The sequence below is a fragment of the Candidatus Krumholzibacteriota bacterium genome (assembly GCA_016932415.1).
Lineage (GTDB): Bacteria > Krumholzibacteriota > Krumholzibacteriia > Krumholzibacteriales > Krumholzibacteriaceae > Krumholzibacterium.
This window is the reverse complement of the sequence record JAFGCX010000036.1, coordinates 1-102,078: the sequence shown is the minus strand read 5'-3', so window position 1 is coordinate 102,078 and position 102,078 is coordinate 1. Positions and strand designations below refer to the sequence as shown.

Below are 102,078 nucleotides of genomic sequence, written 5' to 3'. Positions count from 1 at the left end.
TGTGGGAATCGAACCCACCCCGGATGGTTTTAGCACCCGGCTGAAGGATTTGAAGTCCTCGGGGCCCACCAGAACCCATCCATTCCCGGCTATATCATAATACTTTATCCTGCTCCTGTCGTCTATTCGAAGCTATCCGAGCCAGGCGACAGCCTCGATCTCGACGAGACCACCCAGCGGCAGGGCTGCGACCTCGAATGCCGCTCGTGCTGGAGGATCTCCATCAAAAAAACTGCTGTACACCTCATTCATCGCCTTAAAATCACCAATCGATTGAAGAAGCACCGTAACCTTGACGATCGACTCCATCCCGCCTCCCGATGCGCTGACTATCCCCTTTATATTATTCATAGCGCGCTCCACCTGGGCCGCTATCCCCTCGCACAATGTGCCGGTCGCTGGATCGAGCCCGAGCTGTCCCGATATGAAGAGAAATTCTCCCGCCCGTACCGCCTGGCTGTATGCTCCGACCGCGGCGGGAGCCTTATCGGTCCTTATGATCTGTTTCAATCTCTCCTCCCCTGGCAAATGAATGTCCCTCTTCCGTCTTGAATTTATTCAACCGTTACGCTCTTTGCCAGATTTCGCGGTTGATCGACGTGGCACCCTCTCAGCACGGCGATATGATAGGCAAGAAGCTGCAACGGTATTACCGACAGGATCGGATAAAGGAAATCAAGAGTACTTGGCACAAAGATCACGTGATCGGCCATCTTGATCAACTCTTCATTACCCTCATCTGTTATAGCGATCAGTTTTCCCTTTCGAGCCCTGACTTCGTTGATATTGCCAAGTATCTTCTGGTAAGCGGCGTCCCTTGGAGCAATCACGACAACCGGCATATTTTCATCTATAAGGGCGATCGGCCCGTGTTTCATCTCGGCAGCGGGATACCCTTCCGCGTGCACATAGGAGATCTCCTTGAGTTTCAGCGCACCTTCAAGCGCGACCGGATAATTCGCGCCCCTTCCCAGATAGAGAAAATTGTTATGATGATGGTATTCTTCTGCTATCTGCCTGATCTTGTCATTGGACTGGAGTATCTGCGATACCTGGTCTTTCAGCGCTGTGAGGGCATCTATCATCCGCTGTCCTTCTGAAAGCGATATATTCCTCGTCCGACCCAGAGCAAGAGCAAAAAGACTAAGAACGGTTATCTGTGATGTGAAAGCTTTCGTCGAAGCGACGCCGATCTCGGGGCCTGCGTGGATATATACGCCCCCCTGCGTTTCCCGGGCTATCGTGCTTCCCACTACGTTGCATATACCCATCACTCTCGCGCCTTTGCTTTTTGCTTCTCTGAGGGCGGCGAGGGTGTCGACCGTCTCTCCAGACTGGCTGATCGCCAGGACGAGTGTACCTTCGTCCATTATAGGGTTCCTGTATCGAAACTCGCTGGCATATTCGACTTCCACCGGTATTCTCGCCGTCTCCTCGATCATGTATTCACCGAGAAGGCCGGCATGCCAGCTTGTCCCGCAGCCCAGGATCACTATCCTTCTCAGATCCCTCAACTGATCGTCAGTCATGTTCAGTCCACCGAGTTTTGCTTTTCCAGTCTCTCGTATCAGGCGGCCTCGCATCGCGTTATGGATAGTATCAGGCTGCTCGAAGATCTCCTTGAGCATAAAATGTTCAAATCCGCTCTTTTCGATCATCTCAAGATCCCAGTCGATTTCGGTAATGATATGTTCGACATATTCATTTTTCAGCGTCATCGTGGTAAATGAATCGGGGGTGGCGACTACCATCTGCTGATCCTCAAGGTAGATCACCTGCCTTGTGTGCTTTAGAATGGCGGCAACATCGCTAGCTATGAAATACTCGTCATCTCCGATACCGACGACTACCGGAGAGCCATTTCTTGCGCCAACTATTTTGGTCGGTTCAAGCACGGATATGACTATCAATCCATATGTTCCCTCGACCACCTCAAGTGCTTTCTGAACTGCGAATTCGAGATTTGATCCGTCATAGAACTCCTCGATCAGATGGGCAAGTACTTCAGTATCGGTCTCCGATCTGAATTTGTGGCCCTGAGCTTCAAGCGATTTTTTTATCGTCGTATAATTCTCAATGATCCCATTATGGACAAGCGCTATCTTCATGTTGGTATCGTAATGCGGATGAGCGTTGACCCTGTTGGGTTCGCCGTGCGTCGCCCACCTTGTGTGAGCTATACCTACCGTTCCGGTAAGATCGATACCTTTGAGTTTTTCTTCCAGCTTGATTATCTTCCCCGGCATTTTTTCAGTGACAAGTTTTCCGTTATTAACCACAGCAAGGCCGGCCGAGTCGTACCCCCTGTATTCAAGTCTCTTCAAACCTTCCAGGAGGATCTCTCCCACATTACCGCTCTTGCCTGTATATCCGATGATTCCGCACATTATATCTCCTTGTCCCTTATCTGGTCCCCTTTATCATTATAACGGGACGGATGGCTCCGGGCCCCCAGGATATCCCCCGCTTTATTAATCATCGATTCAGCCTCTTCCGGACTCCCTGCCTCTGCTATTATCCGCACTACCGGTTCCGTATTCGATCTTCTCAGGTGAATCCACCCCGCTTTCATATCAATTCTTATACCATCGAGAAAGTTGGATTCGCCGTCGAATTTATTTTCCAGCTCATCGATGACCATTTCGAGATCTCCCTCGAACGAAAATTTTTCCTTCATTATGTAGTACGGTGGAAATGCGGCGACCTTGTCCTTCAGGCTCAGATCCTCCTCGGCAAGCAGCTGGAGTATCAGAGCGATACCGGTCATCGCGTCTCTTCCATAATGCATCAATGGATATATGACGCCTCCGTTACCTTCTCCCCCTATGACTGCCCCTGACTCCTTCATCACCGCGATCACATTCGCTTCTCCCACTTTCGATCTGAGGGTGGCGGCATCATGCCTGCGAGCGATATCCTCTATCAGGCGCGTCGTGGAAAGGTTTGCCGCGACGGGTCCCTTCTCTTTCCCAAGAATAAAATCAGCGGCAAGAGAAAGTGTCAGCTCCTCACTGAGAACGATCCCGTCCTCATCGACAAGGACAAGCCTGTCAGCGTCGGGATCGCACGCGAAACCCAGATCTGCCTTTCCCCGGATGACGGCATCTGAAAGATCCCCAAGATTCGCCGGCCTCGGTTCCGGATCATGGGGGAACGGCTTATCGATCTCCGTGTTTAACGCCTCGAATTCCACTCCGAGCCTGTCGAGAAGGGAGGGGATGATCCTGCTTCCCGCACCGTTTACGCAATCGATCGCCACGCGGAACCTTTTTTCGGCTATCTTTTCCGGATCTATGCAACCAAGAGCCGCGATCCTGTCAATATGAATATTATCAGCATTATCGACTACACTGTAGCTTCCAGATCTGTCCGGCGGTCCGTAAAGAATCGATTTCGAATCGACTTCCCCTCTTATCAGATCGACCGCCGCCTGATCGATAAATTCTCCTTTACCGTCGAGGAACTTCAGAGCATTCCACTTTTCGTTGTTATGGCTGGCCGTTATTATGATCCCGCCATCCGCTCCAAGCTCTTCTACCATTATTTCTACCGTGGGAGTCGATGCTATGCCGATATCGACTACGTCTATCCCCTTGAAGCGCAGGACAGAAAATACCGCTGAGGCGATAGAAGGCCCTGAAGCTCTCGTATCCCTTCCTACGACAATGAGGTTTCCCTTGAGCCAGTTGGCGTACGCGGCGGTAAACCTTGCGGCGACTTCGGGATTCATCCCCTCTCCAAGGATACCCCTTACGCCCGAGACACTTACCATCAATGAGTCGGATCTGTACACCCGGCTACCTTTCTAAATCGCCAATGATCGACAATAATCAGGTTATAACTTAAATTAATCAGGGGTTATTGTCAATGCATCCTGATGACATGAGGGATTTATCTTGCTATTTATGGGGAAACGCCCGCTGATACCTCGGATTATCCTGATTTGGATTATTTTATCAGTGCCTGTGGGCAGGATGCTACCGGCTTTCTTCCACAACCTCATGATAGGAGCCTTCGGTGATCCATTTCTCACCGACTTTTTCCCAATCCGGGACATGGTCGGCGTTTATATACCTCTCCCATTTGTATATTCCTGATTGCTGCGCCAGTCGTATGAACTGCATGGTTAGAAGATCGCTGCTGAGTATCACGACAGATCGGACCATCCCCTTCTTTTTGTAGTATTTCTGCCCCGTTTCTATTATTCTCTGCGACTCTTCAGGCAATGGTTCAAGAGTCCTCATATCTACAAAAACACCGAATCCGGGTTTGGCCGTTTCGAGGATCTTTTTTGATTCCTCCAGCCACCGGTTCATTTCTTCACCTTTTATATTTCCTCCGAGTGTCAACCTGTACCCGTATTTCTCTCTTTCTATCCTGAACATACTCTGTCTCCCGACCGATCTGTCAAACCAGATCAAATAACAGACACCGATATCGACTTTATATAATCAGATTATCGGCCAGATTCCCCTTACCTTTAAAAAAAAGGGGTGGAAATCGAGATTTCCACCCCTGTCACTACCAATAAAACGTCCTGTTATTTGGGACGCTCTTCGAGCAGATGCTGAACCACGAGCGGATCTGCAAGCGTAGTCGTATCACCGATATCATCACTGCCGGTGGCAATGATCTTCAGGATACGCCGCATGATCTTTCCGCTTCTCGTTTTCGGAAGCGCGTCCGCGAACTGGATCACGTCCGGTTTCGCGATCGGGCCGATCTCTTCACCGACATGCGCTCTGAGTACCTTCTTGAGCTCTTCTGTCTTTTCTACACCGGCCTGAAGAGTAACGAAAGCGTACAGTCCCTGTCCCTTGATCTCGTGAGGCATAGGTACTACGGCAGCCTCGGCTACGGTGTCATGGCTTACAAGGGCGCTCTCTACTTCCATAGTCCCGATCCTGTGGCCGGAGACATTTATTACATCATCAACACGTCCCATGATCCAGAAATATCCATCCTCATCCTGTCGTGCTCCGTCGCCGGTGAAATAGACGTCCTTGAAGCGGCTGAAGTAGACATCCTTGAATCTCTGGTCATCGCCCCAGATCGTCCTGAGCATTGAAGGCCAGGGTTTCTGAATGGTGAGGTATCCGCCTTCGTTGACATCAGCAGGAGAACCGTCCTCCCTGACGACCTGCGGGAAGATACCGGGGAAAGGCCTCGTGGCTGAACCGGGTTTGATCGGGAACGCTCCCGGGAGCGGGGTAATAAGTATCCCGCCGGTCTCTGTCTGCCACCATGTGTCGACGATCGGGCATCTTCCGCCGCCAACTATGTTGTAATACCACATCCATGCTTCCGGGTTGATCGGTTCGCCGACAGTACCGAGAAGCCTGAGGCTTGACATATCATGCTTTGTCACCCAATCGTCGCCGGAACGGGCGATCGCCCTGATCGCGGTCGGAGCGGTATAGAAGATGTTGACCTTGTATTTCTCAACGATCTCCCAGAAACGGTCCGGATTCGGATAGCTCGGGACGCCTTCGAACATAAGAGTCGTGGCGCCGAGATTCAACGGACCGTAAACAATATACGAATGCCCGGTGATCCATCCGATATCGGCAGTACACCAGTAAATATCATCATCCTTGATATCGAAGACCAACTTTGTAGTCATTGATGTATAGAGCAGGTATCCACCTGTGGTGTGGACGACGCCCTTGGGTTTTCCCGTCGTGCCGCTTGTGTAAAGGATGAAGGAGACGTCTTCTGAATCCATTTCTTCCCAGGGGCATTCAGCGCTTACATCGGCCATCTCGTCATGCCACCAGGTATCGCGTCCTTCGACCATATTGACTTCGGAGTTCGTCCTGTTCAGGACTATGACGTTCTTTACCGAGGGGGATCCCTTGAGAGCCTCATCAACATTGACCTTCAGAGGAATGACCTTACCGCTTCTGAATGACCCGTCCGCGGTAACGAGGAGTTTCGATTCGGCATCGACGTTACGGTCCATGATCGAATTGGCGCTGAAACCGCCGAAGACTATGCTGTGAATGGCACCGATCCGTACGCACGCGAGCATCGCTATCGCGAGCTCGGGAACCATCGGCATGTAAAGGGTGACCCTGTCGCCTTTTTTAATGCCATATTTCTTAAGTACGTTGGCGAACTTGCATACTTCTGCGTGAAGTTCCCTGTAGGTGAATTTTTTGGAATCGCCTTCAGGTTCGCCTTCCCAGATGATCGCTGTCTTGTCAGCACGTCCATCTTCAAGGTGTTTATCGAGACAGTTATATGCGATATTGGTCTTTCCGCCGCTGAACCATTTGGCTTTTGGAGGATCCCACTCAAGGACTGAGTCCCATTCCTTGAACCAGTGGACATATTCCCTGGCCTGCTCGGCCCAGAAACCTTCGAAATCATCAGTAGCTTTCTTTGCAAGAGCTTTATATTCATCCAGGCTCTTTATATGAGCCTTCTCGACGAACTCCGCCGACGGCTTAAACTGCCTTTTCTCGTCAAGCATCGAAGTTATCGTCTTTTTCTCATCTGCCATCTGCAACCTCCCATAGGTTCTCTGTTTTAAGTGTGAGATTCTTTCATTCAGCTGTTTAAATCTCAATCCGGGCTTCGCATGATACCTTTATGGACCGATCATGTCAACAGTAAATAATAGTGGGACCGGTTCGGATGCAAGTTTCTTTTTTCATCTTCCGCGATCGGGTTGAACGACTCTTGACATCAGGCCAAAAAAATCTTACCTATAGTAATGTCCAGTCATCCTGTATCTGGTATGAACAGTCTTTCTTCCGGAGGTTGTGATGGAGTTCGTTACAAACGCGATAGGCAGAAAAGTCCCTGTCGAAGTAAATGGTGTTGCGAAAAAGGCTTATAAGGAAGCCTACGATCCTGGTTATAACGATCCCCTGGCGGGCAGGCCTGGAAATGCCAGAATGCGCGACGGGCAGAGCAAGGTAACGACACTCGATGATGTAGTAGACCTGATCGATAACGGCGACTGGATCTCTTATCCCCATTATTACAGGCTTGGCGATCATGGCCTGAAAATGATCGTTGAAAAACTCAGGGAAAAGGGGAAAAAAGGAGTCTATCTGCTGGGAAACGCTTTTTTCGATAACTGTGTCCCTTGGCTCCCCGAAGCTATCGCCGACGGGACGCTGGCGGGTATAACGGGCAGCTGCTATCGCGCGATGGGAGAGTATCTCATGCGGGGGGATTTTCTTCCCTGGATCGTCACCGGCTACGGGCACGGCAACAGGGTAAGGAGATTCCACACCGGGGAAGTCAGGGTAAAGGTAGCCTTCGGCCCCGTGCCGATCGCTGATAAATGGGGGAATGCCAATGGCCTTATGGGCGATCCAGCTTCGTGGGTAGGTCCGCTCGGCCTCTTTCTCGCCGATACCCTCTGGGCTGAAAACGTCTGCCTGCTTGCCGGAGAGATCACAGAAAATTACCTCTTCCCGCGATCCCTGTCGATGATCGACGTCGATCATGTCGTAAAGGTCGATAATCCTGGCGACAGTTCGGGAGTCGGTTCAGGCACACTCGATATCGAAAAGATCCGGGCTAACAGGTTCAACTCGCAGATCGCGTCGCAGGTGCTTAACGTGATGCAGGCGGCAGGCACGATCTTTGACGGATTCAATTTCCAGGTCGGTTCCGGGGCTGGTCTGATCGTTCTTGACGAGATATACAAGATCCTCAAAAACCGCGATATAAAAGCCGGGTTCGCGATCGGTGGCTGTACATCCCTCCATGTCGAGATGCTCCAGGCTGGAGTGATCGAAAATCTGCTCCACGGACAGTGCTTCGAACCCTCTGAAAAGGTCATAAAGTCGATGTTGTACGATCACAACCATTATGAGATATCTACGGGGGAATATGACGACATGGCTAACAAGGAGAACGCCGTCAATATGCTTGATGTTTCAGTGCTGTCGACTCTTGAGATGGACACCTCGTTCAATGTCAACAGTATATGCGCTGGAGGCCGAATCATAGGCGGGATCGGCGGCGCGCAGGGTGTGGCGGCCGGATCGGAATTGACGATAATGTTTCTCCCCCTTGCCACCGGGAAGAAGGAGTCTGGAAAAGGATTCGCGCGTATCGTCGATGAAGTATATACGGTATCGATCCCCGGCGAAGTCATCGACGTAGCAGTCACGGAAGAATATATCGCAATAAATCCCCGCAGCGGGTCTAAATATTTAGACAGATTAAAAAAAGAAGCATCTTCCAGGGACCTCAAGCTGGTGAGTATAGAGGAACTTCACGATCTCTCGCTGAAAGCCGCGGCGGAGATCGGGCCGACGCCCCCTAAGCCTGAAGCGACCGATACTCCTGTCGAGGTGGTCGAGTGGAGAGACGGTACTATTCTCGACACGATCTTCAAGACAGTCTAGCAGAGTTACCACCCGATTAAAAAGGGCCAGGCATTGCTGCCTGGCCCTTTCTTTATCAACGCCGCTGTCAAAAGTGTCTATTCGCCCGATCCAGGCATCGCGGCCCAGTGTTCGTATAACTTCCATCTTCTGTTGATGATCTCCTGATTCTCTTTCAGAAGAGCCGCGGCGACGTCGGGATGGGCGTTCTTCAACGCCCTGTATCTGTTCTCATTATAGATGTAATCCTCAACCGGGATCGAAGGCGCTTTTGAATCGAGTTGCATCGGGTTCTTGCCTTCAGCTACAAGAGCCGGGTTATATCTGAACAACGGCCAGGCTCCTGATTCGACGGCAGCCTTCTGCTGGCTGAATCCTCTTCTCATATTGATTCCATGACCGATGCAATGCGCGTAGGCGATTATAAGGGAAGGTCCGTCGTAAGCTTCGGCTTCCAGGAAAGCCTTGATAGTCTGGCTTTCGTTGTATCCCATCGCGATCCTGGCGACATAGACATACCCGTACGTCATGATCATCATACCAAGGTCTTTTTTCGGAGTTATCTTCCCACCCGCCGCGAATTTCGCTATCGCGCCGATCGGTGTGGCTTTGGACATCTGGCCGCCTGTATTTGAATAAGTCTCGGTGTCGAGTACGAGAATATTCGTGTCTCTCTTCTGCGCCATTACATGATCGAGTCCTCCATAACCGATATCATAAGCCCAACCGTCTCCACCAAGGACCCAGACGCTTTTCTTTACCAGGACATCGGCAAGACCGTCTAGATCTTTTGCTTCAGAGGAATCGATACCTTTCAATTTATCTCTCAGGGCCACTACCCTGTCTCTCTGCTCCTTAAGACCGGTCTCTGTCGACATGTCGGCATTTTTGATGCTGTCGACGAGCTTGTCCCCTATCTGGGAAGAGAGGCGCTCGAGCAACTCGGTGGCATATTCCTTCTGTTTGTCAAGGGCAAGCCGCATCCCGAAACCGAACTCCGCGTTATCCTCGAACAGCGAATTACTCCAGGTCACTCCCCTGCCCTCGCTGTTTTTAGTGTAAGGGGTCGCGGGAAGATTGCCCCCATAGATCGAACTGCACCCTGTCGCGTTTCCGACAAGCATCCTGTCACCGAAGAGTTGTGTCATCAGCTTGACATATGGAGTTTCTCCGCAACCAGCACAGGCTCCCGAAAACTCAAAGAGAGGTTCGAGAAACTGTACCGTCCTTGTAGCGTTTATCTTGAGTTTTGTCCGGTCGATGTATGGCAGAGACAGGAAGAAATCCCAGTTCACCATCTCCTGGCTTCTGATCGGAGGCTGCATCGCGAGATTGATCGCCTTTTTCCCTTCCTCTTCCTTGTTTTTCGCGGGACAGGTCTCCACGCAGAGGCCGCATCCCGTACAATCTTCGGGAGCTATCTGAAGAGTGAACTTCATCCCTTTGAATTCCTTCGCTATCGCGTCTACCGATTTGAAAGCGGAAGGAGCTTTTTCAAGAAGCTCGGGCTGATATACCTTCGTTCTGATAACCGCATGCGGACAGGCGAGCACGCATTTTCCACACTGAATGCATGTCGCGGGATCCCAGACCGGTATCTCCAGGGCGACGTTTCGTTTCTCGTATTTCGTAGTTCCTGTCGGGAATGAACCGTCGCAGGCAAACGCGCTGACCGGGATATCGTTTCCATCCATGGCGATCATCTTTCCGATCACATCCTTGACATAATCGGGAGAATTCTCAGGGACGGGCGGGATCATATGCAGTTTGCTGGTCGCTTCCTCCGGGATCTTGATCTCGTGGATATTCTCCAGAGCCTTGTCGACCGAGGCATAGTTCATGTTGACGACTTTTTCTCCCTTGCCGCTGTATGTCTTCTTGATGAAACGTTTGATCGACTCGACGGCTTCTTTCTCTGGCAGTATGTTGCTGAGAACGAAAAACCCTGTCTGCATGATCGTATTGATCCTCGATCCAAGTCCTATCTCTTTGGCGATCTCGAAACCGTTGATCACGAAAAACCTGAGTTTCTTGTCTATCATCTCCTGCTGTACTTCGATTGTCAGTTTGTCCCACGTCTCTTCGGCGGGATACGGGCTGTTAAGAAGGAATGTGGCTCCCTCCTTGGCGCACCTCAGAATATCAATCCTCTCCATGAAAGGGAACTGATGGCAGGCGACAAAATCAGCGCTTGCTATCAGGTATGGTGAATGGATCTGCTTCGGACCGAATCTCAGATGGGAGACCGTGACCGATCCAGCCTTCTTGGAATCATAGACGAAGTAGCCCTGGGCATAATTATCCGTGCCTTCACCGATGATCTTGATCGAGTTCTTGTTCGCCCCCACAGTTCCATCAGCGCCCAGGCCGAAGAAGACCGCCCTTGTCTGGCCGGGATGCTGAATGACGAAATGCTTGTCATATTCGATGCTCATGTTGGTCACATCATCATTTATGCCGACAGTAAAATGGTTCTTCGGTTTTTCAAGACCCATATTATCGAATACTCCAATGACCATCCCGGGAGTGAATTCTTTCGAAGAAAGACCATATCTCCCGCCGATCACCGAAGGAAATTCTTTGAAATGTCCGGCTGAGAGTTCACCATCTTCATGAAGGGCGGTGACTATATCCTCATAGAGGGGTTCGCCGATACTGCCCGGTTCCTTTGTCCTGTCAAGAGCGCATATCGTCTTCACGCTCGCGGGAAGAGCATTGATGAAATGGCTCACCGAGAATGGCCTGTACAGTCGCACCATAAGAAGCCCTATCTTTTCTCCTTTAGCGAGAAGATAATCCACCGTCTCAAGGGCGGTATCTGCCCCCGATCCCATCATGACTATTACCTTTTCAGCATCGGGAGCTCCGTGGTACTGAAACAGCTCGTACCTGCGCCCGGCGATCTTTTCGAATTTTTTCATGCACTTTTCGACGATCCCTGGACAGGCGGTATAATAGTTATTGATCGTTTCACGAGCCTGGAAGAAGGTGTCGGGGTTCTGAGCCGTTCCGCGTATTATTGGATTATCGGGAGAAAGAGCTCTTTTGCGATGCGCTCTCACCAGGTCATCGTCGATCATCGCTTTCATATCATCTTCAGTGAGAAGTTCCACTTTCTGGACTTCGTGCGAGGTGCGGAATCCATCGAAAAAATGCAAAAAGGGAACGCGCGATTCAAGGGTAGCGGCCTGGGATATCAGAGCGAGATCCATCGCCTCCTGTACCGAATTTGAAGATACCAGCGCAAACCCTGTCTGCCTCGCAGCCATCACGTCGCTATGATCCCCGAAGATCGAAAGAGCGTGTGTAGCCAGCGTACGCGCCGAGACATGAAAGACCGTCGAAGTCAACTCGCCGGCTATCTTGTACATGTTGGGGATCATGAGAAGAAGTCCCTGCGATGCGGTAAAAGTCGTCGTCAACGCCCCTCTCTGAAGTGCTCCATGGACCGCTCCGGAAGCACCTCCCTCACTCTGCATCTCAGTTACTTGCGGAACTGTCCCCCAGATATTCTTCTGCCCTTCCGACGACCACTGGTCGGAAAATTCTCCCATCGGGGAAGATGGAGTGATCGGGTAAATGGCGATGACCTCGCTGACCTTGTGCGCCGTATATGTAGTCGCTTCATTTCCGTCGATTGTGACAGTTTTCCTGCTCATACTGAAATCCTCCAGACCATCGAAACACGAACAAAACACCAGACTATTTGATTAGTAAGTAGTTCTTACATCTATTCTCCCTGCGTCCCTTGTTTTTCATGGAAACGCATACAGTAGGATAATCTTTTTTTGTGATTTGTCGAGTAAAAAACTCCTTTTCGGGGAAATTATCACCGTTCCTGAAGAATTATCGTTACAACGATCTTTTCCGTTCCCCTGGTAACGACAAACTCGACGGCGTCTCCCGGTTGAAGGTTTTTCAGCTTATCGGAGTATTCTTTCACCCCTTTCACTTCAACACCGGCGACGCTTGTGATTATATCACCTTCTCTAAGCCCCGCTATCTCTGCCGCGGAACCGGCTGTCACGGCGGCGATCCTGACTCCCTTTCCGGAGAATGCGAAATCAGGCATACTGCCTGTACTGGCTGTTCTCCTCCCGGCTTTCCTTTCACCTTCATGATCGGATCCCCCGGAGTCACCGGTAAAATGCAATCTTTCATCTGTGCCGGCGAGAAAGACCACCGCCTCTCTCGCAAGAGACGCGACACTGACCATCCCCCGGGGATCTATCCTGTCCGGCGTATCTTCCGGCGTGTGATAATCGGAATGGACTCCTGAAAAAAGCTGCACCGCGGGGACTCCAGCCTCTATGAACGATCCCTGATCGCTTGAATCAAGTCTTTCCCTTACGATTTCGACACCAGCTCCGGTCACGTACCCGGCTCCGAGGAATATATGCATCCATTCCCTGGCGCTCGAGCTGTCCAGTATCCTGACTTTTTTCCCGAACAGCCTTCCGACTGTATCGAGGTTTATCACTCCGATGATTTTTTCAGGAGGGTAACTCCTGTAGTTTTTCACAAAATATCCTGACCCGCGCAGTTTATCCTCTTCAGCTGTAAAAGCGGCAAAGACAAGGGTACGTGGAGGTCTCGCGTAGAGATTGAAATATCTCGCCAGTTCAAGCATTACAGCGACTCCGCTGGCGTTGTCGTCAGCCCCGTAATGTATCTTTCCGGCGTTACCTTTCCTGCAGTCAGGCCATCCTTTTCCGAGGTGGTCGTAATGAGCGCAGATCAATACCGCTTCCCCTGATTTTTCTTCATCGACTCCGGGAATGACCCCTATGATGTTCCTGAGTTCTCCTTTCTCCGACCCTGGCCCCGTCGAGCCTTCCCATAGCTGATAGAACGAATGATCATCCGCTCCAGGTTCGAGTCCGGCGCTGCTGAAACTGTCAGCTATATACCTGGCGGCAGCCTCTATACCCCTGGTACCGAGCCCTCTTCCCTCCATCCTGGCGTCAGCGAGACAGTTCAGATCATCCATCATCCTCTGCTCCGAAAAGGACGGAGGCAGTTCAGTGAGAGGAGCACGTTTCGCGGGTTCGATCCTCACGGGGTGTTCCTGCCGACTGTTTTCATCTGTAAATTGAAAAAGTGGAGAATCGACGACGCCCCAGCGGCCCTTGACCTGATTTTCCGGTTCTGAACCACTGAAAGCCAGATAGCTGTATTTGCCATAATGGGGCAGCTTTCTCGACAGCCCGTCGACAGCTTTCTCATCTCCGATAGAAAGCCATACCGCGACCGATCCGGGATCAAGGGGATGCCTCACTGCAACTGCAAAACTGTTGCCCTCTCTCTCTATCTCCTCCGGGCCGAAAGAGACCTTGTTTTCGGTGATCTCGCTGCCGTAGAGTCTCATCCCTTCGTCTATTATCGACATGTATCTGTTTTCTTCTCCAAAGATCCAGACGGCTCTGTCAGAGGGCAAGGGGCCTGTCTCACCACTGTCGACTATCTTTATATCCCTTGCCTGATCCCGCGCCCATTTCTCGGCCAGTATTCTGTACTTCCCACCCGTCTCACCTTCGCTGCCGGAAGGAAGGATTATAAGAACGGCCCGGGCGCCGAATATCGTAGAAAGCGAGGGAGGAGATTCGTTTGGATGAAGCCTGCGCATGATGTTGAAATATGGATCTACATGGACTGACAGCGGTCTTTGATCAAATTCTATCCTGTATTCTTCTCTCCTCTCATTCATCCTGACCTTTATGATCTCCACGGTATCAGCAAACTCTATCGCGACCGGAATATCGAGTTCAAAAGGATCTTCGGCCTGAACCTGTTCGATCTCGAAACGGATCTTGTTCCTTCCTTCCTCAATCACCGCTTCGCACAGCGAAAGATCCAGTTGCGGCGCGCCCTTTCTTTCTACCCATTGCGAAAAGAATCCTTCCAGACCGATCCCGGCCACTTCTTCGAACGACTTTCGAATATCGGTAAAGGAAGCTCTCCTGAATCTGTTTTCCGCGTAGAATCGTTTTAATCCTTCCACAAATAGCCTGTCCCCTACCTTGTCCCTAAGCATATTCCATATCATCATCGATTTGCCATATCCCACCGCCTCGGTCGCGGCATCACTGCGTGAATGGAATTCGGTGAGTGGAAAATCGTTTTCTCCGTTTACGTGCGCGGTGAACCGCTCAAGCGCCGATTGCCTGTACTGCGCCCCTTCTCCCCTCTGTTCCTTTATCAGGTGATCAGCCAGATACGTGGTAAGCCCCTCGCACCAGTTACCACTTCTGAAATCGACATAGACGCTGTTCCCCCACCAGTTGTGAAGAAGTTCATGCGGATAGGATGAATGCAGGATGAAAGGGAACCTTATGACTTTCTCGCCTAGAAGAGTGAAGGAAGGCATCCCGTATCCCGTCTCCCAGAAATTTTCCACAAGGGCGAATTTTGCGAACGGATATGGTCCGACCAGGGCCTCGTACATCTCAAGATATCGAGAGGTAGTCTCGATATACCTGAAGGCAAGAGCTTCATCCGGTCTTCTCAGAAAAGCGTTGAATTCTACCGGTCCGCCCGATGAGCTGTACTCGGTGAATTCCGCGGCGACAAGAAATATTTCCTCCATCGGCTCGTTGGAATCCCATTCGACGATTCTGCGCCCATGCGGCTGAATCGGGATACTCCTTTTACCCTGGCTGACCGCGTCCCATCCTTCGGGAAGATCCACAGTCATGTGGAACCGGACCATCTTATCACCGAAAGATGGCACCCAGCAGGTAGAACCTCCCAGATATACTCCTTCCCCGGAGATTATTCCCGGAGACTGGCCGAAAGACCTCGCGTACTCTTCTGCCGAATCTTCTACCGGGTAGAATATCTTCCCATGATATTCAAGTTTAAATGAATATCGCCGCGTACCTGTCCCGACATGGTCGAGATTATACCTATTCAGGATGATCGGTGGATTTTCGTTATCATATTCCCTGTCCATACCCGGGTCTGTCGGACGTTGCCTCCCGCCCGCGGCCGTGATCTCCACATGTGGATCGTGTGATATTATCTCCATATCTTCGGCGAGTAAGAAACTGACCGGGCGTTCGGCTGCCTGAGCGGGGATAGTTATCATGTCTTCGACTCTGATGTAGTTTTCGGATGGTTCGAGAATGACCGCTATCCGGTGCGTTATGACTTGGCCTGCTTCCTCTCCGGAATCGGCCCCGGCAGATATACGCTCTCCCGAACGGCAACCGGGAATGACAAGCAGCAAAACAAGATAAATCCCCGCTGCGAATTTTTTAGACACGCCTTATCCTTCCTTCATTCTCTGCTTCTGAAAATAAAAGGGACTGTCCGGAATCGTTTCCGGACAGTCCCCTCGACTCTTATCTATCGAAAACCGGCCTCGCAGGCAGTTAAGGCATTTCGATAAATCCATTATCCTGAAGGCTCTGAAACGATTCTCTCGCGTGTTTTATCGTCTTTTCCGCCTTTGCCTTCAATTCTTCATAAGTGAAATCGAGTCTGGCGATACCCTGTTCTATCGCCATCCTGCCGACGGCGGCAGCTTCACGCGGGTAGACTTCCCAGTTATCCATCGTGGGAAGAAGGAAATCTTCATGCATTCCTATATCTTCCGCTGTTTTTGCCAGTTCCCTGGCGGCGGCGACACACATCTCATCAGTGATCGTCTTCGCCATCACATCGAGAGTGCCCCTGAAGATGCCGGGGAATCCAAGCGAATTGTTGACCTGGTTCGGAAAATCGCTTCTGCCCGTGGCCACGATCCTGGCGCCCGCTTCCTTGGCATCCCACGGATATATCTCGGGAATGGGATTGGCGCAAACGAATACTATAGAGTCGTCCGCCATCGATTTGATCCATTCAGGTTTTACCGTATCCGGACCGACTTTTGACAGGGCGATCAGTACATCGGCGTTCTTTATCGCTTCCGGAGCATCCCCGGTCAGGTTATCGCCGTTGGTTATCTGGGCCATTTCCCATTTTTCCTTGTAAATCGTACTCAACTCTTTTTCCCTGCCCTTGTGGATGATCCCCTTGCTGTCGACCATCGTGATATTTTCCGCTGTCACTCCCGCCAGGATGATCATTTTCGCGATACAGATGTTGGCCGCTCCCGCGCCCAGCATCGCAACCTTGACTTCCGACATCTCCTTGCCCACGATCTTTACCGCGTTGATCAGGCCCGCCACAGTCACCGCGGCGGTTCCCTGCTGATCGTCGTGCCACACCGGTATGCGGCATTCCTTCCTGAGCGTATCAAGGATGCGGAAACATTTGGGCTGCGCGATATCCTCAAGGTTGAAACCACCGAAAGATGGCTGAAGAAGTTTTGCTGTTTCGATAAAGACGTCAGGATCCTTGGTATCGAGACAGATCTGGACACAATCGACGCCGCCGAGATATTTGAAAAGTATCGCTTTTCCTTCCATCACCGGTATCGCCGCTTCCGGCCCTATATCCCCGAGGCCGAGTACTCTTGTCCCATCTGATATTACCGCGATCATATTACCCTTGTTCGTGTGCTGGAAGACTGTCTCCGGATTATCCCTGATGTCGAGACAGGGCTTGGCGACCCCTGGAGTATACCAGATCGCGAAATCATCGATGTTGCGTATGCAGCATTTGGGCATGACGCCAAGTTTGCCCTTGTAGAAAGGGTGCAGTCTCATCGCGTCGGCAGCAGGTTGCTGCGCCTTGGCCAGAAGTTCTTCCTTGGTCATCTTTGAAGCCATCGATCTACCTCCTGTATCCGGTTGGCCGGGAGATGCTCTTGAAGTCCCGAACACCTGCTCCAGGCTGTTGATTATTTTTTTTCCTTCTTCCCCGTCCATTCAGCACCGGCTGTTCAGGACAGAAGTTCCTTACCAGCCTTCGACCCCTCATCAAAGGCCTTCATATTCAGTTCTTCGGTACCTTTCGGTACTCGGGCAAGAATAGCTTTCTTTATCGATTCCTCAGAGACGATACCCGAGATGGCGGTGAGGATCCCGAGAGCGACTATATTAGTCACTACGGCTTTGCCGACCGTGTTGATGGCAATCTCTGTTATGGGGGCTGAAAAGACCCTGAAATCGCCGTCGGGCAATTCCTTGACCGACGTTGAGTCTATGATCAGGATGCCTCCGGTCTTGAGATCTGTAGAATATTTCAGGCATGACTCCTGGGTCAGGGAAAGCAGAAGATCGAGTTCGATAGCTTTCGGATATTCGATCTCCCCGTCGCTTATGACGACCTCAGCTTTACTCGCTCCACCCCTCGCTTCTGGACCGTAACTCTGGGTCTGGACAGCGTTGCGTCCCTCGTATATCGCGGCGGCTTCGGCAAGGATCTTTCCGGCAAGAATCAAACCCTGTCCTCCAGAACCGCTTAAACGGATCTCATATCTTTCCATTATTCTTCCGTCCTGACATTTTTGATTAACTTTCCGTACTCGCTGGTGAATTCAGCTTTCTCAATATCGCAAAGTATCCCCGTGCTGACCTTCCCTTCCCGCTCCTCTTCTGTCAATTTTTCATACTTGGCCAGCGGGACAGTATTATCCCTCATCCATTCCATCATCTTTACGGGATTGGCCATCCTGTTCCTTCTCCCGTAAGCGGTAGGACATGGAGTCATTATCTCTACAAGAGAAAAACCTTTTTTCTGAAGAGCCTTGGTAATATATTTTTCGCATTGCTGCACATGATAGACATCGGTTCTCGCGACAAAGGAAGCTCCCGCCGCTATCGCGAGGCCGCTCGTATTAAACGACGCTTCGAGATTCCCATGCTGTGCGGTAGAAGCCTTCGAACCCCTCGGAGTCATCGGGGAACACTGCCCGCCGGTCATCCCGTAGATGTAGTTATTATAGAGAAGGACCGTAAGATCGATATTTCGCCTCGCCGCGTGTATGAAATGGTTTCCCCCTATCGCCGTGGCATCTCCATCGCCGGTGATGACGATCACTTTCAGATCGGGGTTTGCCAGTTTGACTCCCGTGGCGAACGGCAACGCCCTGCCATGAGTCGTATGCAGGGTGTTCAGGTCGATATACCCCGGTGTCCTGCTGGAACATCCAATACCCGAGACCATGACAGACTCATCCCTCGATATGTTAAGTTTATCTATCGATCTGATCAGCGCCTTGAGGATGATCCCGTCCCCGCAACCGGCGCACCAGATGTGAGGAAAATTGTTTTCCCTGATATATTCGATATAATTAAACAATCAGACCACCCCCTTTATCAATTCCACTATCTCTCCTGGAGTGATCGGCTGTCCATCGACCCTGTTGAGTTTATGGACTGCGGTCTTGCATTGACAGGCAAGTTTTACTTCCCTGGCCATCTGGCCCATGTTCATCTCCGGAACTATGATCCCTTTGACTCTGCCGGCTACTTCGAGCAGATCGTCTTCAGGGAAAGGCCATATGACGGTAGGTTGAAAGAGTCCGACCTTGATCCCGGCGTTGCGGCAGATGGAGATCGCGCTCCGGGCCGAACGTGATACTGAACCGTAAGCAAAGATCGCTATCTCGGCATCTTCGAGCATGAGCGTCTTGTTTTTGATTATATCTTTTCTGTTCAGCATGATCTTGTCGGTCAGGCGCCTTATCAGAGCATCGATGACCACCGAATCATTCGTTGGAAAACCGGTCTCGTCGTGACATAATCCTGTTACGTTATATTTATACCCGGTACCAAAAGGAGCAAGGACCGGAATGAGGTTTTCCGTCTTCCTGTAGGGAAGATATTCGTCCGGTGGAATATCGGGTTTTACCCTGTCGATGATCTCGTATTGCGAACTCTCCGGAATAACGACCTTCTCTGTCGTATGCCCCACTATCTCGTCAAGGAGAAGGATGACCGGAGTCATATATTTCTCGGAGAGATTGAAAGCTCTTATCGTCTGTTCATAAGATTCCTGAGCGGATCCTGCCACAAGCGCAATGACACCTCTGTCGCCGTGGCTGCCCCATCTGGCCTGCTGAACATCCATCTGTGCCGGCAGGGTAGGCATCCCCGTACTCGGTCCGCCTCTCATCACGTTGATGACAACGCAGGGGACTTCAGCCATGCTGGCATATCCGATATTCTCCTGCTTCAGGCTGAATCCCGGACCGGATGTCGCGGTCATCGATTTCAACCCTGCCAGGGAAGCTCCGACTATCGCTCCCATCGCGGCGATCTCATCTTCCATTTGAATGAATTTGCCGCCAAGCCTGGGAAGAGCAACGGAAAGATGCTCCGCGATCTCGGAAGAGGGTGTGATAGGATATCCGGCGAAAAACCGGCAACCGGCCGCCAGGGCTCCTTCAGCACATGCCTGGTTTCCCTGCATCATGCGTATCCGGCTGGAAGGATCATTATTCAAAATGATCTACTCCTTTTTAAGGACTCTCTGCAGTCCCTGTTAAAAGATATCTTACTGTAACTAAAACAAAAGGACCCCTTTTCAGGAGTCCCTATTCAACTGTTATCGCAAAATCCGGGCAGCGCAATTCACAAAGCATGCATTTTATGCAATCGTCGGGTCTTTCGACCTTTGCCTTTCCACCTTCCATCACCAGGACATCTTTAGGGCAGAAGGCAACACAGATTCCACAACCCTTGCACCACTCAGGCTTTACTGTTATGACCGCCGGCTCTTTTGGAGCCGACTGCTCTTCGGTCATCTATTTGCCTTTCGGGTTCGCATAAACTATTATTAATAATAGTTTTATACTCAATACACAAAGCGCATTGTAAAATTCGGGTTCAATATATAGCAACAAAATTTTAATATCAAGCCCTTTTTAACTTTAATTGTCTTTTTCAGAGTTTTCTTAGAGGATAGCCCCATCGGTTATAAAGGCAGATTCACCGCGGATGATGCCAGCGAAGAAAACGCGCTTTAAACCTACTGGAGCTGGTGGACGGAATCGAACCGACGACCTACGCATTACGAATGCGTTGCTCTACCAGCTGAGCTACACCAGCCCCTGTGAATACTCAATATATTGAGTTCCTGTACCTTTTCAAGATTTTTCTTTAATCTGTTGAAAATAATCGCCATTGGGGCTGTCAGAATGGCGGCCCGTGCTGCCCGCGACTGGCGGACTCAGAATTCAGATGACCCTCATCACTTCATCCACCGTAGTCAATCCCTGAAGCACTTTACTCGCCCCATCCATTTTCATCGTCTTCATTCCCGACCTGACAGCCGCTTCCTCGATTACCGAGTCCGGAGCTTTTTCCAGGATGAGCCCGCGGATATCGCTGCTAACCGTGAGCAGTTCATAGATACCTATCCTTTTCCTGAAGCCGGTGCCGCCGCAAGCCTGACAACCCTCTCCCCTGAAAAAGACCGGGGAGGAAGAAGTCTCGACATCAAGAAGTTCATATTCCCGGGGTTCCGGTTTATATTCCTTACGGCAATCGGGGCAGATCAGCCTGACAAGACGCTGGGCAAGGACTCCCCTGACAGTTGAAGCTATAAGGAACGGTTCGATCCCCATATCTGTCAACCTGCTTATCGCCCCTGACGCGCTGTTCGTGTGAAGAGTACTGAAAACAAGATGCCCCGTAAGGGCTGCTCTCACGGAAAGTTCAGATGTCTCGCCATCCCTGATCTCACCGACAAGAATGACATCGGGATCCTGGCGGACAATCGCTCGAAGGGCTGAAGCGAATGTGACCCCTCCCTTCACGTCTACCTGACCCTGATTCACTCCCCTCATCTCGTATTCCACGGGATCCTCGATCGTGGTTATGTTGAGATGTTCGGCCCTGATCTCGTTCAATGTGGCGTACAGGGTAGTCGTCTTTCCGCTTCCCGTTGGTCCTGTGACGAGAATGATGCCGTTATTTCCCTGCGTTATCTGGCGGTATCTGCCAAGAAGGTCGGGATCGAGCCCAAGTTCGCCAAGGTCTACCCGTACGCTGCTGAGATCGAGGATCCTCATGACAAGCTTTTCGCCATAGACGACCGGATATGTCGATACCCTGAAATCGAATTTCTTCCCATCGATCACCCGGTGTATTTTCCCGTCCTGGGGAACTCTTCTCTTTCCGATATCCATGTCAGCCATGTATTTTATTCTTGCTATGACAGCGGCCTGATATTCCGCTCCGAACGAGGAAATATCATGAAGCACTCCGTCGACACGGTATCTCACCTTCAATTTTCCCTCTTCAGGTTCCAGATGGATATCGCTCGATCCTCTTTCTATTGCGTCGCTGAAAATCGAGTCGACAAGTTTTATCACCGGCCTGTCGTCAGTCTGGATTCCTTCAGATGCCTCTTCATCAAAGGTATGATTCACGGCGTCATGGGCCGATCTCTCGGTAAGATCATCCATCAATTCATCGAGTTTATTATGTTCCCCCCAGAATGAATCGATCTTGTCCCTGATATCCTTTTCGCTTGCAAGAACCGGTTCGACTATCTTGTTCGTTATATCCCTTATCTTGTCGATGGCAAATATATCGAAAGGATCGACCATAGCTATGGTGATCACGTCTTCAATTTCAAAGAGCGGTATCATGCTGTGGCCCCGTGCCGTATCCTCGTCTATCAGGGCTGCCGTGGCAGGATCGATCTCATAATCCTCAAGTTCCAGAGTCGGGATATTAAGTCCGTCCCCGATAAATTTATTAACCAGTTTATAATCGGCAAAACCGAGTCTCACGAGGGCCTCTCCCATATTTTCACCGGTATCTTCTGTTTCGGTCCTGGCCTGGTCGAGTTGACTTTGAGTGATGACCCCCTGCTCGACAAGATCGGAACCTAATTTTTGAAGAAAAGAAGTAATTACTTTTGACCTCATTATTGTTCTTCCTTGATCAAGGCCTGGTCTGATCTCCCGCCTGACTCGTGGACCATCAGTTTCGGCGTTATAAATACTGTCAGTTCTGTCTTGGTCGTCTCCGACCTTCTGCTGCTGAAAAGATATTTCAAGAGGGGAATAGATCCCAGGACGGGGACTTTAAAAACCGATTCGATCCTGTTTTCTCCGATCAGACCCCCTATTATCAATGTGGTATTGTTTCTGACGAGGACCCTGCTTGTAGTCTGTTTGGTACTGATTATCGGTATCTCGTCACCATTGCTGACCGATCTCCATTCTTTTACCGAACTGACTTCCACCAGGATATCTATGATAATAGTATCATCGGGCCTGACGAATGGCGTGACGTAGAGCTTTATTCCGACATCCTCGAAATTAACGGTAGTAGTCGTGATCCCTCCGCTCGCCTGCCCGAACGACTGCTGGTACGCCACTTTTTCACCTACGAGTATTCTTGCTTCCCTGCCATCGAGAGCCACTATGCGCGGAGAAGATAAAATGTTGGTGCTGCTTTGCTGGGAGATCATCTGGATCAGGTTTTCTACATCCCCGTTGTAGATATTCAGCAGGAGACCCGAGTCGCCGCGGGGGAGATCGACAGTTCCATCGACAAAGACGCCATCACCCATTTCTGAAGAAAGCATCTCCCAGTTGACTCCCGATTCATTTGATTTTCCAAGGACAACTTCGACTATCTTCGATTCGATCAGGACTTGCGGAGTATCCCTGTCGATACCGACCATTTCCGGAGGGACGGTAACGACCCTTATAATATCCCCTTCACGCATATATGAATAGCCGCAGGATCTGACAATCGAAGAAAGTGCCTCCTCCAGGTCGACGTCGATCATTCTTGCCGTGATGCTTCCCGTGATCTTCTCCCCTGTTATTATATTCAGTCCAGAGATCCTCGCCAGCTGTCTCAAGGCTTCCTTTATATCGGTCTGGGAAAACTCTATTGAGACCCTGGAATCCCACCTGGAGTCGAAATCTTCGCTGATATTCACTTTTTCCGTAGCACCAAGACCTGATGCCGCGAATAGAGTGCCTGTGACAAGAAGCGTTTTCATGAGATCTTTAAGTTTCATCATTGACATCCCCGGTTATTTACATTCGTATCGTTAAAAGCCCATTTTTACCTTCAAGGACTACGATCCCTGTCTCTATTCTGCTGACCGTCAAACCATCAATAACATCCCCGACTTTAACCTCTCGTGTTCCGAAGATCGCGATCGCTCTCCCGTTTCCGATCAGAGTCCCGGTAAGAACCAGATCGGGTTCCCCCCGGTCTTTCTTTTCATTAGGCCTGGATGAATCGATTGTATTAATAAAAAGACTAAAGCGGGGCCTGAATATATTTCCAGCCCATCTCTCCGGATTCTTAAGGTTTCTGAAGGAGATCAAGCTGTCGAGATCGGCTATTATATCCTGCATCTGCTGAAGTATATCCTCGCCAAGTTGTTCTTTCTGATCTATCGCAGCTGCTTCCTTCTTCATGATCTCTTTTATATTGTATTCCTGGGCCTCAAGCGTGTCGCGTTGGACGACCATGGCGCAAAGCGTCAGGCAGATAATGATTATGATATTTTTTAAAAGTCGCATAATCATCTACCCGCTTTCATTCGGAGATTGAGCCATGCCGCTGCTCCTGATAAACGCGCTGATCTTAAATTCTATGTGGAGGAGTGGATCTATAGTCATATCCGAATCGATCCTGAAAGCATCGATCCTCAACAACCTTTCAGCACTCTCTATCTCCCTTATTAGATCTTCCAGTTTCGAATAACTGCATCTGACACTCAGTTCTATTGGAACTGTGCTGAATCCAGGTTTTAAAATCGTTCCGGTTGACGAAGCGTTCAGTATTTCGACACCTGTTTTTTCCGCTATATCGGTAAACTCCTCTATCAGGATTCCTATTTCGGGGTTTTCAGGTACCTGCCTGGTAAGGAGTTCGTGTTTTTCGATAAGCGCCCCCCACAGGCTTTCCATCCGGGTCGCCACGGATACTTCCTTCTCCATTTCAGGCAATTCGTCATTCCTCAGAATCAATATCCGGTTTTCCATTCTCGTTTTAGTGGCAATGATTTTATTCGCCCTGATCGCTATGGGAGAGAGAAAAGTCACGGCTACCAGCAAAAGACAGACAGCCCCACCGGAAACGATCATGTATATTATTCTTGTTCTGCTTTCCTTCATACCGGCAATCACCTGACCACGTGACATACTATCTCGAATCTATAATATCTTTTGTCCTCGTGTGACGCGCTTTCTACCTTCATCAGTTCAATATTTTCAAAATTTCTGCTTGATTCCATAAACTGCAGAAAGTGAGCTATTTTTTTCCTGTCGATCGCCTTGCCATCAAGCATCAGTACCAGGCTCTTTTGTCCGGTACTGTCTTTATCCTTTGTCCGCCGTTCGGATACTTCCATGACGTCCACCCATAGATCCCTGTGGCAGTTTCGACTTATTTCTCCGATCAGGCCGGACCAGAGTATCCTTTCCGTGTCGTACTCTTTCAGAACTCTCGCGATCTTATCTATCTCCGCTTTTCTATCGGGAATCTTTTCCATTCCATTTATAATCACCGACATCTCGTCCTTTCGACGGGAAAGATCGGACAGATCGGTATCGAATTTTGAGATGATCCTCTTGTTATCAATGATCATTTTCTCGTAAGCGGCAGATATGCCCAATGAACCGGCAATCGATGAAAGCACTGCTATGACAACGATCTTTCTGATCGGCCACTTCAGAAGAAAGATCAAATCCCGCGGCATAAGGTTGATTTCGCCCATCATCGACTCCTTATAGCCAGCCCTAGAGCAACCGTCAGTTGAGCGAAAGAGTCCGTACCGCTCTCATCAGAAAGCAATCCAGTTCCAAACGGATCGAGTACTTCAGTTTCTATACCCATTTTGATCTGCAGGACCCTGTCGATATTTGGAAGAAGCGACGTTCCCCCGGTCAGGTAGATAATGTCCGGATTATTCTGCATCTCATTTTGAGCCTTGAATATCTCATAAGATCTTTTCAGGTCTGCCACAAGTCTGTCTACTGACCTTTCTATCGCTGAATAAACAGTATACTCTAGAGATAGTGGAGGGACTTCCTCCCCATTTATGATCGGCTCTGAAAAACCGGTCTCCATCATGTAAACGCGCGACTCATGTTCACTGCAGCCGATCAGGCTGGAGATCGATTCGAGAATATCATTTGTTCCGTTCTCGATTCTCCTGGACATGATAAGGACCTTATCCCTGAGTATCAACAATGTGCTCCATCTGTGTTCGATATCGAGGATCGCGACTGTCTTTTTCTCAATACCTGAAAAACCATTCATAAGCCTGCACAGCGAGCTCGATCTCGATTCGATCCCTTCGGGACATAGATCTGCTTCTTGAATAATGCTGGCCAGCTTTTCGACTCTGTCTCTTCTGGCGATCGCGAGATGAACGTCTTTCCGGCTGCTGTCGGGGATTTCCGAGATATTGTAATCATAGACGGTTTCCTCCATCGAGTAGTCTATATGCTTGGGGACCTCCCACTCGATGATCTCCCTGATTTTCTTTCCCGCTTCGGCCGGCACGCTCACAAATCTTTCAATAACATCCTCGGGCATAAGTACGGCAAAAGCCTTTTTCGCCTTGATACCGTTATTCCGTATAAGTCCTTTCAGTCTTTCGGCGTATCTCACGGGGCCTCCATCCTCATCATCCTCCGTTATCCGGTCTATAGCTGTTTTCAGGACCATAATGCCACCTCGGCCTGACTCGACTTCGACAAGCTTTATAAACCTTGGACTCATATCGATACCAAGAACCCGCTTATGTCCCGCTATCGAGATCATCGGCAAATAATCCTTTCTTGCCAGAAACTTCTTTCCCTGTCCGACGGTTCAATAGTTCCTGCACTGGAATCCGAATTCGAAGATCGTCGAGTCAGGTTCGATACTGCGATCCTTACGGATTTTCACATTCAATCCGACCTGGCCCGTCGTCGAATATCCCGTGTTTCCGTTATCAACGAAGAAGCTCCCTCCCATGTAATCGACATCCCTGTCAGCAAATGACGGAACCAGCACACCGGCTCCACCGGCCGCTGATCTGAAGAGAAACACCGACTCTCCATTTGATTCGAAGTAATACCTTATCGAATCAGCCTGGTTACTGTTCCTGTAAATCCTTAGTACAAGGCCATCAGGACTTACCCAGGGGCGCATCGATAGCGGATCGCCAAGAGCTGATCTTATCTCACCCGAGATCCCGGCGTAAGACTCGCGTGATATCCTGTTTATTCCGGCCTTTCCCTGCGAGACTGACATAGTCGTCATCAGATCGATAAGAAGAGGAGCACCAGCCATAACGATGATACCGATGATCGTTATGGTGATGATCAGTTCTATCAGAGTCATCCCGCTCACGTGGGAGCAGGGCAAAGCCAGGCATTCTCTCATCCGGCAATATGCGTGACCAGGGAACATATGATTCTCTCATCCTTCCTTATTCGAACTTCGATCTTGACCAGCGTTGGAGCGCCTCCTGAGTCCTTAAGAACAGTCACATCTCTCATCCATTCGTACCCTGAATCGGCAGTCCAGGATACCGGCGCAATACCGACTCCCGATCTCACCGAATCTTCCATCCTGTTTTCCGCTATCTGCGCGGCGCGAGTCATCATGTCATCGTGTGATGAAGCAGACAGCAGCCCTGCGTACATCGATGAGAACGAATACGCGATCATCCCAAGGATCACGATGGTGATGATAAGTTCTATCAGAGTGAACCCACTCTGATCTGATATTCTCATCGGCAGACTCCTCCCGTCTCCGGGTTCATCGGATGATCCTTTCTATAGTGACTTCTCTGTCTTCACTGTCATCCTTTGGCCCTAAGGCGTCAGCGCGGCCGCGTTATGCTCGCTGTTGCTGCATGAAACGGTATATGTACTGTCCGATGTCTTCGTATAGGTGATCGTTCCCCCGGTCGGACAGGTCGGAATCTCGTTGTTCATGAACATCGTCGTTGCCAGACCTGCCGGAAGCGTTCCGACATTTTTCGCGTAATAGATACTTACAGCTGACCGGATCGTAGCCTGGGCGGCCTGGCATGAATTGATCTCGGCGCTGTCTGTCATATTCATATACGCGGGGATCGTCACGGCGGCGATCAATCCAAGTATGACAATGACGATTACCAGTTCTATCAGGGTCCATCCCCCGTCTTTTTTTCTTTTCACCATCTTGTTTCCTCCATCAAACGATTCTTCTGCCTGTTAATTCAACGGTCAGGTTTTCACAGACCACCTCCCTTCGCCACTTTCATCATCTGCATCATCGGAGTGATCAGGGACAGGTACATAAAAGCGATGATCAATCCCATCGCGGCTATCAGCACTGGTTCAATCACAGTAGTCAGTCTTGCTATCGAATAACCTATCTCCTTTTCATAATATTCACTCAATTTTCCAAGCATCTCATCCATGTTACCGCTCTCCTCACCGATCGACACCATGTGCACGACAAGGGGAGGAAAACTTCCCGCTTTGCTGAATGACTCCGCTATCGTTCCGCCATCGCTTATCATATCCTTCGCTTTAAGCGCGGCCCGTTTGACCACGGAGTTTCCCATCGCCCTGGCAATTATTCCAAGGCTCTGCGATATCGCTATGCCGCTGCTGTTGAGCGACTGATAGGTGTGGGAAAAAGACGCCAGGCTGGATTTGAGGAAAAGTGGACCAAAGACAGGAATTCTCAATTTCATATCGTCAAAGAAATATCTGCCTTTCTCCGTTCCGTTATACCATCTCAATATCAGTACCACGACCAGTATGACCGCCGCGATCAGGATCAGGTTTTCCCTCATGAACCGGCTTATGAGGATAGTGGTCCTGGTGGTGAAAGGAAGCGCGATATCTGCCGCGTCAAAGATCTTTATGAAAGTCGGAAAGACGACTATCATAAGGAAATTGATTCCCAGAAGCGAGGCTATAAGAAGTATCACGGGGTACGATACGGCAGCCTTGACCTTTTCGGCCCTGTCATTCTCAGCTTCCTCGAGGTCGGCAAGCCTGTTGAAAGTCTCTGCCAGCATTCCCGACACCTCACCGGCTTCGACCATCGAAATATATGAATCTGAGAATACGTCTCTTCTTCCGGAGAGAGCTTCGGACACGGCCGAACCACCTTCGATACTTTTTTTGAGTTCCTGCACGAGGATTGAGAGTCCCTTGTCACCGTTCTGTTTTCTGATAAGCGTGAGAGCGTTGTTTATCGGGATCCCAGCGTCGAGAAGCGATGCCATCTGTCTGGTAAATACTATCCTGCTTTTTCTGCTTATCCGGTAGGAGGAATACCCGAGTTTCTCCAGGATCGCGTGTAGATTCCCCGAACGTTTTTCTTTAAGAGAGGAGACATGATACCCCATGCCTGACAGTTTATTGAGAAGATGTACCCTGTCGGCGAATTCCATCTCCCCCTTGACCATGATTCCACTATTATTAAAAGCCTTATACTGATAAAAAGGCATCGTCAATCAGCAACCTTACTCTCGACGAGGGTCAGAGATTCGATCTTTTCGACGAGTTCGTCGATATTGAACGGTTTTGCCATATATCCATCCGCCCCGCTTGTCATGCCTATCTTTTTGTCGTCTTCAAGCGATCTTGTCGTCAGCATGATGACGGGTATTTTTTTGAACCGTTTGTCAAACTTAAGAAGGCGGCATATCTTGAACCCATTCATCGATGGAAGCATGACGTCAAGGATGACAAGGTCAGGAACGATTTCCTTGGCCGTTTTTAATCCCTCAAGTCCATCATCCCTTACTACTGCTTCATATCCCCTTTTCCCCAGCTCCACTTTTAACAACTCCGAGACAAGTCTCGAATCCTCGATTACCAGGATCTTTTTCATTATTCCTCCCTCATCTATCGCGACTGTCGAGGCTGGACACTCTCCATCAATTTACGGATATCCGCCAGGACAGACCGATACCGCGACTCTTGGTTATATTCTCGGAGATTATCTGGAATAGTTTAGGGAAAAAGGTACTATAGTCCCTGTTTTTTAAGGAAGCTATTTAAGCGTCTCGCCATTCGCGGCATGATAATCCCTGTAAAAACCGACCGAGGCGAAGATTTCCTCCTCGATTTGCGGTTTTCCGGTGATGATGAATCTGGCCATATTCAGTCCGACCCCAGGCCCAAGCATGAATCCCTGTCCACACATTCCGGCGCAGAGGTACATCCCTGTCACCTCTCTGACGCTGTCGAGAATTATTATCCCGTCCGGTGTCATCGGGTATAATCCTCGCCAGACCCTCCTCACCAGCATATTCTTCAATCTTGGGATCAGGTCAATCAACCTTCGGGCGATCACTGGCATGAATTCCGATGTGGCGGAAAGATTCGTTCCCTCGATCGGATCGATCGGCGTGTAACAGAATATTACCTGGCCTCGGTCATTCTGGCCAAAATAGAAATTTGCCGTTCTCTTTTCAGTTCCCGGACGGATGTCGACTACGAGAGGATCAAAAAAACGTTCCATTGGAGCGGATATTCCCGCCTCATGGCTCTCAGGCACCACCGGGATCTCAAGCCCCGCCATCATCCCGATCTCTTTCGCGTAAGCTCCGGCGGCGTTTACAACCACATCAGAGTAATATTTTCCTTTCGAAGTCTCGACGCCCTCGATCCTTCCGCTCCGGATAAGAAGCGATATCACCGGTTCGCCAAACAAGAATTCGGTTCCCCTGTCCCTGCTTTCCTTCCAGAAAGCGGCAGCGGCCTTCAGGGGAGATACCTGTCCGTCTCCTGGAGAGTAGGTGCCGCCAAGAAGACCATCATTATTGATCCCCGGTACTAGAGAGGAGATCCCTGACGGATCAACCCAGTCGATATCAAGACCGAAATCCTTTTGAACGGGAAGAAGCTGCTTCAGAGCTTCTTCATCCTTTTTTCTGTAGACAGGGAAACAGTATCCTCCCTCGATCCAACCGATATCAGTTCCATGCCTCTCTTCCCATGTTGAGAATATCTCGAGACTTTTCAGACAGAGTTTGATCTTGGCCGGATCGGAATGCGTAGCCCTGACTCCACCGATCGCCGCCTTGTTCTGCCCCTGACCGGGAGACCTTCCCCCGTCAAGGACGAGTACTTTCCACCCTTCCAGGGAGAGAAAATACGAGAGTGGACAACCGACACTTCCAGCTCCGATTATGATCGCGTCATACTTCTTCAATCCCTGTTCCCGCCTCTTTTATTGATCCCGGCGAAGGCCGAAAGGGGGACTTCGGATACAAATGGTCTATCCGTAGGCAAAGTCACCCTGGAAATATCGACGCCCTCGTTTTTATAAAGATTAAGTATCAGATCGGTACATGTCCTGCCGGCGCAAGCTCCCATACCTGTCCTTATGGTCGCTTTGAGAATATTCATATCGATGACTCCGGCCCTTATCTCTGCCCTTATCTCTCCGGCCGTAATCCTCTCGCATCTGCATATGATCGTATCATCAGGGACAGATTCTTCGAGGGGAAGGCCTTTTACCCCTGTTTCGGCCTCGAGATCGATGAAACCGGCGACGCGCAGAATATCATCGTCGGGGACTTCAAGCGTTACCAGCCAGCGTTTTTTATCTCCAGGGGATCTTTTTACCTTTAAAACCTTTCCTTCACCGACACGATTACCTTCAAGATCCACTGTATTGACGACGCGGCCTTCTTTCAGATCGTCGAGGAGCATCTCGTAAGGGATCACAACGCGTGAGCCTTCCCCATCCGATGCTGTTCCCCTCCTGACCAGGGTTATCGCGAGGGCCGGACAGGCCGTAACACACTTCATGCAACCCGTACACTGACCGCTGAATACCGGGAGTCCCATGATCGAATCGCCTGGTATGAGGATGGAGGAATGGGGACACGAATCGACGCACGGGTTGCATGGTATCTCTTCTATGCACCTTAAAACAGGAAAAATATCACTGCCAGGGTCTTCAGGTTCAAACGGTACTGTCGACCCGGGCCTGCTGCGCAGGACTTCCTGAGTCTTCTCCCAGGCATCAGGTATATCAATCTCATATCCGAGAGACCGGGCGATCTTTCTCCCTGTGATCTTTCCACTGAATATCGCGGCGGATGCTTCAGCTATTTCTTCTGAATCTCCACAGCTGTATGATTCGATCCCGAATGCTTCCAGTTTCCTGCGTAATTCGTCGACCGGTGAGAGACCGACCGCGATAAGAAGAGTATCTACATCGAACTTTTTCTCAGTTCCCCTGACGGGCCTGAACTCGCCGTCTATCGCTGTTATCGTTATGCTCTCAAGAAAATCCGAACCCTCGGCTTTCAGTATCGAATGCGAAGTATATACGGGGACCCCCAGGCGTCTCAGCTTATCCAGGTGCACTTTGTAACCGCCGCATCTGGACAGTGCTTCGACCAGCCCGACGACCTTTATGCCGGCTTGGACAGCGTGATACCCCGTTATCAACCCCACATTGCCACCGCCGACTATGAACAGCCTTTCGGCCGGTTTTACCAGGTCCCTGTTCAGCAATGTCTGAAAAGCACCCGCTCCGTACACCCCGGGCATATCGCATCCTGGGAAGGCGAGCGTCTTTTCCCTTGCGCCGCATGCTACCAGCACGATCCTGGGCAACACAAAGAAATATTCATCTCCACGGTATAATCCGATTTTCCTGTCACTGAATACTCCCACAGCGGTCGTTCCGGTCAAGACAGACACCGAATCGAGGGAATCAAGCTGCCTGGTCATCAGATCGGCGATATCGATCCCTCTTGTGCCGGCATAACAATCATCCCGCGAACCGAAAAAAGGGTGAGTCTGTAAGGTGAGTTTTCCGCCGGGTTCATTCTTGTCATCGATAAGGAGGACTTTCGCTCCGAGATTTCCGAGTTCGATCGCCGCATTGATTCCCGCCGGGCCGGCCCCGATCACGAGGACATCCGTCTCGATCTCATCGCAATCGGTAAATTCCCCGGGGAAGTCGTCAGCCGGAAGAACCGGGGATCCTTCGCAGCTTTCGACCCGCATCCCTTCCTCGAGCACAGTCATACATCCCTTGACGATCCTTCCATTGACGATGACCATGCACTGGCTGCACTGACCATTGACGCAGAATATCCCTTGTGGAGCCCCGTCCCTTGTGTGATGCCCGAATATCCTGATACCATTGGCATATAAGGCGGAAGTTACGACTTCACCTTCAAGTGCCCGCAGACTCTTGCCGTTAAATGTGAATGAAATCTCTTTTCTGTCCTTAATCGGCAGTATCGGATGTATTTTAAGCCTGTTGTCAATATTCATAGATAAAGCGATTCTCCGCACCCCGTTTTATTGAGAGATCGTAAGCAGCACCTGGTTCTTCTCGACGGACTTCCCGGGAGCCACCTTCAACGACCTGATTGTTCCACTTACGTTCGAAGTAAGGCTGTTCTGCATCTTCATCGCTTCGAGAATGACCAGGACATCCCCCTCGCTTACATTGTCACCTTCCTTGACTTCAAAACTTACGACCATTCCCGGCATGGGAGCTGTGAAGGCGAGTTCAGACCCGATTGTCTCCGATGAAGGAGCATCCGCGCTTTTTTCCGTTTTCTTTCGAGCCTTTTCCCGTTTCGTCTCCTTCTTTACGATCGGGGCAGTATCTCCGATCGAACGAGCTCGCGGCTTTCCACCGACTTCCTCGACTTCGATATTATAATGCTGCCCTCCGACAAACACGTTGAATGCTCTCAGGCCCGCCCCTTTTGCCGGCGCGCCGGCAGAGGATGATATCTTGACATTCCCCGACTTGACATTCGCGAGCATCTCATCTTCCCGTTCGACATCGTCGAGTGTCACCGGCCTCAACTCGGCGGGAGGTTCTTCGAGACCATACTTCCAGCGAAGAAATCTCATGCCGGTCGTCGGATAGAGCGCGTAAATGAGAAGGTCCCTGTTGTCCCTTGCGAGTCCCTTGACAGCTTCGCGAGCCTTATCCAGTTCCGGTTCGAGCATATCGGCAGCTCTGCATGTGATCGGAGTCTCCCCTCTGGGATATCCTTTTAACGCCATTTTTCGGACTTTCGGATCCATCTCGACCGGAGGTTTTCCATAGAGTCCATACGCATAATCCTTGACCTGTCCACTTATCATCTTGTAGCGCCCGAAAAGCACGTTCTGGACTGACTGAATACCGACGATCTGGCTCGTCGGAGTGACGAGCGGAGGATAACCGAGTTCCTTTCGCGTCAGCGGAAGTTCATCATAGACTTCCTGGAGCCTGTCTAGCGCATCAGCTTCCTTCAGCTGGCTTACCAGATTGGTGAGCATGCCTCCCGGTATCTGATGCTCGAGTACGCCTGTATCTATAATAGCCATCCTCGTCGTATTGAGGAAACGCCTGTATTTCGGCGCGACTTTTTCGACATAATTGCCAAGTTCAAACAGTTTCTCCAGGTCGAGACCGGGATCTCTGTCAGTATCGGCGAGAGCGGCGACCATCGGTTCGACCGCCGGTTCGGATGTCCTCAGCCCGAATGGAGCAAGCGCGCAATCGAGGACATCGACACCCGCTTCGACCGCTTTCATATACGTCATCGACGCCATGCCACTGGTGTAGTGGCAATGCAGATGAACAGGAATGGAAATCTTTTTCTTCAGGGTCTTCACCAGGTCATACGCGTCGTAGGGATTAAGAAGTCCGGCCATATCCTTTATGCAGAGAGAATCGGCGCCCATATTCTCAAGAGCTTTCGCCTTGTTGACGTAGTAGTCGAGCGTAAAGACCTCTCCACCAAGCCGCTTTTCGGTCAGTGAGTAGGAAATAGTCCCCTGTATATGTTTGCCTGTCTCCTTTATCACTCTGAATGACGCCTCGAAATTGCGTTCGTCATTCAACGCGTCAAATACCCTGAAAATATCTATCCCCGCTTCCGCCGCCTCATGTATAAAAAGCTCCAGGACATCATCAGCGTAGTTGCGGTAACCGACAAGGTTCTGACCTCTCAGCAACATCTGAAGCGGTGTTTTTTTGATCCTTTTCTTCAATTCAGTCAACCGAATCCATGGATCTTCATTCAGGAACCTCGTGGCAACGTCAAAGGTGGCTCCACCCCATACTTCCATTGAATGGAATCCGACCTGATCCATCTTGTCCGCTATCGGAAGCATATCTTCCGTTCGAAAACGAGTGGCCAGAATAGACTGATGACCATCCCTGAACGTCGTGTCCGTGATTCCCAGCGGAACTCTTCTTTTTAATTTTTTCTCACCGGCAGACATCTTTTACCCCATCCCCATCTTTGTGCAGATTGTTTTTATATCAGGGAAAATCTACGTAATCTGACCGTGCCGGGGTTTCCCCTGACAGCAAGAGTACGTTTTGTCATCGTCTCACGGCGCGAACCCATCTTCCACGGACTGAGTTGGGGGCCGAATCTTCTTTTCTTTTCGACAGATTCAGTATCAATGTAAGACTGAATAGCCGCCGTAATCGCGATTACCAGGTCCTGATCCATCAGATCCACCTTCCTGCTTGCTCCGTACAGGTGAAAGATATGACAGGGTTTTCCTGACTGTCAACAAGAATTCCCTAAACCACCCATACTTCCTGCCGAAAGAAATTGATATAAAAGGACTTTAGTCACGACACACGAGGGTCTTGTCCGGCCGGGCGGCCGAACGTTCAGAAAAGAAGGGGACTTCAGATGGGATTACCTGAAATAAATCGAGAGACAGGACGGCCGAGGATCCTGCAGGTAGCAACGATCGATCTGGCGATAAAAAAACTTATGCTTCCACTGATGAAGGAGTTGCTGAAAAACGGTTGCCATGTCGACGCCGCGGCGGCTGATCTGGGCGATGGGACACCGGCGTACCTTGAATCGCTTGGATTCAATTTCCACGACATCGGGATCGAAAGAAGCATGTCACCGGGAAATATCCTCAAGGCGGTTAAAAATATCTACCGCCTACTGAAAAACGAGAAATATGATATCGTCCATCTTCATACCCCGGTAGCGGCGTTCACCGGCCGGTTGGCAGCGCGGCTTGCAGGTGTGCCTGAAATAATATATACGGCGCATGGATTTTACTTTCATGAGAATATGAGACTTTATAAAAGACTCGTCTTCGAACTCGCCGAATTCTCGGCGGGAAGACTGGCAACGGATTATCTTTTCTGTCAGAGCATCGAGGACACCGACAAGGCCCTTAATACCAGTTTTCTTTCACCATCCAGGATCCTTCATATAGGAAATGGCGTCGACACCGATCTTTTCGCGCCAGATGCCGACATCCGGTCGGAAATCAGAAAGGAACTCGGCATCAGCATCGATTCCGTTGTGGTAAGTTTTATCGGGAGGATCGTAAAGGAAAAAGGTATCCTCGACCTGATCGATTCATTCATCCCTCTTGCCACTGCTCACAAGGATCTCACACTGGTAATAACAGGCGACTCTACTACAGCCGCTGACAGGGACTCAACCACTTTTGAAGCAGTCAGGAAGGCGATCAGATCAAATGATCTTGACAGAAGGGTAATCCTGACCGGATTCCGCGATGATCCTGAAAGAATCCTCGCTGCCAGTGATATTTTCGTTCTGCCTTCATACCGGGAGGGTCTGCCCCGATCAATCTGCGAAGCGATGTCCTCGGGGCTTCCCGTCATCGCGACGGCCATCAGGGGCTGCAGGGAGCAGGTCGATGACGGAATAAACGGGTTTCTGTTCCCCCCCGGAAATATCCATCTTCTTCGTGGCGCGATCGAAGATCTTGCGTTGCACAGGGGAAAAAGATTGATCATGGGGGAAAAAGCGAGAGAGAAAGCGTTGACCATTTTCAGGGAAGAAGATGTCATAGAGAGACAGATGAAAATATATCGGCATATTCTTCAGGAACGCCTGCGGCGTCCGATTCCAGTCATCCCTGTTATTGAAAAAGAAAAAACCGGTGAGAGTATCCCGGTCTGATCCGGTGGTGGGAAGGGGCGGAATCGAACCGCCGACACACGGATTTTCAATCCGTTGCTCTACCGACTGAGCTACCTTCCCACGGAGAGAAATCTTATTCATTTTATTCAGATTGTCAACAGTTTCTTATTTATTGACGGGCTGCCTGATTCTTTTTTTCCCGGAATGCTTCACATCGAGCATCTTTTTGCCGCCGATATATTCCTTAAGGACAGGATTCGTTATCTTGCCAAGCTGTTTCGCTATTTCCTGGATCCTCGATATCTGCTTCTCTATACTGTGCAGTTTGTTGACGATGTTAGGATCAAGATTGTCCCTCTGCATCAACATCAGCTGCGTATTTCCAAGAATCGAACAAAGGGGATTATTGATCTCATGATTGACGCTTATGGCTGTTTCGGTTATCGCGGCGAGTCTTTCCGCTTCTATCAGTTTCGACTGCATCACCTTGATCTCTCTGAGGTCGAAAGCAAGTATCAGCATGCCGATAAGCTCGTTTTTACCGTCCCTGACCGGAGAGATCTTGATCCGCACGGGGATCTCCCGACCCTGGGCTCCGATCAGTTTCGTTACATATCCATTTGATAAAAAATTCTCGTCCTTTCTGAGTGCCCTGATTATCTTCCTGATTTTTTCAAATGGAAAGATCCTCGTTATGCGCCGGCCGACCATATCGATGTCCGTAAATCCCGTCATGGCCCGCGCGGCTTGATTGAACAGCAATATCCTCATCTTCGTATCTAACGATACGAGAGCAACAGGGGAACTGTCGAGTACGCTGGCTAAATATTCACTCGGCTGCATCTGGCTCGTTCTCCTCTGTTTGACCCTGCCTGAATTACGGGCAGGACCACCATACCGTCAGGCCAACCTGACCTCTTCCTTGTTTTTACCGAGATGATAGGCGATCCTCTCCATGAGATCATCGAGTTCGAACGGTTTGTACATGTATTCGTCGGCGTTCGACCAGGTGGCGAGAAAATCTTCTCTTTCAGGACTGTCGACTTTTCGCGCGGTAAGGACGAGGATCCTGAACGGCTTGATCTTGCCCGCGTCCATTTCCTGTTTTAGTATGCGCGAGACCTCATAACCATTTTTCCCGGGCAGCATAATATCGAGCAGCATAAGATCATATTCGTTCCTGTGAGCTTTGCGCAAGGCATGAAGCCCGTCATATGCCACATCGACATTAAAACCTCTCAGTTCCAGACTGTATTTGACAGTCTCGACTATATCTTCATCATCCTCTACGATCAGGATCCTGTATTGATCCATCCCCTTTCTCCTTTCTAATCGATTTCGGCGACTTCATGAACCTTTACTTTTACGGCGTTATTGATCAGATCATCCGACTTCAACCCGTCAACCGGAAAGACCGACCACCCGATCCTCACTCTACCCGCTACTCCGTCATCGATGATCCGCAATCCTCCTTTACTTCCCGGTATGAAGAAAAGCGGATCGTCCTGGGAGTTTCCGTTGAGTGTCATAGCCAGTGCCGTATTCCGATCGACAGGCCACAGGAAGAGACCCCTGTCGTTGATATTCCCCTGTACCGGATAGATATCCGGTTGTATTGTCATCAGATCGGTAAGATCGAACCAGCATTCATCTGTTTCCTTGTACATATAGTAGACCACCGGATGATATCCCCTTGAGATACTTTCATCGATCTGTGAACGTGCCGCGTTTATCGATCTTACAGCTTCACCGGTCTTCCGGTCGGCTGGGATCGTCATGCTGATCGTGCTGCCGTCGCTTTCAAGATCCTCAAAACGCAGGCTTCCTCCATGTCTGGAAATGATCCTCCTGGCTATATACAATCCCAGGCCGCGCACGGGGCTTCTTTTCCCGTACCCGTCTATATTTTCACGGTTCAACTCGAGTATTACCTCTTCAGGTATTCCAGGACCTGTATCGATCATCCTTATCTCGGCATAACCCGGTCGATCGATAAGCCCGCAATCGAAACGTTCGTTATCCTTTTCTACCGACCTGACCCTGATGCTGACAGATCCGCCCGAGGGAACGTATTTAAGTGAATTCGAAAGGAGATTCTGAATGACCTGTTCGATCATCATCGGGTCGAAGACCAAAGTTTTCACCTTCTCCTCTACATCTATCGAGAAACTGATACCCTTCTTTTCCATTGAGGATAAGAATATCCTGCTTGCTTCTTCGAGAAAACTCTTCGTATCGGTCAGGACTGCTTCGACCGGGTGATCATTCAACCTGATCGATGATGAATCTACAAGCCCGTTTACCAGCAGATTAAGCCGGTCGATAGTACGGATCGCTGTCTGGATGAACCGGTCTTCAGTTTTGATTTCCTTCTCTTCCCTGTCACGGCCGGGATATCTGCCTGACTGGCTGTCAGCGATTATCTTCAAGGAGTTTCTCAGAGCCGCCATCGGCGTTCTCAATTCATGAGCAGTGACTGCCAGTATTTCCTCTCTTTCGAGTTCTTCTCTCTTATGCCCTGATATATCCCGGACCAGCAGAAGCCCTCCGACATCCTTTGACAGTTCGCGCAAATGGATCATATCGACTGATAGGCATCTGTCGCTTGATTCCGTGGCGCACAGTTCCCTGCTCTTGATATCGGCGCCTATAAGTTCGAACTCATTCCAGATACCGCTGAAATGAAATAGAGTCTTGTCATCCAGCGATCTGATCGATTCAGCCGGTTCGTCGCCAAGATCGAACAATGACGCGAATTCGCTGTTTGAACTGAGAATAAATCCATTGTGGGATATCAACGCGCAAGGGATAGTCAGTTCGCGGACAAGTTTGTCGAGGATGCCAAGCTGTCCTCCAAGTCTGTAGACGACAGGCCTTCGGGAATCCTCCCTGTCAGCCATATCCCTGAAGTACTCGATATCTTCCCTTACGAAAGCGTCATCTCTTATGCTGCCTAAGAAAAGAGTACCGGCGACATGTAGGTCTGACATCACGGGAACAAGGAAATAACTCTTTATCTTCGATTCTCCCACCAGATAAGCGATATTATTGTCATTACTTTTAAGATATATCTTTTCGAGGCATTCTCCGTTGTCCGTCAAACCGTTGGAGAACATCTGATGACTCTTGATCAGTTTTGCCTTGATTTCAGGGATCCTTGCGGACAATTCTCTGCTGGCAAGAAGGATATGCAGGTATGGATCTTTCCCACCGCTGTAATAAGCGCAGAATTCAGCACCTGTTCTGTCCATCATCTCTAACAGTATCTTCTTCATGACATCGCCGTCATCGACGCCCTGAAGTAGCTTTATTTTCATCTCTTCGCCTGGATGACTCGTATTATCTGAAAAGACCATGACCTTACCTGCAGATAAAACCCACTGTCAGCGTACCTATTCACTTGTGAATAAGGCAACTAACATGCCATAGAGGTATAAATAGGTCGAAGTGGAACAACAGGCCTGGCGAAATAATCCTTTTTACCGTCTATCTTATTATTTGATAATATGATAATTGTTACAAAATGGCTTCCTCGACAAGATCCGAGGAAATTTACACTGTCACGCGGCGATCGCCTGCCAGTCAGGTTGACAGAATTCTAACCATTAAGAGATTATTTCCGGCATTCAGAGAATTTTTTTCAGGGTCAGGTCCGATTGCTGCCGTATCCGGCGGGATATTTTTTTCTCCAAATATCAGCGTCTTCAATGATCTTATCGATTTCCGGATATCTTTTTTTCCACCCGAGTATTTCTTCCGCTTTTTCCGATGAGGCGACAAGGATCGCCGGATCGCCCGGTCTTCTCCCTCCCATCTTGAAAGGCACATCTTTTCCCGTGACCCTTGAAGCAGCGTTTATCACTTCGAGGACAGAAAACCCTCTTCCGTTACCCAGATTAAGGACTCCGGAATATCCTTCTACCAGCTTACCGAGCCCGAGAATATGAGCTGAAGCGAGATCCTTCACGTGAATGTAATCCCTGACGCATGTCCCGTCCGGAGTGGGGTAGTCATTACCAAAAACTGTCAGTTCGCCACGCCGACCGTACGCTGCATCGAGGACAAGAGGTATCAGATGCGTTTCCGGATCGTGGTCTTCTCCATGCAGCTCTGAAGCTCCTGCAGCATTGAAATATCTGAGTGACAGGGAATCGAGTCCCCACCCGAGGCGACAGTCATCAAGCAGCTTTTCAATCGCAAGTTTTGTGTTTCCATAAGTATTTACCGGGAGAAGACGGGATTCTTCCGTTATCCTGGAGACTTCAGGTTCACCGTAGACCGCGGCGGTCGACGAAAAAAGAAAGTGTCTTGTACCAGCATCCTTCATTGCCGATAGAAGGGATACCGCTCCGCACATATTATTATTCCAGTATTTCAGCGGATCGACCACTGATTCTCCGACCTGGGAAAAGGCCGCGAAATGACAGACAGCTTCGACCCCCTCCTTGAGGACCGAATGGACTGCTTCCGTATCAAGCAGATCGATCCTGTGAAACATGATTCGTTTATCGACAGCTTCGGCATGGCCGGTCGAAAGGTTATCGATGACTATGACCTCATGCCCCTCCTCGATCAGATATTCAGACACGATACTTCCGATATATCCAGCTCCTCCGGTTACCAGGATCTTCATCTAATCCTCCCGTCTGAATTTCGACAGGTACTCGCCGAGGTACCTGCCAGTCAAAGAACCCTTTGATTTTACGACAAGATCGACAGTTCCAGTGGCTACGATATTTCCTCCTTCTTCTCCCCCTCCGGGACCCATGTCGATAATATGGTCGGACCATAATATAAGATCCATGTTATGTTCTATTACTATGACAGAATGCCCCGCGTCGACAAGTTCGTCAAGGATTCGAAGTAACCTGGCTATATCACTGACATGGAGCCCTGTCGTCGGTTCATCCATTATGTACAGATTGTTCAATCCTTTTGATTCGGTCAGTTCCCTGGCGATCTTTATCCTCTGCGCCTCTCCCCCGGAAAGAGTGTTTGAAGGCTGGCCCAGTTTAAGGTACCCCAATCCGGTTTTTGAGAGGACCCAGAGCTTCTCTCCGAGATGGGGAAGCTCATCAAAGAACATGATAGCTTCATCGACCGTCATATCAAGGACATCACTGATATTCTTACCTTTGTACTCCACTTCGAGGGTATCCCTGTTATACCTGCGTCCCTCACACACCTCACACGGGACAAAAACGTCTGCCATGAAATGCATCTCTACTCTTCTATATCCCATACCCTGGCATTTTGAACATCGTCCACCCGTCTTGTTGAAACTGAATCTTCCCGGCTGATAACCTCGTAAAATCGATTTTCTCTGCGTCGCGAACAGTTCCCTGATATGGGAGAACCCTTTGATATAAGTCACCGGATTAGATCTTGGAGAGGACCCTATCGGTGACTGGTCTACAAGAAGTACTCTGTCTATCTTTCCGGAAAGTTCGAGTCTCTGGCGAGAATTGGAATGAGGCCTGCCCGATCTGGCGGAGAGAAGCCTGTACAGCACATCGACTATAAGCGTGCTTTTTCCGGAGCCTGAAACACCTGTAACAGCGACAAGGTTGCCAAGGGGAATATTGACTTGCAGATCCTTAAGATTGTGCATAGATATTCCGCTCAGCCCGATCTCTCCCCTGCTTTTTCTCCTGTCACCCGCTTTTTTCACCGGCCGTTCGACGTCATCGATGTTGAACAGATACTCCAGGGTCTTCGATTCTCCATGAGGAGTTTTCGCTGCTTCTGATATCGGACCGTTGAAAAGGACCCTGCCTCCTTCCCTACCAGGTCCGGGACCCAGGTCCACAAGATGGTCCGAGGCCATTATGATATCCGGATCATGTTCAACAACCAGGACGGTGTTTCCAAGATCTCTCAATTTTACCATCACATTGATCAATTTCTCATTATCGGCAGCATGCATCCCGACTGACGGTTCATCGAGGACATATAGCGTGTCGACCAGGTTGGCTCCCAGTGAATTTGCAAGATTTATCCTCTGCGCTTCGCCACCCGACAGTGTCTTCGTCAACCTGTCCAGAGAAAGGTATCCAAGCCCCACGTCTATCATAAACCCGAGCCTTGAATTCAGTTCGTAGACAATATCTTTCGACACTTCCTTTTCCAGCGGCGTAAATTCATGCCCGTTCAACACTGACAGGATCTTCGAAGGGATCAATGCCGCCAGATCACTTATTTTCCGCCCGCTGAACCGGACAAAACCCGCTTCTTTTCTGAGCCTGCTACCATGGCATGAACGGCACCTGCTTAATCCCATATATCTTCTGGTAAAGAACCTGTGACCTTTTTTGTAATTTTTCTCCTTCATTCTTTCCAGAAAAGGGATGACTCCTGAAAAAGCTTTCCCTCCATCGATGATCATGGATCTCGATTCATCTGAAAGGTCCCTCCAGGGAATATCTGTAGGAATATCGTTATCGAGACAAAATCCCATCATCTTGTTATGAAAGTGATCGAATCTCTCCCGGCTCCATGGGTCGACAGCTCTTTCCCTGAGTGATTTTTTATCGTCGGGGATTATAAGTTCTTCAGAAAAATCCATCTTATCCCCGAACCCTTTGCATTCTGGACATGCTCCATAAGGGCTGTTGAATGAAAACAGGATCGGGGTCAACTGTTCGAAATTCTTTCCGCATTCAGAGCAGGATGGAGCGGAACTGAATCTTCTGGTCCCATCCCCTTCCGCTTCGGCCACCTCTATTACACCATCATTCTCGCGGTATGCCGTCTCTATAGCCTCCGATATCCTTGTCCTGTTAGTCTCTGAAGCAACAAGCCTGTCGAGAAGAAGATCGGCCTTCCTTCCGTCGCAATGCAGCGGATCGATCTCTTCTATCCTGAAAAGTTCGCCACCAAGATACAACCTTGTAAATCCTCTTGAAGAAAGATAGGCGATCCTCGATTTCCACTTTGATGCGTCGATCATTTCACCGGGAACAAGGAGAAATATCCTTTTTCCATGAAAAGCACTCACGATCTCTCCGGCAGCTTCAGATGGCGACCATCTCCTGACCTCTAAACCGCATTCCGGGCAGACGGTCCTGCCGATCCTCGCGAAAAGAAGCCTGAGGTAATCATATATCTCTGTCGCGGTACCGACAGTCGACCTCGAACTGGTTACTGTGTTTCTCTGGCGGATAGCGATTGTGGGGCTAATTCCGGAGATCGAGTCCAGATCAGGCCTGTCGAGTTTCTCGATGAACTGGCGCGCATAGGTTGACAGAGATTCGATATATCGCCTCTGTCCCTCCGCATATATCGTATCGAATGCAAGAGAGGATTTCCCGGAACCTGAAACGCCCGTTATCGCGATGATCTTCCTGTGCGGAAGTTCAAGATCGATATTGTTCAGATTATGCTGCCGGGCTCCAGTTATAATGATCTTCTTCATGATCGGCTTTTACCCTCTGATAAATACAAACTTGGATTGTAACATCAATTGCCAATTTTTTCAATATCGTATATATTCGCTCACATGAACAATGAATCCCGTACTGCCAGAGAGATCGAAGCGCTTCGTTCCACCCTCCGCAAACTGAGAGGCGACGGAGGATGTCCGTGGGACAGGGAACAATCTCTCGATGATATCATCTCGTATCTTATCGATGAAGCTTATGAATTGCTTCACGCTGAAAAATCAGGTGATCCTGATCTTCTCGAAGAAGAATTCGGAGATGTGATATTTCTGATGATATTCATCCATGAACTGATCCTTGAGAAAAGAGAGATACCACTCGATGAAGTTATCTCCAGGGTCCATAAAAAGATCATTTCCAGGCATCCACACGTATTCGGATCAAGCAGCGCCTCCGATTGTGGAGAAAGTATCGCTGAGTGGGAAAGAATAAAAAGAAACGAGAAAAATAATAAAGGAGATTTTCCCCTTCTATCTGATATACCACCGGATCTTCCTCCGGTAAGAAAAGCTTTCTCAATACAGAAGAAGGCCGCTGGTATCGGATTCGACTGGCCGGATCACGGCGGTGTCATAGAAAAGCTTCATGAGGAGATCGAAGAACTTCAACTGGCGATAGAATCCGGTGATAAGAAGATGATAAAGGATGAGATCGGGGATATTTTCTTCACCACTGTCAATCTCGCGCGAAAACTCAACATCGATTCGGAAAGCGCTATTGCCGGATCTTCAGAGAAATTCATCAGAAGATTCACTGCTATGGAAAAGAGAGCGAAGGAAAATGGGCTTTCATTCGAATCAATGACACTGGAAGAACTGGAAGCGATCTGGCAAAAGTCAAAATAGAACTGCCGCGGACCTTATCAGCTCCGCGGCAGTTCCCCTTGATCGGCAGTTTCCCGCCCGTGTCCAGGCCAGGATCCTAATTCAACCTGTGGAACTCGATCCTTCTGTTTTCAGCCCTTCCCGCGGCGGTCTTGTTCGACGAGACAGGATCAGCTTCGCCGTAACCCTTCGCCAGCACCCTGTCTGCCATTATGCCTGAATTAATAAGATAATGCTTAACCGATTCCGCCCGTTTCTCCGAGAGCCGTAGATTTGTCTCCCAGCTTCCGACGCTGTCCGTATATCCCCGGACCTCGACCTTGACCTCCGGATATGCCATCAGAGATTTGACGACCTGGTCAAGAACCGCGTACGAATCGGGGGTCAGTGAAGCAGAACCGCTTTCAAAATTTACTCCTCGTAGAATGAATTTTGCCTCAATAGGACGTTCATCCGGACATCCATCCTCATCCATATAGCCATTAAATGTTTCCGTCTCCATCGGACACTGATCGTTTACGTCGAGTATCCCGTCGAGATCGTTATCAAGATCGGGACATCCATCCTCGTCCTGGAATCCATCAAGGTCCTCAGGTTTTAACGGACACTTGTCCTGATCATCGGCTACACCATCATTATCTGAATCCTGTATGATATCGGGACATCCATCGCTGTCCTCAAAACCATCGAAATCTTCCGGTTCGCTTGGACACCTGTCTTCTATGTCAGGGATCCCGTCACCGTCGTTATCGAGATCGGGACATCCATCCTCATCTTCGAATCCATCGAAATCCTCAGCCAGATCGGGACATTGATCGACCTGGTCCTGGATACCATCGGCATCGTTATCAAGGTCGGGACATCCGTCATCATCCTCGAAACCGTCGAAATCCTCAGGCTGATCGGCACATTTGTCGACTTTATCCTCTATTCCGTCCTTGTCGCTATCCTGCGCAAGAACGAACCCGCCGACTGAGAAACCGAGATAGGCCATCCAGTCAGGTGGATCGGATATCGGCCAGTTGTCCTCTGAATTGAGATTGATATCTATTCCCGCCAGGATACCGGCACCCTTGGGAGTGACGTATGATATTCCCGGAGTGATCGTATAGATATTCTTGTTAGTGTATATTGCGCCATACCCATCTTCATAGTCCGCCTTGAGGAATTCATCCCACGAGAATTCAACGAATAATCTCGTGTCTTTCAGAATGAACTCGACACCGGTCCCGAACTGGAAGAGATCGTTGAAATTATCGGAAGCTCCCTCGGGGACGGCTGGATATGCCGGAGGGTAGAATCCACTGATATTGGGATTATCGGTATTTAATATTCCATACCCGTTCGCTTCATTCCTGTTGAACTGATAGCCGAGGTTGATGTGCAGTTTGGTTGGGACAAAGCTCTCAATATCGGTCAGATCCAGAGTAAAAAGGCCTTTTATCCCGAAATCTATCTCATCGGTCGTAAAATTCCTTTCCTTGTTTCCTGTCGGGAAATTCACCGCGGCGAGCAGACCCATCCTGAATCTATCGGTCGGCATCGGCATGCAAAGTTTCCCAAGAAGCTTTGTGTCTCCAAGCCCTCCTCGGTAGAGCGTCTCGAACGATGAATTTGAAAATTCATCCGGGACGACCATGATCCAGTTTCGCACATCAAGTGACGCGGCCAGTTCGACATAGTCGCTAAGCCCCAGAGTCAGAACTGCTTTTGACACGAAGAAATTATAATTGACTTCGGGATCTGTTCCAGTGGCGCTGTAATAATAGCTCCCCGGAGTCGGCATCAGGGTCACTCCATACCTTCTGTAGTATGACGAACCGAAGCTGAAGACGAGCTTACCCTTTCCAACCGTACCGGCTTCATGCACCTTAAGAAGCCCGGCTGTTCCATCCCACGATGCCTGAGCATTTACCACTCCGGCAAAAAATGTTACAATTGCCAGAATCAGAAACAAACGCAAAACTGTCCTCATTATCGACCTCCTGAACGATTTACGAACGGACCTTTCGAGAATATCAGGCTACTCATCCTGTTGATTATCGGCCGCTTCTCCAGCAGCATCTTCATGTTCTTTATTTGATGCCGTATCTTCTTTTGTTTCTTTGGTCTTACCTTCCTCCATATCTAATTCGGATCCTTCGTCCGGACGGTTACTTTCATCTACATAATTCATCCTCAGATCGAGAAGAATATTTTCTATCATCTTCTTTTCACTGTCTTTAAGATTACCTTCCGTTTTCTTCTGGATCATGCCTATCATGTCTATTGTTATTTTTGCCTGTTGCAAATCCCTTTCCACTTTTCCACTTATCGGATTCATAAGCTTGCCAAGCTGTTGCAGGGCGAGTGCCTGGAACATCGCCAGAAGTTGATGAAACAGGAATTCGTCAACCGAATTTCCATCATTATCGGTCATATTTTCAGTATCACTCAATTCGATCCCCCCTTTCGTCATCTGACTATAGATTTTAAAAATTTAAAGTGTCAATAAAAATCATTCTAAAAAAAGGCCGGATCACCTGGTGGTCCGGCCTTTCGATTGATCAACTATAATGATTGTCTAGTCCACGCCGCGCTCGGACGCGAACCATATCATTTTCGCTTCTTCCTCTGTCGATGCATTAATATACCCATGCGGCTGGCTCGCGATATAGTATATGCTGTCGCCTTCTTTTAATTCGTATCTTTCATTATCTATCATGAATATGACGTTTCCTTTAAGTACAAGCGACGATTCATCGCAATTATGCTCATGGAGACTGAACTCCGTCTTTTCCGACGGCGCAAGGGTGATCAGCTGGGCATTGATCTTCCCGCTTGGGATGGAATTGGTCAGCATCTCAACAACACCCTCGGCCCTGCCAAGAGTCATTTTCTGCCTGTCCTCAAGAGAAACAAAGGATACGTCTTCGAGTTCCTCATCTTCGATAAAATAGGCCGGATCCTTCCCCAGGGCATTGGCGATCCGCAAAAGGGCCCCGATAGTCGGAGATGTCTTTCCTCTTTCGATTTCTGAAATATGTGTAGCCGAGATATTGGCTTTTGCCTCGACATTCTTCAAAGTCATATGCATCTGTTCCCTGATCTTCTTGATCCTGCGTCCTATTTCTTCCTTCGTGATCATCTATTCAACTCCTTTGAACGTCACCGGATATATTTACAGGCTGTAAGGGGGCATCGTCACCCATATAGCTCGACACTTCGCGTCACCGATATTTCTCATCGCGTGAGGTTTATTCGCCTTATAGTGAATACTGTCTCCCTCTTTAAGAATAAACCTCTCATCACCGATAATGATCTCCATCACGCCTTTCGTCACCAGAGCGAATTCTTCGCCATCATGAGTACTTGTCTCCTCTGGCCTGGCTATCCCGGGGTCCAGTTCGACTTCAAGGAAAGAGATCACCGGATTGGGAAGGTCCTGTGTCAGGGAGTGATAGGTCGCGCCCCAGTCGATAAACTGCATTTTTTTTCTTTTACTTTTATTGACGACTGATACCTTTCGAAGGTTTTTTTTCTCCACAAAATAGGCCACATCAGTCCCCATCGCCTTCGCGATCTTGGAAAGGGCACCCACAGTAGGAGATGTCATGCCGCGTTCGATCTCTGATACGTGAGTTGCGGAGACCTCGGCTTTTAATTCTATATCCTTAAGCGTCAGACCTTTTGCCAGTCTGAAATTCTTTATACGCGAACCTATTTCATTCTTGCGTTCCATCCAGACCATCCCTGTTTTTTTAATCAACCATATGCAAACAAGTAAGTTACTATGGCAATTCTTTGATGTGCATCGAAATTCGACTTAATATAATGAATTAAAACTGAAAATACAAACTTTATGAAAAATATATATTAAAATATCGTTCCATTTCAGCACTTATCTCTTAAAGTTCTTCTTATTAGGGGAAAATTACTCTAATTGAACAGAATTAATAAGAAATAGAACAATTCGATATATCTGACGACTTGTTGATCGCTTAGGGTCAGTAACATCTAGACCCAGGAAGACCAATAAGTTATATTCGAAGGCGTATCGGTGAAAAACACACCCGGAGAGTCCCAGGATGACAGAGGAATTAAAAGATCGAGATGCCCCCAAGATCCTTGTGATCAGGTTCAGCTCGCTTGGCGACCTGATCCTTCTTGACCCTATGCTTAAAGAGATCAAAAGAGGGTATCCACGCGCGAGGATAGATCTCGTCACGAAGAGGGAATATTCCATCCTTTTTGCCCCGTCACCGGCGATAACCGATATCCATCTCCTTGAAGGACCTGGACTGGGAAACCTCTATTCCCTTTTCAGACGGTTAAGGAATGAAAAATACGATATCATCGTAGATGCCCATAACGTGATACGAAGCATCATTCTCTCGTTTTTCCTGCTGGCAGGGAAAAAGGTAAGAATAAAAAAACACCACGCGAAAAAGGTCCTCCTCATCAAAGGCAAACAGAATCTTTACTCATCGTCAATTCATATAAAGGATCAATATCTCGACCTTGCAAAGGAACTCGGGATCGATCTTTCGGGGAAGGAACACTTTCTTTCTCTTCCGGACGAGGCGATCAGGATATCTGATGATTTGATTGAAGCTTCAACAGTATCAGGGACGATTCCCGTTGCGATAGCTCCAGGCGCAAGATGGGATACGAAAAGGTGGCCCGTCGAGTATTTTTCCGAACTCGCCTCAAGACTCGATGGGAAAGGGTATGGAATCATACTTATCGGAGACGGGTCGGAATCGCCACTGTGCGGCAGGATCGCGCGATCCATAGGCAAAGTCCTTGATTCCTCCGGACGGCTCAGTGTCCTTGAGACAGCGGCACTGCTGAAGCGATGCGCTCTTCTGGTAACAAATGATTCCGCGCCTCTCCATCTGGCGGAAAGCGTGGGTACTCCCGTGGTGGCACTTTTCGGCCCTACGGTAAAGGAATTCGGATTCTACCCCCGAATGGAAAAAAGCAGGGCACTCGAGACAGATCTTGATTGCAGGCCCTGTTCGAGAAATGGTTCTGTGATATGTAAATTCGGGACGATCGAATGCCTGCGAAAGATCCAGGTGGAAGAAGTCTTTGTCGCGGCGATCGACGTGATCGAAGGATCCCGGGTCGGCGGAAAAGAAAAGGAAATAGGCTCGTGAAGACGATCCTGGCCATCTATAATGCCTTTCTCCCCCTTGCCCTGGCGCTGTCCAGGCCTGTCGCTCTGTTCAACAATAAAACCGCCAGAACGATAGAGGCAAGAAAGGGTATCAAAAAACGCTGGCTTGAAAAATCGGCCAAAGTTGACAGGAAAAGGCCCTTGATCTGGATCCACGTCTCATCTGTCGGAGAGTTCCTTCAAATAAGGCCGATCCTCGATATTCTTGAATCAGGGCCCGAACCGGCCTGCCAGGTCGCCCTGACTTTTTATTCTCCATCGGGATATGAGTATTATAACAAATCTGACCGGGCGGCAAAGAACAGGTCTATAATATTCACCGATTACCTCCCGTTCGATACTTTGGGTAACGCCATGTTCTGTCTCGACCTGCTCCGTCCCGATCTTGTCATCTATGTCAAATATGATCTATGGCCAAATCTGGTCGCTGAATCATCACGAAGGAAAATACCACAACTCCTCCTTTCGGTGGATTTTGCCTCACGCGAAAAAAACCTGTCTGGAATCAGGGGCATGCTTTACCGCGGGCTTTTTTCGATGATGAAGGCGATCACCTCGGTATCATCCACCGACGCGGTACTTTTGAAGGCACGCCTGGGGTCTGACGTAAAGATCGTAACTACAGGCGACATAAGATTCGATCAGGTAGTATCGAGGATAGAAAACTCAAAAGTATCCCTTCCGGAATTTCTGACTGTGCCGAGAAGCAGATACATCATAGCGGGAAGCACCTGGCCGAAGGATGAGGAACTCGTCATTTCTGCTTTCAGTAGACTTTTAGATGAATTTGACGATATCAGGCTTATCATAGCTCCCCACGAGACTGATGAGACAAGGTTGAAAGAAGTAGAAGAGACGCTGGAAAGGCAAGCTGTCAGTCATCAGCGATTATCGGGATCGATTCCGGATGCTGAACCTCTGGCCAGAGCGATAATCGTCGATGGACTGGGATTCCTCGCTGAACTCTATGGCGCCGGAGTCATAGCCTACGTGGGGGGAAGTTGGACGACAGGCGTCCACAATATTCTGGAACCGGCTGTCTGGGGATTACCTGTCTTCTTTGGGCCGAGGATCGGAAATGCCTGGGAAGCGGGCCGTCTGATAGAACTCGGAGCAGCTTTCATCGTAACCGATACTGACGATCTTTCCAGCCGGATCGCCAGCATGCTCCGGGAACCTGATCGTATGGAAGAAGCCGGGAAGAGGGCGGAGACTTATATCAGGAATAATACCGGGGCTTCCTCCAGATGCTCGGAGCTGATCAGAGGATTCATCCAGGACAGATAAAGACGGGTAAAATGACCCTGATCGAGCCCATACTTCCGCGACTCCTCGCGGGTGACTATTCCATAGCTATTTTCCCGTTGTTGACGAGGACTTTTATCAGACCTTGTTTCTTTTTACTCTGAGGATAATAGATCACCATATCGGAATATCCATTCTCGTCAAGATCCAGGCAAAGCAGTTCGCCGAATGCCGGTACGTCCAGTTTCAAAACCGGTTTTCCCGAGAAGATCCTATCCTTGTCCCCTGAAACACCGAGGAATATCGACAACTCATCTTCTCCCGTACCGAATACAAAATCTATTTTCCTGTCACCGTTGAAATCCCCCCTGAGGCTTACCGCCTGGACATCGGTTTCTCCCGAAAAATCTATCTTGAATTTTACTTCTTTTGAAAAATCGGGCCGGTCCGAATACCGGCCGTCTTCATGAAGAAGAAAGATATTGAAATTTATAGGTACGGATTTTGTCAGGAGAAACCTGACTATTGAGGCTATACTGATTTTAATCGAAGGAAGGATCATATCAAGCTGTCCATCTCCGTTGACATCGCGGACAATAGTCCTTTCGGACGCGGTCCCTTCCGATATGATCACCTGGTCCGGCTTTTCCGAAAACCCATTCGCGCCGCCGTAAAATATGTTTATGGCGCAACGAAAATTGGATAATCCCCTTGAGGACTGCTTTGTAACGATGGCGTCGGCATAACCGTCATTGTTCAGATCCTGGATCACTGTTTCCGCGAACGCGGTATCCTCGATCTTTTCTTTCTGGGTCCTTACATCGAACATGACATCGGCAAATGGATCTCGCGAAAAAGATCCGGCCCCGTCCTGAAGATAGGTGATTATCCGGTCTCCTTTAATCGCTATGAGATCTTTAGTCCCATCCGAGTTATAATCGATTATCCTCGTTACCGGAAAACTAAAACTCGCTATCAGGCCGGGAATCAGTTGTTCGTCATCGACGATCCTTCCAGCTGTCATATAGGTCGTCAGTTCCACCGACAATTCGTTTTTTCGTTCGTACCTGTGCAATGAATCGGGAGTGAATATCGATAATCCGCCAAACTGAAAGATTCCTATCTCCTCTATCCCGTCGTCATTCCAGTCCCTGATAAAATCAATAAGGGGAATGTTTCTTTTTGAAGGGAACAGAGTCAATCCTTCCGAATCGAACAGTTTTTGAGGATCGGTGCTGAATATCCTCTCCTCCATCGCGTAAAAAAATACACCTTCCCTTGTAAGAAAACAGATCTCCTTACTGAGATCTCCCTGGACATCTCCGATATCCATTATCACCGCGAGTGTATCGATCTCCCAGGACTGATCCGCTGCCGTGGAAAAATCACCACCCTCGCGCTGCCAGAATATCGATATCCATCGTGTCTCTTCCGGCTGCAATCCTTTTCTATGAACGATAAGGATATCCTTCAATCCATCATGGTCCAGATCGATCGCTTCCAGGTCAAGCAGCTTGTCTGCGACACTCAACGTCGAGATGCTGAACGCTTCGCTCTCCTGAGCGCTGGCTGGACAGTCTGACCACGACAGGATAAAGATGAACAACAGAACCGGAATAAAAACCACATTGGGATCTTTCATGACGGTTGATCTTATGATTGACATGTCTTTCAGTTACTCCCCTTATACGTGTTTAAAAAGTGATCTCTTTTTTATTTATTACGTACTGTCCCGATGCCGCGAACAGCACGAGATACGCCATGGCGCATGTTATGTTCTGCCAGATAAAAGTATTCCACCGATATGGGACCGGCAATCCTTTCGACATAACCTTCATCTGTTCGAAAGGAGCCGTGAGAGAGTTGCTCAGAAGAAAAGGCCCTGCCTGTTGATAGATCGAGATAATACTCATAAAGAAAGCAAGCATTACCGTCACGGCGATCGCGCTGCCTGGTCTTAGAAAGAGAGAAGCGACGAATGCTGTCACAACAACAAGAGAGATAAGGGACAGGATCGTCAGTAATGAGGCCATGACGTAACGCGCGGCCAGAGAGGAGACTGAATGCACAAGATAATCTTTTTCCATGAGGCTTGAGAAACCGTATTTAAAGTACGCCAGCAGCGTTATGGTGGCAAGCGCTATCAGAAACAGTAGGGATGAAGCCGCCGATACGGTGACAAGTTTTCCGGCATACCACGAACTTCGACTTGCCGGCCTGACCCAGGCCGCTTTGACGGTTCCCATGGCGAACTCGCCTGAGATCTGAAACGACGTTATTATGATCGTCAACAGGGCGATAATATTGATCATCCACCCTATCGACGACGAGGCAAGATAAAACCCGCTGGTTATCCCTATCCAGTCCCTCTGCGTGGCAAAATCCACGGAAAAGAATATTATTGCTGAAAGAATGATTATGCCTGCCGGCAGCAACAGCGTCGATCTGCGCCTGGACAATTTGTATTTTTCCGCCGAAATTATATTTCCTGTCTCACTCATCATTACCTGTCATCCCTGTCAAACGGAAGAATATCTCTTCAAGCGACTCCCTTTTCTCCAATATCTGCCTGACTTCCATACCGCCACCGATCAGGACCCTGTTAATCTCGGGCGGGGAGATACCACCCGTGTCTATCCTTACCCTGCCTGCCCCGAGGTGCTCGACTCCTTTTATCCCTGGCGATCGCAGAAGGATCTCTTTAGCCTCCGCCGCATTATTGACGGTGACTTCAAGATAAGGCTCAGCCCTGGATAGTTCCCCGACCGATCCTGCGGCTATTATTTCTCCCTTGTTGATGATCGTGATCTTTTCGCAGATCTGATCGACCTCTTCCATCCTGTGTGAAGAAAGAAAGACCGCGCACTTATTATCATAGGCAAGCCTTGGTATCAACTTTCTTATATCGGCTATTCCTGACGGGTCAAGGCCATTGGTCGGTTCGTCAAGCAGGAGCAGCCCGGGATCATCCATAAGAGCAGCGGCTATACCGAGTCTTCTTTTCATACCCCACGAATAACCGCCTACCTTTCTTTTTGCAGCATTATCAAGTCCGACCATGCAGAGCAGATCCCTGATCTTCCTGTCGTCTCGTTTTCCCGACCATCTGGCGAAGACTTCGAGATTCTCTTCCCCGGTCAGATATGGATAATATGCCGGCGAATCAAGGAGTACTCCAAGATGCTTCATCGCTCGGCTCGCGCCATCATGAAGATCGATACCGCACAACCTTATAGATCCTGAAGTCGGAGAGAGAAGTCCGCTGATCAGTTTGAAAGTCGTGGTCTTTCCCGCGCCATTGGGCCCTAGAAAACCGTAAACGCCCGCTCCATCAAGGGTCAGATCGATTCCCCCAAGCGCCTGAACATCTCCGAAATTCTTGCGAAGCTGTCTTATCGAAAGTATTGGCACATCATTATTGTTCATATTCAGAACGACCTGTTGAATCTGATGATATATCTTGGATCGAGCTTGTCAGCATCCAGATCCTGGGCGATATAAAATCCTATGTATGGAAGGAATGATTCGCCTGAGAAACCTATACCAGCGGTCTTTTTCCATTTTGCGAACGGTATGTCGAGGAACTGGAAAGGGGCTTCGGCATTGACTGAGTTTGCAAGCAGACCTATATCCGAGAACAGAAGAAGATCCCACCTGGAATAGATCATTTTAAAGACTGGAACCTCCGGAAGGGGTCTCCTGGCTTCGACAGAGAAGAGAGACATCCTGTCTCCTCTGTCAGTCTCAAATGGACGATCTGACAGCCCGCGTACGCCGCCATATCCGTTCAACGACCTGTAAAGCTGTCGAGGCAGTTTCGTAAAGGATGAAAAGAACCTCCCTCTCAAATCGAGTCTCGTGTCGAACGGCAGGTAATTATATCGTCTGACATCTATTTCGAATGCCGAGTATGAAAAATCGCCCGGACCGTCCGCGATCCCCTTTTCAAACCAAATTCTCGCCAGCCAGGAATTCTCCCTCCAGACTTCTTCTCCCCTGTTGTCGAATTCGACTGTCCCCGAAACGGCAAGTCTCTTCCCTTCGTCAATTTCAGGATTTACCCTGTACTTGTTTGTCGGATAGAGGACGGACTGCTGCGGATTTGCCGCGAGAGAACTTTCATTCTGATATGAGACAAGGGCTTTCACGGTCAGATCCTCTGAATATTTGAATCTCAATCCCACCTCTCCCCCATCACTTCCCCGGTAATCAAAGAAATCGTCGCCCGTCATCAGCATGATAAAACTGTTCTCCCTGTCGGAAAGCATCCAGTTGTCATTTGACCAGGGCCTGCTGAAAGCATGCAGAACAATATCGAATCTTCTCCCGGCAACCGGTATCCAATACTCCCCGTCGAAAGCGATAAGATTCGTCGATCGTTTGAAAGGGGAAATGCTGACCCACGCTTTCCCTTTGACATATGGATCCCTGTGCAGGTCATTTTCCCTTTTGATCCCGATTCCGAATGAAAGATATCCCACTCTACCGGATGATTCACCGGCAAAGGCGAGCTTCGTCCGCACTGCTTTCGGATCGGTATATTTTATGAATCTTACTATCCCTTCTTCTTCGAAAAGCAGGTCATCGAGCTTTGATTCCGATCTGTACGAACTTATCTCTCCCGTTATTACAGCTTCATGCGAACTGTATTCATCGCTGTTTACTAGCCTTACTTTTCCCTCGATAATCGCTTTTCCCGTGAGGATCAATCTGCCGTTGATGATCCACGCGTCCCCCCGCAGGATCCCTCCATCCTGTATATCGAGAGATCCGGCGATCACTACAACAGGACCGTCGACGGTCTGACCCTCGACTATCATGCAGCCTCCGTAATAGACTGTCCTTGGACTGAAATCGAGAATATCTGTCAATTCATCCGGGGTAAGTTTATCCGGTTTATTTTCAGCAAATGCCAGACCGGCTCCGGAGACCAGCAGGCTCACTGTCAGTAACAGCACATTTATTCTCATTAAATCCTCTGTTCTATAACTGCCAGATCGGTATTAAACTGAATACGCCGATCGGAATCGATTAGTTCCGACAATACAGTGATTTTCATTCATTGTCAGTGATAATTCACGAAAAACAGCAGAGCAGCGCAAAAATAAACCGGAGCCCTATAAACCGGCCGATCACCCGGCCGCTGAGCCGGCCGGGTGAATGGAGAATCGTTGATCTTATTCAGACGCCCCGGTATCTATCTGAGAAGCACCATCTTTCTCGTCTTTACAAACTGTTGAGCGTCCATGCGGTAGAAATAGACTCCTGACGAAAGATTGTGCCCGTTCCTGTCCTTTCCATCCCAGGTGAGGATCTGTCTGCCTTTATCGAAGATCCTGTCGGCAATGGTCCTTACAAGCTGACCGTTCGCATTGTACACTGATATTCTCACCTTTGTCCTGATCGGGATATCGAATTGTATCGTCGTTCCGGGATTGAAAGGGTTCGGAATGTTCTGGGCAAGAGCATACCGGTCGATATCAGGGATATCCTGCGAACCGGTCACTACGGTAGTGCTGAAATCCTCATCTGAATCATCGTGACCGGCAAGTCCGGCAGCATCCCTCGCTATGACCCTCAACCTTGATTCAGAAGAAGCACTGTCGGGCACAGTCCATTCGAACGATCCATCGTTACTCTCTCCTTCAGCCACGATCTCATCATATGTCTCGCCGCTGTCGTATGACCGCAGGATATCTATCGACGTGACTCCCGTGTTATCTGAAGCCGACCAGGTTATCTCGAACATCTCTCCACCCTCAAGCTCAACTTCCCCCACAGGCGAGGTCAGAGTGACATCAGGCCTTTCCATGTCCGGCCATTCATCGACCAGCCATTCGAGGCTCCGGTGCATTATAGAGTCTCGCATCGCGCTCGTATTTACCGCTTCCAGGCCAAAGGCCAGATAAACGATCCTGTGGCTCCCGTCAAATCTGATCGCTCCTTCCACTCCCGGCGAATATTCAAAGACCGCCGTGGCGCCGGACCTTGGATTGATCTCACTCGGATAATCCTGGTTTCCGGTCCCATCGCCCCCTCCGATATCAAAAGAAAGCCCCCCACCCACCGGGTCGCCCGGAAGTCCCGTCAGCGACCTGTATCCGGAATCATCCCAGATATAATCAGAATGAAGATAGGTGTTATAGAACTGTATCTCGTTCACGTACCCTTCATAATTCAGCTGCCATCCGATATCCTGGCCGGTTATCAGGAGCCTTCCTCCCATGCTGAGATAAGTCGAGAGCGTCGTCCTGTTCTCCGCTTCGATATCACCGCCTGTTCCCGTCATCCAGACCACCGCGGAATACCCTGCGAGATCGATATATCCTGGAAATCCCTCTTCGTTTTCAGACCAGATATCATACACATATCCGTTATTTGAAAGGGAGTTCTCCAGATAATCATCATATGTCGCTCCGTCATCGTCATCGACTAAAAGGATCGGGCAATCTCCTATCCTCAATTCGAAAGTATCGCTGCGGGTATACGCCCCTCCATCGGCGGTTATATCAAGGACAAACTCGATGACACTTCCGGGAGCGGCGAACTGACTGACAGAAAATTCAAAAGGAGGAGAGCCGAAAGACAGATCTCCCGGATCCATATCCGGATATGAACTGCTCCCCTGGATGACCTCTATCATATCATCATCTGTCGAAAGAGTCGCCGTGATCCCCGTCCTGACCGGGGAGATGATATCTGAAAGAAGGTTTACGGAGATATCGATCGATTCGCCCGGATCGCATCGCCCGTCTCCGTCTCCCGAGGAATCATCGATCGCTGAACTGTCATATGATATCTGATCACCGGGGTTGTAGTATAGAAGCTGCGTAGCATATCCGACCCGGCATGATCCGTATTTTATCCAGAAAAATCCATCAAGGCCCCAATCCGGTCCCCAGCTGTTCTTGATCAACCAGGCTCCCTCACCACTGCACATCGCGTCATCCCAGCCTATTATTACTACGGCGTGGTTGATCGGCCCCTCATCGGCATGCTCGTAGCACCCTCCTCCATAACTCTTGAAATCGTTATAGACGGTAAATGTAGTGGCGACAGGGGAGATCATGACCGCCTGTTTGATCGCGTCGACATCATCAGGTATATCGATCCATTCCCCGCAGGTAGCTATCTTTGAGCAGAGATAGTCGACGCATGTGACCGTATCGCTTGCCTGGTAAGGCATGCACGTCTCATCAACTGCTCCGTTCTCCCTTATATAACTCCACGCCCATGAATACCATCCACCGTCGCACCCGGTACCTCCAGTCACGCATGAGAGGACCTGCTGCTCGGAAAGATCATATTCATAAGCTTCATTCTGCAGCAAAATCGCTTCAAGCACTCCGATAGCGGCGAAATCCCAGCAACTTCCGCATGATGCCTGATTTTTTACTGACGATACCATACCGGCATCGCGCCAGTCCCAGGAGGGAGGAGCCATCGTTCCTCTCAATCTGCCTGGCAGAGAAGACGATAATCGATCGAAACGCTTCTCTACGTCGGGAGGAACCGTCGTCCCGCATAATGAAAGAAATTCTTCTTCGGTAAGATCGGTAAGAGGAGTCCTTTTTGCGATCCAGTCATACCCCATGGCATCGATCTTTTCCTGCAGGGCTCTTATCTTCAGATCATCCTCACCCGCCGTGATCGAATCACTGGGATAGATCAAAGAAAAAGATACGACCACCGCCGCAAGAAACATCAGATTAAAAATCCGTCTCATCCTTACCTCCTTGAGGCGCAAGAACACGCTTTAATTATACAGGTTAATTTGATGTTAATCAACAAGATAACTTTATAATACCCTTCCCCCGTCGATCTGCCCTCTTTCACCTGAGGGGAGTTCCCGCAGCCTGGAAATTGACAATTCGGGTCAGATCAGCCTTTTTTATTCCTTGCGCGAGTTTCCCCACACTCACCTTTCCTTGTCAATCCTATCAGGATCTTCCCGATAGATGTATTGTCGATTATACCGCCGAACAGCTCCGATCCAGGTCCTGTCGCGAAAAGCGCGACCATCGTTCCTGTATGATCGTCCGTAGAAAAAGAAGCTTCGGTTATCTTCTTTTCATCGATCGAACCGTCATTCAGCGCTAAACCGCCCGTCTCATGATCGGCGGTAACAACAACCAAGGTCCTTCCATTATCTGCCGCGAAATCGACACCCGCTCCGACAGCGTCATCAAAATCGATCGTTTCCGATATTATCCCGCCGAGGTTATTGTCATGTCCTTCCCAGTCTATCTGCGAACCTTCGACCATCAGAATAAAACCGTCCGGGTCCCGCGAAAGGATCCTGATCGCTTTTTCCGTCATCTGCGTCAGTGATATTTCCCTTTGCGAAACGGTTCCCGAATGTCCCATTGTCAATAAAGCCGCGGCGCCCCGGGTATCACCAAGCTTTCTGAACTCTTCCGGCGTAAGCGCGATATCAAGCCTCTCTCGAAGTCTCGCGATAAGATCCTTCTCGTCTCTCCTCATGCTGCCCTCTACTGATTCCGGCATGAACCAGGCTGCTCCTCCTCCAAAAAGAATATCGATATCAGAATCGGCTATCTGTTCTGCGATCGAACAATTATCCCCCCTGTCCTTTACGTGAGATACGAAGACCGCCGGAGTGGCATGAGTCACCGATGAAGTGACTACAAGACCCGTTGATTTCTTCATTCCCGAAGCATATTCGAAGAGAGTCTTATACTTCCTGCCGTCCGGCGAGACAGAGACCATCCCGTTGAGAGTTTTTTCACCGGTCGACAGGGCTGTTCCGCTTGCTGCCGAATCGGTGACGAAACCACTATCGGGATGTGTCGTCACCAGGGCGCAATGACGCAGCCTTTCCATATGAAGAGTGCCCCGGATTGTCTTCGCCGCTGTAATATGGGAGACCCCCATGCCGTCGCCGATAAAGATGATAATATTCAGGGGAAGAGATTCATCTTCTGCCGGATCTGCCGGGACGGGCCGCGAGCAACTCACCACACAGAACGTTACGATAAAAACGAGGAGCAGAAGATTCGTCCATTGCCTTTTTTTCATTTTCGTTTCTCCCTTTCCTGTATCAGGATCTTGACCGGCCGAAATCATTTACGTTGAAGGTCCATCCCCCCGTTTCCGTGGTCAGGCATCTACAGTCAGGAACGGCCTTTGACATGAAAAATATCGGTTTTTTTATTTAAGATCCGGATCGTAATGAACAAGACTGTTCCGAATAAAAAAATCGCTCTCCAGAAAGGTGCTGGAGCTACTTTGCCTTCAATCATGAATCTCGAACTAGATTCAAGGATTGTAAAGACCGTTATTATTCCGTAGAATCCCAGATACTCTTTTTTAATGACTTTGGAAAGGCAGAATGAGAGCTCGGGTCTTTTCCAGTTTTTAAATCGTGGGACGAAAGCCGGAGTCCTGGCAGCCCACTCTTCATATTCGCTGCCGAACTTCTTTCTAAGAAACTCCTCCTCGGCAAACATGATCCTTTCATAATATAACCAAAAAAAGAGAGCCGTGATTACAACTACCCACCAGATATGTATAAAAAGGGCGGCCCCTGACCATATTAAAAAATTTCCGAGATAAAGAGGATGCCTGACCAGTGAATATGCTCCCGTCCTGTTAAGTACCTCCGCGACCTGTGAAGCCCTGTTCCTTCCGGATGTCCCCGATGGTGTATGCCCTACCGCGTAAACACGTACGGCGAGTCCGAGAAGAGAAATGGCAAATACCGCGAGTTCCCACGTCAGCGAGATGAAAAACCGATTCCTGCTGAAATCCTTCGAAGTCATGCAGAATATGATAAGAATAATAAGCAGAAGCGGAAGGTAACTCCTCCATCTGAAGAGCCACTGACCGGAACTGATGAACTCCTCTTTCAGCGCCAAGACTTCTCCTTTCATATGACAATCCGCTTCAATATCGTCGCTTCTTCCGGCCTTTGCCAGTCTCCTTTTATCGTTCCACGATCATTTTTCTCCGAAATTCCACGCGCGGCATCTGCCCTTCCTTACAACAACGGAAGGAACTTTTGAACAATCGACGATCGTCGATGGAAGATCGGATCTTCTTCCTCTCATTGAAATATATATATCAAGTCCTCTGAATTCCTTCCTTATATCGGCGATCCTTCTGAGAGGAGGCCTCCCGCTTCTGTTTACGCTGGTCGATACTATCGTCTCGCCAAGAATTCTTATCAGTTGCCGCAACGGACCGAGAGAGGGAACCCTGACCGCGACTTTGCCTTTTGGAGATAAAAGAGGAATGACTTTGCTGCCTGCCGGCAAGACGGCGGTTAGAGGCGCCGGCCATATTTCGTCAAGCCTGCCCCTGTAATCATCAGGCCACTCGGAAACGACCTCGTCCACCATCGATATATCGGAAGCGAGAAGAATGAACCCTGTTTCACCCTTTCTCCCTTTTAAATCTATTATTTTTTCTATAGCAGCGATATCTGACGCAAGACAATGCAAGCCGTAAAGTGTGTCCGTGGGCAGGACGGCGATCCCGCCGGATCGCATGACACGTACCGCTTCGCCAATCAAGCCGGGACTGAAACTGCCGGTCACTTTCTCTTCCATGAATCACGCAGTCTATTCAATCCGTCTTTATACTTCTCATCTCCGACCGCAAGGATCTCTGCGGCAAGGATAGCGGCGTTTTTTGCCCCCGCCCTGCCGATAGCGACTGTAGCGACCGGTATTCCGGGAGGCATCTGGACAATCGAGAGCAACGCGTCGATCCCGTCGGGAAGACCGCTGGGAATAGGTACACCTATTACCGGCCGGAGAGTGGCTGAAGCGACGAATCCGGGCAGCGCTGCCGACATTCCAGCTCCCGCTATGAACACTCTGGCTCCCCTCTTTTCTGCCTCAGATATAAATTCCCTGGTAGCTTCAGGCATCCTGTGAGCGGATGAGACCTTCAGTTCCGCTGAAATGCCGAGTTTGTCCAGCTGTGCCATCGTCAGCTCCATAATCTCCCTGTCAGATTCGCTACCCATAATGACGGCGACTTCGATCTCTTTACCCAAACCTTGCTCCTTTCACATTATCTCTGCCGTGATTTGTTCCCGGACGGATAATCTCTCGACCATATCAGTCCTGATCTACGGCAACTATTTCCTCAACCCTTTCTTTCCAATATCAGATCTTGAATAACACCCGTCGAACTGTATTATATTCACACCGTTATAAGTTTTGTTTAATGCTTCTTCGAGCGTTCTCGCAACCGCGGTCACTCCCAGGACTCTTCCCCCGGCAGTGACCAGCTTGCCGTCTTCAATAGCAGTCCCGGCGTGAAAGACAAGGCACCCCGCGTCATCAGCCCCCTCGATACCGGTGATCTCATATCCTTTTTCATATGGTCCCGGGTATCCGCCCGAAGCGACAACGACGCAGGCGCATGAATCGCTGCTGTTCTCGAAATCAACGCTGTCGAGGTTCTGTTCGACCGCTTCATAAAGGACTTCGAACAGATCGCCATTGAAAAGGGGGATTATGACCTGCGTCTCGGGGTCCCCGAACCGGCAGTTGTATTCAAGTACCTTTGGCCCCTCTTCCGTAAGGATTATACCGAAATACACAAGCCCCGCTCCGGTGATGTTCTCCTGCTGGATACCGTTGAATGTCCTTTCTATGATCTCGATCCTGATCTTTTCGGACAGTTCATGATCAAGAAACGGCACGGGGGCATAAGCTCCCATCCCCCCCGTGTTTGGACCTTCATCGTTGTCGAAGACCCTCTTGTGATCCTGGGATGGGACAAAAAGACGGTAATCCCTGCCGTCGAAAACTGCAAGTATGGATATCTCGGGCCCCTCAAGATATTCCTCTATGATTATCCTGTTTCCCGCCTTGCCGAAAGCCGATTCTTTCATCATGCTGCTTATCGCCCCTCTCGCTTTCTCAAGGCTTTCGCAGATCAGGACTCCCTTGCCTGCGGCAAGTCCGTCGGCCTTGATCACGAATGGAGGCGAACCGATCTCGACAGCATCCTGCGCCGCGTTGTGATCGTCAAAGGCCATGAAACTACCGGTCGGTATCTTGTACTTCCTCATAAACTCCTTCGCCCACACCTTGCTTCCCTCGAGTAACGCGCCCCTGCTGTCAAATCCGAATATCCTGAGTCCCTTTTCGTTAAAAAGATCGACGATCCCTGATACGAGAGGCGCCTCCGGTCCCACGATAGTAAGATCGATCTCATTTTTAATGGCAAAATCAGCCAGTGCTTTCTTGTTATCAGCATCGATCGGCACACATTCGGCAAGTTCGGCGATACCGGCGTTCCCGGGAGCCGCGTAGATCCTGTCGACCTTTTCCGATTGATCGATCTTCCATACGATAGTGTGTTCTCTTCCTCCGCTACCAACGACAAGAACCTTCATATTGCCAATCTCTCCTTATCTGTGACTGTCATGCCGGCCTGAACCCACGAATCGTACCGGGTCGAATAATACAATACAATACCTATCATAGAATCAGGCCTGCTGCATCAATATTTTTCATCCCTCCGCCCTTCCCTGGAAGCTATGGAGAAAATTATCTCTGAAGACTGAAACCATGATATCTTTTAGTGTAACAATTGTGTCTCTATCACCGTATACATTGTTGAATGGTGCAAATAATACCAGGGAGAGATTAAAATGAAAGTGAACAGATTTATTTCCATGGCGCTTGTTTTTCCCGTCATGCTGGCGGGTCTGGCCGGGTGTTCGAATAATTCACACTCAGAGACGGAGAAGAAAGATGAAAAGGTCGTCGTCCCGGTCGAGGTGGACTCGGTGACCAGGGGCGAGATCGCGGCATACTTCACCGGCACTGCCACCATAGAGGCCGAGGAGGAGACGGAAGTCGTCGCGAAGGTCAGCGGAACTGTTGAAAAACTGATGGTCGAGGAAGGACAGTACGTAAAAGCCGGCGATATCCTGGCTAAACTCGACGACGAGATACTCTCCGTACAGCTTGTGCAGGCAAAAGCCAACCTGGAAAAAATTGAAAGTAACTATAGAAGAAACATGGATCTTCATCGACAGCAACTGGTCAGTACCGAGATCTTCCAGCAATCCAAATTCGAATACGATCAACAGCAGGCGATCTATGAGATGGCTCAGCTGAACCTTGAATATACATCGATAAGAACACCGATCAGCGGAGTAGTGTCAGAAAGAAGGATCAAGGTCGGGAATATGATATTGCCTAACCAGGCTACATTCAAGGTCTCGGGTCTGGACCCGCTTATCGCGATACTGCATATCCCGGAAAGACAGCTTGGGAAGCTCAGAGTCGGGCTCCAGACAGAACTGAACGTCGACGCCATCGGTAACAGGCCCGTAAAGGGAAATATAAAAAGAATAAGTCCTATCGTCGATCCGGCTACCGGTACGGTAAAGATCACCGTTGAGACCAAAGACCCCGAAAAAAAACTCAGACCCGGTATGTTTGCGAGAATAAAGATCATCTATGACATTCATTCAAACGCTCTGAAGATCTGCAAGGATGCGATTATTTCCGAAGACCGCGAATCGGCTGTATATGTCGTACGGGACAGCGTCGCCTACAGGCAGAATATCTCTATAGGATACATAAATACTACTCATGTTGAAGTGATCGGAGGGCTTCTCGAAAACGATATTATTGTCACAACGGGTAAAAGCAGTCTCAAAGACAGTTCAAGGGTCGAAATAGTCAAAAACTGATGGAATAAATATGAAAATCATAGATATCTCTATTAAAAGACGTGTGACGATCGCGATGTTCACAATAGCGGTCATCCTTTTCGGTTTTGTCTCCTTTTTCAGATTAAAGATAAACCTTCTGCCCGAACTGACATACCCTACTTTGACGATCAGAACGAATTACACCGGCGCGGCTCCAGCCGAGATAGAAAATCTTATCTCCAAGCCTATCGAAGAGGTCCTTGGTGTAGTCAAGAACGTCACGCGCGTCAGCTCGATCTCGCGATCAGGGCAATCCGACGTGATCCTGGAATTCGAATGGGGCACCAGGATGGATTACGCTGGACTCGATGTCCGGGAAAAACTCGACGCTCTTGAATTGCCTCTCGAGGTCCAGCGTCCATCAATACTCAGGTTCGATCCATCTCTCGATCCGATCATGAGATTCGGCTTCTGCAGGAAAAAAGACTACGCGGATTCACTGAACGCCGGTCTATCGGAAGTTGCTTCCGACGGTATCCGGAACGAGGAAGAACTTAAATTCCTCCGGCGTTTCGCGGAAGAGGAGATCAAAAAGGAGCTTGAAGCCACCCTTGGCGTAGCTGCCGTAAAAGTCAGCGGCGGACTTGAAGACGAGATCCAGATCCTAGTCGATCAGGGTCGTCTCGCTCAGCTCGACCTGCCCATTGACGCGCTGGCAAGGCAGATAGGAGCTGAAAACGTGAACCTCTCCGGAGGAAGACTGGAAGAGGGTACAAGGCAATACCTCGTACGGACCGTCAATCAGTTCAAATCGATCGACGAGATAAGCGATATCATTATTTCAACAAAAGATAACAAACCGATCTACCTGAGAGATGTAGCTACTGTAAGGCACAGTTACAAGGAAAGAGAAGCTATTACGCGTCTTAACAGCATCGAGGCTGTGGAGATCGCCCTTTATAAGGAAGGCGACGCGAACACTGTGACGGTCGCCAGGGAGATCGACAGGAAGCTTGCCAGAGTCAACCGGATCCTTCCCAATGAATATCAACTTACCAGGGTCTATGACCAGTCCACGTTCATTACAGACGCCGTAAACGAAGTCATACAAGCAGCGGTCATCGGGGGACTCCTCGCGGTACTGGTCCTCTATTTCTTCCTTCAGAGTTTCTGGTCTACCGTGATAATCTCCCTGTCGATTCCGGTCTCGGTAATCGCGACATTCAACATGATGTACGGAGCTGATCTCTCACTTAATATAATGTCCCTCGGCGGCATAGCTCTTGGAATAGGTATGCTCGTCGACAACTCGATCGTGGTACTTGAGAACATCGCCAGGCAGAAGGAAAAAGGTAAAGGTGTTGTCGAGGCGGCGCGTGATGGAGCAAACGGGGTCGCCAATGCTGTCATTGCCTCGACTCTGACTACTGTCGCGGTATTCTTGCCTCTCGTTTTCGTCAAGGGGATAGCCGGCCAACTGTTCAGAGACCAGGCGCTGACTGTGACATTTGCGCTTCTCGCATCTCTTGTCGTCGCGCTGACACTTATTCCGATGCTCGCGTCCACACAGAGCAGAAAGACCGCATTGGTCGATCATACTCCTCTCAAAGAACCACGCACGCGGATTGGAAGGTTTTTCCGAAAGACCAGGATCATTATGATCACCACAATCCCGGTCTTTTTAGTAAAAATGATTCGCACGATAATCGGAAAAATATCACATCTTGTCTATCTGATGATCAGCCCGCTGGTGAAACTGTTCCTGAAAGTCTACAATTATGTCGACGAATCGTATTTGAGGCTTCTCAAATGGTCACTCGCGCACAGGGGAAGAGTCATATTCACCTCTCTCCTGCTATTCGCTCTTTCGCTGATGCTCGTACCGCAACTTGGAATAGAGCTGATTCCTCAACTCTCGCAAGGAGAATTCGGCGTTGAATTCAGGCTTCCTCCCGGCACTCCCCTTGAAACGACCGCGGCCCTGATAAATAATGTCCAAAAATCGGTAAATGAGCTGGAATCTGTCAGCACGACTTTCTCCGTTGCCGGATCTGGCAACAGAATGGACGCAAATCCCGAACAGGGCGGCGAACACTGGGGTGAGATGAATATTGTTCTCGATCCCGGATCAGGAAGATATGATGAAGATAAAATGATGGAGACTATCAGGGGAAGCATGGTAAAGATCCCCGATCTCCAGTACAAGTTCTTCAGACCTACTTTATTCACTTTCAAGACTCCAGTTGAAATAGAAGTGTCGGGCTTCGATCTGAAGTATCTCAAGAAGATCAGCGACGAGATCGCGGAAAAACTTGAGGCTTCCGATCGTTTCGCCGATGTCAAGTCGACGATGAGAACGGGGCACCCCGAGATCCAGATCAAATTCGACCGCGACAGGGCGGCATCCCTTGGATTCCCCGTTTACCAGCTTGCTGACAGGGTCGTCAGCAAGATCCGCGGAGAAGTGGCGACAAAATATTCATGGCGTGACAGGAAGATCGACGTGCTCGTTCGGTCGAAAGAGCATGACAGGGACTCGATAGACAAGATCAGGCATCTCATTATCAATCCTGAAAGTCCGAAACCGGTCACTCTCGAATCAGTCGCCGAAATAATAATCGACACGGGCGCGAGCGAGATCCGCAGAATAGACCAGGAACGGGTCGCCCTGATAACTGCAAACCTTAATTACGGGGATCTTGGAAACGCTGCGATCGAGATAAATTCGATTCTGGATAGAATACCGATGCCGGCGAGATTCAGTTCAAGGATATCGGGCCAGAACGAGGAGATGAACACTTCCTTCCGCTCCCTGCAGTTCGCTCTTTTGCTGGCGATTTTCCTCGTATATCTTGTTATGGCTTCTCAATTCGAATCTTTTCTTCATCCCTTCATCATTCTCTTTACTATCCCGCTGGCTCTGATTGGAGCTATTCTGGGATTATGGATCACGAATTCGACTATAAGCGTAGTCGTCCTGATCGGGTTGATCCTTTTGGCGGGCATCGTCGTCAACAACGCGATAGTACTGATAGACCTTATCAACCAGCTCCGCTCCGGCGGCATGAAAAAGATGGAAGCGATCGTCGAAGGTGGAAAGACAAGGCTTCGGCCGATCCTTATGACTATGCTTACGACTACACTGGGACTTCTCCCCCTCGCGATCGGCATTGGCAAGGGAGCCGAAGTCAGGGCGCCGATGGCGATCACAGTTATAGGCGGATTGACTGTGTCGACCATGCTCACCCTGATAGTGATCCCGGTAGTATACTCTATCGTCGACAGAAAGGAATGAGCCCTTTTCGCGCCGGTATCTTTTACTTTGGCCTTGAATCACCTGTCGGGATGTTAAGATGAACCTTACGGAATTATCGCTGAAACGACCCGTGACCATGATGATGATATTTGTGTGTTTCGTCGTCATAGGCATAATCTCTTCCCAATTATTGCCAAAGGAGTTTTTTCCTGATCTCGACGCTCCTTTTATTTTTGTCGATATCCCCTATCCCGGATCGACACCGGAAGAGACCGAGAGGCAGATCACCAGGCCTGCCGAAGAAGTACTCGCCACAATCAGCGGAATAAAGAGGATGGAATCCAACTCGTGGGAAAGCGGCTCTTGGGTAAGGTTGAATTTTGACTGGGGAGTCGACACGGACATAAAGGCCCTTGAGGCGAAGGAAAAACTTGATGGGATCAGACACCTCTTTCCGCAGGATCTTGAACGATTCTATATAAGGAAATTCTCTACCTCGGACATGGAGATCCTGACATTGAGATTGTCCAGCGACCGCGATCTTTCAAACGCCTATGATATGCTCGACCGTAATATCAAGCGAAGGATAGAGCGGATCGAGGGCGTATCAAAGGTAGATCTGTATGGAGTCGAAAAGAAAGAGATCAGGATACAACTTATCGCGGACCGTCTGATCGAACACCATATCGATATAAATCAACTGACTACGACGCTGAGGAAAAGCAATTTCCTTTTGACTGCGGGCAAGATCACTGATACAAACCGGCGTTTCGTTGTAAGGCCTATCGGCGAATTCCAGAGCGTTGATGAGATCGGAGAAATAATAGTCGGAAGTAATAATATACGCCTGAGCGATATCGCCGAGATCAAATACGACAATCCCGTCTTGATATATGGCCGCCACCTTAACCGTAAGTACGCGATAGGACTGGATGTCTTCAAGGAATCGGGCGCGAATCTTGTCGATGTGGCTGAGAACGTTATCAGGGAGATAGACCTGATCAGCGAGATCCCGGAGATGGAAGGAATATCGATATACTATATGGACAATGCCGCCGAGGGTGTCGTCAGTTCGCTGAATGAAGTCCTTAAGTCAGGCTTTATAGGCGGGTTGCTCGCTGTAGCCGTCCTTTTCTTCTTTCTGCGACGATTCGCGACGACGATCATCGTGGCTCTTGCCGTTCCTCTATCCCTTCTCATCACTCTGGCCTTCATGTTTTTCAGCGGTATAACTCTGAACATCCTTACGATGATGGGACTCATGCTGGCGATCGGAATGCTTGTAGATAACGCCGTCGTGGTAACTGAAAGTATCCACAGGCACCAGTTGATCGATCCTTTGGGAAAAAACGCGATTCAGACCGGGGTCAATGAGGTGTCACTAGCCATAACAGCCGGAACCTTGACGACCGGGATCGTCTTTCTACCGAACATCGTCAATCCTGACAATGACGTCTCTATTTATCTCAAGCATATTGGATTGACTATATGCATAGCGTTGCTCGTCTCTCTCGTTCTCGCGCAGACGATAGTACCTCTTCTAGCTTCGAAGGTCAGGCCTCCGGCAAAATTGACTGGAAAAACCGTGATCGACAAGCTGATCGAAAAATACCTCATAGTGCTGGGATGGACGATCAGGCATAAACGCGCAACGGTGAGTATGATACTTCTGATACTTTTAAGTATCGCCATCCCGATGAAATTCGTTAAAACTGAAATGTTCGACGAACCTGAAAACAGGCGTTTCCGACTTCATTATCATATAAACGGCAGCTTCACCCTTGAAAAGGTGGAATCCGCAGTCGATATCTATGAGGATTTTCTTTTTGCCAACAAGGACAAATTCGAAATAGAGTCGATCTATTCCTACTACCAGGGGGATTACGCGACCTCGACTATCATCCTGAAAAAAGGAAAGGGCGCAAAAAAATCGATAGAAGAGATACAGGAGGAGATCCGCGAGGGACTTCCAAAACTGGCAATTGCCAACCCCTCTTTTGAATGGCAGAACGCGACAGGAAAAGCCGAATCGATAAGGATCCAGCTTGTCGGAAAATCGAGTGAATACCTGGTCAGGCTCTCCCAGGAAGTCGCGTGGACTCTTTCGATGATAGAAGGATTCACCGATGTGCGATCCGAAGCGGAGATCGGCGATAAAGAAGTGCATGTCACGATCAACCGCGATCGCGCCAGGCAATACGGCTTTTCGACAAACGAGATAGCAAGCCTCGTCTCGGTCGCTATGAGAGGGATGAACCTGAGACATTTCCGGAATGACTACGGAGAGGTCCAGATGCTGCTTGAGCTTCAGGACACCGATAAACAGACGCTCGACAACCTCAAAAACGTGCCACTTATCAACAGGAATGGTAATTCGATCTCTCTTGCTACTCTCGCCGACTTCAGCGTCAGGAATGGACCGAGAAACATTCGCAGGGAGAATCGAACTACTTCAATCGGTGTCACGGCGAATCTGAAAGATATGACTGTAGGCGAAGCCAGGGAAAAAATCGAAAAGGTGCTTTCCAACTTCGAATTTCCTTCTGGATACAAATGGAATTATGGCCAGACCTTCGATTATGAGGCTGAAGCGATGAATACGATGCTGATAAATCTGCTGCTCGCCCTGGCACTGATATATTTTCTCATGGCAGCCCTTTTTGAATCACTTATATTCCCGGCGGCGATATGGTCCCAGATTCTTTTTTCCATCGTCGGCGTCTACTGGTTCTATCTTTTTACCGGCACGCAGATGTCCCTCATGGGAATGATCGGTATCCTGATCCTTATAGGCGTGGTGGTAAACAACGGGATCGTCCTTATAGACCACGTCAATCAACTCAGGGGCATGGGTATAGAAAGAAACGACGCCATACTACAGGCCGGTCGTGATCGCCTTCGCCCGATATTAATGACAGCTGGCACGACTGTACTGAGCCTGGTTCCACTCTGTGTGGTCTCGACTCAGATAGGCGGAGATGGCCCTCCGTACTTTCCGATGGCAAGGGCGATCGTCGGCGGCCTGACATTTTCCACAGCCGTCACTCTCATAATACTACCTACTATCTATATTCTCCTTGATGACATGCGTGACTGGAGCCGACGGATCCTCAGGGAATCGAAATGAGACAAAGTCCAGTCTTATCCTGATATGACGGGAAGAAATGACGCTGAATTCTCTATAATGAGGATATCCGAAGTATCGATACCTTCAAGCAGATATTTTTCGTAACCGCCATTCCACGGACAGAACCCGAATTTTAAGATCTCCCCCTCATCTATCATCGACTTTAAATAGATTGATATTCTTCCGGTCAGATCATAAGTCGACATAGCCGTCTGGGAATTCAACCGGTACTTTCTGCTTACAATGTCGGGAACGCGGTCCCTGCCACCGGAAAATGCCTCCTTGTACGAATCCGATCCTATACCCTCAGGACATGCGGCGGCAGCCAGAAGCAATCCTCCACTTTCCACGGCCAGAGAAGCGTACCTGATAGCCTTGTGGCTCTGTAGCAGGTTGATATCGCGGGGCCTGCCTCCGGCCGACGCGATCACGGCAAGATACTGCTTGTCTAATTTGATGGAAAATCTTTCCATGTACCATGAGGTCGCTTCGACGTGGGACTTTACCATATCCCCGGCGTTGAGGTAGAGGATCCTGCCACTATGATCAAATACTGTATTTATGATGAATACCGGCACGCCAAGAAGTCTCGCGCCGTCAACCATATCCCTGTGCACGGGATTATTATCCAGTTCACCGGGCCTGCAATCGACCACGAGACCTTCGCCAGGATCTTCAAGAAGGGAAAGCCGGTGATTGGAAATTATTGTTTCCTCTCCGGCTATCCCCGGCAGGATCAGTTTCCTGGCGCCTCCGAAACCGGCGAAATAATGAAAAGATATCGTACCTATCCCTATGACCAGTGAGGAATCTGCTACTTGTCTGTTAAAAAAACATTTCGTCCCGGCAGGCGTAGTACCGACATCGACGAGAGAATCACTGTCGCTCGCGTCATGTTCATTGACACTGTAGCGATCTGCTACCTCTGCCCCCAGCACATTCTCAAGTTCCTCCCTGCTGTGCCCCCTGTGCATTCCCATGGCGAGGAATATTTCGACTCTTTCAGGGCCGGCTTGCAGGTTTTCAAGATATCTTAAAAGATCGATCAGAACCAGGCCCGACGCCCCACCCCTCGTCATATCCGATATCAGAATACTGATCTTCCCCGATGCGGGAAGGATATCGCTCAGGGCCGGAGAACCTGCTGGAGAAGCCAGGACCTTTTCAAGAGCGCTCCTCCGGTCGGGCAATCCCGGAGGAAAGACGGAGCCTTCCACTCTGATACCGCTATGAAGCTTCAGATCAAATACTGAATCGTCATAAGAAAGGGGATATATCAACCTGCCCTCCAGAAATGTCCCTGATCAGACGATCTCAACAAGCTCGATCTCAAAAACAAGGTCTTTTCCGGCAAGAGGGTGGTTAGCATCGAGCGTAACCGATTTATCGGTGAACCGGGTCACAGTGACGATCAATCTTTCACCATCCTGCTGGCTCATCTCCAACTGTAACCCTTTCTTTAACTCTATCTCCGAAGGAATCTGCCCCCTGTCGATCTCAAGCATCAGGTCAGGCCTGCTCGGGCCGTAGGCCTGGTCAGCCGCGATCGATACCTCTTTTGAATCTCCAGGACTCATCTCAACGACTCCCGCGTCAAACCCCGGGATGACCTGGTTTTCTCCAACGGTAAATTCAAGAGGCTGCCTGCCTTCCGAAGAATCGAAAACAGTTCCATCAGTCAGTCTGCCGGTGTAATGAACTCTTATTGTATCACCCTGTCGTACAACAGACATTCTTCCTCCATTACTCATTCGGATCATCTGGAAATATATGAGTCCCGGCTTTTCCGGAACAGGCATCAAGCAACCTGCCGGCATGAGATATAATAGCTTCCTTACCTCCGGAGCCGATAAAATCAATCGCCGACCTTATTTTAGGTCCCATACTTCCGGCTGGAAACTCATACGCTTCATAAAGTTCTTTTATGTCGGAAAGACTGATATTCGACAGCGGCGCCTGATCGCTTTGCCCCCACTTTACATACACTTCTTCCACATTGGTCAAAAGCACAAGTCTTTCCGCTCCGATCTCACTGGCGAGGGTCGACGCTGCCCGGTCCTTGTCTATCACTGCTTCTACGCCTTCCAGGTTACCATCTTTCATGATGACCGGGATGCCTCCGCCTCCGACCGCTATGACGATCGTTCCAAGTTCGAGAAGCCTGACTATCACACTCGCCTCGACTATTTCCAGTGGAGTCGGGCTGGGAACCACTCTTCTGAAACCCCGGCCTCCCTCATCTTCTTTCATGATCCAGTTTTTATCCGTGATCTTTATCTGCGCGTCTTCCCTGGAATAATACGGACCAATCGGTTTAGTCGGTTTTTCAAAAGCGTCATCTTCTTCTGAAACGATCACCTGCGAGACTAAAGCGACGACCTGTTTTTCGACTCCTCTGCTCCTGAGTTGGTTTTTCAGTATCTGTTGGATCATATATCCTATTCCACCCTGAGAATCAGCCCCGCAGATATCAAGAGGCATCGGAGGGATCCTGTCTTTGACCGATTCATTCCTCTCGAGGATATTTCCGACAATTGGCCCGTTTCCATGCGTGATAATTACTTTTCTTCCCGATGCCACAAGATCGGCGACCTGTCCCATAGTCTTCCGGGTCACTTCCCTTTGTTCCTCGATAGTTCCTTTTCCCTCAGCCGGAATTATCGCGTTTCCGCCGAAAGCTATAACATCAATCCCCGTACTCAACATAACCTCCAAAAAAACAGTACCCCCTGATGGAACCTGAGTTCCACCAGGGGTTTTTAACAGTAATGATTATTCTTACAGGACTCCTCTTATCAGTTCAAGAGCCCTCTTGAGGTTTGCCCTGGAGTTGGCATAAGAGAACCTTAGATATCCTTCTCCATATTTCCCAAAACTGGTTCCGCTCAGGCCGGCTACTCCGGCTTTCTCCAGAAGATATACTTCCAGTTCCTTCGATTTCTTCCCGGTGCCCGTTATATTGGGGAATACATAAAATGCCCCTTTAGGTTTCAGGCATTTGAATCCTGGCAGCTGATTCAGACCGTCGACGAACATATCTCTTCTGGCCTTGAACTCAGCCATCATCTTCAACGATTCATCCTGCGGGCCGGTCAGAGCTTCCATACCTGCGACCTGCGTGAAACTCGATGTGCATGAATTGCTGTTGGTCTGGAGCTTGGAGATCTGGTCTGCGAGTTCTACGGGCATCGACGCGTAACCTAGCCTCCATCCCGTCATCGCGTAAGTCTTCGAATGTCCTTCAAGAAGGATAGTCCTGTTTTTGACTTCGGGATAGTCGTAGATGCTGACATGCCTTCCATCGTATACCATCTTGCTGTAGACTTCATCGCTCAGGATCCACGCGTCATGTTTTTCCGCCAGTTCAGCGATCCCTTTCATGTCTTCCGGCTTCAATACGCCACCTGTCGGGTTCTGGGGAGTATTGATTATTATCAATTTCGTTCTGTCGTTGACCAGACCTTTCATCTCTTCCAGATCGAATGAAAAATCCTTCTCTTCCCTTAAAGGAACAGGAACAGGTTTGGCTCCCACAAAATTAATGACCGACTCGTAGATGGGAAATCCTGGATTGGGGTAGACTACCTCATCACCCTTATTAACGAGAGCAAGGATGGAAAAGAACAATATCGGTTTCGCTCCCGGTGTGACTACGATATTTTCGGGAAGAATCTCGATTCCTCTGTCTTTCGTGAGAAATTCAGCGAATGTCTTACGGACATCGGGCATCCCGGCAGATGGTCCATAATGCGTGAAACCGTTATTCAAAGCGCCGATAGCTGCGTCGATAATATTTCGCGGCGTGTCAAAATCCGGTTCCCCGATCTCAAGATGAATGATCTCTCTCCCCTCGGATTCCATTTTTTTCGCTCTGGCAAGGACCTCGAAAGCCGTTTCGGTCCCAAGCCTTTTCATCCTGTCTGCTAGCATCGGGCCTCCTACATCTAAATCCTGAAAGAACAGTGCGATCGTATAAAAACATATTATGCGTTGATAGTTGATTTGTCAACTGTTCTGATGTGGAGAAACGTGAACCTGGCCAGGGACGTATCATGAGAGCGCGATCGGATGGCATAGCAGCCGGATGGACTATCCAGAGACTTCGTACCGGATCGGATCAGGCAGTACTTCTGAGATAACGGTCGATCTCGCGGCGGACCTCTTCCCTGACCTGTCCTCCCCCCCGCTGGCCGAGCTTTATCAGAGTCATCTTGTCGACATACCTTATATGTATGAATTTGCGCAACGTCGTCAGTGGGATCTTGGCCGGGTTCATTATAAGGTTCATCGGAACTGCCTTGTTCGTGAATCCCGTATACAGATCGCGCCTGTTTGCCACCAGGGCAAGGACTCTCAGCGATCTGCTTCTTTGAGCGACAAGGGAGACTATCCCCGGTTTGCTCGTCGCTTTTGGATTATTAAGAAGCTGGATCAAAAAACTGTCGTTGTCGAGGTAGGACATGACAAGGGATTTGTAGCTCAGTGATTTACCCAGATTCATCTCCATCCAGTCGACATCGACGGGGAGATCGTTCTCGTCGGCAAAATGACCCGAGAACAAACGTGAAAGATCCACCGAAAGGACTCTATCTCTTATGCTGAAACCTTCGATATCCGTTATACCAATTATTTTCTTTCCGAGCGGGAGGACGATTTCGAGCTTTCCATCAGCTGCTGATTCGATATATATCTGGAGACAACTGAGTATGTCAGGCGTTCTTGTAGTCCTCTGCAACGCGGGATGCATCAACAACCCCCTGATGACCGCGGCACCGTTTTTAAGCTGAGGATACGTGTGCGTCTTTTCCTTCTGGATCTCAAACATCCTTGCCAGCAGCGACCCGGCCTTGCTTTTCCTCAGCTCTTCGAGTACTTCTGGCCAGCTTTCCGCGAGTTTTCTCTGAAGGAACAGAGTCGATGACCCAGTCTCACCGACAGTCTCCCTCAATATCTGTTTTTTCCACCTGATCTCTTCGCTTCTTGCTCCGAGCGAAATAGAAAGCCTGCTTTTTAGATCAGGATCGATGGAAGCTATCATCGACCGGATCCTGAGATCCTCCGCTTCGAGTTCGTTTATCGCCCGTTCGAGTACCGCCTCATCCCATTTATCGTCCGGATCTGATATTGCCCTATGGACTCCCTCACTCCAGGACAGCCACGGACTTTCCACAGACGAGGAATTCACGCCCGGCAAAGGGTGGGAGATCGACAACATCGAGATCTTCTGTTTAAACCATTTTTCGTTTTCGAGAAGTTCAATGCCTGAATCCTCTTTTTTCCTTATCCTCTGCATCACACGGCATGTGCTTGGAAAATCGACAAGCTCCTCGATGAAACGCTCCTTTGCGGGAATAGCCATAAAGAGGGTATAAAGGAGCCTTAACCCTCCTTCATCTCCCAGGAGTGCCATGGCAGCTATCCTTAATATCTCCAGGAATGGTTTTTCTGAAAGAGAAATAAAACTGATCAGGTCTCTCAATCGCTCGTATACATTCTCTATCCCGGCGAAATTCTTAAGGGAATCCTTCTTCGTTCCCAGGCTGGAAATATGGCCCAGTTCTTCAAGATGCGGATAAAACTGCAGTTCGGGAGGAAATGCTATTGCTTTCGGGCCCGTGCTTTTCTCATCATACGTCAGTGTGCGTTGTGTACTCATAAGCCGGTATCCTGCAGGATTGATTCCAATTTCGTCCTGCATCGTCATAAATCGTATTTCATCTGGATTTCTGACTCCCATCTGCCGGAATCCTCTCCGGCCAGTTTGATATTAAGCTTGATCGGACCCAATCCCACGATACCATGAAATCCGAATCTTGATCCATTGCCAGCGAGATATTTCCAGGAATAGCTGCCCGGAAGCGAAGGTTCATAATTGTAAAAGACCGATCTTCCCCTGACCGACCTGTGCAGAGAACAGAATAATGTCGTGCGAAACAGCGATCGGCCCACTCCAAAACTGACCGAAGGAGAGAATAGGAACCCAAGATTATCATCCTCGCGCAGACAGACCGCCTGGATCCTTGGTTTTATCACGCCAGCTGGACTCGATGAAAAAAGAAGACCGATTTTGTCTTTCGCCGTGATTTGATCCTCCCTTTCTGGCGGAAGGGGAAGGAACTTCGACTTCCTTCCAGTACTCCTGGAATATGATAATTTACATCTGACACCGGCGAACCGGGAAGCGTACTCGACTCTCATCCGGCAGATCGATTCGCTCGAAATCCCGTCATCATCATTCCTCTTCTCGAACGAACCCCTGAGGATCTGTGATCTTTTCACCGATAATGATCCTGTTATGGAATATCCAGTCCTTTCAGAGTATTTTTCTCCGGGACCTCCTGGAATATCTCCGAACCTGTTTCCCAGGCCGGACGGCAGCCTGAAGATAAGGATTCCCGCCCTGCAGCTACCACGATCTCTTCGCCATCCCCATACAAGGCCTCGCTTTGCCCCTGCAGCCTGTAATAATTCCAATGCCGCTACATAGCCGGCCCTCTCGATCGAATTATCGATTCCGATGGTCAATGCTCCTCTATCCTGAGAGAAGGTCAGCCCCGATCTATACCGACCAGAGAGTCTTTCCAGGCGCCCTCCCGTGACGACCTGACGCTCAGACCTGAATCCGGATTCATCCCACTTTCCATACCTGCCAGCGAAGAGGAAGATCCTTGAACCTCCATCCCGGGCCCCCAACGCCGCACCTCTTATGCCTGGACTGTAGAAAGAGACATGCTTCGATATCAATTTCTCCCTTCTCAGGGGATATCCACTGGAAAAGGGATATGAAAACCTGTATCCGGCCAATAGAGCGCCGAGACCAAGATCAGGCATAAAATCCCCCCCATAGACCCTCGTCGTCCCCGCAAAAGGCCTGCTCTCGAAAAATACTACCGGGCGGACGATCTTTCCTTTCTTTTCCACCCTCCCCGTGATCCTCGAACGCATCATCGCCAGGGATGCCCTCATGTCGATCGTCTCAGGGGATGATTTCGTTTCTTTTTTTTCAGTTATCATTATCATCGGGCGGAATCTTTTCGACGCTTCTTTCAGTTCGAATTCCTCGGGAGAGGCTTCATGATCCTCCCCTTCAAATGCCGGTCGATCAGGATTGACATATAAGCAAGGGGCGCGATGACAACCCGAGACAATCAGAATCAACGGTATTATCCATCTCATCAGCGCCACATCCTTGCCACCCCTGCGTAAAAGGTCTCTCCGAGGACCGGATGGCTGCTGCAGGAAAAGGACAATATCATTTTTCCATGACTGTAGAGGATTCCACCGGAGACTTCTCCGGTCGCGAGCCTGTAACCGGAAAGAATGTCGAGTTTATCCTCCACCCTCATGATAAGCCCGGCCCTGTGATCCCGATCAGCAGTCTTCGCGTAATCGAGGTCGAAAAAGAGCAGCAGGGGTCGCAAGATCATCATCACGCTGACGGGAGGATGATGGAATTCACCGGCACAGTCACTTCTGAAAGGCACTCTCAATACGATGTGGCCGATTTCACTTATTACAAAAGAGAGGGATACTTTAAGATCTCTTCTGACTATTGATCCCGAATCTGAAAATCTCTTCAATAAAAGACCCGCGTCGATCCCGAGTCCGGCATAAAAATCCGAAGAATCCAAAGATATCCTGGCGTTAAACAGCTGCTCATGATAGAGAGCATGCCTGAGACTCCCCATCCCTGAATCGATATGGATCGCTCCTGTCGAGTAGAAAAAATCGAATCTTGACGACGAGAGGCCTGCTATCGAGTATGGCTGGCAAGCTGATACCAGCAATCCCATCGAGCCGGACGGAGAGAGATGGGGCAGATCCATCCTGTATGGTCTTATCAGGGTCACTCCCCCGGCCGCTGCGTTCCAAGAGTGAAGGTGATCATGACAATACAGATCTGAACTGAAAAATGATCCCGACAGCAGGATCATGGCGGTCAGCGACCGGACCGCGAAAGTATTACACAGGCCTTTTCCCTTCTGCACACACTACCTCCCGACCCTGTATACTCCACTACGCATATATATATACCGGGACTGAGACTCCGACCCTCCAGGGACCGGCCGTCCCATCTGCAGGAAAATCTTTTAGCACCGCCCCTCTCTGAAAAGATCCTCCTTACGAGAATTCCTCTCAGATCGTAAACCATTACATTTATTCCGTTTTCACACTTCCGGCAAAGACCACTTATTACTGTATGGCTGTTTTTCATCAGATCGAAAGGATTTGGATCGATATCGATTTTGCCGGTCAGGATATCGCTCTCAACATAAGATGAATTGGCACAGGCCGGTGATCCTCCTGAAGGCATCGCCGATCTGTGCCATATGCCCCCATCAGCCATACTGCAGATATCGGGCGTGATCCTTTCGATCGATCGCCCTCGCTCATCCCCCAAAAGAGCGCGATACGATATTTTTTCGATCAATCCTCCCTCCCCGTCTCTCAGTTCGATCATTTCGGCGGCTTCCCCCTGATCATTATCGTTAAGGACCGGGAGGGGGCCATCCGCGACTAATTCCGGATCTATCCACTGGTATTGGTCTATGAACGATTCCCGGTCGGAAGGTATAATAATATAACTTCTCCCCCCGATCGAAGATACTCCCGTCGAAACGACCCTTCCCGCCGCGTCGCGGAGAGTCCAGCCTGAAATATCGATCGTCGAGTACGTCCTGTTGTACAATTCAATCCATTCCGCCCTTCCCGCGTAAGGCCTGTACATGATCTCGTTGATAACGACATCGGAAGGTGACTCGATCATCGAGACAAGAGAGGTATCGTTATGATGATTCTCGTCGATCTCACTCGTCAGGATGACGCGAGCGGGGTCAGAGGGGATTGGCCGCGCGAAAAGAGCCGGCTCGAAAAGTCGACCATCTCCCGGAAATATGTCGATATCGGCTCTTTTGATCTCTGATATCAATGAGGGCCCGTCGAATACCTGAACTGATATCGGACCGACAAACCTGTTCAGCCCGGAATTATTCACCTCAATTTCAATTTTATTTATCTTATTTTTACACAATATTATACATGATTTTTTTAACGTTATTTCCAGGTCATGATCGAAAAAGTTCTTTCTTCCGGGAGTAGGAATAGCCTGTACAAAATCATCAAGGTTGTTATCAGTGTCGCATCCATCCGGCTTTCTCGCCAGAGAGATCCCTTCTCTCACGTCGCAGGCCGGTAATGTTTCATAGATATCGATCGATTCATGCTCGCCGTAACCCAGGCGGTCGATAACGATGCCAGGGATACACAATCTGATTCCATCGGGACCGTTTTCAATACTGCCCCGGAGAAGCATAACGTCCGGAACCGATCTTGACCCTCCCGCGATCAGGACTATTCCCTCCGGCTCGACATAGAGCATCTCCGAAGCTTCCCACAACAGAGTCGCATCACCGGTTCTGCCGTCGATCGCTTCAAGAAAATACCCTGACAGATCGACCGGAGTGCTGCTGTTATTGAAAAGCTCAATAAATTCCCATCCCTCGTCGGATCCCGGATGGTCATAGTAAAGTTCATTGATTACAACCTGGTTATTGAGACCTGCGAATAAAATTTCCAAGGGAAGATACAGGATTGACATTATCAACAGCGGTATTATTCTCATCCTCTTCGTCGTCCTCCTCACACCGCCGATAAGAATATATCAGATTGAATATCGATTCAAGAAAAAAACAGAAATGCCGGTGTCCATCGTCCCGAAAACTTTCAAATGTCCGTCAGACCAGCCCCCAGAACTTCCTAAGGCTCCATTCGACAGCTAAGAGCGTCACGATAATCAGAAAGAAGTGGTATAAGCTCCGCAGGGATGTCGTGTTTTCCCGCGATACAGCTTCTTTTTTCGTGTCGATCAGCAAGCCAAGCTGATCGATCTCCCCCCGGTCAACAGATCTTCCTCCTGATCCAGCGGCTATCTGGCTAAGAAAAAGATAGTCCCCCGATCTCCTGAGAAACTCGACCGATCGTTGCCTGACGGCAATACTGGCGGCTGCTGACAGTTTTTCTCCTGATTGACCCTGGCCTGAAGCGACTATCCTGTATTTTCCCGGAGAAAGCGGGTCAAGCAGTGCTCTATATATCTTTTCAGAACGATCAGCCTGGATAAAATTGAACGTCCTTACCATTGATTCTCTTTCAGAGTCGACATTATATATCTCACCTTTTATACCTTCCGGCAACGTCCCTTTCCTGGCCAGAACTGTCATTTCAACTCTTTCCCCCGAAAGATAGACGCCTCTTTCAGAATCCAGAGAGATCACTGGCAGGTCGATCCCCTCGACCAGGTAATCGGTCACTCCGATAAAAAAGGAATCATACGCCCTTGAACCTTCCTCCCCTGAAAGTTTCCATCTCCATATTGGAAATCCCAGGATTACCGCCGCGACACCATCACCGAAACGGTGCATTGCGATCATCGGAATATTTTCGCTGCCATCATCGAGCAGAAGAGGCACTTCGGCACCTGCCTTGGCCTCAAAACCGGAAAAAGCAGCCAGAAGGGGAGGAAGTCTCTCAGCAAGACCCGATGTCGCCATCGATATTGCAATCGGTAGATTATGCGGTAATGGCGCCGCGGTAACGTAATAATCATTAAATTTGATCATTACCTGCTCGCGCTGAATCACGGGGAGCAGTTCATCGAGCCATTTCTGCCCCCTTTTTCCCGCGATCGGAGAATCTTCTGATCCTGTAAACAGTACGGCGCCTCCGTTCTCAACGTACTTCCAGAGAATTTCTGTGTTCGGTCCTGAATCGAACAGTATCCTGTCATCACCTACTATGATCATCTCGTACTTTCCCGGATCCTCCAGAGCCTGGGAAAGACTCCATTCTTCATCACTGTTCAATAATCGATATTCCATCCCACCACTGGCCGTAACGATATCTATAGAATATCTTTGCGACCGATCGAAAAGCCTTTTAAGAAAAGTCATGTTCCAGTCGGGGAATTGATCTATAAGGAGGATCCCGATCCTGTCCTTAAAGACAGTGACTCGTACCGTTTCGATATTATTTTCCGTGATGACCTCTCCTTCGACCTGATCGATCTTCACTGAAAGTTCTTCCTCTCCTTCCCTTTCAGGCGTGAACCGGAGAGTTGTTTTGAATCTACCGTCTCTGTCAGGCGAATTTATCTCCACACTATCGATTGTCCTGTCTCCGGCAAGAAGTCCGATACTCAGGGTCTTATCCCTGATTCCATCGACCCTGACAGTAACTTCAGCCTCTACGGCAGTGCCGATATAGAGGTTTCTGTCGATATCGATCCTTTCTATACCGGCATCGGCTCCTTCTATTGTATCACCATAACCTACTGTATAGACTTTTACCGGTATCCTCCCGCTTGGCGACCTCACACCCCTTGTACTCCTGCCGTCACTCAGGATGATCACCGCTGAAAGATTCTCCGATACATACCGGTCAGTGACCCTGCCGAGCGCGTACAGAATATCGGTGCCTTCCATTACCGCTGGGGGAATACTGTCGATATCAGCTACCGCTCCGTAGATATCGGTCGAGAAAGGGATAATATCGATCTTCGCCTTACCAAGACTTTCTTTTATGCGGGAAATATCCCTGATCGCTGAATCCATCCTCCTGCTTCCGCCATCGTCCACTATTCCCATACTGGATGAAATATCGATCAGCAGGGGAATAACCGGGTCCCTCTCCTCATTTACTTTAATGACAAGCGCCGGATCTGCGAGAAAAAATACCATGAGAATAAAAACGGCAATCCTGAGCAGGATGAGTGCAGTCCGTTTCGCCCTTCCTGTCGGGGGCAAGGTCTCCCGGTACAGCCATATCGTCAGGACGCTCAGCACTAGGATCAGAGCGAGTTCAGCGACTCCAAGATCAATGATCAATCGATACCTCGAACCGAACATTCTTTCCTCCCTGGACCGATCGGTCGATTCTACTTCAGAAAATCGATCAGTACAAGGATCGATAGATAACAGAATAGTGTCATATCAGGCTGGCTGGCCACGTAAGGAAATCGAAACGCGGGCCCGGGTCCCGGGGTTTCTCAATTTTGTCAAATGGCGGGTTTTCACTCCCTACCTGCCCGGAATCAATCCAATTCATCGGTCCGTGAGAGTCAGGCAGAGGATCACAATAAAAAGGGCCTGTCAGTTATCAGTAGACATGATCCCGGAGTTTCCATAACTCAGAACTGCTTCTTCGACTGAATCGTAGCTTTCCAGAATCGTCTGGAATTCCAGAAGTTCAAACACTTCATAGACATCACCAGTCATCGCCGCCAGTTTCAGATCACCACCGTTTTCACGGATCTCCTTGATCTCGCTGATGAAGATACCCCATCCAGCTGAACTGATATAGTTGACTTCCTTCAGGTCGATTACTATATCATATCGCCCTTTGCGCAAAAGACGTTTCAGGCTTTCTTCCAATTCGGCTGAAGTAGTCGTGTCTACGTAACCCCTGGCAGAAATGATCGAGATGTCAGGATTGATCTCGGATCTCGAAAATGAGATACTGATGTCGTTCATATTATTTTCGCTCCCTGCATTTTGATTATCAAGTCAATTCCTTGTTTTCCTGAATATTGAATGACACCAGGGCCTCTTCCCTGTTTCCATATGGTGTCAGTAAAGCATTGAATTCAAGCAGATCAAATACTTCCCGGACATCAGGTCGCATCCCTGCCAGCCTGATATCTCCACTGTCTCTCCTTACGCCTTTGATCTCGCCGACGAATATTCCCCACCCTGCCGAACTTATATAGTCTACATCAGATAGATCGACGACGATCTTCACATTACCATTGGAAATGAGATTGTTGAATCTGTCTTCCAGCAACTGCGAAGTCCCTGAATCGACCAATCCGCTGAGTTTAAGTACGACTACATCTTCCACACGTAGTTCATCGAGTTGAAGTTTGTCCATGGTAGCATCTTCCTTTTATTACTGCCCGATTACAACTATGCAAGGTTCAGTCCAACAAAGCTCTCAAAAGAATAAATATCCCATGCTTGTCGTTTTCAGTAAGTCTAAGATTCTTACGGGCTTTCCTGTAATCCGTATTTATTTCAAGTGCTTTGCTGAAAGAATCGTATGCCTTATCCATAAGCAATTTGCACTTTGCCGCGTACAGGATTCCGAGGGAATTATAAGCATCGGCAAACGTCGGGTTTTTATCTATCAGTTCCTCTATTTTTCCCTGATAATGGTCTATATCTTCTTCGCATACATCCTCTCCACTCTGAAGAAGGACAAGGTACAGATCGAGCATCACTGATTCGGCATATGACCCGGATGTTCCTTCGGACAGCTTTTCCAGAAGATCGAGTGCTTCTTCAAACTCCTCTTCTTTGAATAGCTTACGAATATCATCGATCCTGCTCGTATTGAGATAGGAATTAAGCTGAATCGCCCTGTTTATATTGAAATCGAACTTCTCCTTGACATCGCGGGCCAGTTCAAAATCTTCCTTGATGATCCCATTGAGCAGGTAAGCTTTTACCATATTCAAATATGGTTCGCCGTAGTAGATATTCAAGCCTATCGCTCTCTTGAAACATTCGATCGCGAGCCTGCATTTATTTTCTTTTAAATATATCAATCCCAAAAGGTTATGAAGATCAGGATAGTCAGGGCTCAGATCAATACCCTTTTTGACCGCTTCAAATGCCTTTTTGCTGTCACCGATACCGTACCAGGAAGATGCCAGAACGATGTACGGCCCTGAATCTTTCGCTCCATTCTTGAGAGCCATCTTGGCTTCGGCTATAGCTTCATTATTCAGATTTCTCATCAACAGGGCTCTCGCCATTCTCATATGAGCGGCGGGATCATGAGAATTCTTGATCTTGTCCCTCGCGGTAAAGATAAATTGAAACCTTCTCTTGTTATGATTATGAAGATTCTTTGTAAGTTCTTTCAGTGCTTCGTCATCCGGTTGCTCATCGAAGTTGTGTTCTATAGTGTCAAATACAGATCCATCACGGAAAAAAGAACTTAATATCTGATTCTGCTGGTAAAGATAGCTGGTCTGAAGAAAGTATTTACTTCCCCCAAAACTGAGTTCTTCTCTCAACTCAAGACTCTGCACCACAAACCCCCGACTTTTCATCCAATCCAGTCCACATCTTTAAACTTAATCTACCGGGCTTATCAAAGTCAATTCCCGTTTTCATACATGGTAAGTATCTCTTCTGTCAGTTTATAATAATCAAACGCGCCTCTCGACAGAGGAGCATGTTCATATATCGTCTTGTTATTTCCAGGAGCCTCGCGTAGAGCTGTATTGACCCTGATGACCGTATTGAAGAGATGTCCTTTGAATTCTTCCCTTATCTGATCCAGGACCTCTCCCGATATCTTTGTCCTCGAATCAAAAAAAGTCGGAAGTATATGATAGCCTATTGAAGTACTTCCAGTCATCCATTTGATCTCGTCGATCACTTTCATAGTCTGTTGCGCTCCTATCTTCGACAGATAGTCCATCGCGACCGGAACAATTATCTCGTCGCAATACCTCACCACATTGATGTTTATCAGGTTCATAGACGGAGGGCAGTCGCAAAACACGTAATCGCAACCTTTCAGATTTTTCAACGCGTCACGCATCCTGTCCTCGCGGCCCTGCTGCAACCCCAGCTTCAATTCGACCTCGAAAAGTTTTCGCCCTCCCGAATCGATAAGAAAGAATTTTTCCCTTACTTGAAGGATCTCGACATCTCCAGTCGTCAGCAGGGTATCAAGCCCCCGATCGCTTTCGACACCAAAGGTTACCGTTGAATTCCTCTGTGGATCGCAATCGACAAGGAGCACTCTTCGCCCGGTCAGGGATAATCCGTGCGCTACGCTGACAGCTGTAGTCGTCTTTCCTGTGCCGCCTTTCATTGTCATGATCGCGAACTTTTTCATCATTTATCAGCCTTTTTGCTCTTTTTTCTGTTATGTTTCTTTAGTCTTTCTCCATAAACCGACCATCCAAGATCCCTTATCTTTTTGTCATCCGTCTCTTTTTCCCCCTCCACCCGTCCCAGGTCCAGGACCGGTTCTATCTCCGGAAGATCATCTTCAATTTTCGGAAGGATCGGTTCAAGTTGTGTTCGTCCGACTCTTGGAACGGCCTGTTCCACCGCGTCCTGTCTGCTGTAGCCTTCAGATGATCCTTCGGTCTCATTCTCGGAACCGGCATCCTTGATTGATTCCCGCTGGAGCGGATCTCCCTTATCTGACTCCCCTGCACCATTGGTTAGCAAATTTTTCTGATGTTCCAGTACAGATGGAGCGCTTAATGATTCAAGAGCCTGTTCGGAAGTCATGTAATAGGGGATCAGAGGTTCGAATCCGAGATCCTGGAATATCTTGAAAATCGTACTGCTCATCCCGGAGAGGACGAGTTTACCGGATCCTGATCCAAGTTTCTGCATATATTTTATGATCGTACCCCATCCGGCGCTGCTCATATATATCAGACCTGACATATCGATGACCATGTAAAGGGGATCGTCAAGCAACGATTCCTCGAGATAACGCTCAAACAGCTCGGTCGTGGCCGCGTCGACCGCTCCATTGATCGTCAGGATCACGGATCTGGCTTCATCAGCCACCAGGCGCGAAACATTCAACGTAAGATCGGCCAGGAGGACTGACCTGTCTTTTCCGGTTCCATTTTCAGCTGGCTGTTCATGCGCATTGCCGGCTGAAGAGGCCGCTGACTCGATGGAACTGCTTTTCTCATCCTCGCTAAAATCATCTATCGCCTCGGAGAAGATGCTGAACGATCTTATGATCACGTCAAACCCCAGAAGGTGGAAAATACTGTCGACTTCAGGGTCCATACCGAAGATCTTGATATCTCCGCCCCTGCTTCTCATCTCATCTATCCTCGACGCGAACACACCCCATCCGGCACTGCTCACGTATTCCACCTTCGACATATCGATTACGAACTTCGCTGGACCTTTTTTGAGAAGTTCCTCAAGCACATCTCTGAGCCTCATGCAACTGACCGTATCTATGACTCCTGCAAGGTTTAGAACAGTTATTTCGCCATTCTGCCCTACAGTACCGGCCTCTATAGCGAGTGGTGTCCATGGTGAGCTTTCAAGTTCCGATGACCCGCCGCCGGAGGATACGGTTACTCTCTCCTCAAGGGTCATTTCTTCTTTACGCCTGTTCGTGATCTCCTCAAGATCCTTCTGCCTTTTTTCGAAAGGAAGGGAGATAAAACCGACAGCTTCTCCGACAGTCTGGAAATGCATTATTATATCCTGAAATCCGAGAAGTTCGTATATATCGAAGACCTCGGGTGACATGCTTGTCAGCACTACATCACCCTTTCCTTCTCTCAGTGTTTTCACTCTTCCAGTAAATATCCCCCATCCCCCACTGCTGATATATGAGACTTTCTCAAGGTTGACGATTATCTTGGTTACGCCCTCCTCATAGATGCTCTCCAGGATATTCTCAAGATCAGTGGCAGAAGAAGAATCCAGATGCCCCGTCACTCTGATTACAGCAATATCATCTCCCGCCGCTTCGGCGCTTATACTGACAACCGCGTCCTCTTCGCTTTCCGGTATATTATCGGTCAGTATCCTTTCAACATCGACCCGGTCCTTATTACCGCTTTCACTGACTGAAAGATCCTTGCCGGATCTGTCTTTCGGCGTCCCTGCCATCATGCTGACGGTTGTTTCTTCATCGCCTAGCGGGGATACTTCTTCGAAAGTGGCCGGTTCTGCGTCCCCGCCGGGTTCCACAGGTTCGAATGTCTCGACGACAGCAGCTTCATCATAAGATTTCCTGGCCTGCCCGGCTCTTGCTGCCGGAGAAGCAAGTCTTTCCTGGTACTCTTCTTCTGATATCACTCTGTTTCGCCTCAGGTATTCGAGCCGTTTTTCATAAGTATTGAGCCGCATTCTTTTCAACTCGTCATAAACAAGCGACGAGTTCAACCAGATTTTTTGGGGCTTTCCGATGTTGAATTCATCGGCTATCCTTTTCGCTCCAAAATTCGGATTATTTCTGACTATATCCAGCATCTCCTTGCGCTGTTCGATGCTGACGCGATTTATCTCATGTTCTTTTCGCAAAGTCTTGTTCTGCAGGCCGCGCTCTCCCAGTTCAGCAAGGCGTTTCCTGTATCTGTAATAAGTCGAAGGTGAGACTTTCATTCTCGAACACGCTTCGGCTACCGTCAAACCCTCGATATCTACCAGATCAAGAAGTTGTTTCCGGATACCCATCAGCACGTCATCTGCCATCATCTTTTCCTTGACCGCGACGACGGTAATATCATCGTTCTGTGGATATTCTCCGGTAAATACTCTGATATCCTCGTTAAGGCGCTCTATGAAATCATCCGGTGACGACCTGCCATTCGATTTTATGAGCCTGATCAGCCTGTCCTCTCCATACTGTTCCCTGTTCTCGTTCATCGCTTCGGTGACTCCGTCGGTGTAGATGACAAGCATATCGTCTTTCTTGAGCTTGATCTTCTCGACATCGATCGACCGCCTGAAAAGAGTATCATCAGGAAGACTGATCCCCACCGGAAACCCGCGTGGATTCAGAAAGAAAGTCTCATCGGTCTCGGCCCTGAAGAGGATCATCGGGTTATGCCCGGCACTGGCATAACTTATTATCCTGTTCTTGGAATCAAGGATCACGTAAAAAATCGTGACAAACATACCCTTTTTCATATCTTCAGTCACGAAAGCATTCATCCTCGACATAACTTCGGCAGCCGAGTAATTTCCACGTGCTTCCATTCTCAGGGCTGTCCTGATCATCGTCATGACAAGAGATCCCGGGACACCTTTTCCGGAGACATCGGCAACGACTACTCCGAGTGAATCTTCACCCACTTTTACGAAATCATAATAATCGCCCCCTACCTCCTTAGCCGCCCTGTAGAGGCTAGCGATATCGTAACCCTTGATCTCGGGAACCTTGCCTGGAAGGAGAGAATGCTGGATCTCCTGGGCGACCTGCATTTCCTTCTGCATACGTTCCTGTTCGACGACACTTTCCTGCGCCTCTCTGAATTTTGCCGTTATCTCGTTAAACGCCTCTGCTATCGCTCCTATTTCATCCGGTCCGTCGATGTGGATGCCTTCATTCATCGCGCCCTCACCGATCGCTCTGACCCCGTCGGTAAGCGCCTGTATCGGTTTTACGAGAACTGATATCAACAGGTATATCAGCGCGAGGCCGATGGCGAATATCCCGAAAAGCACCATGGTGGTACGTGGTCTTGGATCATATATCTCGCTGTTGATGATTGCTCTGGACACTCCCATGATAACGAACCCAAGCTTGACTATTTTGTCATTCTCCGTCTCATGAATAGTCACCGGATAATAAAACTCTTCCACGTCTTCAGATCCTGCACTCTCGCTCCTCATCCATCGGCCTTCCACGGGCAATCCTTCCATATCAGGCGTCAGATCGAATTTCTCCTGAAATTCCTCGAGGCTGCTCGACGCGACTACTATGCCGTCATTATTAACGATTCTGACGTACTGTACCGATGGAATACTGATTATTCTGTCCTGGATAAAATCGTTGATCTCCCTGTATTCCGGATGAAAAAGATCATCTATGACCATCGCGTTTTCACTCTTCGACTCCAGTGTCTTGGCGAAACTGCCCATATTCACCCATGCCTGCGCTCTTTGATCCTCGATCTCGCGGCTCTGGTTGATAAAGAGTATCGTCCAAAGGAAGATAACAAGGCCGAGCAGGCCGAAAGTCGCTCTCATAGCGAATTTGAACCTCAGTGTCGAAGTCCATTTTGGCTTGACTGAATGGAAGAGGCGTTGACTTGCGGGAGAAACCGCGTGAGCAGACCTTTTCGTCATAAAAAGGCTGTTTCCGTTTTCCGAGGATTTATAGTCGAGTCCGTCCATGAGACGGTTCATCAGGTATACGCCCAGACCGCCCTTTTTACCTATCTCAACGTATCTTTCAAGATCGGGATCCTTTATCTTCGACCACTCAAACGCCTTGCCCCGATCAAAGACGGTTATTTCAAGGCTGCCTGGTTCAGCTTCGACTTCTATCTTAATATTACCCGCGCGGTCTTTATAGGCGTGTTTTATTATGTTGGTACATGCCTCATCCATCGCGAGTTTTGTATTGTTCGTCTCTCGCTTCGAGAAACCGGCGCGGGCGCAGATATCGGCGATGAAATCCCTTACCTCACCGAGATTGTTCTCTTCGGCGGGAATATCAAGACGGAATATCTCCTTACCAGTAAGCCGGTCTTCCTTCAATTAATCTTCCTCCGACGATCCCAGCTTCTTCAACCGCTGCTGAGCTTCTTCGATATTCTTTTGTACGCTCTCATTATCCGGATCTATTTCAAGTATCTTCTGCCAGGCTTCAATGGAGGCTGAAAAATCTCCCAGGGTAAAATGCTTCATTCCCTCTATATAATACTGTCGGATCATTTCTTTCTGTTCACTTGTCAGCGGGGTCATCTTCCTGTTTATCCTCATAAGAAGATTCTTTGCTTCCTGATGATCCGGCTGCTGTCCTATCACTCTTCTCAACAGATCGGCAGCTTCTTCATATCTTCCCTCGCTGAAAGCTTTCAGCGCGTTTTCAAAATGATCGATCGTCTCCAACCTGAGGCTCTTGGCCTTGTAATCGATATCTATCTGTTCCATCAACCTGTTGACCCTTTCGGCCCCTGCCAGGGCCTCTTCATTCTCCGGGTCTATCATTCTTACTATATTCCATTCATTGAGCGCGTCGGAAAGCCCGCCTTCTTTTTCGTATGAGAGGGCCTTGTCAATATGTTGTCTTACCTGGTCGGCAAGCTTTTCCTCCGTTCGCTCAAGATATTCTCCGGCCTGAATATTCGCGGGATCAAGTTCCAGAAGAGTCAGCCACTCAGCCCTGGCCAGAATATATTCATTATTACTGTAATATTTCAATCCAAGCCCGAAATGCTGGTTTATAAGAAGTGATTTTTCGGCGTTCCTGGTCCTTTCCGACTGGATGTCGAGTATCTCCTGTTTCAGAGCATCAAGCATCGACTCCGCATCCTTATTTCCAGGATCATATTCCAGGGCAATTTTGAGTTCATCGAGAGCCATCTCCCGCTTCCCATCGCTTATATGTGCGCGTGCCGTATCTATGTGAGCTGATACTCTTGCGGCAAATACTTCACTGATATAAGCTTCCTCCTCCGCTCTTTTCCTCTCCTTCTCAAGCCTGTATTTTTCTTCAACTGATTTCCCGAGCCTGGCGACCACCGAGAACGGATGGGAAGATCCCGCTTCTTCGCGGGAGAAATACCCGTAGTCACCTTCATACCGTCCCCATCCGAATCCGACTCCAGCGGTTATCGATTCGGAATCAAACCCTGCCCTGAAAAAGACTATTTTTTTATACCCGTACTCAGCTCCGAATCTTATGTCTTTATCCGCGCGCTCGGGTATATCGACCTGTGCCGAGAGGGTCAGCGATGAACCACTTTTGAAAAGGTAGGAATAGCCGGCTCCAAAAGCGAGAGTCCTGTCGACTTTCTCGGTGACAGCGACAAGTTTTGTCTCCGCTCCGATAATATCCTGAAGGTTGCATCCTATGATCAGCCCGCGCAAAAAATCATGCCTGTACAGGATGCCCAGATCCATCCCCGTCCCGGTATCTGAAAAATCGCCGATACGCTGGTTAAGGATTTTTACGGATGATCCAACGGTGATCTTTCCCGCGTACTCCCATGGAAGATCGAACGCGTAAGACAATATTGCCTGGCTCTCCCTGTACGATATCTCGTCATATTCGACACTGTAACTGTCGAACTGCCTGATCCCTCCGGTCCCGGCCGTCATAAATCCAACGCCGAACGATCCGACCGTCATTGTCGGATATACCAGCCCGATGAAATCATATGTCGCGTCGCTGAACCCGGAAAACAGTTGTATATGGTTGACCAGAACTGCTGGATATGGATTCAGTTTCAACGCGGCGGGATTATAGAAAAGCACTGATGGATCGTCTCCGATCGCCGCGAAAGCCCCTCCCATCGCGATCGCCCGCGACCCGGCTCCAAGAGTAAATATCGAACGGGTCCCTCCTTCTCCATCCTGGCCCATGAGACCTGACGGATAGATCAGGAAAAATGACAGAAGCAATATTTTAAATCTCTTTTTCATCTACTAATCCTATTTTGCCACGGCGATCTTGAATATCGCTGATTCAGATCCAGCCTGGATCTTGCAGATATACACACCGTTGCGCACCAGCTCTCCCCGTCCGTTCCGTCCATCCCATTCTTCTTCCCACAGCGTGCCGCCCTCTGAACCGGTGCCTCCCGGGTCACCAGCCGATATATCCTTCTTCCAGACAAGGATACCCATAAGGTCGAATATCTTGATGCTTACATTGGAATCGTTTACAAGGTAATATGTTATCCTGGTCGTCTCGGATCCGGCACGGAAAGGATTCGGGTAGTTGTGGACATACTCCGAGAAATCAGCATCCATGACAGTCAAAGGTCCGCATTCGAAATGTCCCCCTATATCTTCGCTGCCAGAGCCTCCACCCCAGACGACATGAATTGGAATAGGATCGATCTCTCCTATCGAGAATATGACGTCATCACTCCTGGCTATATCGATCCTGAGCTGACCGACCGGGGCATTCCGAGCGATATCTAGACTCACGAGGAGAGTATCTTCATTTCCCGGTTCTATTGTAAAATCGTGCCCTATGATGACAGGGACAGGATTCGTTGAATCAGGGATCCGTGTATAAGGAGTCTCTCCCGCGATCACTGAGATCGAAGTAACTGCGTCGGATACGGGATCGCGTAAATCTCCCTTTCTGTCTTTTACACTTACATACAACGTATCAAGCCCGATCGTGTAGGCGGAGTTGTTTCTGCAGAGGATATTCAGGACAGGGACATCCCTGGCTCCCTGGGGTACTACAAAAGGCGGTATTGTGTCAACGCCCGAGATATTTAGCATCGAAACGGTTCCAGCTTCTGTTGTCACCGGTATCGATACTTCCGGGATAAACGGAACGACTGTCTCTCCACTGTTCTCATCACTTCCAGGGTGGTCGAATCTAATAATAATATTTCTTGGCGAAGTCGCGCTCATAGGAGCCCTGAGGTGCCACTCTACCGGTTGTCCCGGATAAAAACTCTTTTTAAATGTTTCGCTGCCTCCGTCCAGGCGATAATCCGAGCCTGAAGGAAGAACGATCTCCAGTCTTGCTCCCAGGGTGTCCAGATCGGCAGTCCCCCTGTTGGTGACATTCGCCTCGACAGTAAAAGGAAGATTGACTGACATATTCCCTTCAAGCGCCTCGGGCGGTCCGGATATAAAGGCTTCCAGCCCGATATCGGTACGTTCAACGATCGTCATATTCAATTGCCCAGCGCATCCTTCAAACTCCTCTTGCGAATTCAGATCTATTCCGCCGGAACTCAACCCGAATTCAAATCCGCTTCCCCAGGTCTCCGAAGTAGAAATAATCCATTGTATATTCTTTTCGCTGCCATCGCAGTCACCAAGGTCTATTCTATTATTGCCATCGATCTCGCAACCGGCTGGAACGGACAGTTCCACCCAGGCATCGCCGGTGTTCAGCGACGGAGTCATCCTCGACGATATGGTAAAGTCCTGGAGAGTCGAGACAGTCGCGTCTATCGCCCCCAAGGGAGAAATGATCTGCATCGCGCATCCGGAAATATTCGCAGCATCCTCGGTGACAAGGTCAAGTTCTGCTTCTCCCCTGTCTATACCGGCATAAAGCTGTAGATTGATATCACGCGGAACCCTGCTGATCAGGCAGGATAAAACTGCCACATCCTGCGAGGCCTCGGAAGGGGCCTGAAGCGTCCAGTGGATCTCCTCTTCCGCGTGAAAAGACCTTGTAATCGAATCAGTCTCGGCGTAGACGAGAACATACCCTGGTGGAAGAGTCAGCGTGATCTGACCCGAAGCGTCTATAGCAGCCTCGCCAAGGTTGGATACGCTAGATGTCACCATGAATACCTGGTCTGTCGACAGGGTATCATCCTCAGCTCCGACTGGGCTGGAAATATACGTATCGATGTACAACTCGGCGGCTACCTGGACCTGGATATTCTCTATCGATTCGATCGCCTGTATCGGAGGAATCTCTTTGCCTGTATTAACAGATACGGCCCTTGTTATCGCGGCAGTGATTATCTCGACTCCGGCAGCGGGAGATGTGACACTGAATATGAATTCCCCCTGCGAGGCCGTCGCCAGTTCTGAAGCCTCCTGAATAATACCGGTGACCGCCGGCCCGTTGCTCTGCAGAGAGACCTCGACTTCTCTCAGGTCATCTCCTCCCGTATTTTCCACGACTACCGTTATCTGGAAAGATTGATCTATATTCACTATCGAGGTATTGGGAAACATGCTGTTATTCGGCGCGTCGCTTGTAATCGATATTATTCTCAGCCCGGAAGGTTCCTTGACATGGAACATCTCCGTCGCAATCCTGGTGACAGCCGGGATCTCAAGGTCATTTTCATCCGTATATTCGACAATCGAACTTATCTCGACGCTTCCCGTATCTATACCGGTAGATGAGATTATATATACCAGCGAATCAGTCTCTCCTCCATCCATGACCATATCGACAGCTCCCGAGGCAAATTGCCCCGGTGGGATAACAAGGTAATCGTCAAGAAGGTCAGAGTCCAACCTGAACTGAAGGTCGGTGGCTGAAGGATTCTTCAATTTGACGGGGCCCTCACCGATATTGGCCAGTATGACTTTTACAGACCAGTCCACAGTCTGCCCGGCATTTACATCATCCTGTGAAGGAGAGAGTGAAATGATCGAGATATCTCCTGGAAGCTGGATATTGACTGTCTCCTGGTCATCTTCGGCTGCCGAATAGATCACCAGGTCATCCTGCCGTGAATTGGCGTCTACCGCTGACTGGAAAGCCGCGGAAAATATCTCGGTATCTGAAAGTGGGGCTGCCGTCACGTGGAAGGTGTCGATTGTCGAATCGAATCCATCGAGTGAGCCAATCGTTACTGGAGAATCGTCGGCTACTGAACTTCCGTCGCTGGTTAAAACCAGGTTTATTTCTTCAGCTTTCGCTTCTCCGGTATTCGTTATCTCAACAGATATGGAATACTGTTGTCCATGATTGACCCATGGAGCACGCTGCGACTGGTTGACCAGCGAGACTATATGAAGTTCGGGTTGCGACTGTATCCGCACGCTTGAACCGCCCGAAGACATCTCTTCGGTATTATAATAGAGGTATGCGTCCCTGTTGTTTTCGACAGTCCCAAGATTGACCTCGATGATAAGGTCATGACCGGTGGGAATGGCGGGCGTGGGAGTAATCCCGAAGACGAGGTGACCCGATCCTCCGCCGGGGAGAACCGATCCGCCCTCGCTGAATTCGACAGGTCCTGCCGGAACATCGAGAGCATAGTCGCTGTAGATATAAGTACTGTCAGGATCAAGTGTAAAGGCCGCTTCACCCTGGTTCTGTACGTGTACAGTCAGAAACCATTCTGTCGTTTGTCCTGAAGTCACTGTCTCCCGACTTGCGACGCTTTCCACGATCACCGGCAGGGCGGGATCCTGAATCAGAATATAAGTCCCTCCACCGGTATAAGTATCATCAGATATTGTCTCGCTGCTGTTGATATCGGTCGCCGTGACAAGACCATTTATCAGCGCGGTCCCCGTCGTGTTTCCAGTCACCTCTATATCGAAGACGAGCGTATCAACCTGATTGCCGGCGAGAATGAGATTTCCAGCCGATTGAAGAGCTGCCGGAGGCACTATCGTATATTCTCCTGTCCGATCTCCCTTTCCCGCTATTTCGAAAGTTATCTCCGTATTCGCCGGATCGATCTCCACTGAAGCTTCACCGGTATTGTGGAGTATCATCCTGACTTCCCATAAAGGTTGAAGAGCCCTTGTGACGCTCTGTGGCGACTCGATGCTGATTATGCTCAGTTGAGGCGCCTCCTCAATAGTCAGCATGTCAGGCGCGGAATTAAGAACAGTCGAATAATAGTTACCGTTTTCCTCTCCTTCAATATGCAGCCCGACGATATAACTCTGCCTGGCAAGCGACGTATCGACAGTGGCAGCGTTGAATCTCAAAACAGTCGAAGCGGCGCCGGTCAACTGATCTGAAGAAATACTCGACAGCCATGTCCTCAGGGTATCTCCATCTGTGTCACCGATCCACGCGTAGGTCGAACTTCTGTCAAGGATCAACGTTGAATGGTCAGGATCTTCGCTGTTTACCGTCATTTCGAGAGTCATCCCTGTCCCGCTGCTAACAGTCACGGGAAAGAGGCTGGAAACCGCGTATATCGGTACCGGCCTGTTCTGAAAAGTGACCGAATCCCCCGTCGACTCGGTGTAATCATATATCCTCTGGCCGCTGTTATCCTCTGTCCCGACGATGCTTCCGGCAAGAAGCCTTCTTCCTGCGGATATGTCTCCGGTATTCGCGACTGTATATCGAAGCATGCCCGTAGCGCCGCCGACAAGCTTTAATCTTCCTCCAGTCAATTGGTCGGGATATTCAAAAATGAATCCTGTCGAACCTGGAATTATTACTCCGGTAGAATCAAAATCGGCGAGATCCAACGTAACACTTGCCCCGCCTGAATTATGGATCGAACAATCAATGGACCACGGGTTTTCCTGTTCGACGGTGACTGGATCCTGCGTCGGTGTTATACTTTCGATATCTAGCTGGCCGGGGGTCTGGATCTCAACTGTTTCGCTGATCGCCGGCCCATTCAAGATCGGGCCAAGGAGAGTCAGGCTGTTGATCTCCATCCCGGAGAGAGCGGCATCGATCTGGCAGACTCCCTGGATAGAACCGGTCTGATCGATCAGGTATCTCAATGTATCCGCGGCGCCACCTTCCAGAACAGTCCCACCGCCGTTGAGCTGGGATGGATAGACGACATTAAAATCTCCCGATGTTGAAAAGAGCAGAAATGTCTTTGCCGGATCAAGGTCCAGATCAAAATCTGATTGACCACTGTTTTTAACGACCAGATCGAGCGTCCAGTCCCTTGTCTGAAGAATAGTCGCTTCCGAGACCGATGGTATGATCCCGCTGATGAATGGAACAGCCGGCGTCTGGACAAGGAATATCCCTTTACCGCCATACTCGGTGGTCGCTACGAGTTCTTCCAGACTGTTAAGATCCGTACCGTAAAGAGTAGCTTCAACGACTACCGTCCCTACAGTCATCTGATTAGAAGGATTATCTGTAATCATGACCTGGAAACTGTCCGTCACTCCTCCAGCAAGGACTTCCATCCCGGGGAAAAAATCGACGGGATTCAGTATATATTCATCAATAACGGGGTCCTTACCGGCAAAGAGCCTCAGGGACATCGAATCGAGTCTCACTGATGCCTCACCGTTATTTATGATCTTCACCCTGGCGACCCTGGGACCAGTCTGGTCAGCAGTGATCCGGTCAGTCGGAAGAATCACGATGCTGTTAATCGACAGTTGTGACGGTTCCTGAACGGAGACCTGGTCGGTGACAATAATATTATCGGAGAACGGGATCCCGTTCTCTGTCCCTTCCACATGGATCAAGGGAGTGTATGAACCGGTGATCATAGCTTCAGAGACGATAATCGATTTGAAATAAAGAGTATTATCCCCGGTATCGATATTGAATCCCCTGTCCCTGTCAAGAAGAGCGTAATAGGTCGTCACTCCATCGTTAAAAGCTATATATGAATTATAGGGATCAGCTATCACCGATGACCCACCGGTATTTCTCAATCCCGCTTCAAATGACACATAACTGTTTTTGCTGACTGTTATAGGAATGATCGAAGATGCTATGTAACCGACTTGAGCCGGTTCAGTCACGTCGACCGAATCAGAAAGCGTGAATACCGTATCAAATGGTGCTCCGTTCTCCGTTCCGATCAGAGAAAGGGTGACTGGATATCTTCCCGGGGCCATCGCCAGCGGTATGGTCCCAGGAATAAATTCGAGGTTTGTAACAGATACTCCCGGCAAAGCCGATTCATCGGTGAGCTGCGAAGAAAATACGATCAAACCGTCGGTAAAGGAGAATATTGTATTATCCGCATCGAGTATCACCGGAGCTTCTCCGGAATTTCCAAGATCCAGTGAATACTGCTGCGTCTGTCCTCTCGATACCTTCGAAGGCATCAGTGATCCGCCTTGATACGCTATAGTGGCAGCGGATTGTATCAACCAGACAAACCTGCCGTCCCCGGCTGAATAATCATAGAAATCGTTCCCGCCGGATGAAGCATGTACCCTGGCATCTATCGTGTCGGCTCCCAGAGGACTGTTTGGAAGCACTCTTACATCTAGAGGAATATTTTTTTCCAGACCGGCCAGAATGGTATCATTCAGAGAGCTGGTCGGACTGATCACTGAATAATATCCGTTGCTGAAATCCAGCTGGATATCCTCAATGATGACAAGATCTCCCCCGTTATTACGCACATAGATATTGACACTAGCCGTATCTCCCCTGCTCAAGACTGTCTTCTGAGCTGTTATCTGCGATATTTCGATACTCGATACTATGACTGAATTCGTGCCGGCATTGAAATCAGCGGAATATTGAGCTCCATATATATCAGTACCATCAATACTGATCCGTGGAGTAAACCTTCCTCCGGCAAATCCGGATGGCAGCATGGAAGTGTCGAAAAACAAGGTGTCGGTTGAGCTTCCTTCCATAAATACCGGCGATCCCAGCTCAGCGTAAAAAGTATTCCCCGACCCATCGGGTATCGATACTGAACTGCCCGCGTCGATATAAAGTCCCGTGACGCTGGTGTTATTTACAAGTATCCTGAAGGAGATATCTTCCCCCGGGACTATATTGACTGGAGAGATATACCCGCCAAAAGTGATCACGGGAGGAGGTGCGAAAACTACCGTCGCGCTTCCCGTAGCGTTCCCTTCGACACTTTCAAATCCGATCAATGAATTTCCGGGCAGGACTGATGATTCCACAAATGCCGATATTATCCCGTTTACCGTCGTTTCACGCTGCACTCCCGGCTCTGCCGGATCGATATCGTCACTTGCCACAGCGCCAAGAGAGGGAGCTACAGTGATCCTAGTCCTCTGACTTACAATATTTCCATACAGATCACGAATCTGGGAGGTAGTTATCGAGGACCTGCTTCTCCCGTTGGCCGTTATTGTGTCAGGTATCACTGACGCGATACCTATTATGCCTGCCGGCAGTTCAGGCAGTATCTCGATCACTTCACTGCTGCTAAGCGCCCCTCCCCCGTCCGTCTCGGCAGTAAGCTGGAGGTTCCCGGCCAGAGTCTCAGTGACCCCTGTTATTACTGAACCGTTCGATAGAGTAACAGGATTGTCATCCCAGACAGCCGTGGCATTACTTCCCAGCTGGACGACTGTCGTAAAATCGCCATAAGCGATATTGTCGTTGAGATCGTAAGCTACGATCTCCACATTGAAATGTTCCCCCGCCAAATATGAATCTTCAACGGTCGATAAGACATATCTCGAGATATTCCCGGCAATCGTTACGATGGAGAATTCTACTTTCTCTCTTGAGGCAGGCTCACCATCAAGTATCGTCGCCGAAACGATATTCTCACCGGCATTCTGATCGGTGATGACCCGGCATCGGGCTGTTCCGTCAGGGTTGGTTATGACAAGCCCGTCATGAGCCGATCCGGTATCATCATCAAGCGACGGAACACCACCGAGATCGCTGATGAGCGAAAAATGGACGATCTCCTCATTTACAGGGTTTCCCCAGGTATCTCCGACCCTGATCGAGACTTCCGTGGTATCTCCCGATATCACCCCGGTAGTGTCGCCTGAGATCTCTGTTATGATATACGCGTCGCCGTGTGTCACCGTGAAAGAAGAACCAAACGGCGCGAGCGTGGTACCTGACAGGGATTCCAATGCTATCCTGTTGCTACCCATAGCCGTGTCTATTGCCGCAAAGACTACTTCTCCAGCGCTGAGCGTCAGAGTATCAGGGATAAAGTCTATTGAAGGCGACTCAGCGACAGGGATGATCCTTGTCGAATTATCCGAAATTATGAGGTTGTCATATTGATCATACGCAGCCGCTTCGCAGGCAAACGGAATACCTGCCGTAAATGAAGTCCCGATTACATCAAGGATGACATACGAGATCGCGCTTGCCGGAACAGTCGTGATCTCGAATACCTGCGTCTCCAGGCCCTCTGGGGTTCCATCAAGCACAGCCGCCCTGACAGTGTTGACTCCCGCTATCGTCCCGGTCCTGTATCGGACCGAGGTCGTCCCATCACTTCTCGTAAATCTCTGTGTCGCGGCGAGAGAACCACTTCCGCCGAGAATGCTGAATGAGACGCTTTCGCCGACTACGTTATTACCGTAACGGTCAAACACTTCTGCGCGCAACGTCACTGAATCTCCCGCGGCTACTCCTGTACTGTCACCTCCAAGTTCCACGATCTGATAAGCAGGCGCGTGCCCGATTGTAATCGGGTCGGTGACACCGGCCACAGATGTGCTGTCATCGGTGACTTCGATCCTTATCTGCTCGGCGACCTGGTAACTGATATTGTTTTCGTAATACAGTCCATTTATGATCGAACCTGAGATGACAGAGAGTGATCCACCCGCATCGGCGGTAGTATCTATGGGTTGGACTGCGCGCAGATCGATATCGTAGGAAGCTGAAGTAACAAGGTTTCCGTAAATATCTTTCGCCTGTAACTGGATGGCAAAATCATTACCGGCAACCGCGTTTGATGGAGCTGAGAAGAGATAGTGGTCGACATTGTGATTGGCGATGATGGCTATATCAAAATCTGTCGCGGTCAGGACAGGGGCCGAAGCTGTGATATCAGTCTGCCAGGTTCCCTTGTGAGAGCCTCTTCCGAAAATTGTGACTGAACCGTTGACAAGATCAGCTTCGGTGATCTCCGATCCAAAATCCGAAAGACTGAAGATCAGAGATCCTCCGGCTTCAGGAGAAAAGACAACATGGCTGCTGTTCGAAGGGTCAAGATTGTTATTACTGTCGACAGCTCTTATAATAAATGAAAAACTCTCCCCCGCTTCGACGGTAGGATCGCTGATGTCGGTTACTATCAGCTTTGTCGCGCCGCTCGCCACAGTCGTGTAAATTACGTCATCGATATTCTCGGCTGATATTACAGCATTGTTTGCGTCAAGCAGGTCCGACCTGCCCGCCGCCGCTGGCGCGTTGTAGACGACTGTTATCGTCCCCGTGCTGTCTGTTTTTCCGGATCGTATGACTGGACCAAGCTCGTCCGTTGCATTCGGGTTTGAAAGATCGGCGCTGAGCCCACCGTCGGGAGTATCTTTTATATATATAGTGATGTTCTCATCTGTCACAAGGTTATCATATTGATCCTTGAGAGTGGCAGTGACAATCGTGCTGCTGTTTACAGTCACACCGCTGCTCAGAGGGGTAAGTACGACGGAGGAAAGTTGATCATGATCCGTTGTGGCTGAAAAATAAGCTGTCGTGACTGATCCGGATGAGATCGAGGCGGCAGCTTCATCTGAATCATACCCGCTCGCAGTTCCCAGGATCCACCTGTCACATGTTGCTGTTCCCAGGCTCCCGGTCACTGAGGTAGATTGCAGTCCGCCGGTAGAAATATCTGTGTCTATCTCTCCCAGGCCTGATATGACGATGAAAGTGACCGTCTCCCCCTGGACCCTGTTACCCCATTGATCTTCGACTCCAACCACAAGAGGCGCCGGTACGGGGTTATTGACTACAGATCTCTGATTGTCCCCGCTAATGACGAATATTTCGTCAGCCGCGCCATGTATCACATTCAACTGTTCATCGGATTCGGATATTACAGATCCGTATTCGGTGGTAAATCTGATTGTCTCGGCGCGATTATCTGTCATCACTAGGGTCACGACACCGTTATCAGCAACCGAATACTGATATGAAAGTGTATCCCTGTCTTCACTGATAATACTTCCCGCACCACTTCCTATACCCCACGTGATCATGTCAGCAGGTTCCGGGCTGTCTGTGTAGACCCTTATTATCCCGGAAAAATCATTTACCGTATTATTGAAGAGATCGAATATCTCTATTGTCACATTATCTCCAACGCCAGCGACGGCATTACCGTCATGATCGATAGTAAAATAATCCGGTTCCCCTGACTTGAAGATAATCTCTATTTCATCTACAACGTAACTGCCGTCTATCTTCGCCTTCAGCGTCTTCGTCTCGGCCACTATCGACCTTACGCTCCCCGTCGCCACCCCGTC

Annotated in this window: 70 protein-coding genes and 2 tRNA genes; 8 read left to right on the top strand and 64 right to left on the bottom strand. The window is 49.3% G+C overall.

What is annotated here, in order from left to right:
- Positions 1-132: 132 nt before the first annotated feature.
- The 5 genes from JW814_12440 to acs form a co-directional block, all read right to left on the bottom strand.
- A complete protein-coding gene (locus tag JW814_12440; protein ID MBN2072254.1) occupies positions 133-510 on the bottom strand; it encodes a RidA family protein in 378 nt (125 codons plus the stop codon).
- 44 nt (positions 511-554) lie between these two features.
- Positions 555-2,387, bottom strand: coding sequence for a glutamine--fructose-6-phosphate transaminase (isomerizing) (gene glmS, locus JW814_12435; GenBank protein ID MBN2072253.1), 1,833 nt, complete (start codon positions 2,385-2,387; stop codon positions 555-557).
- Positions 2,387-3,793 (bottom strand): phosphoglucosamine mutase, encoded by a 1,407-nt coding sequence (gene glmM / locus JW814_12430; GenBank protein MBN2072252.1) that lies wholly within the window; start codon positions 3,791-3,793, stop codon positions 2,387-2,389. Before glmM ends, glmS begins: the two co-directional genes overlap by 1 nt.
- A 184-nt stretch (positions 3,794-3,977) precedes the next feature.
- Positions 3,978-4,385, bottom strand: a complete 408-nt coding sequence (locus JW814_12425) for a hypothetical protein (GenBank protein MBN2072251.1) — start codon at positions 4,383-4,385, stop codon at positions 3,978-3,980.
- 155 nt (positions 4,386-4,540) lie between these two features.
- Complete coding sequence (gene acs, locus JW814_12420; GenBank protein ID MBN2072250.1) at positions 4,541-6,505, bottom strand: acetate--CoA ligase; 1,965 nt, start codon at positions 6,503-6,505, stop codon at positions 4,541-4,543.
- 265 nt (positions 6,506-6,770) lie between these two features.
- On the opposite strand from acs, the gene JW814_12415 reads away from it, so the two are divergent.
- A complete protein-coding gene (locus JW814_12415) occupies positions 6,771-8,372 on the top strand; it encodes a hypothetical protein (GenBank protein ID MBN2072249.1) in 1,602 nt (533 codons plus the stop codon).
- Positions 8,373-8,449: 77 nt separating this feature from the next.
- On the opposite strand, the gene nifJ is transcribed toward JW814_12415, so the two are convergent.
- The 23 genes from nifJ to JW814_12300 all read right to left on the bottom strand — a co-directional run bounded on the left by nifJ (position 8,450) and on the right by JW814_12300 (position 34,664).
- Complete coding sequence (gene nifJ / locus JW814_12410) at positions 8,450-12,010, bottom strand: pyruvate:ferredoxin (flavodoxin) oxidoreductase (GenBank protein MBN2072248.1); 3,561 nt, start codon at positions 12,008-12,010, stop codon at positions 8,450-8,452.
- A gap of 170 nt (positions 12,011-12,180) precedes the next feature.
- The gene (locus JW814_12405; protein MBN2072247.1) at positions 12,181-15,615 is read right to left on the bottom strand and encodes a M20/M25/M40 family metallo-hydrolase; all 3,435 of its coding nucleotides are present in this window, start codon (positions 15,613-15,615) and stop codon (positions 12,181-12,183) included.
- Between the two features lie 109 nt (positions 15,616-15,724).
- Positions 15,725-17,065: an NADP-dependent malic enzyme gene (locus JW814_12400; protein MBN2072246.1), complete on the bottom strand. Its 1,341-nt coding sequence runs from the start codon at positions 17,063-17,065 to the stop codon at positions 15,725-15,727.
- 113 nt (positions 17,066-17,178) lie between these two features.
- Positions 17,179-17,727: a 2-oxoacid:acceptor oxidoreductase family protein gene (locus tag JW814_12395; GenBank protein MBN2072245.1), complete on the bottom strand. Its 549-nt coding sequence runs from the start codon at positions 17,725-17,727 to the stop codon at positions 17,179-17,181.
- Positions 17,724-18,539 (bottom strand): 2-oxoacid:ferredoxin oxidoreductase subunit beta, encoded by an 816-nt coding sequence (locus tag JW814_12390; GenBank protein MBN2072244.1) that lies wholly within the window; start codon positions 18,537-18,539, stop codon positions 17,724-17,726. The genes JW814_12395 and JW814_12390 overlap by 4 nt, the downstream gene beginning before the upstream one ends.
- A complete protein-coding gene (locus JW814_12385; GenBank protein MBN2072243.1) occupies positions 18,540-19,652 on the bottom strand; it encodes a 2-oxoacid:acceptor oxidoreductase subunit alpha in 1,113 nt (370 codons plus the stop codon).
- A gap of 124 nt (positions 19,653-19,776) precedes the next feature.
- Positions 19,777-19,986 carry a 4Fe-4S binding protein gene (locus JW814_12380; protein MBN2072242.1) on the bottom strand — a complete coding sequence of 70 codons (210 nt, stop codon included), beginning with the start codon at positions 19,984-19,986 and terminating at the stop codon, positions 19,777-19,779.
- Positions 19,987-20,214: 228 nt separating this feature from the next.
- Positions 20,215-20,290, bottom strand: a tRNA-Thr gene (locus JW814_12375).
- Between the two features lie 128 nt (positions 20,291-20,418).
- Entirely contained in the window at positions 20,419-22,119 is a 1,701-nt protein-coding gene (gene tadA, locus JW814_12370) for a Flp pilus assembly complex ATPase component TadA (GenBank protein MBN2072241.1), read from the bottom strand.
- Positions 22,119-23,228 carry a type II and III secretion system protein gene (locus tag JW814_12365; protein MBN2072240.1) on the bottom strand — a complete coding sequence of 370 codons (1,110 nt, stop codon included), beginning with the start codon at positions 23,226-23,228 and terminating at the stop codon, positions 22,119-22,121. Before JW814_12365 ends, tadA begins: the two co-directional genes overlap by 1 nt.
- Before the next feature lie 19 nt (positions 23,229-23,247).
- On the bottom strand, positions 23,248-23,742 hold the full coding sequence (locus tag JW814_12360) for a hypothetical protein (protein MBN2072239.1): 495 nt from the start codon (positions 23,740-23,742) through the stop codon (positions 23,248-23,250).
- A gap of 6 nt (positions 23,743-23,748) precedes the next feature.
- On the bottom strand, positions 23,749-24,339 hold the full coding sequence (gene pilO, locus JW814_12355; GenBank protein MBN2072238.1) for a type 4a pilus biogenesis protein PilO: 591 nt from the start codon (positions 24,337-24,339) through the stop codon (positions 23,749-23,751).
- 8 nt (positions 24,340-24,347) lie between these two features.
- Positions 24,348-24,941, bottom strand: a complete 594-nt coding sequence (locus tag JW814_12350; GenBank protein MBN2072237.1) for a PilN domain-containing protein — start codon at positions 24,939-24,941, stop codon at positions 24,348-24,350.
- A complete protein-coding gene (pilM, locus tag JW814_12345; GenBank protein MBN2072236.1) occupies positions 24,941-25,993 on the bottom strand; it encodes a pilus assembly protein PilM in 1,053 nt (350 codons plus the stop codon). The genes JW814_12350 and pilM overlap by 1 nt, the downstream gene beginning before the upstream one ends.
- A gap of 48 nt (positions 25,994-26,041) precedes the next feature.
- On the bottom strand, positions 26,042-26,599 hold the full coding sequence (locus JW814_12340) for a prepilin-type N-terminal cleavage/methylation domain-containing protein (GenBank protein MBN2072235.1): 558 nt from the start codon (positions 26,597-26,599) through the stop codon (positions 26,042-26,044).
- Positions 26,596-26,952: a type II secretion system protein gene (locus JW814_12335; GenBank protein ID MBN2072234.1), complete on the bottom strand. Its 357-nt coding sequence runs from the start codon at positions 26,950-26,952 to the stop codon at positions 26,596-26,598. Before JW814_12335 ends, JW814_12340 begins: the two co-directional genes overlap by 4 nt.
- An 81-nt stretch (positions 26,953-27,033) precedes the next feature.
- Positions 27,034-27,384 (bottom strand): prepilin-type N-terminal cleavage/methylation domain-containing protein, encoded by a 351-nt coding sequence (locus tag JW814_12330; GenBank protein MBN2072233.1) that lies wholly within the window; start codon positions 27,382-27,384, stop codon positions 27,034-27,036.
- Between the two features lie 53 nt (positions 27,385-27,437).
- The gene (locus JW814_12325) at positions 27,438-28,670 is read right to left on the bottom strand and encodes a type II secretion system F family protein (GenBank protein MBN2072232.1); all 1,233 of its coding nucleotides are present in this window, start codon (positions 28,668-28,670) and stop codon (positions 27,438-27,440) included.
- Positions 28,671-28,672: 2 nt separating this feature from the next.
- On the bottom strand, positions 28,673-29,056 hold the full coding sequence (locus JW814_12320) for a response regulator transcription factor (GenBank protein ID MBN2072231.1): 384 nt from the start codon (positions 29,054-29,056) through the stop codon (positions 28,673-28,675).
- A 162-nt stretch (positions 29,057-29,218) separates the two neighbouring features.
- Positions 29,219-30,382: an FAD-binding oxidoreductase gene (locus JW814_12315; protein MBN2072230.1), complete on the bottom strand. Its 1,164-nt coding sequence runs from the start codon at positions 30,380-30,382 to the stop codon at positions 29,219-29,221.
- A complete protein-coding gene (locus tag JW814_12310; GenBank protein MBN2072229.1) occupies positions 30,379-32,469 on the bottom strand; it encodes an FAD-dependent oxidoreductase in 2,091 nt (696 codons plus the stop codon). Before JW814_12310 ends, JW814_12315 begins: the two co-directional genes overlap by 4 nt.
- Positions 32,470-32,496: 27 nt before the next feature.
- On the bottom strand, positions 32,497-34,428 hold the full coding sequence (locus JW814_12305) for a pyruvate carboxylase subunit B (protein MBN2072228.1): 1,932 nt from the start codon (positions 34,426-34,428) through the stop codon (positions 32,497-32,499).
- 35 nt (positions 34,429-34,463) lie between these two features.
- Complete coding sequence (locus JW814_12300; GenBank protein ID MBN2072227.1) at positions 34,464-34,664, bottom strand: hypothetical protein; 201 nt, start codon at positions 34,662-34,664, stop codon at positions 34,464-34,466.
- Between the two features lie 189 nt (positions 34,665-34,853).
- Here JW814_12300 and JW814_12295 point away from each other — a divergent pair, with 189 nt between their 5' ends.
- Entirely contained in the window at positions 34,854-36,116 is a 1,263-nt protein-coding gene (locus JW814_12295; protein ID MBN2072226.1) for a glycosyltransferase family 4 protein, read from the top strand.
- A 5-nt stretch (positions 36,117-36,121) separates the two neighbouring features.
- On the opposite strand, the gene JW814_12290 is transcribed toward JW814_12295, so the two are convergent.
- The 6 genes from JW814_12290 to uvrA all read right to left on the bottom strand — a co-directional run bounded on the left by JW814_12290 (position 36,122) and on the right by uvrA (position 43,491).
- Positions 36,122-36,197: transfer RNA gene (locus JW814_12290), tRNA-Phe, on the bottom strand.
- Between the two features lie 45 nt (positions 36,198-36,242).
- Positions 36,243-36,920 (bottom strand): PAS domain S-box protein, encoded by a 678-nt coding sequence (locus tag JW814_12285; protein MBN2072225.1) that lies wholly within the window; start codon positions 36,918-36,920, stop codon positions 36,243-36,245.
- Positions 36,921-36,977: 57 nt separating this feature from the next.
- Complete coding sequence (locus tag JW814_12280) at positions 36,978-37,391, bottom strand: response regulator (protein ID MBN2072224.1); 414 nt, start codon at positions 37,389-37,391, stop codon at positions 36,978-36,980.
- Between the two features lie 14 nt (positions 37,392-37,405).
- Positions 37,406-39,394, bottom strand: a complete 1,989-nt coding sequence (locus JW814_12275) for a GAF domain-containing sensor histidine kinase (GenBank protein MBN2072223.1) — start codon at positions 39,392-39,394, stop codon at positions 37,406-37,408.
- Positions 39,395-39,723: 329 nt separating this feature from the next.
- A complete protein-coding gene (gene galE / locus JW814_12270) occupies positions 39,724-40,710 on the bottom strand; it encodes a UDP-glucose 4-epimerase GalE (protein MBN2072222.1) in 987 nt (328 codons plus the stop codon).
- Positions 40,711-43,491 carry an excinuclease ABC subunit UvrA gene (gene uvrA, locus JW814_12265; GenBank protein ID MBN2072221.1) on the bottom strand — a complete coding sequence of 927 codons (2,781 nt, stop codon included), beginning with the start codon at positions 43,489-43,491 and terminating at the stop codon, positions 40,711-40,713.
- A 48-nt stretch (positions 43,492-43,539) separates the two neighbouring features.
- On the opposite strand from uvrA, the gene mazG reads away from it, so the two are divergent.
- On the top strand, positions 43,540-44,361 hold the full coding sequence (gene mazG, locus JW814_12260; protein ID MBN2072220.1) for a nucleoside triphosphate pyrophosphohydrolase: 822 nt from the start codon (positions 43,540-43,542) through the stop codon (positions 44,359-44,361).
- Between the two features lie 76 nt (positions 44,362-44,437).
- Here the strand turns inward: mazG and JW814_12255 are convergent, their stop codons facing one another.
- From JW814_12255 to JW814_12240, 4 genes are all read right to left on the bottom strand, one after another.
- A complete protein-coding gene (locus JW814_12255; GenBank protein MBN2072219.1) occupies positions 44,438-46,315 on the bottom strand; it encodes an OmpA family protein in 1,878 nt (625 codons plus the stop codon).
- A gap of 48 nt (positions 46,316-46,363) precedes the next feature.
- Positions 46,364-46,777 carry a DUF1844 domain-containing protein gene (locus tag JW814_12250; GenBank protein ID MBN2072218.1) on the bottom strand — a complete coding sequence of 138 codons (414 nt, stop codon included), beginning with the start codon at positions 46,775-46,777 and terminating at the stop codon, positions 46,364-46,366.
- A gap of 126 nt (positions 46,778-46,903) precedes the next feature.
- Positions 46,904-47,467 (bottom strand): helix-turn-helix transcriptional regulator, encoded by a 564-nt coding sequence (locus JW814_12245; protein MBN2072217.1) that lies wholly within the window; start codon positions 47,465-47,467, stop codon positions 46,904-46,906.
- A 33-nt stretch (positions 47,468-47,500) separates the two neighbouring features.
- The gene (locus tag JW814_12240; protein MBN2072216.1) at positions 47,501-48,061 is read right to left on the bottom strand and encodes a helix-turn-helix transcriptional regulator; all 561 of its coding nucleotides are present in this window, start codon (positions 48,059-48,061) and stop codon (positions 47,501-47,503) included.
- Between the two features lie 346 nt (positions 48,062-48,407).
- Here JW814_12240 and JW814_12235 point away from each other — a divergent pair, with 346 nt between their 5' ends.
- Both JW814_12235 and JW814_12230 read left to right on the top strand, forming a co-directional pair.
- Positions 48,408-49,481 (top strand): glycosyltransferase family 9 protein, encoded by a 1,074-nt coding sequence (locus JW814_12235; GenBank protein ID MBN2072215.1) that lies wholly within the window; start codon positions 48,408-48,410, stop codon positions 49,479-49,481.
- Positions 49,478-50,788: a hypothetical protein gene (locus JW814_12230; protein ID MBN2072214.1), complete on the top strand. Its 1,311-nt coding sequence runs from the start codon at positions 49,478-49,480 to the stop codon at positions 50,786-50,788. The genes JW814_12235 and JW814_12230 overlap by 4 nt, the downstream gene beginning before the upstream one ends.
- Before the next feature lie 55 nt (positions 50,789-50,843).
- Here JW814_12230 and JW814_12225 read toward each other — a convergent pair whose 3' ends face one another.
- The 10 genes from JW814_12225 to purD all read right to left on the bottom strand — a co-directional run bounded on the left by JW814_12225 (position 50,844) and on the right by purD (position 63,122).
- Positions 50,844-52,412 carry a VCBS repeat-containing protein gene (locus JW814_12225; GenBank protein ID MBN2072213.1) on the bottom strand — a complete coding sequence of 523 codons (1,569 nt, stop codon included), beginning with the start codon at positions 52,410-52,412 and terminating at the stop codon, positions 50,844-50,846.
- A gap of 28 nt (positions 52,413-52,440) precedes the next feature.
- A complete protein-coding gene (locus JW814_12220) occupies positions 52,441-53,247 on the bottom strand; it encodes an ABC transporter permease (protein MBN2072212.1) in 807 nt (268 codons plus the stop codon).
- The gene (locus JW814_12215; protein ID MBN2072211.1) at positions 53,240-54,172 is read right to left on the bottom strand and encodes an ABC transporter ATP-binding protein; all 933 of its coding nucleotides are present in this window, start codon (positions 54,170-54,172) and stop codon (positions 53,240-53,242) included. The genes JW814_12220 and JW814_12215 overlap by 8 nt, the downstream gene beginning before the upstream one ends.
- A gap of 2 nt (positions 54,173-54,174) precedes the next feature.
- Positions 54,175-55,716 (bottom strand): BamA/TamA family outer membrane protein, encoded by a 1,542-nt coding sequence (locus tag JW814_12210; GenBank protein ID MBN2072210.1) that lies wholly within the window; start codon positions 55,714-55,716, stop codon positions 54,175-54,177.
- Positions 55,717-55,943: 227 nt separating this feature from the next.
- Entirely contained in the window at positions 55,944-58,472 is a 2,529-nt protein-coding gene (locus tag JW814_12205) for a T9SS type A sorting domain-containing protein (protein MBN2072209.1), read from the bottom strand.
- A gap of 155 nt (positions 58,473-58,627) precedes the next feature.
- Positions 58,628-59,785, bottom strand: a complete 1,158-nt coding sequence (locus JW814_12200) for an alkaline phosphatase (GenBank protein MBN2072208.1) — start codon at positions 59,783-59,785, stop codon at positions 58,628-58,630.
- Between the two features lie 95 nt (positions 59,786-59,880).
- A complete protein-coding gene (locus JW814_12195) occupies positions 59,881-60,624 on the bottom strand; it encodes a DUF1295 domain-containing protein (GenBank protein MBN2072207.1) in 744 nt (247 codons plus the stop codon).
- Between the two features lie 81 nt (positions 60,625-60,705).
- On the bottom strand, positions 60,706-61,317 hold the full coding sequence (locus JW814_12190) for a threonylcarbamoyl-AMP synthase (GenBank protein ID MBN2072206.1): 612 nt from the start codon (positions 61,315-61,317) through the stop codon (positions 60,706-60,708).
- The gene (gene purE / locus JW814_12185; protein MBN2072205.1) at positions 61,302-61,739 is read right to left on the bottom strand and encodes a 5-(carboxyamino)imidazole ribonucleotide mutase; all 438 of its coding nucleotides are present in this window, start codon (positions 61,737-61,739) and stop codon (positions 61,302-61,304) included. The genes JW814_12190 and purE overlap by 16 nt, the downstream gene beginning before the upstream one ends.
- A gap of 114 nt (positions 61,740-61,853) precedes the next feature.
- A complete protein-coding gene (gene purD, locus JW814_12180; protein MBN2072204.1) occupies positions 61,854-63,122 on the bottom strand; it encodes a phosphoribosylamine--glycine ligase in 1,269 nt (422 codons plus the stop codon).
- A gap of 258 nt (positions 63,123-63,380) precedes the next feature.
- Here purD and JW814_12175 point away from each other — a divergent pair, with 258 nt between their 5' ends.
- From JW814_12175 to JW814_12165, 3 genes are read left to right on the top strand one after another with little or no spacing between them, the layout of a single operon-like run.
- Positions 63,381-64,433: an efflux RND transporter periplasmic adaptor subunit gene (locus JW814_12175; protein ID MBN2072203.1), complete on the top strand. Its 1,053-nt coding sequence runs from the start codon at positions 63,381-63,383 to the stop codon at positions 64,431-64,433.
- Between the two features lie 10 nt (positions 64,434-64,443).
- Entirely contained in the window at positions 64,444-67,689 is a 3,246-nt protein-coding gene (locus tag JW814_12170; protein MBN2072202.1) for an efflux RND transporter permease subunit, read from the top strand.
- A gap of 58 nt (positions 67,690-67,747) precedes the next feature.
- Positions 67,748-70,777 (top strand): efflux RND transporter permease subunit, encoded by a 3,030-nt coding sequence (locus JW814_12165; GenBank protein MBN2072201.1) that lies wholly within the window; start codon positions 67,748-67,750, stop codon positions 70,775-70,777.
- Positions 70,778-70,791: 14 nt separating this feature from the next.
- Here JW814_12165 and larA read toward each other — a convergent pair whose 3' ends face one another.
- From larA to JW814_12085, 16 genes are all read right to left on the bottom strand, one after another.
- The gene (gene larA / locus JW814_12160) at positions 70,792-72,057 is read right to left on the bottom strand and encodes a nickel-dependent lactate racemase (protein MBN2072200.1); all 1,266 of its coding nucleotides are present in this window, start codon (positions 72,055-72,057) and stop codon (positions 70,792-70,794) included.
- 24 nt (positions 72,058-72,081) lie between these two features.
- Entirely contained in the window at positions 72,082-72,510 is a 429-nt protein-coding gene (locus JW814_12155; protein ID MBN2072199.1) for a peptidylprolyl isomerase, read from the bottom strand.
- A gap of 10 nt (positions 72,511-72,520) precedes the next feature.
- Positions 72,521-73,483, bottom strand: a complete 963-nt coding sequence (gene arcC, locus JW814_12150) for a carbamate kinase (GenBank protein MBN2072198.1) — start codon at positions 73,481-73,483, stop codon at positions 72,521-72,523.
- A 72-nt stretch (positions 73,484-73,555) separates the two neighbouring features.
- Positions 73,556-74,707, bottom strand: a complete 1,152-nt coding sequence (locus tag JW814_12145; protein MBN2072197.1) for a pyridoxal phosphate-dependent aminotransferase — start codon at positions 74,705-74,707, stop codon at positions 73,556-73,558.
- A 187-nt stretch (positions 74,708-74,894) separates the two neighbouring features.
- Positions 74,895-76,433, bottom strand: coding sequence for a hypothetical protein (locus tag JW814_12140; GenBank protein MBN2072196.1), 1,539 nt, complete (start codon positions 76,431-76,433; stop codon positions 74,895-74,897).
- A gap of 44 nt (positions 76,434-76,477) precedes the next feature.
- Positions 76,478-77,953, bottom strand: a complete 1,476-nt coding sequence (locus JW814_12135) for a hypothetical protein (GenBank protein ID MBN2072195.1) — start codon at positions 77,951-77,953, stop codon at positions 76,478-76,480.
- Positions 77,953-78,765: a hypothetical protein gene (locus tag JW814_12130; GenBank protein ID MBN2072194.1), complete on the bottom strand. Its 813-nt coding sequence runs from the start codon at positions 78,763-78,765 to the stop codon at positions 77,953-77,955. The genes JW814_12135 and JW814_12130 overlap by 1 nt, the downstream gene beginning before the upstream one ends.
- Positions 78,717-80,399 (bottom strand): lamin tail domain-containing protein, encoded by a 1,683-nt coding sequence (locus JW814_12125; GenBank protein ID MBN2072193.1) that lies wholly within the window; start codon positions 80,397-80,399, stop codon positions 78,717-78,719. Before JW814_12125 ends, JW814_12130 begins: the two co-directional genes overlap by 49 nt.
- A gap of 112 nt (positions 80,400-80,511) precedes the next feature.
- Complete coding sequence (locus tag JW814_12120; GenBank protein ID MBN2072192.1) at positions 80,512-82,680, bottom strand: VWA domain-containing protein; 2,169 nt, start codon at positions 82,678-82,680, stop codon at positions 80,512-80,514.
- 243 nt (positions 82,681-82,923) lie between these two features.
- Positions 82,924-83,304 carry an STAS domain-containing protein gene (locus JW814_12115; GenBank protein ID MBN2072191.1) on the bottom strand — a complete coding sequence of 127 codons (381 nt, stop codon included), beginning with the start codon at positions 83,302-83,304 and terminating at the stop codon, positions 82,924-82,926.
- 28 nt (positions 83,305-83,332) lie between these two features.
- A complete protein-coding gene (locus JW814_12110; GenBank protein MBN2072190.1) occupies positions 83,333-83,701 on the bottom strand; it encodes an STAS domain-containing protein in 369 nt (122 codons plus the stop codon).
- 46 nt (positions 83,702-83,747) lie between these two features.
- Positions 83,748-84,866, bottom strand: a complete 1,119-nt coding sequence (locus tag JW814_12105; protein MBN2072189.1) for a hypothetical protein — start codon at positions 84,864-84,866, stop codon at positions 83,748-83,750.
- A 68-nt stretch (positions 84,867-84,934) separates the two neighbouring features.
- On the bottom strand, positions 84,935-85,687 hold the full coding sequence (locus JW814_12100) for a ParA family protein (protein ID MBN2072188.1): 753 nt from the start codon (positions 85,685-85,687) through the stop codon (positions 84,935-84,937).
- On the bottom strand, positions 85,684-90,048 hold the full coding sequence (locus tag JW814_12095; GenBank protein MBN2072187.1) for an anti-sigma factor antagonist: 4,365 nt from the start codon (positions 90,046-90,048) through the stop codon (positions 85,684-85,686). Before JW814_12095 ends, JW814_12100 begins: the two co-directional genes overlap by 4 nt.
- Positions 90,049-91,938, bottom strand: coding sequence for a PorV/PorQ family protein (locus tag JW814_12090; protein MBN2072186.1), 1,890 nt, complete (start codon positions 91,936-91,938; stop codon positions 90,049-90,051).
- 9 nt (positions 91,939-91,947) lie between these two features.
- Positions 91,948-102,045 carry a hypothetical protein gene (locus JW814_12085; protein MBN2072185.1) on the bottom strand — a complete coding sequence of 3,366 codons (10,098 nt, stop codon included), beginning with the start codon at positions 102,043-102,045 and terminating at the stop codon, positions 91,948-91,950.
- Positions 102,046-102,078: the final 33 nt, after the last annotated feature.

What these genes read in the sequence shown, in the direction of transcription:
- glmS (MBN2072253.1), bottom strand. Translation starts at nt 2,387, where the DNA reads ATGTGCGGAATCATCGGATATACAGGCAAGAGCGGTAATGTGGGAGAG.
- JW814_12425 (MBN2072251.1), bottom strand. Translation starts at nt 4,385, where the DNA reads ATGTTCAGGATAGAAAGAGAGAAATACGGGTACAGGTTGACACTCGGA.
- acs (MBN2072250.1), bottom strand. Translation starts at nt 6,505, where the DNA reads ATGGCAGATGAGAAAAAGACGATAACTTCGATGCTTGACGAGAAAAGG.
- JW814_12415 (MBN2072249.1), top strand. Translation starts at nt 6,771, where the DNA reads ATGGAGTTCGTTACAAACGCGATAGGCAGAAAAGTCCCTGTCGAAGTA.
- nifJ (MBN2072248.1), bottom strand. Translation starts at nt 12,010, where the DNA reads ATGAGCAGGAAAACTGTCACAATCGACGGAAATGAAGCGACTACATAT.
- JW814_12400 (MBN2072246.1), bottom strand. Translation starts at nt 17,065, where the DNA reads ATGGCTTCAAAGATGACCAAGGAAGAACTTCTGGCCAAGGCGCAGCAA.
- JW814_12385 (MBN2072243.1), bottom strand. Translation starts at nt 19,652, where the DNA reads ATGCAGGGAAACCAGGCATGTGCTGAAGGAGCCCTGGCGGCCGGTTGC.
- JW814_12380 (MBN2072242.1), bottom strand. Translation starts at nt 19,986, where the DNA reads ATGACCGAAGAGCAGTCGGCTCCAAAAGAGCCGGCGGTCATAACAGTA.
- tadA (MBN2072241.1), bottom strand. Translation starts at nt 22,119, where the DNA reads ATGAGGTCAAAAGTAATTACTTCTTTTCTTCAAAAATTAGGTTCCGAT.
- JW814_12365 (MBN2072240.1), bottom strand. Translation starts at nt 23,228, where the DNA reads ATGAAACTTAAAGATCTCATGAAAACGCTTCTTGTCACAGGCACTCTA.
- JW814_12360 (MBN2072239.1), bottom strand. Translation starts at nt 23,742, where the DNA reads ATGCGACTTTTAAAAAATATCATAATCATTATCTGCCTGACGCTTTGC.
- pilO (MBN2072238.1), bottom strand. Translation starts at nt 24,339, where the DNA reads ATGAAGGAAAGCAGAACAAGAATAATATACATGATCGTTTCCGGTGGG.
- JW814_12350 (MBN2072237.1), bottom strand. Translation starts at nt 24,941, where the DNA reads ATGGGCGAAATCAACCTTATGCCGCGGGATTTGATCTTTCTTCTGAAG.
- pilM (MBN2072236.1), bottom strand. Translation starts at nt 25,993, where the DNA reads ATGATCTCGATAGCGGGACATAAGCGGGTTCTTGGTATCGATATGAGT.
- JW814_12340 (MBN2072235.1), bottom strand. Translation starts at nt 26,599, where the DNA reads ATGAGAGAATGCCTGGCTTTGCCCTGCTCCCACGTGAGCGGGATGACT.
- JW814_12335 (MBN2072234.1), bottom strand. Translation starts at nt 26,952, where the DNA reads ATGAGAATATCAGATCAGAGTGGGTTCACTCTGATAGAACTTATCATC.
- JW814_12330 (MBN2072233.1), bottom strand. Translation starts at nt 27,384, where the DNA reads ATGGTGAAAAGAAAAAAAGACGGGGGATGGACCCTGATAGAACTGGTA.
- JW814_12325 (MBN2072232.1), bottom strand. Translation starts at nt 28,670, where the DNA reads ATGCCTTTTTATCAGTATAAGGCTTTTAATAATAGTGGAATCATGGTC.
- JW814_12320 (MBN2072231.1), bottom strand. Translation starts at nt 29,056, where the DNA reads ATGAAAAAGATCCTGGTAATCGAGGATTCGAGACTTGTCTCGGAGTTG.
- JW814_12310 (MBN2072229.1), bottom strand. Translation starts at nt 32,469, where the DNA reads ATGAATATTGACAACAGGCTTAAAATACATCCGATACTGCCGATTAAG.
- JW814_12305 (MBN2072228.1), bottom strand. Translation starts at nt 34,428, where the DNA reads ATGTCTGCCGGTGAGAAAAAATTAAAAAGAAGAGTTCCGCTGGGAATC.
- JW814_12300 (MBN2072227.1), bottom strand. Translation starts at nt 34,664, where the DNA reads ATGGATCAGGACCTGGTAATCGCGATTACGGCGGCTATTCAGTCTTAC.
- JW814_12295 (MBN2072226.1), top strand. Translation starts at nt 34,854, where the DNA reads ATGGGATTACCTGAAATAAATCGAGAGACAGGACGGCCGAGGATCCTG.
- JW814_12285 (MBN2072225.1), bottom strand. Translation starts at nt 36,920, where the DNA reads ATGCAGCCGAGTGAATATTTAGCCAGCGTACTCGACAGTTCCCCTGTT.
- JW814_12280 (MBN2072224.1), bottom strand. Translation starts at nt 37,391, where the DNA reads ATGGATCAATACAGGATCCTGATCGTAGAGGATGATGAAGATATAGTC.
- JW814_12275 (MBN2072223.1), bottom strand. Translation starts at nt 39,394, where the DNA reads ATGAAAATAAAGCTACTTCAGGGCGTCGATGACGGCGATGTCATGAAG.
- galE (MBN2072222.1), bottom strand. Translation starts at nt 40,710, where the DNA reads ATGAAGATCCTGGTAACCGGAGGAGCTGGATATATCGGAAGTATCGTG.
- uvrA (MBN2072221.1), bottom strand. Translation starts at nt 43,491, where the DNA reads ATGAAGAAGATCATTATAACTGGAGCCCGGCAGCATAATCTGAACAAT.
- JW814_12255 (MBN2072219.1), bottom strand. Translation starts at nt 46,315, where the DNA reads ATGAGGACAGTTTTGCGTTTGTTTCTGATTCTGGCAATTGTAACATTT.
- JW814_12245 (MBN2072217.1), bottom strand. Translation starts at nt 47,467, where the DNA reads ATGATCACGAAGGAAGAAATAGGACGCAGGATCAAGAAGATCAGGGAA.
- JW814_12240 (MBN2072216.1), bottom strand. Translation starts at nt 48,061, where the DNA reads ATGGAACGCAAGAATGAAATAGGTTCGCGTATAAAGAATTTCAGACTG.
- JW814_12235 (MBN2072215.1), top strand. Translation starts at nt 48,408, where the DNA reads ATGACAGAGGAATTAAAAGATCGAGATGCCCCCAAGATCCTTGTGATC.
- JW814_12225 (MBN2072213.1), bottom strand. Translation starts at nt 52,412, where the DNA reads ATGTCAATCATAAGATCAACCGTCATGAAAGATCCCAATGTGGTTTTT.
- JW814_12220 (MBN2072212.1), bottom strand. Translation starts at nt 53,247, where the DNA reads ATGAGTGAGACAGGAAATATAATTTCGGCGGAAAAATACAAATTGTCC.
- JW814_12215 (MBN2072211.1), bottom strand. Translation starts at nt 54,172, where the DNA reads ATGAACAATAATGATGTGCCAATACTTTCGATAAGACAGCTTCGCAAG.
- JW814_12210 (MBN2072210.1), bottom strand. Translation starts at nt 55,716, where the DNA reads ATGAGAATAAATGTGCTGTTACTGACAGTGAGCCTGCTGGTCTCCGGA.
- JW814_12205 (MBN2072209.1), bottom strand. Translation starts at nt 58,472, where the DNA reads ATGAGACGGATTTTTAATCTGATGTTTCTTGCGGCGGTGGTCGTATCT.
- JW814_12200 (MBN2072208.1), bottom strand. Translation starts at nt 59,785, where the DNA reads ATGAAAAAAAGGCAATGGACGAATCTTCTGCTCCTCGTTTTTATCGTA.
- JW814_12190 (MBN2072206.1), bottom strand. Translation starts at nt 61,317, where the DNA reads ATGGAAGAGAAAGTGACCGGCAGTTTCAGTCCCGGCTTGATTGGCGAA.
- purE (MBN2072205.1), bottom strand. Translation starts at nt 61,739, where the DNA reads ATGGGTAGCGAATCTGACAGGGAGATTATGGAGCTGACGATGGCACAG.
- purD (MBN2072204.1), bottom strand. Translation starts at nt 63,122, where the DNA reads ATGAAGGTTCTTGTCGTTGGTAGCGGAGGAAGAGAACACACTATCGTA.
- JW814_12175 (MBN2072203.1), top strand. Translation starts at nt 63,381, where the DNA reads ATGAAAGTGAACAGATTTATTTCCATGGCGCTTGTTTTTCCCGTCATG.
- JW814_12170 (MBN2072202.1), top strand. Translation starts at nt 64,444, where the DNA reads ATGAAAATCATAGATATCTCTATTAAAAGACGTGTGACGATCGCGATG.
- JW814_12165 (MBN2072201.1), top strand. Translation starts at nt 67,748, where the DNA reads ATGAACCTTACGGAATTATCGCTGAAACGACCCGTGACCATGATGATG.
- JW814_12155 (MBN2072199.1), bottom strand. Translation starts at nt 72,510, where the DNA reads ATGTCTGTTGTACGACAGGGTGATACAATAAGAGTTCATTACACCGGC.
- arcC (MBN2072198.1), bottom strand. Translation starts at nt 73,483, where the DNA reads ATGTTGAGTACGGGGATTGATGTTATAGCTTTCGGCGGAAACGCGATA.
- JW814_12145 (MBN2072197.1), bottom strand. Translation starts at nt 74,707, where the DNA reads ATGCTAGCAGACAGGATGAAAAGGCTTGGGACCGAAACGGCTTTCGAG.
- JW814_12140 (MBN2072196.1), bottom strand. Translation starts at nt 76,433, where the DNA reads ATGAGTACACAACGCACACTGACGTATGATGAGAAAAGCACGGGCCCG.
- JW814_12135 (MBN2072195.1), bottom strand. Translation starts at nt 77,953, where the DNA reads ATGAGATGGATAATACCGTTGATTCTGATTGTCTCGGGTTGTCATCGC.
- JW814_12125 (MBN2072193.1), bottom strand. Translation starts at nt 80,399, where the DNA reads ATGAGAATAATACCGCTGTTGATAATGTCAATCCTGTATCTTCCCTTG.
- JW814_12120 (MBN2072192.1), bottom strand. Translation starts at nt 82,680, where the DNA reads ATGTTCGGTTCGAGGTATCGATTGATCATTGATCTTGGAGTCGCTGAA.
- JW814_12115 (MBN2072191.1), bottom strand. Translation starts at nt 83,304, where the DNA reads ATGAACGACATCAGTATCTCATTTTCGAGATCCGAGATCAATCCTGAC.
- JW814_12110 (MBN2072190.1), bottom strand. Translation starts at nt 83,701, where the DNA reads ATGGACAAACTTCAACTCGATGAACTACGTGTGGAAGATGTAGTCGTA.
- JW814_12100 (MBN2072188.1), bottom strand. Translation starts at nt 85,687, where the DNA reads ATGATGAAAAAGTTCGCGATCATGACAATGAAAGGCGGCACAGGAAAG.
- JW814_12090 (MBN2072186.1), bottom strand. Translation starts at nt 91,938, where the DNA reads ATGAAAAAGAGATTTAAAATATTGCTTCTGTCATTTTTCCTGATCTAT.